The sequence below is a fragment of the Shouchella lonarensis genome (assembly GCF_900096965.1).
Classification (GTDB): domain Bacteria; phylum Bacillota; class Bacilli; order Bacillales; family Bacillaceae_D; genus Shouchella; species Shouchella lonarensis.
In genome coordinates, this window is sequence record NZ_FMYM01000008.1 from 57,672 (window position 1) to 173,014 (window position 115,343).

At 43.8% G+C, this 115,343-nt stretch carries 117 protein-coding genes and 1 pseudogene (1 of these 118 only partly in view); 98 read left to right on the top strand and 20 right to left on the bottom strand.

Annotated features, from left to right (window positions below; all coding sequences use genetic code 11):
* The 8 genes from sdaAA to rnc form a co-directional block, all read left to right on the top strand.
* On the top strand, nucleotides 1–879 hold the 3' portion of the coding sequence (gene sdaAA / locus BLT29_RS09360) for an L-serine ammonia-lyase, iron-sulfur-dependent, subunit alpha (protein WP_090776177.1). The gene continues 12 nt to the left of window position 1, outside the view; 879 of the gene's 891 nt are visible here — the last part of the coding sequence; the start codon falls outside the window, past its left edge; it ends in the stop codon at nucleotides 877–879.
* Entirely contained in the window at nucleotides 876–2,921 is a 2,046-nt protein-coding gene (recG, locus tag BLT29_RS09365) for an ATP-dependent DNA helicase RecG (RefSeq protein ID WP_090776066.1), read from the top strand. The genes sdaAA and recG overlap by 4 nt, the downstream gene beginning before the upstream one ends.
* Before the next feature lie 99 nt (nucleotides 2,922–3,020).
* On the top strand, nucleotides 3,021–3,620 hold the full coding sequence (gene fapR / locus BLT29_RS09370; RefSeq protein WP_090776067.1) for a transcription factor FapR: 600 nt from the start codon (nucleotides 3,021–3,023) through the stop codon (nucleotides 3,618–3,620).
* Nucleotides 3,604–4,584, top strand: a complete 981-nt coding sequence (gene plsX / locus BLT29_RS09375; protein ID WP_090776068.1) for a phosphate acyltransferase PlsX — start codon at nucleotides 3,604–3,606, stop codon at nucleotides 4,582–4,584. Before fapR ends, plsX begins: the two co-directional genes overlap by 17 nt.
* 9 nt (nucleotides 4,585–4,593) lie before the next feature.
* On the top strand, nucleotides 4,594–5,532 hold the full coding sequence (fabD, locus tag BLT29_RS09380; RefSeq protein WP_090776069.1) for an ACP S-malonyltransferase: 939 nt from the start codon (nucleotides 4,594–4,596) through the stop codon (nucleotides 5,530–5,532).
* A 14-nt stretch (nucleotides 5,533–5,546) separates the two neighbouring features.
* Nucleotides 5,547–6,290 (top strand): 3-oxoacyl-[acyl-carrier-protein] reductase, encoded by a 744-nt coding sequence (gene fabG / locus BLT29_RS09385; protein ID WP_090776070.1) that lies wholly within the window; start codon nucleotides 5,547–5,549, stop codon nucleotides 6,288–6,290.
* Nucleotides 6,291–6,401: 111 nt separating this feature from the next.
* Nucleotides 6,402–6,635 carry an acyl carrier protein gene (gene acpP, locus BLT29_RS09390; RefSeq protein ID WP_090776071.1) on the top strand — a complete coding sequence of 78 codons (234 nt, stop codon included), beginning with the start codon at nucleotides 6,402–6,404 and terminating at the stop codon, nucleotides 6,633–6,635.
* A gap of 213 nt (nucleotides 6,636–6,848) precedes the next feature.
* Complete coding sequence (gene rnc, locus BLT29_RS09395) at nucleotides 6,849–7,616, top strand: ribonuclease III (protein ID WP_090776178.1); 768 nt, start codon at nucleotides 6,849–6,851, stop codon at nucleotides 7,614–7,616.
* Between the two features lie 82 nt (nucleotides 7,617–7,698).
* Here the strand turns inward: rnc and BLT29_RS09400 are convergent, their stop codons facing one another.
* Nucleotides 7,699–7,926: a DUF1128 domain-containing protein gene (locus BLT29_RS09400; RefSeq protein WP_176763879.1), complete on the bottom strand. Its 228-nt coding sequence runs from the start codon at nucleotides 7,924–7,926 to the stop codon at nucleotides 7,699–7,701.
* A 110-nt stretch (nucleotides 7,927–8,036) separates the two neighbouring features.
* On the opposite strand from BLT29_RS09400, the gene smc reads away from it, so the two are divergent.
* The 11 genes from smc to BLT29_RS09455 all read left to right on the top strand — a co-directional run bounded on the left by smc (nucleotide 8,037) and on the right by BLT29_RS09455 (nucleotide 19,433).
* On the top strand, nucleotides 8,037–11,603 hold the full coding sequence (gene smc, locus BLT29_RS09405; protein ID WP_090776073.1) for a chromosome segregation protein SMC: 3,567 nt from the start codon (nucleotides 8,037–8,039) through the stop codon (nucleotides 11,601–11,603).
* Between the two features lie 12 nt (nucleotides 11,604–11,615).
* Nucleotides 11,616–12,602 (top strand): signal recognition particle-docking protein FtsY, encoded by a 987-nt coding sequence (gene ftsY, locus BLT29_RS09410; RefSeq protein ID WP_090776074.1) that lies wholly within the window; start codon nucleotides 11,616–11,618, stop codon nucleotides 12,600–12,602.
* Nucleotides 12,603–12,751: 149 nt separating this feature from the next.
* Nucleotides 12,752–13,084 (top strand): putative DNA-binding protein, encoded by a 333-nt coding sequence (locus tag BLT29_RS09415; RefSeq protein ID WP_090776179.1) that lies wholly within the window; start codon nucleotides 12,752–12,754, stop codon nucleotides 13,082–13,084.
* A gap of 50 nt (nucleotides 13,085–13,134) precedes the next feature.
* Nucleotides 13,135–14,490: a signal recognition particle protein gene (ffh, locus tag BLT29_RS09420; protein WP_090776075.1), complete on the top strand. Its 1,356-nt coding sequence runs from the start codon at nucleotides 13,135–13,137 to the stop codon at nucleotides 14,488–14,490.
* 77 nt (nucleotides 14,491–14,567) lie between these two features.
* A complete protein-coding gene (gene rpsP, locus BLT29_RS09425) occupies nucleotides 14,568–14,840 on the top strand; it encodes a 30S ribosomal protein S16 (RefSeq protein ID WP_090776076.1) in 273 nt (90 codons plus the stop codon).
* Nucleotides 14,841–14,864: 24 nt separating this feature from the next.
* Complete coding sequence (locus BLT29_RS09430; RefSeq protein WP_090776077.1) at nucleotides 14,865–15,098, top strand: KH domain-containing protein; 234 nt, start codon at nucleotides 14,865–14,867, stop codon at nucleotides 15,096–15,098.
* 61 nt (nucleotides 15,099–15,159) lie between these two features.
* Complete coding sequence (locus BLT29_RS09435) at nucleotides 15,160–15,597, top strand: YlqD family protein (protein WP_090776078.1); 438 nt, start codon at nucleotides 15,160–15,162, stop codon at nucleotides 15,595–15,597.
* A complete protein-coding gene (gene rimM, locus BLT29_RS09440) occupies nucleotides 15,572–16,102 on the top strand; it encodes a ribosome maturation factor RimM (RefSeq protein WP_245701205.1) in 531 nt (176 codons plus the stop codon). Before BLT29_RS09435 ends, rimM begins: the two co-directional genes overlap by 26 nt.
* On the top strand, nucleotides 16,099–16,833 hold the full coding sequence (gene trmD, locus BLT29_RS09445; RefSeq protein ID WP_090776080.1) for a tRNA (guanosine(37)-N1)-methyltransferase TrmD: 735 nt from the start codon (nucleotides 16,099–16,101) through the stop codon (nucleotides 16,831–16,833). Before rimM ends, trmD begins: the two co-directional genes overlap by 4 nt.
* A gap of 23 nt (nucleotides 16,834–16,856) precedes the next feature.
* Nucleotides 16,857–18,698: an arginine--tRNA ligase gene (locus BLT29_RS09450; protein ID WP_245701207.1), complete on the top strand. Its 1,842-nt coding sequence runs from the start codon at nucleotides 16,857–16,859 to the stop codon at nucleotides 18,696–18,698.
* Nucleotides 18,699–18,782: 84 nt separating this feature from the next.
* Entirely contained in the window at nucleotides 18,783–19,433 is a 651-nt protein-coding gene (locus tag BLT29_RS09455) for a YIP1 family protein (RefSeq protein WP_090776082.1), read from the top strand.
* A gap of 45 nt (nucleotides 19,434–19,478) precedes the next feature.
* Here BLT29_RS09455 and BLT29_RS09460 read toward each other — a convergent pair whose 3' ends face one another.
* From BLT29_RS09460 to adh, 3 genes are read right to left on the bottom strand one after another with little or no spacing between them, the layout of a single operon-like run.
* Nucleotides 19,479–20,003 carry a gamma carbonic anhydrase family protein gene (locus BLT29_RS09460; protein WP_090776083.1) on the bottom strand — a complete coding sequence of 175 codons (525 nt, stop codon included), beginning with the start codon at nucleotides 20,001–20,003 and terminating at the stop codon, nucleotides 19,479–19,481.
* Complete coding sequence (locus tag BLT29_RS09465; protein WP_090776084.1) at nucleotides 20,000–20,362, bottom strand: DUF779 domain-containing protein; 363 nt, start codon at nucleotides 20,360–20,362, stop codon at nucleotides 20,000–20,002. Before BLT29_RS09465 ends, BLT29_RS09460 begins: the two co-directional genes overlap by 4 nt.
* A 9-nt stretch (nucleotides 20,363–20,371) precedes the next feature.
* Nucleotides 20,372–21,910 carry an aldehyde dehydrogenase gene (gene adh, locus BLT29_RS09470; RefSeq protein ID WP_090776085.1) on the bottom strand — a complete coding sequence of 513 codons (1,539 nt, stop codon included), beginning with the start codon at nucleotides 21,908–21,910 and terminating at the stop codon, nucleotides 20,372–20,374.
* Between the two features lie 189 nt (nucleotides 21,911–22,099).
* On the opposite strand from adh, the gene BLT29_RS09475 reads away from it, so the two are divergent.
* Nucleotides 22,100–22,972 carry a superoxide dismutase gene (locus BLT29_RS09475; protein WP_090776086.1) on the top strand — a complete coding sequence of 291 codons (873 nt, stop codon included), beginning with the start codon at nucleotides 22,100–22,102 and terminating at the stop codon, nucleotides 22,970–22,972.
* Between the two features lie 110 nt (nucleotides 22,973–23,082).
* Here the strand turns inward: BLT29_RS09475 and cls are convergent, their stop codons facing one another.
* The 4 genes from cls to BLT29_RS09495 all read right to left on the bottom strand — a co-directional run bounded on the left by cls (nucleotide 23,083) and on the right by BLT29_RS09495 (nucleotide 27,324).
* A complete protein-coding gene (gene cls / locus BLT29_RS09480) occupies nucleotides 23,083–24,543 on the bottom strand; it encodes a cardiolipin synthase (protein ID WP_090776087.1) in 1,461 nt (486 codons plus the stop codon).
* 31 nt (nucleotides 24,544–24,574) lie between these two features.
* Complete coding sequence (locus tag BLT29_RS09485; RefSeq protein WP_090776088.1) at nucleotides 24,575–26,227, bottom strand: ABC1 kinase family protein; 1,653 nt, start codon at nucleotides 26,225–26,227, stop codon at nucleotides 24,575–24,577.
* Nucleotides 26,227–26,547: a phasin family protein gene (locus BLT29_RS09490; protein WP_090776089.1), complete on the bottom strand. Its 321-nt coding sequence runs from the start codon at nucleotides 26,545–26,547 to the stop codon at nucleotides 26,227–26,229. The genes BLT29_RS09485 and BLT29_RS09490 overlap by 1 nt, the downstream gene beginning before the upstream one ends.
* 84 nt (nucleotides 26,548–26,631) lie before the next feature.
* Nucleotides 26,632–27,324: a DUF421 domain-containing protein gene (locus BLT29_RS09495; RefSeq protein WP_090776090.1), complete on the bottom strand. Its 693-nt coding sequence runs from the start codon at nucleotides 27,322–27,324 to the stop codon at nucleotides 26,632–26,634.
* 197 nt (nucleotides 27,325–27,521) lie between these two features.
* On the opposite strand from BLT29_RS09495, the gene BLT29_RS09500 reads away from it, so the two are divergent.
* The 5 genes and pseudogenes from BLT29_RS09500 to BLT29_RS09520 form a co-directional block, all read left to right on the top strand.
* Nucleotides 27,522–27,959 (top strand): YhcN/YlaJ family sporulation lipoprotein, encoded by a 438-nt coding sequence (locus BLT29_RS09500; RefSeq protein WP_090776091.1) that lies wholly within the window; start codon nucleotides 27,522–27,524, stop codon nucleotides 27,957–27,959.
* A 22-nt stretch (nucleotides 27,960–27,981) separates the two neighbouring features.
* Nucleotides 27,982–28,452, top strand: coding sequence for a stage V sporulation protein AC (spoVAC, locus tag BLT29_RS09505; protein WP_090776092.1), 471 nt, complete (start codon nucleotides 27,982–27,984; stop codon nucleotides 28,450–28,452).
* On the top strand, nucleotides 28,452–29,474 hold the full coding sequence (gene spoVAD / locus BLT29_RS09510; RefSeq protein ID WP_090776093.1) for a stage V sporulation protein AD: 1,023 nt from the start codon (nucleotides 28,452–28,454) through the stop codon (nucleotides 29,472–29,474). Before spoVAC ends, spoVAD (BLT29_RS09510) begins: the two co-directional genes overlap by 1 nt.
* Nucleotides 29,471–29,821 (top strand): stage V sporulation protein AE, encoded by a 351-nt coding sequence (gene spoVAE, locus BLT29_RS09515; RefSeq protein WP_090776094.1) that lies wholly within the window; start codon nucleotides 29,471–29,473, stop codon nucleotides 29,819–29,821. The genes spoVAD (BLT29_RS09510) and spoVAE (BLT29_RS09515) overlap by 4 nt, the downstream gene beginning before the upstream one ends.
* A 565-nt stretch (nucleotides 29,822–30,386) precedes the next feature.
* Nucleotides 30,387–30,603, top strand: a pseudogene (locus BLT29_RS09520) (hypothetical protein); the annotation flags it as partial.
* 112 nt (nucleotides 30,604–30,715) lie between these two features.
* On the opposite strand, the gene BLT29_RS09525 reads toward BLT29_RS09520, so the two are convergent.
* Nucleotides 30,716–31,606 (bottom strand): Rpn/YhgA-type helix-turn-helix domain-containing protein, encoded by an 891-nt coding sequence (locus BLT29_RS09525; RefSeq protein WP_090776095.1) that lies wholly within the window; start codon nucleotides 31,604–31,606, stop codon nucleotides 30,716–30,718.
* Between the two features lie 153 nt (nucleotides 31,607–31,759).
* Complete coding sequence (locus tag BLT29_RS09530) at nucleotides 31,760–32,476, bottom strand: DUF421 domain-containing protein (protein ID WP_245701209.1); 717 nt, start codon at nucleotides 32,474–32,476, stop codon at nucleotides 31,760–31,762.
* A 164-nt stretch (nucleotides 32,477–32,640) separates the two neighbouring features.
* Here BLT29_RS09530 and BLT29_RS09535 point away from each other — a divergent pair, with 164 nt between their 5' ends.
* The 15 genes from BLT29_RS09535 to BLT29_RS09595 all read left to right on the top strand — a co-directional run bounded on the left by BLT29_RS09535 (nucleotide 32,641) and on the right by BLT29_RS09595 (nucleotide 46,295).
* Nucleotides 32,641–33,789: a D-alanyl-D-alanine carboxypeptidase family protein gene (locus BLT29_RS09535; protein WP_090776097.1), complete on the top strand. Its 1,149-nt coding sequence runs from the start codon at nucleotides 32,641–32,643 to the stop codon at nucleotides 33,787–33,789.
* Nucleotides 33,782–34,378 carry a nucleoside recognition domain-containing protein gene (locus BLT29_RS09540; RefSeq protein WP_090776098.1) on the top strand — a complete coding sequence of 199 codons (597 nt, stop codon included), beginning with the start codon at nucleotides 33,782–33,784 and terminating at the stop codon, nucleotides 34,376–34,378. The genes BLT29_RS09535 and BLT29_RS09540 overlap by 8 nt, the downstream gene beginning before the upstream one ends.
* A complete protein-coding gene (locus tag BLT29_RS09545) occupies nucleotides 34,375–34,917 on the top strand; it encodes a spore maturation protein (protein WP_090776099.1) in 543 nt (180 codons plus the stop codon). Before BLT29_RS09540 ends, BLT29_RS09545 begins: the two co-directional genes overlap by 4 nt.
* Nucleotides 34,918–35,169: 252 nt before the next feature.
* Nucleotides 35,170–35,256: a putative holin-like toxin gene (locus tag BLT29_RS14040; protein WP_367576294.1), complete on the top strand. Its 87-nt coding sequence runs from the start codon at nucleotides 35,170–35,172 to the stop codon at nucleotides 35,254–35,256.
* Between the two features lie 324 nt (nucleotides 35,257–35,580).
* Complete coding sequence (locus BLT29_RS09550; protein ID WP_090776100.1) at nucleotides 35,581–36,315, top strand: pseudouridine synthase; 735 nt, start codon at nucleotides 35,581–35,583, stop codon at nucleotides 36,313–36,315.
* A 97-nt stretch (nucleotides 36,316–36,412) separates the two neighbouring features.
* A complete protein-coding gene (resA, locus tag BLT29_RS09555) occupies nucleotides 36,413–36,943 on the top strand; it encodes a thiol-disulfide oxidoreductase ResA (protein WP_090776101.1) in 531 nt (176 codons plus the stop codon).
* A 22-nt stretch (nucleotides 36,944–36,965) separates the two neighbouring features.
* On the top strand, nucleotides 36,966–38,600 hold the full coding sequence (gene resB, locus BLT29_RS09560) for a cytochrome c biogenesis protein ResB (RefSeq protein ID WP_090776102.1): 1,635 nt from the start codon (nucleotides 36,966–36,968) through the stop codon (nucleotides 38,598–38,600).
* 58 nt (nucleotides 38,601–38,658) lie between these two features.
* Nucleotides 38,659–39,861, top strand: a complete 1,203-nt coding sequence (gene ccsB / locus BLT29_RS09565) for a c-type cytochrome biogenesis protein CcsB (protein ID WP_090776103.1) — start codon at nucleotides 38,659–38,661, stop codon at nucleotides 39,859–39,861.
* Between the two features lie 60 nt (nucleotides 39,862–39,921).
* Nucleotides 39,922–40,638 carry a response regulator transcription factor gene (locus BLT29_RS09570; RefSeq protein ID WP_090776104.1) on the top strand — a complete coding sequence of 239 codons (717 nt, stop codon included), beginning with the start codon at nucleotides 39,922–39,924 and terminating at the stop codon, nucleotides 40,636–40,638.
* Entirely contained in the window at nucleotides 40,638–42,422 is a 1,785-nt protein-coding gene (locus BLT29_RS09575) for an ATP-binding protein (RefSeq protein WP_090776105.1), read from the top strand. The genes BLT29_RS09570 and BLT29_RS09575 overlap by 1 nt, the downstream gene beginning before the upstream one ends.
* Nucleotides 42,415–43,377 (top strand): ABC transporter substrate-binding protein, encoded by a 963-nt coding sequence (locus BLT29_RS09580; protein WP_176763880.1) that lies wholly within the window; start codon nucleotides 42,415–42,417, stop codon nucleotides 43,375–43,377. Before BLT29_RS09575 ends, BLT29_RS09580 begins: the two co-directional genes overlap by 8 nt.
* Nucleotides 43,378–43,411: 34 nt before the next feature.
* The gene (locus BLT29_RS09585; RefSeq protein ID WP_090776180.1) at nucleotides 43,412–44,410 is read left to right on the top strand and encodes a FecCD family ABC transporter permease; all 999 of its coding nucleotides are present in this window, start codon (nucleotides 43,412–43,414) and stop codon (nucleotides 44,408–44,410) included.
* Nucleotides 44,404–45,174 (top strand): ABC transporter ATP-binding protein, encoded by a 771-nt coding sequence (locus BLT29_RS09590; RefSeq protein WP_090776107.1) that lies wholly within the window; start codon nucleotides 44,404–44,406, stop codon nucleotides 45,172–45,174. The genes BLT29_RS09585 and BLT29_RS09590 overlap by 7 nt, the downstream gene beginning before the upstream one ends.
* Before the next feature lie 106 nt (nucleotides 45,175–45,280).
* A complete protein-coding gene (locus BLT29_RS13910) occupies nucleotides 45,281–45,412 on the top strand; it encodes a hypothetical protein (RefSeq protein WP_281241412.1) in 132 nt (43 codons plus the stop codon).
* A gap of 115 nt (nucleotides 45,413–45,527) precedes the next feature.
* The gene (locus BLT29_RS09595; protein WP_090776108.1) at nucleotides 45,528–46,295 is read left to right on the top strand and encodes a TerC family protein; all 768 of its coding nucleotides are present in this window, start codon (nucleotides 45,528–45,530) and stop codon (nucleotides 46,293–46,295) included.
* Nucleotides 46,296–46,304: 9 nt separating this feature from the next.
* On the opposite strand, the gene BLT29_RS09600 is transcribed toward BLT29_RS09595, so the two are convergent.
* Complete coding sequence (locus BLT29_RS09600; RefSeq protein ID WP_090776109.1) at nucleotides 46,305–46,562, bottom strand: ferredoxin; 258 nt, start codon at nucleotides 46,560–46,562, stop codon at nucleotides 46,305–46,307.
* A gap of 147 nt (nucleotides 46,563–46,709) precedes the next feature.
* On the opposite strand from BLT29_RS09600, the gene BLT29_RS09605 reads away from it, so the two are divergent.
* The 4 genes from BLT29_RS09605 (at nucleotide 46,710) to BLT29_RS09620 (ending at nucleotide 50,379) form a co-directional block, all read left to right on the top strand.
* Entirely contained in the window at nucleotides 46,710–47,768 is a 1,059-nt protein-coding gene (locus tag BLT29_RS09605; RefSeq protein WP_176763881.1) for a YpbB family protein, read from the top strand.
* Nucleotides 47,750–49,276, top strand: a complete 1,527-nt coding sequence (locus BLT29_RS09610; RefSeq protein WP_090776111.1) for a RecQ family ATP-dependent DNA helicase — start codon at nucleotides 47,750–47,752, stop codon at nucleotides 49,274–49,276. Before BLT29_RS09605 ends, BLT29_RS09610 begins: the two co-directional genes overlap by 19 nt.
* Nucleotides 49,267–49,857: a CPBP family intramembrane glutamic endopeptidase gene (locus BLT29_RS09615; RefSeq protein ID WP_090776112.1), complete on the top strand. Its 591-nt coding sequence runs from the start codon at nucleotides 49,267–49,269 to the stop codon at nucleotides 49,855–49,857. Before BLT29_RS09610 ends, BLT29_RS09615 begins: the two co-directional genes overlap by 10 nt.
* Before the next feature lie 105 nt (nucleotides 49,858–49,962).
* A complete protein-coding gene (locus BLT29_RS09620) occupies nucleotides 49,963–50,379 on the top strand; it encodes a DUF2663 family protein (RefSeq protein WP_176763882.1) in 417 nt (138 codons plus the stop codon).
* A gap of 46 nt (nucleotides 50,380–50,425) precedes the next feature.
* Here BLT29_RS09620 and BLT29_RS09625 read toward each other — a convergent pair whose 3' ends face one another.
* Nucleotides 50,426–50,755 carry a helix-turn-helix domain-containing protein gene (locus BLT29_RS09625; protein WP_090776114.1) on the bottom strand — a complete coding sequence of 110 codons (330 nt, stop codon included), beginning with the start codon at nucleotides 50,753–50,755 and terminating at the stop codon, nucleotides 50,426–50,428.
* Between the two features lie 211 nt (nucleotides 50,756–50,966).
* Between BLT29_RS09625 and BLT29_RS09630 the strand changes: the two genes are divergently transcribed.
* From BLT29_RS09630 to BLT29_RS09660, 6 genes are all read left to right on the top strand, one after another.
* Entirely contained in the window at nucleotides 50,967–51,185 is a 219-nt protein-coding gene (locus BLT29_RS09630; protein ID WP_090776115.1) for a helix-turn-helix transcriptional regulator, read from the top strand.
* A gap of 314 nt (nucleotides 51,186–51,499) precedes the next feature.
* Nucleotides 51,500–52,723 (top strand): glycosyltransferase family 4 protein, encoded by a 1,224-nt coding sequence (locus BLT29_RS09635; protein ID WP_090776116.1) that lies wholly within the window; start codon nucleotides 51,500–51,502, stop codon nucleotides 52,721–52,723.
* On the top strand, nucleotides 52,720–53,763 hold the full coding sequence (locus tag BLT29_RS09640) for a glycosyltransferase family 4 protein (RefSeq protein ID WP_090776117.1): 1,044 nt from the start codon (nucleotides 52,720–52,722) through the stop codon (nucleotides 53,761–53,763). The genes BLT29_RS09635 and BLT29_RS09640 overlap by 4 nt, the downstream gene beginning before the upstream one ends.
* On the top strand, nucleotides 53,753–54,799 hold the full coding sequence (locus BLT29_RS09645) for a lysylphosphatidylglycerol synthase transmembrane domain-containing protein (protein WP_090776118.1): 1,047 nt from the start codon (nucleotides 53,753–53,755) through the stop codon (nucleotides 54,797–54,799). Before BLT29_RS09640 ends, BLT29_RS09645 begins: the two co-directional genes overlap by 11 nt.
* 371 nt (nucleotides 54,800–55,170) lie before the next feature.
* Entirely contained in the window at nucleotides 55,171–56,352 is a 1,182-nt protein-coding gene (locus BLT29_RS09650; RefSeq protein WP_090776119.1) for an amidohydrolase, read from the top strand.
* A 541-nt stretch (nucleotides 56,353–56,893) separates the two neighbouring features.
* Nucleotides 56,894–61,189, top strand: coding sequence for a S8 family peptidase (locus tag BLT29_RS09660; RefSeq protein ID WP_090776181.1), 4,296 nt, complete (start codon nucleotides 56,894–56,896; stop codon nucleotides 61,187–61,189).
* Between the two features lie 493 nt (nucleotides 61,190–61,682).
* Here BLT29_RS09660 and BLT29_RS09665 read toward each other — a convergent pair whose 3' ends face one another.
* The gene (locus BLT29_RS09665; protein ID WP_090776121.1) at nucleotides 61,683–61,766 is read right to left on the bottom strand and encodes a YjcZ family sporulation protein; all 84 of its coding nucleotides are present in this window, start codon (nucleotides 61,764–61,766) and stop codon (nucleotides 61,683–61,685) included.
* A gap of 321 nt (nucleotides 61,767–62,087) precedes the next feature.
* Between BLT29_RS09665 and BLT29_RS09670 the strand changes: the two genes are divergently transcribed.
* The 3 genes from BLT29_RS09670 to BLT29_RS09680 all read left to right on the top strand — a co-directional run bounded on the left by BLT29_RS09670 (nucleotide 62,088) and on the right by BLT29_RS09680 (nucleotide 65,944).
* Nucleotides 62,088–63,503 (top strand): AimR family lysis-lysogeny pheromone receptor, encoded by a 1,416-nt coding sequence (locus BLT29_RS09670; RefSeq protein WP_090776122.1) that lies wholly within the window; start codon nucleotides 62,088–62,090, stop codon nucleotides 63,501–63,503.
* Nucleotides 63,504–63,836: 333 nt separating this feature from the next.
* The gene (locus BLT29_RS09675) at nucleotides 63,837–65,042 is read left to right on the top strand and encodes an AimR family lysis-lysogeny pheromone receptor (RefSeq protein WP_090776123.1); all 1,206 of its coding nucleotides are present in this window, start codon (nucleotides 63,837–63,839) and stop codon (nucleotides 65,040–65,042) included.
* Nucleotides 65,043–65,464: 422 nt separating this feature from the next.
* Complete coding sequence (locus BLT29_RS09680) at nucleotides 65,465–65,944, top strand: PTS sugar transporter subunit IIA (protein WP_090776124.1); 480 nt, start codon at nucleotides 65,465–65,467, stop codon at nucleotides 65,942–65,944.
* 55 nt (nucleotides 65,945–65,999) lie between these two features.
* Here the strand turns inward: BLT29_RS09680 and uppP are convergent, their stop codons facing one another.
* A complete protein-coding gene (uppP, locus tag BLT29_RS09685; RefSeq protein WP_090776125.1) occupies nucleotides 66,000–66,833 on the bottom strand; it encodes an undecaprenyl-diphosphatase UppP in 834 nt (277 codons plus the stop codon).
* Between the two features lie 94 nt (nucleotides 66,834–66,927).
* Between uppP and BLT29_RS09690 the strand changes: the two genes are divergently transcribed.
* Nucleotides 66,928–67,443 (top strand): TlpA disulfide reductase family protein, encoded by a 516-nt coding sequence (locus BLT29_RS09690; RefSeq protein WP_090776126.1) that lies wholly within the window; start codon nucleotides 66,928–66,930, stop codon nucleotides 67,441–67,443.
* Between the two features lie 8 nt (nucleotides 67,444–67,451).
* Here BLT29_RS09690 and mciZ read toward each other — a convergent pair whose 3' ends face one another.
* Nucleotides 67,452–67,640 carry a Z-ring formation inhibitor MciZ gene (gene mciZ / locus BLT29_RS09695; protein WP_090776127.1) on the bottom strand — a complete coding sequence of 63 codons (189 nt, stop codon included), beginning with the start codon at nucleotides 67,638–67,640 and terminating at the stop codon, nucleotides 67,452–67,454.
* Nucleotides 67,641–67,728: 88 nt separating this feature from the next.
* Between mciZ and BLT29_RS09700 the strand changes: the two genes are divergently transcribed.
* From BLT29_RS09700 to BLT29_RS09735, 8 genes are all read left to right on the top strand, one after another.
* Complete coding sequence (locus tag BLT29_RS09700) at nucleotides 67,729–68,280, top strand: NUDIX hydrolase (protein WP_090776128.1); 552 nt, start codon at nucleotides 67,729–67,731, stop codon at nucleotides 68,278–68,280.
* A gap of 71 nt (nucleotides 68,281–68,351) precedes the next feature.
* On the top strand, nucleotides 68,352–68,993 hold the full coding sequence (gene spoIIM, locus BLT29_RS09705) for a stage II sporulation protein M (protein WP_090776129.1): 642 nt from the start codon (nucleotides 68,352–68,354) through the stop codon (nucleotides 68,991–68,993).
* Between the two features lie 100 nt (nucleotides 68,994–69,093).
* On the top strand, nucleotides 69,094–69,579 hold the full coding sequence (gene fur / locus BLT29_RS09710) for a ferric iron uptake transcriptional regulator (RefSeq protein WP_090776130.1): 486 nt from the start codon (nucleotides 69,094–69,096) through the stop codon (nucleotides 69,577–69,579).
* A 93-nt stretch (nucleotides 69,580–69,672) separates the two neighbouring features.
* Nucleotides 69,673–69,888 (top strand): DUF4227 family protein, encoded by a 216-nt coding sequence (locus BLT29_RS09715; RefSeq protein ID WP_090776131.1) that lies wholly within the window; start codon nucleotides 69,673–69,675, stop codon nucleotides 69,886–69,888.
* A gap of 52 nt (nucleotides 69,889–69,940) precedes the next feature.
* Complete coding sequence (gene xerD, locus BLT29_RS09720; protein ID WP_090776182.1) at nucleotides 69,941–70,834, top strand: site-specific tyrosine recombinase XerD; 894 nt, start codon at nucleotides 69,941–69,943, stop codon at nucleotides 70,832–70,834.
* Between the two features lie 95 nt (nucleotides 70,835–70,929).
* A complete protein-coding gene (gene deoB, locus BLT29_RS09725) occupies nucleotides 70,930–72,108 on the top strand; it encodes a phosphopentomutase (protein ID WP_090776132.1) in 1,179 nt (392 codons plus the stop codon).
* Nucleotides 72,109–72,141: 33 nt separating this feature from the next.
* The gene (locus BLT29_RS09730; RefSeq protein ID WP_090776183.1) at nucleotides 72,142–72,957 is read left to right on the top strand and encodes a purine-nucleoside phosphorylase; all 816 of its coding nucleotides are present in this window, start codon (nucleotides 72,142–72,144) and stop codon (nucleotides 72,955–72,957) included.
* 74 nt (nucleotides 72,958–73,031) lie between these two features.
* A complete protein-coding gene (locus tag BLT29_RS09735) occupies nucleotides 73,032–74,339 on the top strand; it encodes a pyrimidine-nucleoside phosphorylase (RefSeq protein WP_090776133.1) in 1,308 nt (435 codons plus the stop codon).
* Nucleotides 74,340–74,463: 124 nt separating this feature from the next.
* Here BLT29_RS09735 and BLT29_RS09740 read toward each other — a convergent pair whose 3' ends face one another.
* Nucleotides 74,464–75,057 carry a YqaA family protein gene (locus BLT29_RS09740; protein WP_090776134.1) on the bottom strand — a complete coding sequence of 198 codons (594 nt, stop codon included), beginning with the start codon at nucleotides 75,055–75,057 and terminating at the stop codon, nucleotides 74,464–74,466.
* A 208-nt stretch (nucleotides 75,058–75,265) separates the two neighbouring features.
* On the opposite strand from BLT29_RS09740, the gene BLT29_RS09745 reads away from it, so the two are divergent.
* The 10 genes from BLT29_RS09745 (at nucleotide 75,266) to BLT29_RS09790 (ending at nucleotide 82,977) form a co-directional block, all read left to right on the top strand.
* Complete coding sequence (locus BLT29_RS09745) at nucleotides 75,266–76,438, top strand: D-alanyl-D-alanine carboxypeptidase family protein (RefSeq protein ID WP_090776135.1); 1,173 nt, start codon at nucleotides 75,266–75,268, stop codon at nucleotides 76,436–76,438.
* 110 nt (nucleotides 76,439–76,548) lie between these two features.
* A complete protein-coding gene (gene spoIIAA / locus BLT29_RS09750; RefSeq protein ID WP_090776136.1) occupies nucleotides 76,549–76,893 on the top strand; it encodes an anti-sigma F factor antagonist in 345 nt (114 codons plus the stop codon).
* Nucleotides 76,894–77,334: an anti-sigma F factor gene (gene spoIIAB, locus BLT29_RS09755; RefSeq protein WP_090776137.1), complete on the top strand. Its 441-nt coding sequence runs from the start codon at nucleotides 76,894–76,896 to the stop codon at nucleotides 77,332–77,334.
* 11 nt (nucleotides 77,335–77,345) lie between these two features.
* Complete coding sequence (sigF, locus tag BLT29_RS09760) at nucleotides 77,346–78,107, top strand: RNA polymerase sporulation sigma factor SigF (RefSeq protein ID WP_090776138.1); 762 nt, start codon at nucleotides 77,346–77,348, stop codon at nucleotides 78,105–78,107.
* A gap of 431 nt (nucleotides 78,108–78,538) precedes the next feature.
* Nucleotides 78,539–78,997, top strand: a complete 459-nt coding sequence (locus BLT29_RS09765; RefSeq protein WP_090776139.1) for a SpoVA/SpoVAEb family sporulation membrane protein — start codon at nucleotides 78,539–78,541, stop codon at nucleotides 78,995–78,997.
* 38 nt (nucleotides 78,998–79,035) lie between these two features.
* Complete coding sequence (gene spoVAD / locus BLT29_RS09770; RefSeq protein ID WP_090776140.1) at nucleotides 79,036–80,043, top strand: stage V sporulation protein AD; 1,008 nt, start codon at nucleotides 79,036–79,038, stop codon at nucleotides 80,041–80,043.
* A gap of 2 nt (nucleotides 80,044–80,045) precedes the next feature.
* Nucleotides 80,046–80,399 (top strand): stage V sporulation protein AE, encoded by a 354-nt coding sequence (gene spoVAE / locus BLT29_RS09775; RefSeq protein WP_090776184.1) that lies wholly within the window; start codon nucleotides 80,046–80,048, stop codon nucleotides 80,397–80,399.
* The gene (spoVAEA, locus tag BLT29_RS09780; protein ID WP_090776141.1) at nucleotides 80,400–81,005 is read left to right on the top strand and encodes a stage V sporulation protein SpoVABEA; all 606 of its coding nucleotides are present in this window, start codon (nucleotides 80,400–80,402) and stop codon (nucleotides 81,003–81,005) included.
* Nucleotides 80,977–82,440 carry a spore germination protein gene (locus BLT29_RS09785; protein ID WP_281241413.1) on the top strand — a complete coding sequence of 488 codons (1,464 nt, stop codon included), beginning with the start codon at nucleotides 80,977–80,979 and terminating at the stop codon, nucleotides 82,438–82,440. Before spoVAEA ends, BLT29_RS09785 begins: the two co-directional genes overlap by 29 nt.
* Before the next feature lie 102 nt (nucleotides 82,441–82,542).
* Nucleotides 82,543–82,977, top strand: coding sequence for a peptidylprolyl isomerase (locus BLT29_RS09790; protein ID WP_090776143.1), 435 nt, complete (start codon nucleotides 82,543–82,545; stop codon nucleotides 82,975–82,977).
* A 176-nt stretch (nucleotides 82,978–83,153) separates the two neighbouring features.
* Here the strand turns inward: BLT29_RS09790 and BLT29_RS09795 are convergent, their stop codons facing one another.
* Both BLT29_RS09795 and BLT29_RS09800 read right to left on the bottom strand, forming a co-directional pair.
* On the bottom strand, nucleotides 83,154–83,696 hold the full coding sequence (locus BLT29_RS09795) for a hypothetical protein (RefSeq protein WP_090776144.1): 543 nt from the start codon (nucleotides 83,694–83,696) through the stop codon (nucleotides 83,154–83,156).
* A 135-nt stretch (nucleotides 83,697–83,831) separates the two neighbouring features.
* On the bottom strand, nucleotides 83,832–85,148 hold the full coding sequence (locus BLT29_RS09800) for a YheC/YheD family endospore coat-associated protein (protein ID WP_090776145.1): 1,317 nt from the start codon (nucleotides 85,146–85,148) through the stop codon (nucleotides 83,832–83,834).
* 315 nt (nucleotides 85,149–85,463) lie between these two features.
* Between BLT29_RS09800 and mmgD the strand changes: the two genes are divergently transcribed.
* The 5 genes from mmgD to BLT29_RS09825 are packed head-to-tail and all read left to right on the top strand — an operon-like array spanning nucleotide 85,464 to nucleotide 91,390.
* Complete coding sequence (gene mmgD / locus BLT29_RS09805; protein ID WP_090776146.1) at nucleotides 85,464–86,582, top strand: citrate synthase; 1,119 nt, start codon at nucleotides 85,464–85,466, stop codon at nucleotides 86,580–86,582.
* A 29-nt stretch (nucleotides 86,583–86,611) separates the two neighbouring features.
* Entirely contained in the window at nucleotides 86,612–88,048 is a 1,437-nt protein-coding gene (locus tag BLT29_RS09810; RefSeq protein WP_090776147.1) for a bifunctional 2-methylcitrate dehydratase/aconitate hydratase, read from the top strand.
* A gap of 12 nt (nucleotides 88,049–88,060) precedes the next feature.
* Entirely contained in the window at nucleotides 88,061–88,969 is a 909-nt protein-coding gene (prpB, locus tag BLT29_RS09815; protein ID WP_090776148.1) for a methylisocitrate lyase, read from the top strand.
* A 55-nt stretch (nucleotides 88,970–89,024) separates the two neighbouring features.
* A complete protein-coding gene (locus tag BLT29_RS09820; RefSeq protein WP_090776149.1) occupies nucleotides 89,025–89,930 on the top strand; it encodes an NAD(P)-dependent oxidoreductase in 906 nt (301 codons plus the stop codon).
* Nucleotides 89,927–91,390, top strand: a complete 1,464-nt coding sequence (locus BLT29_RS09825; protein WP_090776150.1) for a CoA-acylating methylmalonate-semialdehyde dehydrogenase — start codon at nucleotides 89,927–89,929, stop codon at nucleotides 91,388–91,390. Before BLT29_RS09820 ends, BLT29_RS09825 begins: the two co-directional genes overlap by 4 nt.
* 93 nt (nucleotides 91,391–91,483) lie before the next feature.
* Here BLT29_RS09825 and BLT29_RS09830 read toward each other — a convergent pair whose 3' ends face one another.
* Entirely contained in the window at nucleotides 91,484–91,786 is a 303-nt protein-coding gene (locus BLT29_RS09830) for an alpha-helical endospore appendage domain-containing protein (RefSeq protein ID WP_090776151.1), read from the bottom strand.
* Between the two features lie 241 nt (nucleotides 91,787–92,027).
* On the opposite strand from BLT29_RS09830, the gene BLT29_RS09835 reads away from it, so the two are divergent.
* From BLT29_RS09835 to BLT29_RS09925, 19 genes are all read left to right on the top strand, one after another.
* Nucleotides 92,028–94,361, top strand: a complete 2,334-nt coding sequence (locus BLT29_RS09835; protein ID WP_090776152.1) for an FtsK/SpoIIIE family DNA translocase — start codon at nucleotides 92,028–92,030, stop codon at nucleotides 94,359–94,361.
* Nucleotides 94,362–94,424: 63 nt separating this feature from the next.
* Nucleotides 94,425–95,138, top strand: coding sequence for a GntR family transcriptional regulator (locus tag BLT29_RS09840; RefSeq protein ID WP_176763884.1), 714 nt, complete (start codon nucleotides 94,425–94,427; stop codon nucleotides 95,136–95,138).
* A 118-nt stretch (nucleotides 95,139–95,256) separates the two neighbouring features.
* Complete coding sequence (gene yfmF, locus BLT29_RS09845; RefSeq protein ID WP_090776154.1) at nucleotides 95,257–96,540, top strand: EF-P 5-aminopentanol modification-associated protein YfmF; 1,284 nt, start codon at nucleotides 95,257–95,259, stop codon at nucleotides 96,538–96,540.
* On the top strand, nucleotides 96,537–97,826 hold the full coding sequence (gene yfmH / locus BLT29_RS09850) for an EF-P 5-aminopentanol modification-associated protein YfmH (protein ID WP_090776155.1): 1,290 nt from the start codon (nucleotides 96,537–96,539) through the stop codon (nucleotides 97,824–97,826). Before yfmF ends, yfmH begins: the two co-directional genes overlap by 4 nt.
* A 1-nt stretch (nucleotide 97,827) precedes the next feature.
* Nucleotides 97,828–98,535 (top strand): elongation factor P 5-aminopentanone reductase, encoded by a 708-nt coding sequence (gene ymfI, locus BLT29_RS09855; protein WP_090776156.1) that lies wholly within the window; start codon nucleotides 97,828–97,830, stop codon nucleotides 98,533–98,535.
* A gap of 68 nt (nucleotides 98,536–98,603) precedes the next feature.
* Nucleotides 98,604–98,849, top strand: a complete 246-nt coding sequence (locus BLT29_RS09860) for a DUF3243 domain-containing protein (protein ID WP_090776157.1) — start codon at nucleotides 98,604–98,606, stop codon at nucleotides 98,847–98,849.
* Between the two features lie 175 nt (nucleotides 98,850–99,024).
* Nucleotides 99,025–99,792 (top strand): DUF3388 domain-containing protein, encoded by a 768-nt coding sequence (locus BLT29_RS09865; RefSeq protein WP_090776158.1) that lies wholly within the window; start codon nucleotides 99,025–99,027, stop codon nucleotides 99,790–99,792.
* Between the two features lie 136 nt (nucleotides 99,793–99,928).
* A complete protein-coding gene (locus tag BLT29_RS09870; RefSeq protein WP_176763885.1) occupies nucleotides 99,929–100,777 on the top strand; it encodes a helix-turn-helix domain-containing protein in 849 nt (282 codons plus the stop codon).
* Between the two features lie 110 nt (nucleotides 100,778–100,887).
* Nucleotides 100,888–101,466, top strand: coding sequence for a CDP-diacylglycerol--glycerol-3-phosphate 3-phosphatidyltransferase (pgsA, locus tag BLT29_RS09875; RefSeq protein ID WP_090776160.1), 579 nt, complete (start codon nucleotides 100,888–100,890; stop codon nucleotides 101,464–101,466).
* A gap of 48 nt (nucleotides 101,467–101,514) precedes the next feature.
* Nucleotides 101,515–102,768 carry a competence/damage-inducible protein A gene (locus tag BLT29_RS09880; protein WP_090776161.1) on the top strand — a complete coding sequence of 418 codons (1,254 nt, stop codon included), beginning with the start codon at nucleotides 101,515–101,517 and terminating at the stop codon, nucleotides 102,766–102,768.
* Nucleotides 102,765–104,381, top strand: coding sequence for a DEAD/DEAH box helicase (locus BLT29_RS09885; protein WP_090776162.1), 1,617 nt, complete (start codon nucleotides 102,765–102,767; stop codon nucleotides 104,379–104,381). Before BLT29_RS09880 ends, BLT29_RS09885 begins: the two co-directional genes overlap by 4 nt.
* Nucleotides 104,382–104,604: 223 nt before the next feature.
* Nucleotides 104,605–105,651 (top strand): recombinase RecA, encoded by a 1,047-nt coding sequence (gene recA, locus BLT29_RS09890; RefSeq protein WP_090776185.1) that lies wholly within the window; start codon nucleotides 104,605–104,607, stop codon nucleotides 105,649–105,651.
* 78 nt (nucleotides 105,652–105,729) lie between these two features.
* On the top strand, nucleotides 105,730–106,722 hold the full coding sequence (locus BLT29_RS09895; RefSeq protein ID WP_090776163.1) for a metallophosphoesterase: 993 nt from the start codon (nucleotides 105,730–105,732) through the stop codon (nucleotides 106,720–106,722).
* A complete protein-coding gene (locus tag BLT29_RS09900; protein WP_090776164.1) occupies nucleotides 106,715–108,130 on the top strand; it encodes an AAA family ATPase in 1,416 nt (471 codons plus the stop codon). The genes BLT29_RS09895 and BLT29_RS09900 overlap by 8 nt, the downstream gene beginning before the upstream one ends.
* Nucleotides 108,131–108,144: 14 nt before the next feature.
* Nucleotides 108,145–108,396: a hypothetical protein gene (locus BLT29_RS09905; protein WP_090776165.1), complete on the top strand. Its 252-nt coding sequence runs from the start codon at nucleotides 108,145–108,147 to the stop codon at nucleotides 108,394–108,396.
* Nucleotides 108,386–109,051 (top strand): ATPase, encoded by a 666-nt coding sequence (locus BLT29_RS09910; RefSeq protein WP_090776166.1) that lies wholly within the window; start codon nucleotides 108,386–108,388, stop codon nucleotides 109,049–109,051. The genes BLT29_RS09905 and BLT29_RS09910 overlap by 11 nt, the downstream gene beginning before the upstream one ends.
* Nucleotides 109,052–109,390: 339 nt before the next feature.
* On the top strand, nucleotides 109,391–110,953 hold the full coding sequence (gene rny / locus BLT29_RS09915) for a ribonuclease Y (RefSeq protein ID WP_090776186.1): 1,563 nt from the start codon (nucleotides 109,391–109,393) through the stop codon (nucleotides 110,951–110,953).
* Between the two features lie 45 nt (nucleotides 110,954–110,998).
* The gene (locus BLT29_RS09920) at nucleotides 110,999–111,790 is read left to right on the top strand and encodes a TIGR00282 family metallophosphoesterase (protein ID WP_090776167.1); all 792 of its coding nucleotides are present in this window, start codon (nucleotides 110,999–111,001) and stop codon (nucleotides 111,788–111,790) included.
* 138 nt (nucleotides 111,791–111,928) lie between these two features.
* Nucleotides 111,929–112,189, top strand: a complete 261-nt coding sequence (locus BLT29_RS09925) for a stage V sporulation protein S (RefSeq protein ID WP_090776168.1) — start codon at nucleotides 111,929–111,931, stop codon at nucleotides 112,187–112,189.
* A 46-nt stretch (nucleotides 112,190–112,235) separates the two neighbouring features.
* On the opposite strand, the gene BLT29_RS09930 is transcribed toward BLT29_RS09925, so the two are convergent.
* Nucleotides 112,236–113,045, bottom strand: a complete 810-nt coding sequence (locus BLT29_RS09930; RefSeq protein ID WP_090776169.1) for a protein-glutamine gamma-glutamyltransferase — start codon at nucleotides 113,043–113,045, stop codon at nucleotides 112,236–112,238.
* A 252-nt stretch (nucleotides 113,046–113,297) separates the two neighbouring features.
* On the opposite strand from BLT29_RS09930, the gene miaB reads away from it, so the two are divergent.
* Both miaB and BLT29_RS09940 read left to right on the top strand, forming a co-directional pair.
* The gene (gene miaB, locus BLT29_RS09935) at nucleotides 113,298–114,851 is read left to right on the top strand and encodes a tRNA (N6-isopentenyl adenosine(37)-C2)-methylthiotransferase MiaB (RefSeq protein WP_090776170.1); all 1,554 of its coding nucleotides are present in this window, start codon (nucleotides 113,298–113,300) and stop codon (nucleotides 114,849–114,851) included.
* Complete coding sequence (locus tag BLT29_RS09940; RefSeq protein WP_090776171.1) at nucleotides 114,848–115,267, top strand: YlbF/YmcA family competence regulator; 420 nt, start codon at nucleotides 114,848–114,850, stop codon at nucleotides 115,265–115,267. Before miaB ends, BLT29_RS09940 begins: the two co-directional genes overlap by 4 nt.
* The last annotated feature ends 76 nt before the right edge of the window (nucleotides 115,268–115,343 follow it).

The window sequence follows — 115,343 nt, forward strand, 5'->3', positions numbered from 1 at the left end:
GTCGCAGCGCTCGTGGAAGTAGCTGAATCAACAGGGAAACCGATTTCTGAAGTGATGATCACACAAGAAATGGATGTAACAGGGTTAGCCCGTGAAGTGATTATGGAACGGATGCGTGTGAACTTAGAGACGATGGAAAAAGCTGCGCAGCGCGGTATTACAGAAGATGTTGAATCTGTTTCTGGTCTGACAGGTGGCGACGGGAAGAAACTGATGGCATACATTGCGGAAGGCAACGCAATTGGAAGTGAGGTGACGCTTGGAGCAGTTGCTCGGGCAATGGCAACGAACGAAGTGAATGCAGCGATGGGGACAATTTGCGCAACACCGACAGCGGGATCAGCAGGCGTTGTGCCAGGTGTGTTGTTTGGTGTTGAAGAAAAATTACGCCCAACGGAAGAACAAAAGCTGGCATTTCTTTTTACAAGTGGCGCGTTTGGGTTTGTGATCGCCAACAACGCCTCAATCTCAGGTGCAGCAGGTGGCTGCCAAGCAGAAGTCGGCTCAGCGACAGGGATGGCTGCTGCAGCACTCGTTGAATTAGCAGGTGGCACACCCCAACAATCAGCGGAGGCAATGGCCATCGCACTAAAAAATATGCTCGGTCTCGTTTGCGATCCGGTTGCTGGCTTAGTGGAAGTGCCGTGTGTCAAGCGGAATGCAGCAGGCGCATCGCTTGCGATCACTGCTGCGGATATGGCGTTAGCCGGTATTACAAGCCGGATCCCGTGTGATGAAGTGATCGCAGCGATGTATCGGATTGGACAAACAATGCCAGAGACATTACGAGAAACAGGTGAAGGCGGACTTGCGGCAACCCCGACCGGTCGCGCGCTGGAAGCAAAAGTATTTGGTACAAAGACACCGACTTCTCCTTGAATCTTGCAAACGTACCTGTAACAGAGGTGAAAGGGGTTGGGGAGGAGAGCGCAAAACAATTGGCAGCGTTAGGCGTGACGTCTATCGCTCATTTGCTTGCATACTTTCCCTTTCGTTACGAGGACTATGAACGAAAAAGCGTTACCGAAGCTCGGCATGATGCACGTGTAACAATGGAGGGTGTCATTCAAGATACACCGTCGATCCGCTATTATGGACGTAAGAAAAACCGGTTGACATTTCGGATGTTGACAGAGGATGTCCTTATATCCGTTACACTATTTAACCGCGCGTTTTTAAAAAGTAAACTGACGATCGGTAGTGCAGTGACAGTGACAGGGAAGTGGGATCAGCATCGTTTGGCTTTGACAGCAAGTGAATTGCAACTGGGGTTGAGTCAGCGTGATGAGGAGATGTCATCTGTTTATTATGGTGCCGGGAAATTGACGAGTAAAGTGTTGCACAAATGGATGGTAAACGCTTTAACACAATTTGGTGAGCACATTGTTGAGCCATTGCCATTCACATTGCGAGAAAAATATCGCCTCATCGACAAGCGTAAAACGATTGAATTACTACATGTGCCAGAAAGCCCAGAAGCTGTCCGGCAAGCACGACGTCGCTATGTCTATGAAGAATTTTTGCTGTTTCAGCTGAAAATGCATGTGGCGAAAGCGCGGCAACGTCAGGCAGAGGAAGGTGCATCACTAACGATTGTGCCAACAGCAACGGATAAGTTCCTTCATTCGCTTTCGTTTACTTTGACAGAGGGGCAACAACAAGCGTTGAAAGACGTGTTCGCAGATTTACGTGCGCCTTATCGAATGAACAGGCTATTACAGGGCGATGTTGGTTCTGGGAAAACAGTTGTCGCTGCCGCATGTATGTTTGCGGTTGCCAATACAGGAAACCAAAGTGCGTTAATGGTGCCAACAGAGATTTTAGCAGAGCAACATAGTGCGTCGTTGCAAACCTGGTTTGCTCCATTTGGACTTGAAGTCGTGTTGCTTGTAGGTTCTCTTACGGCAAAGCGCCGACGAGCAGCCTTAGCGAAGATCGAGTCAGGCGAGGCAGCAATTGTTGTTGGGACACATGCACTCATTCAAGAAACGGTTTCATTTCACTCACTTCGCTTTGTTGTCATTGATGAGCAACATCGGTTCGGTGTCGCCCAGCGGCGGTTGCTAAGAGAAAAAGGCGTACATGCGGATATGTTGTTTATGACCGCGACCCCGATCCCACGCACGCTTGCAATTACAGCGTTTGGTGATATGGACGTCTCGGTTTTGGCAGAGCTCCCTGCAGGACGAAAGCCAATTGATACATATTGGCTGCAGCCCGATCTTTTACCACGAGTGCTCGGATTTATGGAGAAAGCGTTGCGCCAAGGCGAGCAGGCATATGTCATTTGTCCACTCATTGAAGAATCAGAGCAGCTAGACGTGCAAAACGCGATGGATCTTCATACGCAGCTTGTCCAGCATTTTGCGCCTAACTTTGAAGTTGGACTCATGCATGGACGTTTGGCGGCATTTGAAAAAGAAGAAGTGATGGATGCATTCGTAAAAAATGAAGTCCAAATACTCGTGTCGACGACGGTCGTTGAAGTTGGCGTGAACGTACCGAATGCGACAGTGATGGTCATTTATGATGCCGACCGATTCGGGTTGTCACAATTACACCAGTTACGCGGACGCGTTGGGCGTGGAGAAGCGAAATCGACGTGTGTCTTACTTGCTGCGCCAAAAACAGAAGTAGGGAAAGAACGGATGCGAATGATGACCGAAACAAATGATGGCTTTGAATTGGCAGAGAAGGATTTAGCTATTCGTGGACCAGGTGATTTTTTTGGCGCAAAACAAAGTGGTCTGCCAGATTTTAAACTTGCTGATGTGACGCATGATTATCGGACATTGGAAGTCGCGCGTCAGGATGCCGCAGAGATTGTCTCAACAGGTGCGCTATATGAAGATGAAGCTTATAAGGAATTGTTAAACCTCTTAACGGAAGAAGGGGTTTTTACTGAAACAAAACTAGACTAACGCTTGCCACGGGTGACCAATCATTATATACTAGTCTTAGTACCTAGTCACATTATTTGTTAAAAGCAAGAGAAGGGTCATCGGACGGGTGATATGAGGATGAGACAAAAAAAGCAACTACGCCAAAAAAAACTTGTAGAAACGTTAGCGCAAAATCCTTTTATGACCGATGAGGAATTAGCGGCTTATTTCTCGGTGAGCATTCAAACGATTCGGCTTGACCGACTCGAACAAAATATACCTGAATTACGCGAACGCATTAAAGACGAAGCGATTCGAAAACGGGATACAGTTATTGCCTTACACCCAGACGAAGTATTTGGGGAGATTGTCGACTTGCAATTAGATGAACATGCGATCTCCATTTTTGATGTTGGCAAGGAGCATGTATTTGCGCGTAGCGGGATTGCGCGTGGGCATCATTTATTTGCGCAAGCGAACTCCCTCGCTGTAGCGCTCATGAATGAGGCGCTCGCTTTAACGGCAAAAGCGCACATCCATTTTACAACGCCAGTGAAAGAAGGGTCGCGTGTCATTGCCAAAGCGATTGCTTGTGTGGATGATCAAGGGCGCACACTTGTGACGGTGACCAGTCGCGTGCAGCAAGAGATTGTGTTTAAAGGTGAGTTTTTCATGTATCGTGGGACGGTATCGTCACCTGAAGAAGAAGGGGGGAACGATGATGAGACTCGTGATTGATGCTATGGGTGGCGACCATGCGCCTCGTGCGCATGTCGCTGCAGCAGAACAAGCGATTGCCGCATTTCCGTCACTACAAGTGACATTGATTGGAGATGAAACGGCGATCCGTGCTCATTTACGTGATGAAACGCGAATCACCATTGTACATACAGATGAGCAAATTGAAGATACAGACAAGCCGACGACGGCTGTCCGACGTAAGAAGCAAGCATCAATGGTGCTTGCTGTCCAAGAGGTGAAAGAAGGGCGTGCAGATGCATGTATTTCTTCGGGCAATACAGGCGCGTTGATGACCGCAGGGTTACTTTATGTTGGAAGACTGAAAGGGATTGACCGTCCAGCATTATCGCCGATGTTGCCGACACAGGATGGAAAAGGATTTTTACTTTTGGATGTTGGTGCCAATATGGATGCCAAGCCGGAGCATTTGTTACAATATGCCATTATTGGTGATGCGTATATGAAACGTGTGCGCGATGTTGCTAAGCCGCGAATTGGTTTGCTCAACGTTGGTTCAGAAGCAGGTAAAGGAACAGAGCTAACGAAAGTAGCCTTTTCCTTGCTAGAAAACAGTGATTTACATTTCGTTGGCAACGTGGAGGCACGTGATTTGCTTGACGGGGTGTGTGATGTCGTTGTATGTGACGGATTTTCTGGCAACCTTGTTTTAAAGTCAATTGAAGGCACCGCAAAGATGATCTTTGCGATTTTAAAGCAACAGTTAACGAGCACGTGGTCAGCCAAACTTGCAGCCGGGGTATTAAAACCTCACTTCAAGGAAATCAAAGCAAAATTAGATTATGCTGAGTACGGCGGGGCTGGTTTATTCGGATTAAAGGCACCCGTCATTAAAGCGCACGGCTCTTCAGATGCACAAGCGTTGTTTCACGCCATTCGCCAAGCGCAGCTAATGGTTGAACAACAAGTTGTACAAGTCATTCGTGAAAATTTACCAGAATAAGGTGATACCATGACGAAACGAGCGTTTTTGTTCCCTGGACAAGGGGCACAAAAAGTAGGAATGGGACAGGAACTGTTTGCAACGGAAGCAGAAGCACAAAATTTATTGCATCAAGCAGATGAAATACTAGGTTTGTCTTTGTCAGCAATGATACTTGATGGGCCGGAAGAAGATTTAAAGCGTACAGCCTACGCTCAGCCGGCACTCGTAACAATGAGTGCGGCAGTGTTGTCACTGTTCCAATCCGCTGGCATTCGGGCTGATTACGTTGCCGGTCATAGTTTAGGAGAATATAGTGCGTTATTTGCGAGTGAAGCAGTTTCTTTTCAAGATACCGTGCGACTTGTGCACGAGCGTGGCAAATTGATGGAGCAGTCTGTACCAAACGGTCGCGGGACAATGGCCGCAGTATTAGGACTAGAACAAGCAACACTTGAGTCGATCGTGGCACAAGTGTCAAATGGGAATGAAGTTGTTGAGCTTGCTAACTTGAATTGTCCGGGTCAAATTGTCATTTCCGGGACGAAAGCAGCAGTGGAAGCAGCAGGTGAGAAGGCGAAGGAAGCGGGGGCACGCCGGGTGATGCCGCTGGCAGTGAGTGGGCCGTTTCATTCATCATTAATGAAACCTGCCGCAGAAAAATTTGCGCAAGTATTGGCAGAAACAGATGTAGCAACATTACGTACCCCGCTAATCTCAAATGTTAGTGCCGACGTGGTGACATTACCAGAAGTTGTCCGCACGCAATTGGTGGAACAAATTTATTCCCCAGTTCGATTTGAGGAAAGTATTCGACGGATGATTGCCCTTGGGGTGGATACGTTTATTGAAATTGGTCCAGGAAACGTGCTTACCGGTCTTGTCCGCAAAATCGACCGCAGTATGAACGCATTTTCCGTACAAGACAAAGCTTCGTTTACAAAAACAATGGAAGCATTATCCTCTTAAAAGGAGTGAAAAGCATGTTGGAAAATCAAACGGCGATTGTCACCGGTGCATCGCGGGGGATTGGTAAGGCCATTGCATTCGAATTAGCAAAGGCAGGAGCAAATGTTGTTGTAAACTATGCTGGCAGCGAGGCACGTGCAGCTGAAGTGGTAGCTGAGATTCAAGCTTTAGGAAGAGAGGCTGTTGCTTATCAAGCGGATGTGTCACAAAGCGAACAAGTGACAGCGATGATTAAAGATACATTAGCACAATTCGGTAAAATTGATATTCTCGTCAATAATGCAGGGATTACACGGGACAATTTGCTCATGCGTATGAAAGAACAAGAGTGGGATGAGGTATTGGACATCAATTTAAAAGGGGTCTTTCATTGCGCGAAAGCAGTGAGTCGGTCGATGATGAAGCAACGCTCTGGTCGCATTATTAACGTTGCTTCCGTTGTGGGTGTCATGGGGAATGCTGGACAGGCAAACTATGTTGCGGCGAAAGCAGGTGTCATTGGTTTAACGAAATCGCTGGCACGGGAACTTGCCGCCCGCAATATTCGTGTCAATGCTGTTGCGCCGGGTTTTATTACAACAGAGATGACAGATAGCCTTGGGGAAGACATTCAGACACAATTGCAAGCACAAATTCCCCTTGGAACATTGGGAGAACCAGAAGATGTTGCGCGTGTTGTCCGTTTCTTGGCAAGCGAAGATGCATCGTATATGACAGGACAAACAATTCACGTGGATGGTGGCATGGTGATGCCGTAATCGGAGGTCAAAGGAAGTTTATAGTGAAGAGGGTTTTAACTTCTGACTTCTGTATTCCGGTCTAGTATGTTACAATGCTTTTGGTTGTTACTTTGAAAGGGGGTGAATGTTGTGTCAGATACATTAGAGCGGGTAAAAAAAATCGTTGTTGAACATCTTAATGTAGAAGAATCAGAAGTGAAACTTGAAGCTTCTTTCAAAGAAGATTTAGAAGCGGACTCACTTGATGTTGTTGAGCTTGTCATGGGGCTTGAGGACGAGTTTGAGCTGGAAATTGCTGATGAAGACGCAGAAAAGATTGCTACAGTTGCAGATGTTGTGGATTACATAGAGCGCAACAAGTAATCATCCAGAGATTCTAGACCAGAAACCAGAAGTCGGGGTGGGGGAAGTTCTTCAATACCACTACCTCTGATCTCTGGTGACTGATTTCTTTACGCTGGGAGCGTGTCCGCCTTATTAATGAGGCGGGTTTTAATGTTTCATAAAAGAAAAGGTTTTGATACAATTAATAGAGAATTTGTTTGTTGTGCACAAAACAATGTAGGGGGTGATATAATGGGCCAATCTGAAAAGTTTCAAAGGAGAGCAAAGACATTAAATCCAAGGCGAATCATTTTAGATAAGCAGCAAAAAGTATTATTTACAAATTTACTCGATCACCTTGGACTGACATTTAAACAAGAATCAGTGCTCATTCAAGCATTTACCCATTCTTCCTATGTGAATGAGCACCGAATATCTTCTTATAATAACGAGCGGTTAGAGTTTCTAGGTGATGCAGTGTTAGAATTAGCTGTATCGCAATATTTATATAGAACCTATCCGAGTATGAGCGAAGGCGATATGACTAAATTGCGGGCATCAATTGTGTGTGAGCCCTCATTAGCTCAATTTGCAGAGGAGCTACAATTTGGTCAACTTGTCTTACTAGGAAAAGGAGAAGAAGTTACAGGTGGACGTACAAGACCAGCGCTTTTAGCGGATGTATTTGAAGCTTTTGTTGGGGCACTATACATTGATCAAGGATTAGAAGCGGTGTTCTCGTTTTTGACACAGACGATGTATCCTAAGATTAAAGAAGGTGCTTTTCACACAAAGGTAGATTTTAAAAGTCAGCTACAAGAGCTTATTCAACAAGATAACCGTGGGAAGCTACAATATGTCATTATCCACGAACGTGGTCCCGCCCATGACCGGGAGTTTGTTTCTGAAGTTCGTTTGAATGAAGAGGCGATTGGAACGGGTTCAGGTCGCTCCAAAAAAGAATCAGAACAATTTGCGGCAAAAGAGGCGCTTGCTCAGTTAAAAAAACATCTACGCTAGCACGCCTATAGAAAGAAATGCGCCAAAAAATTTGAGGAGAAATAAAAAAGGAGGCGATCGCACGCTTCCTTTTTTCAGGTCATTAATTTGATGTACCTCTCAATTGACCTAGTTCTTGGACAATCTCATCTAACTCATGGATGGAAAAAGACGGTTGTCTCATAATGTGTGCATGTAAATCTCGCAAGTCGTCGTGGCGCGCAGTGCTGACAGCATCAGCCTTAATGACGCTGGCATTGACGATATTTAGCTTCTTTTTAATATCTGTCAACATCGCATCAACTTCTTCGACGGTATATAATTGTGTCAAATGTCTCATCTCCCCTGTCGGACAATACTTATACGATAACATGAAATGAGACAGGGTCCAACAAAAAAATGTGTGAGTTTTGGAAGTGGAGAGAAAGTGAGGAGGAGTGTATGTTCCTCAAGCAATTGGAAGTAAAGGGATTTAAATCTTTTGCTGCAGCAATGACGATTGAATTTACACCGGGTCTGACGGCGGTTGTCGGTCCGAACGGGAGTGGAAAAAGTAATATTGCCGATGCGATTCGCTGGGTACTAGGAGAACAGAGCGTACGGTCGTTACGAGGTGCGCGCATGCAAGACGTCATTTTTGCTGGTAGTGATACGAGAAAAGCGGTCAATGTCGCAGAAGTGACGTTAGTATTAAACAATGATGAAGGCCGTTTACCGCTCCCGTATCATGAAGTCAGTGTCACTAGGCGTTTGTACCGTTCGGGTGAGAGCGAATACTTGCTAAACCGGCAGCCGTGTCGCTTGAAAGATATTACGGATTTGTTTTTAGATTCAGGACTCGGTCGTGAAGCGTACTCGATCATCGGTCAAGGGAAAGTTGAAGAACTCTTAAGTAGTAAGCCAGAAGATCGGCGCGTCATTTTTGAAGAGGCTGCCGGCGTGTTGACATATAAAACACGAAAGAAAGAAGCGTTGAAGCGATTAACACAAACTGAGGAAAATTTGTTGCGTGTGACGGATGTGTTAATAGAATTAAATGAGCAAGTGCAGCCATTAGAAGAGCAAGCGGCCATCGCGAAAGAGTATATTCATTTGAGTGATACGTATCGCGCGCTTGATATTCAAATTCTCGCGCATGAAATGGGGGAATTACATACCGATTGGACGCAAGCATCTGCGCAGTTGTCGGCAATAAAAGGACAACTGGACGTGCGACAAGTAACATTGGCAGAATCAGAACAAACATTGCGCAAGTATCGCGATGAACATGAAGCGTTACAAACGCAGTGGCGAGAGACGCAAAATGAATTGCTTACGGTGAGTGAAGCACTCGAAAAAAATGAAGGTCTGAGGAATGTGCTGGTAGAGAGAAAAAAGCATGCTGAGCAAAGTGGCGAGCAATTGCGCGCCACGATGGCGACACAAAGGCAGCACATTCAGCAGTTGAAAGAAAAACTTGCTAAATTACTTGCGGATCGTAAACAACTACAGGATCAGCTTCAAGAAATGGCATCCACTTTGCATGAAGTAAAACAAGCGCTGTCGTTAACAGAAAAAGATATTGAGCGTCAAATTGAAGATGCGAAAAGTGACTATATTGAGCGGCTGAATGAGCAGGCATCATTGCGTCATGAGAAACGCTATTTAACGGAGCAACAAAATCAACGTACCCGTAGTTCGCGCCGAACGACCGAAGCTCAGGAAAAGTTACAAGCTGAGCACGAAAAGCTGCAAGCGCGGTTGCGCGTATTAGAAGACGAACATACAGCGCTTGCGACCGCATATGAAGCGGCCAAGGGTGCAACCGCGCATGCGTTGGAAATGGAAGAAACCGCGCGGACCCGTTTCTATAAACAAGAAGCAACGTTGTATGAGGCATACGGCACCGAGCAAAAAATAAAAGCAAGACAAGAAGCGTTGCAAGAACTGGAAGATGCCCACGCTGGATTTTTCCATGGTGTAAAAGAAGTGTTAAAACAACGGGAAAAGGGATTGTCTGGTGTCTTTGGTGCGGTGGCAGAATGCTTGCGTGTGTCGAAGCGGTTTGAGACAGCGATTGATGTAGCGCTTGGCGCCCAAATGCAACATATCGTTGTGCAAGATGAACATTCGGCACGGACGGCAATCAACTTTTTAAAGAAAAACCGTTTAGGACGCGCGACCTTTTTGCCACTGGCAACGGTTCAAGGTAAAACGATGCCGGAGCACGTCCATCATGCGCTTGCGCAAACAGATGGTTTTCTCGGACTGGCATCGGCACTCATTACGTATGATGTTACTTACGAAAAAGCAATGCAGCATTTACTGGGGACAACGGTGATTGCGGAGGATTTGCCAGCAGCAAACCGACTCGCAAAAGTTGCCCGTTACCGGTTTCGTATCGTTACGCTCGCTGGTGAAGTGGTGAGCCCGGGTGGTGCAATGACCGGTGGGAGTTTGAAACAAAACCAGTCTTCAATCTTGCAACGTAAGCGTGAGCAGGAAGAATTAAAGCAACAATATGAGCAGGTGCAACAAGAAATTACGCGTTTAGAGCAACAAGTGAAGCAGCGAGCAGCTGCAAAAGCACAGCACCAACAAACATTGCAAGAATTAAAACGAACAGAGGAAGCGAAGCAGCAAGCGTGGCGTGCAAAAGAGGATGATCTTGCACGTGTACGCGAAGAGGTGCGTGCGCTGACACAAGAAAAAGCGCGTGTTGATCGACAAAACGAAGAGCGAGACACAGAAGCGCGTGCCGATCAACAGCGTCTACAGCAACTAGCCAACTCCGAACAGGAACTAGTTGTAAAGATTCAAGCAGTGACAGATAAGATCGCTGCCCTCGAAAAGCAACGGGCAACGCAGCAACAATCAAAAGAAACGTTGCAGGCGAAGCAAACAGAGTTGCGTATTAAGCAAGCTGAATGCAAACAACAATTGCACCATGTTGACACGCACATAGAGGAAGTACGTGAGTCACTTGCGCAAGTGGAGCAAGCGTTAGCTGTGAATGAAGAGGCGGATGCTTCGCACGGTCGGAACCATGACGCACAAACGGAATCAGAAACGACACTCGCCCAGAAAATTGCTGCGGGCGCGCAACAGAAACAAACATTGACAGCACAAGTTACAGCGTTAGAGGCAAAACGAATTGATTTAAATGAGCGCTATGCTGCGCTAGAGCAGGCTGTTCAGGAGGAACAAGCCGTTTATGCGCGTTTGCAAGCCGAGAGTCAAAAACTAGATGTCCATGTGAACCGTCTGGATGTTGACCTTGATTATCGTTTAAACCGACTCAGTCAAACGTATGAATTATCATATGAAGCAGCGGTCGAAGCATATCCGCTGAGTGGTAACATTGATGAAGTCCGAACAGAGCGCGCACTTGTGGAACGCTCACTTGACGAAATTGGACCAGTGAATACGGGGGCGATTGAGGAATATGAACGGGTCCAAGCACGTGTGTCCTTTCTTACAGCGCAGCAAGAAGATTTACAGGCAGCGCGCGTGTCTTTAGATAAAGCGATCGCAGAAATGGATGAAGAAATGACACGACGCTTTAGTGAAACATTTGCGTTGATTCGTGGCCACTTCCAAGACGTGTTTAAACAATTATTTGGTGGTGGCGACGCCGATCTTCTGTTGACAGCACCACAACAATTACTGGAAACCGGCGTGGAGATTATGGTGCGTCCACCGGGAAAAAAGCGGCAATTACTTGCTCTCTTATCAGGCGGAGAGCGCGCGCTCACGGCGATTGCGTTATTATTTGCGATGTTACGGGTGCGTGCGGTGCCGTTTTGTGTACTGGATGAGGTAGAAGCAGCGCTTGATGAGGCGAATGTCAGTCGTTTCGCGCAATACTTGCATACGTTGGCGCAAGAAAATCAATTCATTGTGATCACGCACCGAAAAGGAACAATGGAAGAAGCGGACGTGCTCTATGGGGTGACAATGGAGGAGTCTGGTGTATCGCGGCTTGTTTCGGTTAAACTGGAAGAGACGGCGCAATTCATAGAAAGCTAGGAGGAGATAGACATGAGTTTTTTTAAGAAGCTAAAAGAAAAAATGACGAAACAAACAGCGGAAGTGACGGACAAATTTAAGCATGGTCTCGAGAAGACGAGAACGAATTTTTCTGAAAAGATGAATGCCCTCGTCGCCCGGTATCGAAAAGTGGACGAAGATTTCTTTGAAGAACTAGAAGAACTTTTTATTGGTGCTGATGTCGGCGTCACAACGGTTATGACGCTCGTAGATTCATTGCGAGAGGAAGCGAAGTTACGCAATTTAAAGGAGACGAAAGACTTATTGCCGATGATTTCAGAGAAGCTCGCTGCGCTACTAGAAAAAGAAGGTGATGATCTATCACTACATTTTGAAGAAGAAGGCTTGACGGTGTTTCTCGTTGTCGGTGTGAATGGTGTCGGGAAAACGACGTCGATTGGAAAGCTCGCCCATCGTTTGACGCAGGAAGGCAAGTCTGTTGTTCTTGCAGCGGGTGACACATTTCGCGCCGGAGCGATTGAACAATTGGAAGTATGGGGTGAGCGCGTAGGCGTCCCTGTCATCAAGCAACAATCGGGGTCAGACCCAGCAGCTGTCATGTATGATGCGATTCAGGCGGCACGGGCCCGGAAGGCAGATGTGCTCATTTGTGATACAGCCGGGCGTTTACAAAACAAAGTGAATCTCATGAATGAGCTAGCTAAAGTGAAACGTGTCATTGAACGTGAAGTGCCTGGTGCACCACATGAAGTGTTGCTCGTTCTTGATGCCACAACGGGGCAAAACGCGCTATCGCAGGCGAAGATGTTTGGCGAGACGACAGATGTGAGCGGGCTCATTTTAACGAAACTAGATGGCACCGCGAAAGGTGGTATTGTCATGGCGATTCGTCAAGAGCTAGACTTGCCAGTGAAGTTTATCGGATTAGGAGAACAAAAAGATGACTTACAGCCATTTTGTGCGGAGCAATTTGTTTATGGATTATTCAAAGAGCTGGTCGAGGAAGAGGGGGCGTAACTTTCATACTTGCTGTTAAGAAAAAAACTTGACAGAACAATATTGATGCGGTAGTATATGTATTTGTAGACGAATCGTCTAGTGTTCTAAATGGCTTTCTTTGTGAAGTACCTTGGCACATGGATATGACTGAACAAGGGGCGGATCACTTGCTTGATAAAACATTACGCATGAATTACTTGTTAGATTTTTATCAGTCCTTGTTAACGGAAAAACAGCATCAGTACATGTCTTTATATTATTTAGATGACCTCTCACTTGGAGAGATCGCAGAGAAATATGAGGTAAGCCGACAAGCTGTTTATGACAACATTCGCCGGACAGAAGTGATGCTTGAGGAATATGAAAGAAAGCTTGGGTTACTCGCAAATTCTATACGACGTCGCGAACTGTTGGCTGAGTTACGTGTCGCAATGGATGAAAATCGCGGACGAGCAACCTATGATGCGATTATAGACCGCATTGGGCGGCTTGATTCATAACACACAGCACGCGTTCAAGGTGAGAAGATATTTGCCAAGGAGGCGATTACATGGCATTTGAAGGACTTGCCGCACGCCTACAAGAAACATTAAAGAACATCCGCGGCAAAGGAAAAGTAAGCGAGCAAGATGTCAAGGACATGATGCGCGAAGTTCGACTCGCTTTACTCGAAGCAGATGTGAACTTTAAGGTCGTAAAACAGTTCATTGCTAATGTGAAAGAAAAAGCACTCGGGCAAGAAGTGATGAAGAGTTTAACACCTGGTCAACAAGTCATTAAAGTTGTGAATGAAGAGTTGACAGCACTCATGGGCACCGAACAAAGCAAGATAGCGGTAGCTAAAAAGTCACCAACGGTTGTCATGATGGTCGGTTTGCAAGGCGCAGGAAAGACGACGACGACAGCAAAGCTAGCGAGCCATTTACGGAAGCAACATAATCGTAACCCGCTACTTGTCGCCTGCGATGTATACCGCCCAGCAGCGATTCAGCAATTGCAAACGCTTGGGAAACAAGTTGGGATGCCTGTCTTTTCACTAGGAGACAAAGCAAATCCAGTGGACATTGTCAAACAAGCGATGCAGCACGCGGAAGCAGAGCATCATGACTATGTCCTCATTGATACAGCGGGGCGCTTGCACATCGATGAGACGCTGATGACAGAGCTTGCTGACATTAAATCGATTGTTCAACCCGATGAGATTTTGCTCGTTGTTGATGCGATGACGGGACAAGATGCTGTCAATGTCGCTGAGGCATTCCATGAGCAACTTGACGTAACCGGGGTCGTATTAACAAAGCTTGATGGTGACACGCGCGGAGGCGCGGCGCTCTCTATTAAAGCAGTGACAAACACACCGATTAAGTTTGCAGCAACAGGTGAGAAAGTGGACCAGTTTGAGCCATTCCATCCTGACCGTATGGCTTCGCGGATTCTTGGCATGGGCGATGTCCTTTCATTAATAGAGAAAGCACAAACGCATGTTGACGAAGAGAAAGCGCGTGAGCTCGAGAAGAAATTAAGGTCAATGGACTTTACATTTGATGATTTTCTTGAGCAACTTGATCAAGTGAAAAGCATGGGACCACTTGAAGATTTGCTAGGCATGATACCAGGGATGAACAAAGCCAAAGGGTTGAAAAACCTGAAGGTGGACGATCAACAACTTGTTCGTGTCGAAGCAATCGTCCGATCTATGACCCCACTTGAAAAGCAAGACCCAAGCGTCATTAATGGTAGTCGCCGTCGCCGGATTGCAAAAGGAAGCGGCACGACAATTCAAGATGTCAACCGTCTACTTAAGCAGTTTGAAGATATGAAGAAGATGATGAAACAAATGAGTGGGATGCAAGGCGGAAAAGGGAAAAAGAAAAAAGGTTTCCCGGGTATGAAACTCCCATTTTAAAGAAAAATCTTGTCCTCTTCTGTAAGTTTGTGGTATGATTAAAAATTGTGGTTAATTATTTTTGGAGGTGTACAGCAATGGCTGTAAAAATTCGTTTAAAACGTATGGGTTCAAAAAAGGCACCATTTTATCGTGTTGTCGTAGCAGATTCACGCTCACCGCGTGATGGTCGCTTTATCGAGGAAATCGGCACATATAATCCGGTTGCTGAGCCAGCACAAGTGAACATTAAAGAAGAAAAAGCACTTGAGTGGATGTTAAAAGGCGCTAAGCCGTCTGACACAGTGCGTAACTTGTTTTCAAAAGCTGGTTTAATGGAAAAGCTCCATAACGAAAAAAATAGTAAGTAGTAAATCTTCCTAAAGGAGGGTGTCATGAAAGCTTTAGTTGAACATATCGTACGATCAATTGTTGATCATCCAGAGGACGTTCAAGTTGAAGAAGCTCATGAAGAGAAAGTGCATGTGATACGCCTTTTTGTACATCCCGACGACAAAGGAAAAGTGATTGGAAAACAAGGAAGAACGGCAAAAGCCATCCGCGCCGTTGTGCACGCAGCTGCAACAGGGGGACAACAGCGACGGGTGCGCTTAGACATTGTCGAGTAGCAATCAAAGGGCGGGGAATACCTAGCCCTTTTTTGCGTATTTTAAGGAGGGACGAATAAAGATGAGGTTTGTTCAGCCTGTCAGAGTGAAACACATTTTGACAGAACAAAAAAGACAAGAAATTACAGATAAGTTCACTGCACGCCGGCAAAGATTTCGGCACGAACAAGAACAGTTAAAGTTTCAATTACAAAAAGCGTTACGCGATGCCAAAACAGCGGGTCGTCAAGATGAGTTGCGCCATCGCTATAAAATGGAAATCGCTGATCGGGAAAATCGCTTAGAGTTAATGGATTTTAAAGAAGAGCAATTGCGTACGTTACCGCTTGGGGCTGAGCTCGACATGGGTACGACCGACATGATTGTTGATTTAGAAGTAGGTGACCGTTGGATTGATGGCGACAAATCGCTTGCCGTTGTGATTAAAGATGGTTATATTCACGAAATAAAAGAAACGGAAGTAGACGATGCATATGAAGAAGAAGATGAACTGGTTTAGTGTAGGGCGACTTGTCAATACCCACGGTGTTCGGGGCGAAGTACGGGTAATGTCTCACAGTGACTTTACCGACGAACGTTACAAACAAGGGACGGAGTTAAAGGTGGCCGATACACCCGACGGGCAAGGGAAGATGGTGAAAGTGGCGTCTCATCGTGTGCATAAACAGTTTGATTTACTTACATTTGAGGAATATGACTCGTTACAATCGGTCGAACCATTTAAAGGAATGCAATTGTATGTATCCGAAGCGCAATTGTCGGAATTAGCTGAGCATGAGTATTACTATCACGAAATTATTGGCTGCGCTGCCATTGACGAAGAAGACGGGACAGTGCTTGGGCAAATTTATGACATCATTGAAACAGGAGCAAATGATGTGTGGGTCGTTCGCCGCGACGGAAAAAAGGATTTACTTTTGCCATATATTGAATCTGTTGTCAAAAACGTTGATGTGGAGAAAAGACGTGTGTATGTCCATGTGCTAGAAGGGCTAGACGAATGAAGATTGACATTTTGACGTTATTTCCCGACATGTTCACCGGGGTGTTTGGCTCGTCGATGTTAAAACATGCGAGTGAAAAAGGACACGTTTCTTTTCGGACCGTCGATTTCCGGGAGTACGCTGCAAATAAGCATAAAAAGGTGGATGATTATCCTTACGGTGGTGGCGCGGGGATGGTCCTTTCTGCCCAACCAATCTTTGATGCGGTGGCAGCTTTAAAAGCGGGATTGTCGCATGAACCACGCGTCATTTTACTCTGTCCGCAAGGCGAGCGTTACACACAAGCGAAAGCAGAGGAATTAGCACAAGAAGCGCATCTCATTTTTTTATGTGGGCATTATGAAGGTTTCGACGAACGGGTGCGGACACATGTTGTGACAGACGAATTATCAATTGGCGACTATGTGCTTACAGGCGGAGAGCTTGGGGCGATGGTCATTGCCGATAGTGTGACTCGCTTACTACCAGGTGTATTAGGAAATGAGGAATCTGCGGTGACGGACTCTCACTCAACAGGTTTACTTGAGCACCCGCAATACACGCGTCCGGCCGATTTTCGTGGTTTAAAAGTACCGGATGTACTGTTATCGGGCCACCATGCGAATATTGTTAAATGGCGTAAAGAACAAGCGTTGAAGCGGACATTGGAACGGCGCCCCGATATGTTACAACGTTATTCTCTTACGGAACAAGAGGAAGCATGGTTAGGCGAGCTGAAAGAAGAGGAATAAAAGGGGAAAAGGGAGAGAGCGATGTGAAAGAACAACTGCATGATTTGATTGCGACCGCAGCAGCGAACGTCGCTGGTACGACATTATCAGATTGGACATTGGAACAACCAGCACAACTTGCCCATGGCGACTTTTCAACAAATATTGCTTTAAAAGCAGCGCGCGTGTTGAAACGCAAACCGATCGACATTGCCGGAGATTTCGTTGCGGCGTTGAGCGAGATGGATACACCATTTCTTGAAAGCGTTGAAGTCGTTCAACCAGGATTTATTAACTTCTTTATTGACTGGGACGAGGCGCTGCGTATACAAGCAGAAGCGGGATTGACTACGAAACAAGAAAAAGTGCTCATTGAACATACGTCGATTAACCCGAACAAATCGGCGCATATTGGTCATTTACGTAATGCGTGTATTGGGGATACGATTGCGCGTCTACTTGCTTACAAAGGAAAACATGTAGAAGTCCACAATTACATTGATGACCTTGGAAACCAGTTAGCAGATACACTTGTTGGTTTACTGTCACCTGAATCCACGCGTCCGGACGAGAAGGCAGTACGTTTTGGTGATTATTGCTGGGATGTGTATTCATCTTTGAATGAGGCATATGAAGATGGCAGACTATCGACGAGCAAGCGTGAAGATGTGTTGCACCAACTAGAAGCAGGCGATAATCATACGTCATGGCTCGGTTACGCGGTTGCAAATAAGATTGCTGAGGAACATGTTGCCGAAATGGGTGAGTTTGCGATTGATTATGACTTACTCGTGTGGGAACGGCATATTTTACAGCGTGGTTTTTGGGAAAAAGCGTTTGCTGCTTTACAACAGACAGACGTATTTTTCAAAGAAACGAGCGGACCACAAGCAGGCTGTTGGGTGTTAAAGACGACTACAACGGAAAATGACGATCAAACATCTACCCATCAAGCCAATAAAGTACTGGTGCGTTCAAATGGTGTGTTAACGTATACGGCAAAAGATATTGCCTACCACATGTGGAAGTTTGGCTTGCTTGCAGAAGACTTTACATATGCAAGAAAGAGTGACAAGCTCTGGACAACAGACACAGCGGGGCAACAAGCAGCATTTGGTCACGCTGATGTAGCGATCAATGTGATTGATTACCGGCAAGCGTATCCGCAACAAGTGGTAAAGCAAGCATTAGCCGCTTCTGGTTTTACAGAAGCTGCGGCCAATTTGCGCCACGTTTCTTATGGGGTCGTTTCATTAAGCAAGCAAACAGCCGGAACGTTAGGTGTGGCATTAGAAGAAGGAAAAAATGTATATGCAATGTCTGGACGCAAAGGCATTGGCATAAAAATTAAAGAACTGATTGCCCATATGGAAGAAGCCGTGCGCACACAAAGTCCGAATGCGTCAGAAGGCATGGTGAAAAAACTTGCCCGGGCGGCGATCCGTTACAATATGCTCCGCTACAACACGACATCAGATATTATTTTTGATTTAGACGAAGCAACGCAAGTGACGGGGAACACGGGTATTTATTTAATGTACACGTATGCACGCGCAAGTAGCATCGCTAAAAAAGCGCAAGATGCAAATATTGACGCGACCGGGGCCACATTTAAAGCTTGTACGGATGTGGAACGGGCGGTGTTAAAACAACTTGCAGGATGGCCGAATGCATTAGCAAAAGCGGAGCGAGACTTAGAACCGAATGTGCTTTGTACATTTGCGTTTGAGCTAGCAAGCCTTTACAACCGCTTTTATGCAGAATGTCCGGTTTTAAAAGCGGAGCCGGATATACAAAGCCGCCGCTTAGCGCTGACAAAACTTGTGCGTGAACAGTTAGAGACAATTTTGCATGTGCTCGGCTTGCCAGCAGAAGAGCGGATCTGAGTGAGAAGGCACGCTATTTCTGCTTTATAAGCATATATTTTCTACAGGTCGTTAATTACGGAGAATGGGGAGGGGTATTTTATAATGGGAAATTGGTTTCGTGTGTGGGTACAACCTCGTCAAGTGATGAAAGAAGAATTGGCGCGGACAGAGAATGAAACAGGGAAGTTTATTTTGATTGCAATTATCGGTGGATTCCTGTCATTATTTGTGGGGTATCAACATTTAGGGTCAAGTATGCCAACGTTTTTGTTTGTGTTTCTCCTAGCATTGGGGGGGAGTTGGATTGTTGGACTGCTTTCATTATATGTGATGTCGTGGTTATACAAATGGATTGGGTCTTGGATAGGCGGAAAGGGTACGTCACTTGATTTGCGCAAAGCGGTTGTTCATGGGAACTTGAAGCCGGGAATCATTATGAGTGTGATTGCGTTACCTTTTGTGTTCATGGTCGGAGAAGCGTATTTTATTTCGACCTCGAACGAACATTTCCGCTTCATTGAAGAGACGTTTACGCCATTGCAGGTGTGGGCAACAATGGCACTTGGTTTGACCCAATTCGCCGGTTTGGTATGGATGATTGTCATTTCTCTTCATGCAATTGGCGAGGCACATCAGTTTTCGGCTTGGAAATCGCTGTTGATGATGGTTATTATGGTCGCTTTACTTGTGGGGCTCGCTCTGTTGTTGGTGATCCCTGTAATGCTGTTAATGGCATTTTTTGGAAGTTTTTGATCTGTAACAAATGAAGCGCAGCCCCTGCGGAGGGCTGCGCTTTCCTCATTTTTCATTCTTCCCCATCTCCCGCAAAAACTGTCTCCCTTTCTCCTTATACGTCGCAATACTTAATGAAATCAGCTGCAAATCTTCATCGTTTAATTCCCGCACGACTTTTCCCGGCGAACCGAGGACGAGCGTACGAGGTGGGATTTGTTTCCCTGAAGGAATGAATGTGTTTGCACCAATCAAAGCAGATTCCCCAATCTCTACGCCATCTAAAATTGTTGTTCCCATTCCGATTAGGGCGCGTGTACGAATCGTACAGCCATGTAAAATAACGTTATGACCAACGGTAACCTCATCTTCAAGTATGAGCGGATGATCCTCATATAAGTGAAGCGTACTATTGTCTTGAATATTGCAACCTCGTCCAATTGTAATCGGTGCTTCGTCTCCGCGCAGAACAGCATTAAACCAAACGCTTGATTCAGCGGCGATTGTGACATCGCCAATGATCCGACAGCCGGGAGCGAGGAAAACAGACGGATCAATGTTTGGTTTTTTATCTCCAAAAGGATAGATCAACGTTCGCTCCCTCCATTTCCATCGTGTGCTGGTGAAAAGACGCGTGACCGCGTTAAAAAACGCTTGCCTTCTGGTCCTTCAAGTGAAAACATGCCGCCGCGTCCATCGACAACATCAATGATCAGTTGGGTATGTTGCCAGTAGGCGTATTGGTCTTTAGCAATGTAAAAAGGGGTGCCGCCAATGTCGCCTAAGTGGATATCATTTTCGCCAATGCGGAGCTCCCCGCGCATATAACACATCGGTGAGCTCCCATCGCAGCAGCCGCCTGACTGGTGGAACATAAGCGGGCCATGTTTTTCTGTTAGGTGGCGAATGAGTGACAGCGCTGCTTCAGTCGCAATGACACGTGCAGTCATGTCGCCACCTTAAAAGAATCCGAGCGCATCTTCGCTATGGCTGACGAGAATATTTTTTGTTTGTTGATAATGATCAAGCATCATTTTATGGTTTTCACGTCCAATTCCTGACTTTTTATAACCACCGAACGAGGCATGGGCAGGATACGCATGATAACAGTTTGTCCAAACGCGTCCAGCTTCAATGTTACGCCCGAAACGATATGCGGTATTCAAGTCACGCGTCCAAACCCCCGCGCCAAGGCCATATAAAGAATCATTGGCGATCGCGAGTGCCTCTTCATCATCTTTAAACGTTGCAACCGATACGACCGGACCAAAAATCTCTTCTTGGAAAATGCGCATGTTATTTCGGCCTTTAAAAACGGTTGGTTGCACGTAATAGCCGCCAGCAAGCTCGCCTTGTAGTTGATTGCGGGCGCCGCCAATGAGGACTTCCGCACCTTCTTCTCTGCCGATGGCCATATAAGAAAGAATCTTCTCAAGTTGTTCTTCTGACGCTTGCGCACCCATCATTGTATTCGGATCAAGCGGGTTCCCTGTTTGAATCGCTGCTACGCGTTTTAAGGCACGTGTCATAAAGTCATCATAAATGTCTTCGTGAATGAGGGCGCGTGACGGGCATGTGCACACTTCACCTTGATTCAAGGCAAACATGACAAACCCTTCGATCGCTTTATTTAAGTAGGCATCGTCTTTTGCCATCACGTCACGGAAGAAGATGTTTGGTGATTTCCCACCAAGCTCGAGTGTGACAGGAATTAAGTTTTCCGACGCGTATTGCATGATGAGGCGACCCGTTGTTGTTTCTCCTGTAAAGGCGATCTTAGCGATGCGGTCAGAAGAGGCGAGTGGTTTTCCTGCTTCGACACCGAAACCACTGACGATATTGAGGACCCCTTTTGGTAGTAAATCTTCAATTAGTTCAATCAGGACAAAAATCGAAGCCGGTGTTTGCTCAGCAGGTTTTAAGACGACACAGTTCCCGGCAGCAAGCGCGGGCGCAAGTTTCCAGGTTGCCATTAAGAGTGGGAAATTCCACGGAATAATTTGCGCGACGACACCAAGTGGTTCGTGGTAATGGTAGGCTGTTGTTGTGTCGTCAATTTGGCTTAATGTGCCTTCCTGGGCACGAATGACCCCAGCAAAATAACGGAAATGATCAATGGCAAGTGGAATGTCAGCATTCAATGTTTCGCGGATCGGCTTCCCGTTATCCCACGTCTCGGCCACAGCTAATTTTTCGAGGTTTTCTTCCATCCGATCGGCAATTTTGTTTAACAAGTTCGCTCTTTCTGCGGCAGGTGTTTTTCCCCATGCCGTTTTTGCTGCATGGGCGCTGTCAAGAGCTAACTCGACATCTTCTTTCGTTGAACGGGCGATCTCGCAAAATACTTCTCCTGTAACAGGTGTGATATTTTCGAAGTATTGTCCGAACGTTGGTGGTGTCCATTCACCATTAATGTAATTGTCGTACCGTGAGCGAAAATGTACGAGTGCATCTTGTTCATTTGGACGTGCATAGACAGGTAGACGTGTAGAAACCATAGAAAAATCCCCCTTAAAAAAATCGCTCTTTTGCATAAGAGCCTTATCTATATATTCGACTTTATGTAAACGCTTTCCTCCTTTTTTGACATGTATTTTCTCTAATTAGCATTGCTTTTCACTGGGGCAAGTGTCACTGCATAATGTGGTGAAGAGTGGATCATGTAGTTTATAAGGAGTGACGTTGGAATGGGTATGTACCAGCAAGCAGTGCAGCTGTGGGCAAGAGAACTGGAAAACCTCTGGGGGGAACAACAGGAGGAATTGATGGAAACGGTTGGCGCAGAGCGAACGAAGCCGTTTACGGACGCATTGGCGGCTTTGAACGAAGGACTACGCGCACGTGCTGATCATGTGGACGAACTTGCTGCACATGCATATGAGCAATGGTTTTACATGACGCAAGTCGGGAGGAAATTTCCCGCTCATCGGACACAAGTTCCAGTTGGTGGACATACATTGCCGCCATTACCGTATGCGTATGATGCGCTTGAACCATATATCGACGCGGAAACGATGCGAATTCATCATGACAAGCACCATCAAAGTTATGTGGATGGACTTAATCGGGCAGAGACAGAAATGGCTGCTGCACGACAAAGCAGCGATTATCATTTAATCAAACATTGGGCACGTGAAACGGCCTTCAATGGTGCAGGTCATTATTTGCACACACTCTTTTGGGCGAACATGAGTCCAGACGGAGGCGGGGAGCCATCTGGCGCACTTGCAGATCAAATTAAACAAGATTTTGGCTCTTTTGAACAGATGCAAGCACAATTTTCACATGCTGCAGATAAAGTGGAAGGTGGGGGATGGGCGATGCTTGTCTGGTCACCGCGCGCCGGGCGGTTAGAGATTTTGCAGGCGGAAAAGCACCAAAACTTATCACAACAAGATCAAGTGCCGTTGCTTGTGCTTGATGTGTGGGAGCATGCTTATTATTTAAAACACCAAAATGATCGGAAGGCTTACATTGACGCGTGGTGGCATGTTGTGAACTGGTCGGAAGTTGCGCGTCGGTTTGAGCAGGCGGAGAAGTTGACATGGGCACCGTTTTAAAGAAAGATGTTAGGTTATTGTAGTGGGGAATAGAATCGATTTTTATTCACAATAAACGAAGACCTCGACCAACACTTTTTGTCAAGGTCTTTTTTGATAGATGCTCATCATTACAAAATCGGTGACAGCAAACGTGAAATCGACTCTTTAAAGCGTGTCCGTTTTGGGCGATGTTCATAATCGCTCAATGTAAGCAAGCTCGATGTCTCTACATCTGCGCGAAAATCTGCACTTAAACGTCGGGCAGTGGCTTTATCATAAATAAATGCATTCACTTCAAAGTTAAGTTTGAAGCTACGCTGGTCAATGTTGGCAGTCCCGACCGTGCTAAGCGTTTCATCAATAATGATTACTTTATTATGAATAAAACCGCCTTCGTAAATATAGACAGTGGCACCGACTTTCAACATTTCACCAATGTGTGACGTTGTTGCCCAATAAACAAACATATGATCCGGTTTGTTTGGAATCATGATCTCTACATCAATCCCTGTCTGTGCGGCAACCCGTAAAGCGTCTAGCAGCGTTTGATCAGGAATGAAGTATGGTGTTTGAATGAAGATCGACTTTTTTGCACTCATAATCATTTTTAAATACCCATTCTTAATTTGTTCGGACTCGGAGTCAGGGCCACTGGAGACAATTTGAAGCGGCACATTGCCACTGCTCTTGCATGGCGGGAAATAACGATCATGATAGGAAATGTAGTACTCTTTTGCTGCTTGATTCCAATCAAGAATAAAACGGGTTTGAATGGCTTGAACGGCGGGTCCTTGAATGCGCAGGTGTGTATCGCGCCAGTAGCCAAATCGCTTCTTTTTACCAAGATATTCATCACCGACGTTAAATCCGCCAATATAGCCAATTTTTCCGTCAATATTAACGAGTTTGCGGTGGTTTCGGAAGTTGAGCCGGAAATTAATAATGGCAAATTTAGAAGGAAAAAACACCCCAACTTCCCCCCCTGCTTCAAGGAAAGGACGTAAAAACTTCTTTCTCAAAGACCGAGAACCAAGTTCATCATACAGCAAACGCACTTTTACCCCAGCAGCAGCACGGGCGGTGAGTGCGTCAATCACTTCTTTTCCGATCCCATCATAACGGAAAATATAATACTGAATGTGAATAAATGTTTTTGCAGCGCGAATATCGGTAAGCAGTTGCTGGAACTTCATTTTTCCGTCATTTAAAATGTCGACGGTATTGTTTTCAGTGAGTACTGCCTCGTTGTTCATTAAGTGCATATAAATGAGATCGCGATGTTGATTAGCCGTCTCATTCCCGAAGTGAAAGTGAGGGCTCCGGACATCATCTTGTTGTCGCTGAATCATGTCTTCGAGTCCCATCTTTTTAATCCCAGACCATTTGAACAACTTTCTTCGAGATAATGTCTGTCCGAGCAAAAAATAAATGATAAAGCCAAAGAAAGGAATAAAAAACAAAATAAGGAGCCAGGCCCACGTTGATTGTGCGTCTTTTCGTTCGATAAAAATTAAAATGGAGGCGAGGAGAATGTTTGTAATGATGAGCGCAATAGATAAGTAGGTTAGCACACTTAATTCAATCATCATGATTATCAACCTGCTTTTTCTCAGAATGAAGTTAAAATCGTCCAGATCGGAAAATGGACCAAATGATCGCAAAGAACATGAGGGCGGTCATTGTTAAGCCAATTTCAACTGCTGGTATGTTAGAAAGAACCGTTTGTTCTGCAGTCAATGCTGTTCCGATAATGACAGCGGCCATAATGATGCTAAACGCAAGTAAAACGAGTGAAAAAGCGAGTTTATTACTAATGCGATCAACTCTTTGAAGGAGTTCACGCATGTCCTTCATCGAGACAGTGACTTTTAATTGTCCACGGCGAATAGTAGAAAGCGATTTATGTAACTCTGTTGGTAGCCACTGCAACGCGCGGATTGGTTCAGTAATGGTATCTTTCGCTTTTTGAAAAAAGTGTTTTGGATGAAAGCGCTCATGGATAAGCATACGTCCAAAAGGCTCAACTAAGTCCATAATAGATAGGTTTGGTGCCATCGTTGCCACAATCGCTTCGACGGAAAGAATCGTTTTTCCGAGGATCATTAAATCTGGTGGGACGATGCACTGGTGTTTATGGGCGACATTAAACATATCTTGGATCGCTTCACCTAATGAAATGTCGCTCAAAGGCAGATCATAATATTTCAGGCGTAAGTCGTCAAGATCTTCTTTCAAACGCTCATGATTCACTTGCTCATGAATGATATCCATTTGTAACAAGGCGTTCATCACGCGCTCTGTGTCACGGCTTTTTAAACCGATCATCATGAAAGCAAGGTTTTGACGCAAGGATGTAGACAAACGCCCAACCATGCCAAAGTCAATAAGGACAATCTTGCTATCTTTTGTCACAAATACATTGCCTGGATGCGGATCGCCATGAAAGAATCCATGCACAAAAATTTGTTCAAATATACCTGTCGCAAAGCGTTTGACAAGCGCGGTTTGATCAAATCCTTCTGAGGTGACTGCCTCGGTCATTTTTCTTCCTTCAACAAAGGCTTGTGTTAACACTTTCGACGTACAGTAATGAGGAAAATTTTTTGGCACCGACAAGGTGGTGGATGATTGACGGCGAATGCGCTCAGCATGTTGTGCTTCCAGTTTATAGTCAATCTCATTTTTTAAAGCCGCTGCAAATTCAGCGAATAGTTCAGTTAAGCGCAGGCGGCGTACCCACTCAATTTTCTCCTCAGCTACAGAAATTAAGTCAGATAAAATGGCCAAGTCAGTTTCTATGAGCCGTTCAATTTGCGGACGGCGGACTTTGACAATTGTTTCTTCTCCAGTAAGCAAGGTGGCCCGGTGTACTTGTCCAATAGAAGCAGCAGCAAGCACCTCTTCAGAAAATGATTGAAAGAGTGAGGTGAGTGGTGCGCCTAGCTCTTGTTCGACAATTGCTTTGGCCTCTGCAAAAGGGAAGGGCGCAACATTATCTTGTAGCTCGGCAAGTTCGGCGAGGATGTGGGCTGGAAATAAGTCTTTCCGTGTGCTCGCAAGCTGCCCGAGCTTAATAAATGTCGGTCCAAGCTCTTCTAATAAGAGGCGAATTCGTTTCGCCATTGAATGGTCAGCGTTTTTATGCTTTTTTTTGCGAATACGTGCTTTCTCTAGCAGCCCTAGATCACGAACGATGTGCCCGAAGCCGTAGTGGTATAGGGCGCTTAAAATATCTTGGTAACGAGAAAGGTAACGAATTTGTTTTTTTAGCATTATGCGTCTGTTTCTTTTTCTGTTTGGACTAATTTTTGTTCAAGAAGATCGACACGCTGTTGTAGTGCTTGAACTTCTTCTTTTGTCGGCACATCCATAGAAGACAACAATTGACGTACACGTCCTTGGATCATATCCTCTACCTCTTGTTGCGCTTTTTTCCCGCGGTCCACCAATTCATCAATAAGCGCTCCTGATTCGGCGCGTGCAACGTCACCTCTTTTGACAAGCTCATGAACCGTTTTTTCAATTTGCTCTTTACTGTAGGAAGCAGCACCAATGCCAAGCGAATACATATTGTTTAATAAATCTTTGACCATCATCATCCCTCCTCAGATTGATGTTATTCTTTCATTGTAAACAAAGTGAAGGCAAAATTACAACCATGATAGGACAGTATGTCTCTATCTCTCTTCTTTATATGTTTGAAGAAAGAGCGGGTTCCCTTCTATCCATTCGGCGTAAAGAACGGCTTTATGGGTGGCAATGCCCCGTTTTAATAAGATTTCTTGAAGCCATGTTTTTGATTGGTTCATCTCTGTTAACGATTCTTCAATGATTTCACCGTCCATAATGATAGGGATCGGTAGTGTTGGGTCAGACCGATGAATCGCCAAGTCTTTGTTCGTCGGTATATCATAGGCACTTTTCCGCTGTACATTGACAGAGCCATTCGTTTCTAAAATGCCGTATTCCACTTCTTGGATGGAAAAGACGCCCCGTTCTCGTAAAAGGTGTTGCAACTGATTGAGGTCCAGTTTGTTCTTCTTTAATTCTTTGAACTGAATCCGACCTTTCGCAATGATCACAGAGGGACTGCCTTCTAACACTGCACGTGTTGCCCTAAACTTTTGGGTCAACATTTCAATAGCGTAAATGAGCATTCCCCAAATAAAGACAGCGTAGAGCACATAATGCAGCCCAATGTCTTCATCGTAGATGGCATTTCCGACAAGTTCACCGAGTACGAGGGCAGAAATAAAGTCAAACGGTGTCAACTGGGTGATTTGGTTTTTTCCAAGTACTTTTGTCAGTACAAGTAAGGCAAAAAAACCAATGATGAGCTCACACGTTAAAGCAATGTAACTGTCTAACATCTTGATCATCCCTCATATTATGAACTTTCCCTGCAAGTGAAAAGAAACATGTAGCTGTTGATTTAGGATGGCTTTTTTTCGTCAAGTTATCCGTTGAATGAGAAGTGTTGGAGATGACAAATATTTCTTGTGTAAAAAAAGCGGGAAAGCTCACGATATACATACGGAGTGTATAAAAAGAGAGGTGAGAGAAGGGAATGAACAAAAAAATTGCTGCAATGGCGATGTGTCTCCTCATTTTTCTGAGTGGCTGCACGATGCAAGAAGATGAAAAAGGGGCAGCGTTTAAATTACAAGCTGTGTCTGAGCATGAGCAAGGCGCTGCCGATGGGGCAAAAGATGAATTATTGGAAATGGAAGAAGTTACGAGTGTGCGTGGGATCCAATTTGAGGATCAAATTTTGCTCGCTGTACATGTGAAACACGGGGATCGCTTGCAGTTGCAAGATGTACGCAAACGTGGGCACAAACAAATTGAAAAATTATATCCGCACATGAAGGTGCAAATATCGACAGATAAAAAAGTGTACAAAGAGTTAGAAGATGCGGAGGAAGAATTGAAAGCACATCAACTTGACACGCCTTTGTTAAGAAAGAAGGCGCAAGAAATTACTCAACATATGAACATGAAATGAGCATGAGAGGATAGATGTAGTGATGGCAAAAAAACAACCGACACCCGCACAAAAGGAATATCAAAATTTAGAAGACAGTTACGAAAAAAAGCGTCCCGTATTGCGTAATTGCATGTGTGCTTTTTTCATTGGTGGCTTTATTTGTCTCTTTGGTCAATGCATCCAAGTATTCTTTTATACGTATTTTGATTTTACGGAGAAAACGGCTGGGAATCCGACCGTTGCTGTTTTAATTTTACTTTCAACCATTGCAACGGCGCTAGGATTTTACGACAGGCTTGCGCAAATTGCGGGTGCCGGGACAGCCGTACCGGTAACCGGATTTGCAAATTCGATTGCGTCAGCAGCAATCGAGCATCGGACGGAAGGATATGTTCTAGGTGTAGGTGGCAACATGTTTAAACTGGCTGGCTCAGTAATTGTGTTTGGTGTGGTCTCGGCGTTCTTTGTAGCGCTCATTAAAGCGGTGCTAATTGAGCTGGGGGTGGTATGATGTTGATCGGAAAACAAAGTTGGCAATATACGAGTCGTCCTGTCATCTGTGCGACAGGGACGGTCGGTGGACCTTTTGAAGCAGCAGGGGCATTGCCGCAAGCGTTTGATGTGTTACATGATGACATTTGGGTCGGACAAGAATCGTTTGAGAAAGCACAAACGGTATTTGTGGAAGAAGCGGTAAAGACCGCATTAAAAAAAGCATCTCTTACGACAGATGACGTGCAATTTATGCTCGCAGGTGATTTGTTAAATCAACTCACACCGTCCAGTTTTGCTGCACGAACGTTACAGATCCCATATATGGGGTTGTTTGGCGCGTGTGCGACGTCAATGGAAGGGCTTGCGATCGGGGCAATGATGGTCCATACACAAGCAGCAGAGCATGTGGTTGCGGTTGCGTCAAGTCACCATTCAGCAACAGAGAAGCAATTCCGTTATCCAACAGAATATGGCGGGCAGAAGCCACCTACTGCCCAGTGGACAGCAACGGCTGCGGGAGCCGCTGTGTTGACGGGGAGTGGGCAAGGGCCTCGTGTGACGGGTGCAACAATAGGGCGTGTCGTCGATATGGGCATGTCCGATCCATTTAATATGGGCGGCGCGATGGCACCTGCGGCAGCGGATACGATCGCAAGGCATTTTACAGACTTTAACAGAACGCCGGAAGACTACGATCTAATCGTCACCGGTGACCTTGGCCAAATTGGCTTGCCCGTTGCTAGAGATTTGTTAAAACAAAAAGGATACATGCTTGATCATGATCTGTTTGGAGACTGTGGACTGATGCTCTACAAGGCCAGTCAATCTGTATTTGCTGGTGCGAGTGGACCCGGCTGCTCAGCAGCTGTGACATACGGACACTTACTTAACGAGATGACAAAACAAGGCTGGCAGCGAATTCTTGTTGTCGCAACCGGTGCGTTGTTATCGCCATTATCGTATCAGCAAAAAGAGTCGATTCCATGTATTGCCCATGCGGCTGTCATTGAAACGGATGGAGGGGGACATCACTTATGATCTTTTTATGGGCGTTTATTATCGGTGGGGTCATTTGTGTCATCGGTCAACTGTTAATGGATGTTGGGAAGTTAACCCCAGCACATACGATGTCGACACTTGTTGTGAGCGGTGCGGTTTTAAGTGGATTCGGATTATACGAGCCATTAGCCGATTTCGCTGGCGCTGGGATGACAGTACCGATTACAAGTTTCGGACATGCACTTGTGCAAGGGGCATTGCAAGAGGAACTGTCTGTCGGTTGGATCGGCATTATTACCGGTATTTTTGAAATCACAAGTGCAGGAATTTCTGCGGCAATTATTTTCGGATTTTTAGCATCGCTTGTGTTTAAGCCGAAGGGGTAGTGAAATATGCAAAACCCTGAATGGGTACTGGACTTTTCATCCATTATTCGGGGTGTTGCTAATGTTGTTCTCGCGATTACTCCGACTTTCAGATACGCTGGTCACCTAGTGATAAAGGTAATGGCCATACCTTATTCGCTTTTTATTTAAGGGTATGATATAACCGTGAGTTGAGTATAACCTCGTAGTAAATCCATAGTATCCGTCTGCATTTCACGGTTAGTAAAAATACGCAATATAGCTGGGTTGTTTAATCGTATAGTAGCCGATGAAGAAACGGTAACAAAAAGGGCACCGGTTGTGCTAACGAATGAACCACCAATGACCCCACCAGGATCTAGTTCTGCATCGGCCCAATAATTAGTTGATGTACTCGTTGCTTGCGTTACGGTGTAATTAATATAATAAGTGCGGTTAGGTGCTAAGTTAATATCAGTTGGCGTAACGATATTCCAGCTAATCGTATTAAAAGGTGACCCTGGACCTCCAGGACCAACCGGGCCCTCTGACATTGAAGTCGGTAACTTTTGGTTCGATACTGATCAAACTCATGAAGGTCTCTCTCACACCAACCGGAAAATTTTTCTTGACAGTGATGGCAGCGTTTAGTGAATTAGACCGCGAGATGATTAAAGAAAAACAACGTGCTGGCATTACGCCATTCTACAACAAAAACGGTGGAGGAAATTTGTGCGATATCAGGGATAGGTGTTGCCACTTATTATCGGCGTATGAGAGAAGTAAGAAGTGGATTGGAAGGGATGGAGGATTCTTTGGCATAAACAATTGAAAGCGCTTTATTTTATTTGCATTTATTGATAGGAAAGGCATTGATTTGAGAAGCAACTGTTTCCCTAAATCAATGCCTTATCTGATTATTTCTTTTGTCAGGGTTTAATCCGCTTGCTCTTCCTGTTCAGATTGAAGTGTACGCACCTTTTGTTCAGACATGCCGGTCATCTCAGCAATAAAAGCAATGTCCATGCCTTTGGCGAGCATGCGTTTTGCGGTGGTGGTTCGTTCTGCTGTACGTCCTTCTTCTTTCCCTTTCTTCCATCCGCGCCGCTCATAAGATGTCATGAAATCCTTAATCGCAATGCTTTCCGCTGGTTCCAATTGCTTGACTTCTTCTCGCAATTTCATCTCCTCCTTGTCGTTTAGTATGAGATAAGAATCAAAGAACTGCATGACAAAATGCCGGTGTTGCGCTTTCAATTCCATCTTTAACATGAGTCGCAAAAATGCCTTTTTACACGCGACTTTCTCTTCTTCAGTATAACCCATGAGCGACATTAATGCAGCTGCAGCAGGATTTTCCATTTCCATAAAGGCCCGCCACGAGAGTTTCTTGAGGAACAAATTTTCATATGCAAAATAGAAATACGTTCTCCCATTAATCGTATGAATGACTTCGGTTGCGGGCTCTTTTTCGGGTGTCCGGTAACTAAAAATAGCAATAGGTAGGATGGGACATTGGTAACGATCGACAAGACGCGCGTAATACCCGCTCATACGTCGGTGAAAGTGTGGATCATAGCTCGACTGTGCTTCTACATGAATAAGGATGACCACATCCACAGATTTTAACCGTGTTTTTACGACAAAGTCAGGTCGCAACGGTGATTTTTGTTCACCAGAAAACCAAGCATCTGTTGAGACGGGTTCAGATGAATCGAGATCAATGTCAGCTTCAATGTCGGGAAAAAAAGCATACATAAAGTCAGAGAAGAAATGGTCGAGTAGCTGTCGGAAAAGTTGATCGTGCGGAGGGTGGTGCGAGGTCACGGATGAAAGCTCCTTTCGAAGTGGATGTGACACGGAGATCATAGGATAGATTGTGAGGATAAGACGTGGACCTATGAAGTGTGTCCTTCCACTACTTTCGACGTGCGAGGAGCATTTCCTTTCTAAAATAGGATATTGCTGCATTCGATTTCCCTAATGCTCCACTGGTGATGGCTCCGGTTTTTCGAAAGAATAAGATAGTAGTATGTCTCCTTGTTGATTGATCGTACATAAAAACACGTCCTCGAGTCTAATAACGCCTTTTGCTTCGAGGTGGGCGCGCAATGCTTCTTCTGTTAGGCCAACGTGCGTGAGCATATCTTTGGAAATGATCCCGTCAATAATAAGGGGATAGGCAATACTCGCTTTGCGAGGAATGGAAGTAGCGACGAGCTCATTTGTTGGTGTGTCTTTGGCTGGTTTTTTTAGCACGCTGAGTTCGCCGCTCGCTTCAATGATCGCCAAAGAGACATCATCCACATTAAAGACACCTTTTTCCCGCAATAGTTGTAACACATTGTCAACAGAATATTTGATTGAACGGATATTTTGCGCGAGCAGTTTGCCGTTTTCAACGACAAGTGTCGGTTCAAATGTAATCAATTTTCCAAAACGACGAAAACGGATCGCCCAACTTGAAACGGCCCGTTGCAATAAAAATATGGCAATGACAGCGGCGACGGTTGGCGCGTGGTGAATATCCGGGTTGCCAAGGTCAGCGCCAACGAGTGAAGCTAAGATCATCAGAATAAGAAAATCAAAGACAGGCATCTCGCTCACCGCACGTTTTCCCATTAGGATAGCTAAGAAAATAACAATTGGAATAAATGTAACGATCCGTACGGTGACAACAACGATATCTTCTAGCATTAGCATATCTCCTCTCATAAGTATGTGGTACCCAGTATCGCCGTGTTAAACGTTTTTAAAACCGTTACGTCATATTTGGTGCTTGTACGCATAAATTGAAGAAGAACGAACTTTTGGACGAGGTTAGATGGGTGAACAAATTGAGTGAAGGTGTGAGCGCGATCATGGGGAAAAAAGCGTTGCAAATATGGATTGTGATAGTCATACTTATGTTGCCATTTTCGGGGAAGGTAAAAGCGAAAGAATCGCCTTTTGAATTATCTGGACAGGCTGCCATCTTAATGGAACAATCTTCTGGTCGGGTGTTATATGCAGAAAATGAGCATGAACGATTAAAAATTGCGAGCATTACAAAGATCATGACGGCGATTCTTGCAATTGAGTCGGGGCGGCTTGATGAGGTGGTCACAATTTCTAAGCGAGCCGAGGGGACAGAAGGGTCTTCTATTTATCTTGTTGCTGGAGAAAAAATTCCGTTGCGTGATTTAGTATATGGGTTAATGTTACGTAGTGGAAATGATGCCGCGATGGCAATTGCGGAGTACGTTGGGGGAAGTGTTGAAGGATTTGTGTTTATGATGAATGAAAAGGCAGAGGAAATTGGAATGACAAATACGCGCTTTTATAACCCTCATGGACTTGATACACATGAAGACCATTTATCTAGTGCCTATGATATGGCAAAGTTAACGCAATATGCGATGGCAAATGAAACATACCGCATGATTGCCGGTACAAAAGATTATCGAGCAAAAGGAGATCATCCAAGGATTTTTCACAATAAGAACAAATTGCTTACTGAAAAGTATCGTTATTCAACCGGCGGAAAAACCGGCTACACAAAACTGGCGAAACGTACACTTGTTTCTACGGCTTCAAAAGACGGACTTGATTTGATTGTTGTGACATTAAATGATCCAAATGACTGGGATGACCACATGAATTTGTTTAACTGGGGGTTTAAGGAGTACACACTTGAGACGCTGGTGAGCGAAGGGAAATTGGACGTACGGACGGATGACTTTTACGATGGTCGCTTGCGTGCTTCCCATACACTGGTGTTTCCATTGACGAAAGAGGAGAAAAAAATAATCCAAGCAAAGTTTACATTGCTTACACCATCACATACAGAACAGTGGACTGACGCGCAATTACAAGACCCGGTTGGACGAATGTCGTTTTTATTAAATAATGCAGCAGTTGCAAGCACAGCACTTTATTTTGAGAAAGAAGAACGCGAGCCACCACCGTCTTTTTGGAAAAGAATAAGACAAATCTTTGGCCACATTTCAGGAGTGACCGCAAATGATTAATCTTATTTGGGCTGGACTGCTACTCATTGGTTTGCTTTACGCGGCCATCAACGGGACGATGGAAGAAGTAACAAAAGGGGTATTTGCAGGCGCAACGGAAGCTGTGACAATTTGTATTGGATTAATTAGTGTACTCACTTTTTGGCTCGGTTTAATGAAAGTCGCAGATGCAGCAGGGTTGCTTCGGGGTTTAGCGCGGCTTGTTCATCCGATTGCAAGAAGGGTTTTCCCAGATGTCCCAAAAGACCATCCGGCAATGGGCTATATTTTGTCTAACATTACTGCGAACGTGTTTGGACTAGGCAATGCAGCGACACCAATGGGCATTAAAGCGATGGAGCAATTGAAAGCTTTAAATGGCGGGAAAGACGAAGCAAGCCGGTCCATGATTACGTTATTATCGTTAAATACGGCATGTTTAACACTTGTACCAACGACGGTATTGTCAATCCGTATGTCGTATGATTCGGCAGCCCCAACAGAAATCGTCAGTACCACCATTTTTGCCTCTGGCTGTGCGATGCTTGGCGCGGTAATCATTGACCGAATTTTTTACTGGAAAAGGGTGCGAAGGGAGCGGCGGAAATGAATATATTGACGGCACTTTCGGTATGGATGATTCCTTGTTTGATTGGCACGGTAATTTTTGTGGCCACTGTCCGCAAGGTGCCGACGTATGAGACATTTGTATCTGGCGCAAAAGAAGGATTCGGCATGGCGATCTCCATTATCCCGTACTTAGTCGGGATGCTTGTTGCAATTTATGTATTCCGCGCCTCGGGGGCCATGGATGCACTTGTATCTGGACTAGCCCCCATTCTGGCGTGGATTGGTATGCCAGCAGAAGTGGTCCCGCTCGCTTTAATGCGTCCGATCTCTGGAACGGGTGCGCTCGGACTGATGAGCGACCTGATCGCGACACATGGGCCCGATTCTTATATTGGCCGGCTTGCGTCAACACTACAAGGGAGCACCGACACAACGTTTTACATTTTAACCGTATACTTTGGTGCGGTTGGCATTAAGAAAATGGGTGACGCATTAAAAGTGGGGTTGCTTGCGGATTTGGTTGGGGTGATTGCGGCGGTAGTCATAGTTGGGATTATTTTTGGTGCGACGGTTGGTTAAGAGGGTAGGGGAATAGGGGCTGCGTGCCTCTTTTTTTGCATGGACGTGAAGGAAGAGAAAAGTTGTTGCGGTGTAGTTCAAACATGGGTGCCAAATTATTTATCTGGAAAACAAAAAACTATGACCGTATTGTGACATCAACCCCATTTGATAGCGTTTGCAATGATAGTTTCACCATGTTACAATTGCGGTGTAATAACATACGGATTCTCAAGGGTGGCCGGCAATCCCCGTAAGAAAGGGGGTGCTGCTATGAGCGTCTTTCAATCACTTATGCTGATGTTTGCATTTGCTGGTTTAGTCGTCTCAATTATTACTTTGGCGCAACGTCAAAAGTAAGCCCACCCTTGAGCCGAGCAAGCTAGCGGGTGGGAAGTAACACCTATTAATTTGCCGTCCTCCTTTGTAGAGGGGTCCGGTTATTGCAGACCGTGGGTGTTCCTAAGCACACGCGGTCTTTTTTAGTTTATTCATCATTTGAATTTAGTATACATGTTTCACGCGGGATACGTCAAGTAAGTATTTTAGAAATCTGCGGTATAGTGGGTTTGTGGGAACTAGCAATAGGAGGGTTACGCGCCCTCTTTTTCTATTTTCAATAAGAGGGAAAACTTGTATATCATCACAAGAAGAGATATGATGACAAAGAGGTGATTGGAATTGATGGAACGTGAACGTTTACAAAAAGTCATTGCCCAAGCGGGTGTGGCTTCACGTCGGAAGGCAGAGGAATTAATAGAAGCTGGGCGTGTGACAGTGAATGGAAAAAAGGTGACACAGCTAGGAATGAAGGTAGCACCGCAAAAAGATAAAGTGGCGGTTGATGGGGTGTTATTAACAAAAGAAGCGCCTGTTTATTATGTCATGTATAAACCAGCAGGGGTGTTGTCGACAGTAAGTGATGATAAAGGGCGACAAACGGTGGTCAATTATATTGAAACAGAGGCCCGCATTTACCCGGTCGGTCGTCTCGATTATGATACAACAGGCTTATTACTATTAACGAATGACGGTGAGATGGCCAGTCGTCTCATGCACCCGCGATACGGTGTTGAAAAAGAGTATGTAGCAAAAGTAGAGGGCATTCCTGAGCGACAGTTATTAAAGCAGTTAGAGGCAGGTGTGAAACTAGAAGATGGCAAAACAGCACCGGCAAGAGTGAAATTATTGTCCCTTGATAAGCGCAAACAAACAGCGGTCATTCGCTTGATTATTCATGAAGGAAAAAATCGTCAAGTACGGCGAATGTTTGAAGCGATCGGTCATCCTGTTATCAAACTGAAGCGAGAACGGTATGGTTTTTTAACGCTTGCCGGTTTACAATCAGGACAAGCCCGTCAACTAAAACCATTTGAAGTGAGGCAATTAAAGAAGTTGACCGTCATAAAACCGTCATAAATGTGTGAAAAACAACCGTAAATACACGTTATAATGGGGGGAGAAGTGTGAACGGGGCATAAGGAATGATTGAGATTTTGACAAGAGGAGGGACACCATGCGGAGGAAATATAGAACTTGGGTCCGGCTCTCTATACTTGTAGTCATTGCTACAATCATTGGCATTACGATTTATGTCAATATGAACAATGAAGAAGGTTTAGCACGAGTAGGAGAAGAGCCTAAAAACTTTGCGCTCCGTGATTTAAACGATGAGAGAATCGCACTCTCCGATTTTAAAGGACAAGGTGTGTTTATTAATTTTTGGGGGACATTTTGTCCACCGTGCGAAAAAGAAATGCCTTATCTAGAGAAATATTATAAAGAATACGAGAAAAAAGGTGTTAAACTCATGGCCATTGATGTTGGCGAACCCCCGCTAACAGTACAGTCTTTTGCGGATCGGCATAATCTGACGTTTACGATTGCTTTAGACGAACGAAGAGAAGTGATGCGCGCATATGGCATCGGACCATTACCAGCATCTATTTTAGTGAATGCAGATGGAAAAATTGAAAAAGTACACATTGGTGCAATGACGGAGTCAATGGTACAGGAGTTTTTCGAGTTAATTGTGCCGGGTACATAATGTTTTGCACGGAGGTATGAGGATGAAAAAAAAGGGCATCACTTGTGAATGTAACTATGTGAATGTTGATGGCACAGAAATGTGTGCTGCTTGCGGAAAGCCATTGACAGAAAAGGCACAAGAAGAAGGCGTCAACATGCGCTATGAAGGCGCTGCCATCCGGTCACGTAAGCGGAATAAGTCACTAATTGATCATATTTGGGGCTTTTTTTCTTCAGTCAAAGTCGGCATTTGGATTCTTGTATTATTATTAATCTCATCTGCACTTGGAACGCTGTATCCACAGAAGACGTACGTGCCAAAATGGGCTTGGGCTGATCTTGCGAGCTATTATGAGGAACAATACGGCACGCTAGGACATTGGTACTATACCTTAGGTTTACATGAATTGTATGATTCTTGGTGGTATATTGCGTTAATTATTGGTCTCGCTGTTTCAATTATTGTTGCAAGCTTTGATCGCGGCATCCCGTTGTACAAAGCATTGCGGGCGCAACGTGTGACACGTCATCCCCACTTTATGAAGCGGCAACGTTTTTTTGGTGTGACGGTGACAGAAAATCCTGATGAAGCCATTGACCAAGTGTCTGCAGCTTTGGCCAACAAGCGTTACCGTATTCGTAAGGAAAATGGGAATGTATTAGCAGAGAAAAATCGTTTTGCCCGCTGGGGGCCCTATGTCAATCATGTTGGACTCATTATCTTTTTGGGTGGTTGCTTACTTCGATATATTCCGGGGATGGAAGTTGTAGACACAACGATGGCGATTCGTGAAGGCGAAAAAGAAGTCGTTCCATTTACAGATGCAACTTATTTCGTTGAGAATCGCCACTTTTCAATTGAATTATATGATGAAAATGATGAACGTTTTCAAGATGCATATGAGGAAAAGGGCGGTGTCATCCCGGAAAAGTTTGAGACGGATGCCGTGCTATATAAACGAGAAGAGTCTAGGATCATTGGTGATGATGGTGAACTTGTGAAAATGGAAGAAAAAAAGATTCACGTCAATGATCCGCTGCAGTTTGATGGTTTTTCACTTTATCAAACGGATTACCGTCTCAATGAACTAAACCAAATGACTTTTACGCTAGAACATAAGGAAAGTGGCAAAACGTTTGGAGAAATGACGGTTGATTTAATCGAGCCTGAAAGTACATATGAGTTAGGTGATGGTTATCGAGTGGTTTTAAAAGACTATTTTCCTGATTTTGATTTAAACAGCTCAGGAAAGCCAACGACAAAATCATCTGTCCCTAACAATCCGTACTTTTTGTTTTCTATGTACACACCTGATAAACCCGAAGGCGAAAGAAGTTTAATTGGCATTCAACGAAACATCGAGGCAAATGATGACAATGAATACAAAATGACTTTTGTGGATGCAGCGTTTAAAAATGTCACGATTTTGACAGTGCGTAAAGATGAAACTTTGCCGTTTCTTATTGTTGGTGGGATCATCTTTTTAATCGGGCTCGTGCAGGGATCTTACTTTGCGCATCGCCGTGTATGGTTGCAAAAAGTCGACGGCGATGTGTGGCTAGCTGGGCATACAAACCGTAATGGGTTATCGTTCCATGAAGAAATGAAACAAGTCGTGGTCGGCACACCGTTACATGTGCCTAAAGACCAAGAAGAAATGAAGCACGAGCAGTAAAACGTAGTGGCATGGTTGAACCATGTCACTTATCAGAATGTGTAAGGGAGAGGATGAAATGGCTAGTTTAAGTTTAAACTTATTGTTGCTTGCTTTTTTTGCTTATTTAGCAGCAACAGTGTGTTTTGCTTTTTCACTTCATAGACGGAGAAATTCAGAGGAGCAAGTGATGGCTGTGACGAAATCTGGTCGATTTGGCTGGATATTGAGTGTGGTTGGCTTGTTGTGCGCGCTTGCTTATTTTGTCATACGCTGGTCTGTCGCTGGACATGTACCCGTAAGTAATATGTTTGAGTATATGACGTTTCTTGGTATGATGATGAGTTTGGCCTTTATGATTATTTATTTGATCTATCCAAGTCGTGCAGATGTCATTGGGATGTTTGCCATGCCGACAGTCATGTTACTCATTGTGTATGCATCAACGTTTAGCACCGATATTTCTCCACTCGTCCCATCTTTACAAATGCCGATGTTTTTAAAGCTACACATTATGACAACGGCACTAGGTCAAGGATTGTTGGCAATTGGTTTTGCGGCGGGTCTTGCCTATTTAATTCGTTCTTTAGATTTAAGGGCAACGGGTTGGAAGCCGCGTGTACTTGAAGTAATTATGTACGGTCTGATGTCTTTAGTAGGCTACATTGTGATTACGTATATGTTTTCAGGTTTTGGTTATGAAGTTTCTTTTAACTATGTCGACCAGAATGGCGAACAAGCGGCAGCGCCTATGGTTTACCATCTACCGGCATTGATTGGACCAAATGAGGGACAATTGTTAACGGAAGGTGCGCTTTCTCCGTGGATATCTGTTCCAGGAAATATTGTTTCTAGCGACTTGAATTCGGTAATTTGGGCATTTTTTACAGGATTTATCCTTTATTGGGTGCTCCGGCTCATTTTACGAAAAAGACTCTCACTTGCGTTGCAGCCGTTGTTAAAGGCGGTTAGCCCTCAATCAGTTGATGAATTAAGTTACCGGGCAGTGGCGATTGGCTTCCCTATTTTTGCACTTGGTGGTCTTGTCTTTGCGATGATCTGGGCGCAAATTTCTTGGTCGAGATATTGGGGATGGGACCCGAAAGAAGTTTGGGCACTTGTGACATTTTTATTTTATGCCGTGTATTTACATTTGCGTCTCTCTAAAGGGTGGCATGGTGAAAAATCGGCTTGGCTTTGTGTGATTGGTTTTGCTATCATTATGTTTAACTTAGTTTTTGTTAATTTGGTCATTGCAGGGCTACATTCTTATGCAGCGTAGGGAATGCTTAGATGGTTAAGGGCAGACACTAGATGCTGTAGGGAAAAAGGAGGCAAAAAGATGACACAGCAACCAAAAATTTTAGTTGTTGATGATGAAGGACGCATTCGACGTTTACTCAAAATGTATTTAGAGCGTGAAGGATACGATGTGGTTGATGCAAGTAACGGCGAGGATGCCCTTACCGAAGCGTTAAATGGAGCGTATGATTTGATTTTACTTGATGTGATGATGCCCGGAATGGATGGGATTGAGGTGTGTCGCACACTCCGTAAGACGAAGGCAACACCAGTGATGATGTTAACAGCAAAAGGTGAAGAGGCCAATCGTGTGCAAGGGTTTGAGGTGGGTGCAGATGACTACATTGTAAAGCCATTTAGCCCAAGAGAAGTCGTATTACGTGTGAAGGCGCTGCTTCGCCGCGCCTCTGCAACACGCTTTTTGCAAACTGAGCCGCAAACAAAAAACGTGCTTGTGTTCGGTCCGTTGACCATTGATGATGATGCACATCGTGTCACGGTTGACGGAGAAGTGCTTAATTTAACACCAAAAGAGTATGAGCTGTTGCTTTATTTAGCACAGTCTCCGGACAAAGTTTTTTCACGGGAACAGTTGTTAAAGGATGTATGGCATTATGAGTTTTTTGGTGATTTGCGGACAGTGGATACACACGTGAAGCGGCTGCGTGAAAAACTAACGCGTATTTCCCCTGACTTTTCAGCAATGATTTCAACGGTCTGGGGCGTCGGGTACAAGTTTGAGGTAATCCGGGCGTAATGTTGTGGCAAAGTGTTGTTGGGAAGTTATGGTTCACAATTTTATTGCTCGTTACAGTCGTTTTAACGATTTTAATGGTGATGTTACTTCGTTTCTTTGAGACCTTTAATTTAGAAGAGGCAGAAGCACGTCTCAGTAATTATGCAACAATGGTCACTTCAACTTATGAGGCACATCGCGAGGAGTCATCACCGTATCGTTACTTAGAAAATATGAGCGAGTCACTTGCGGTGGATATCGTCATTGTAGAGGAAGGTCAAAAGCGTTGGAGTACGAAACGGTACCGAGCGCAAGAACGGCAATTGAATGTGACGGATGCCTGGGCGAGAAAAGTGCTTGAAGATGGCGAAACAGTTGTGACTGAGGTCCATACATCTACGGCTGCTACAGATGATGCTGATATTATGTTAGCAGGTGTTCCTTTAGGAGAAAAGGCACCTGCTCAAAGTGGTATTTTTTTATACCAGCCACTTGCAGCGGTGGAGGCAGCGTCACAGGAGACGAAGCAAATCATTTATTTTTCAGCAGCAATTGCGCTTATTTTAACAACTGTCTTTGCTTTTTTCTTGTCGACTCGAATTACGGCGCCGTTAAGAAAAATGCGGCAAGCTGCACTAGAAGTTGCACAAGGAAAGTTTCATACAAAGGTGCCTATTTTGACTCATGATGAAATCGGTCAATTGGCGATTGCGTTTAACCGTATGCGGCGCGAGCTCAATTATAATATGATGGCATTGAACCAAGAAAAAGAACAGCTCGCACATATTTTGTTAAGTATGGCAGATGGTGTCATTACGTTGGATCGGCGCGGTGAGATTTTATTAACAAATCCGCCAGCGGAGAGAATGTTATCTGTGTTGTTTTATGAAGAGCAAACAACGATGAACGACAAACAAACATTGCCAGCAATCCTCATGCCGTTATTTCGTCACGTTGTGTCAGCTGAAACAGAGCAATTAATGGAACAGAATGTACAAGGGCGGAGTATGGCGCTTTTAATGGCACCACTTTATGAAAAAGAAACAGTTCGTGGCGCAGTGGCTGTGATTCGTGATGTGACAGAAGAACGACGCCATGATAAACTACGCAAAGATTTTATTGCGAACGTTTCGCATGAGTTGCGAACACCGATTTCCATGTTACAAGGGTATAGTGAGGCAATGATTGATGGTGTAATGGAGACAGAGGGGGAGCGGCAAGAAGCTGCCCAAATTATTTATGATGAGTCACTTAGAATGGGGCGTCTTGTTCATGATTTACTGGACCTTGCGCGGATGGAAGCAGATCATATTACTTTGAATAAAGAAACCGTTGAGATCAATATCTATTTGGAAAAGGTCGTCCGGAAGTTTGTAAGTTATGCAAAAGAGCGTGGCGTTCATGTCTTTTTAACAGGTGTTGTTTCTGGACGGAAGATGGACATTGACCCTGATCGTATTGAGCAAGTATTAACCAATCTTATTCATAATGCCATCCGGCATACACGTGCGGGAGGAAGTGTCGAAGTGCGGTATGAATGGGATCATCTCCGCGATCGTATAAGTGTCATTGATACAGGCACGGGTATCCCAGAAGAAGATTTGCCTTATGTGTTTGAGCGTTTTTACAAAGCAGACAAAGCGCGGACCCGTGATCAAGGAGGGACGGGTCTTGGGTTAGCGATTGCAAAACACCTTGTTGAAGCACATGGGGGAGAAATTTCGGTTCAAAGCAAAGTGAGCGAAGGAACGGTCTTTTATTTCACTTTGCCTCGCAACCAAGCGGAGGATGATACATATGTATAAGAAAATGTTGCCCATGTTGTGTGTCATGCTCCTTGTCGGATGTGCCCCCCCTGTAAATGAGACGACGCAACAAACTGAGGATATAGTGCCGACGGTTTCTTTTAAACCTGAGGCGTCCATATTTCCATTCACGGCTCGTGATGCAACTGGAGAAGTATTAAACCTCCCTGAGCGCCCTAAGCGCGTTGTATCGCTTGCGCCGGTAAACACGGAAATTGTTTATGCGCTAGGAGCGGGCGAGACGCTTGTTGGGCGACATGCATATGATGATTATCCAGCTGAAGTGAGTGATGTGCCTGTTGTGACGTCAAATGTCGGTATGTCTATTAATGTAGAGGAAATTATTGCTTTAGAACCGGATGTGGTTTTGGCTCATGCCTCTTATGTAACATCAGCGCTATCTCAGTTAAGGAAAATGGATATCCCAGTATACGTCGTTTCGGAAGCGCAGTCTATTTCTGAGACATATGACATCATTTGGGGTATTGCTCAATTACTTGATCGGCAAAAAGAAGCACTTCGCATTTGCGAGGAGATGAATGATGATTTTCGTGCGCTCTCTATGCAAGCAGCAGAATTGACACCAGAAAGGCGAAAAAAGGTGTTATATGAAGTAGACAGTGTACATTTGTTTGTTGCGGGATCGTCTTCATTTATTACAGAGTTACTGTCTATCATTGGCGCGGATAATGTGACCAATGAACTCGATTTAACAGCATCCTTTCCTCAACTAAGTGAAGAGGCACTCCTTACGCTTAATCCCGATGTGATCGTCACTACCGGAGAGGTGTTACAAGTGACAAATCGAAAAAGTTTTGCTGATATACGAGCTGTAAAGGAGAACCGTGTGTATCAAGTTGAACAACAAGATGTATTAAGTCGAACAGGTCCTCGGTTACCGGAAGGAGCGAAAGCGCTTGGACAGCTCATTTATCCTGAAATCTTTGCGCAGTAAGCGCGTACTTTCCTATACAGGTGTTTTTTTGCTGATGCTTTTGACGATGTGGATGGGCGTGTGTTTCGGAAGCGTGATGCTACCGGTGAAGGAAGTGGTCATGATTTTGGGACAAGTTGGGTTAGGATTGCCGTTAGAGGCGTCATTTGACACGACTGATGTGCAAATCGTTATAAACGTCCGATTGCCGCGTGTGGTTCTTGCTTTTCTCGTCGGTGCTGCTTTGGCGCTTGCTGGGGCAGCGTTTCAAGGATTGCTGCAAAACCCGCTCGCTGATCCATACACATTAGGGGTATCTTCTGGTGCAGCGCTCGGGTCTGTTTTGTTTATTCTGTTTGGTGGTGCACTAGCCAGTGTGTGGGTTGCACCGCTTGTTTCTATTGTCGCAGCACTTGTAACATTGTTTTTGGTGTTATTTTTAGCACGCTGCATGACAAGTTCACTTACAATGGAGACAGTCATTTTAATCGGTGTCATTGTCAGTGCGTTTTTAAGTGCGCACCTTACGCTTTTAATGGCGCTGTCACACGGTGAATTGAAACAGGTTGTATATTGGTTGATGGGTAGTGTTGGTATGAGAGGGTGGTCTCACGTTGGGCTAATCCTTCCTTTTTTTCTTATTGGCACAATGATGTTATGGTGCTCGCGCCATGCGCTCAATGCTTTTATGTATGGTGAGCGTACAGCCCAGTATGTTGGTGTGGCAATAAAGAAGCATAAATATAATATGTTCATTGCTGCGACAATGTTAGCAGGAAGCGCCGTCGCTGTTGCTGGCACAATTGGTTTTGTTGGGTTAGTGATTCCGCACATCGTTCGCACATTGGTAGGAAGCGATCATCGACATGTACTATCAATGTCTCTCATGCTAGGGGGGACCTTTTTAGTGTTTACTGATTTCATTGCTCGGATGGTCGTCATGCCAAGTGAGCTGCCTCTCGGTGTGGTGACGGCGATGATTGGTGCACCGTTGTTTGCGCTACTACTATATCGACACCATAAACGAAAAAAAGAGGGGGCACACTCGTGTTAGTCGTGGAGCATTTAACTGTGCAGTTAGCTGGGCATCGCGTGTTAACAGACGTTTCTCTTTCAGTACAAAAAGGAAAAATGGTCGGTGTGCTAGGACAAAATGGGAGCGGGAAAACAACCTTGCTCCGGGCGATAGCGGGCGATTATAAAGTGAGTTCCGGTTCTATTTTGATTGAAGGACAAGCGTCTCAAATGCTGTCTCCTAAGAATCGGGCAAGGAAATTGGCTGTTTGCATGCAAAATCATCACGTGCCGTTGCATGTGACAGTACAAGAAGCAGTGAAGCTTGGACGATATCCTTACGATCATGGCTGGTTTTCTCGTCGTTCCAAAAGAGATGATGACATCGTCGAACGAGTAATGAGAGACACAGATACAATTGAGTTAGCAAATCGTTTAATCGGGCAATTAAGTGGCGGAGAACAAAAACGTGTTTGGCTTGCTCAATCGTTGGCGCAAGAACCATCATTGTTATTGCTAGATGAGCCGACAAATCATTTAGATATTGCCCAACAAGTGGCTTTCATGAATCATTTACATAAACTGCAGCAAGAGCGTGAACTTACGGTCGTGATCGTGCTTCATGATGTGAACATGATGAGTTTATACTGTGATGAATGGGTGCTTTTGAAGCAGGGACAAGTACTTGGAACAGGCGCGGTAACGAACCTTACTGAATCGTTGTTACACGAAGCATACGGGGTGCGTTTTACTGAATCGCTCGTCCCTCCTCTCGGTAAAAAGCAATTTACAATCTGTCCCTGAGGAAAAATGATGTATACCGTTCGCAGTCTTTTCATAAGCTCATACAGCAAGATCATAAGTGTATATGTGAAAAATGCACCAATGACGTGTGCGGAAGGGGGACGTTATGACCGCATGGCTGGATTTTGTGCGGAGAATGTCAATCGCATTCATTTTGGCGCTGGCAATAGGCATCTTGTTTGTAGGTGTATTAAAAGTATCTGTTTCAGATGAAAGGTTGTCGCTGGAACGACAGTAAATGATAGCACTCTCTCCTCGATTGATGGCTCTTTTTTAAAGGGCTGTTCATACATAGTTTAAAAAACCGTTGCACACCCTAAAGGGGCAACGGTTTTTTATGAGGAGGAAACAAAGTGTCCTTGTTTTTAGAGTACAGTTGGGTATTACTCGTATTAGTTTGTTTGGAAGGCATTTTGGCTGCGGATAACGCCATTGTATTAGCAATGGTTGTGCGTCATTTACCTGAGAAACAGCGTAAAAAAGCACTTTTTTACGGGTTAGCCGGTGCCTTTTTGTTCAGATTTGCATCACTATTTTTTATTTCTTGGCTCGTAGATGTGTGGCAAGTTCAAGCAGTCGGTGCCATTTATTTATTGTATTTGTCAATTCACTACTTGTACCGAAAATGGGTGAAGCACAAGACACGTAGTGCAAAGGCAGTAAAAGCGCCGTTAAGTTTTTGGAAAACGGTCTTGAAAGTGGAACTTGCTGACTTTGCTTTTGCAGTCGATTCGATTTTAGCAGCTGTTGCGCTTGCGATGACTTTGCCAGCGACAAACTGGGGGAATGTGGGGCAGTTAGATGGTGCCCAGTTTGCAGTCGTGTTGACAGGTGGACTCATAGGGATCATCATTATGCGATTTGCAGCTGGAAAGTTTATTATACTGTTAGAAAAAAGACCGAGCTTGGAGACGGCGGCTTATTTAATTGTTGGTTGGGTCGGAGTAAAACTTGCTGTCTTTACACTTGCTCACCCAGACTTAGGTGTTCTCCCAACACATTTCCCAGAATCAACATTATGGAAAACAATATTTTGGACGGTATTTTTACTTATCGTCATTGTGTATTGGGTGAAGTCAAATAAAGATAAACCAGCGCCAAAGCAATACAGCAATGAATAGAAGTAGTAACTATTTATGTTGACAATTGTTGAACGCGGACTTTTGGATTTGAATGGACGCACTTGGACAACCGTCATAGGCATCTAACATACCCGATACGAAAGGCGCAGGTACAGCGATGGTTCCACGATTGTTGTCAATGGTCACATATGCTAACCCTTCGTCGTTGTAATCAAATACTTGCGGGGCTGAGAGAGCGCAAGCACCGCAGGCGATACATGTGTCCATGTCTACCATTGGATAATATTGATCGTCGGCGTCGGCCATATCATTAACCCCCGTTCCTTTTCGTTTGTTTGTTTCACGATGCGCACATTTCTTATATTGTACCGTGGAACCTTTCCTGGTGCAATTGCGCACGCGTGTAGTAATATTTGGTACAATAGACATAAAAGGTCGACTGGGGGAGGTCTTGTGCGAGCGCAATGCATATTATGGATCATGTTAAGTTTTCGGGGAGAACGATCTTTATCGGCCGTTTATCATTTGTTGCAAGGGAAGAGGTCTATTCAAACCATTTACGATGCACACTTGTTTCAATTGCAACGATATTTTGGTCTGTTCCCTCAGTTATCGCGAAACATCTTGGATAATCACTTGCAAGTATTGGAACAACAAGGGTACATACAAATGAAAGAAAATGATTACACCTTAACGGAAAAAGGACACACATATACCATGTCGTGGCGTCTAGCGCATCCTTACATAGATACGATTGACAACTGGCGTTTCGGACATTTAGAACGTACTTTTTGGCAGCGGTTGGTGTTGTTATGCCAATCATTGTCGCACCTTGCACTGCACAAATCATTTGTGCCTATTGTACAAACATTTTCTGTGCAACGTTTTGTGAAAGGTTACATTCGGTCTTCAAGTAAGACGGTCGATGATTTGTGTAAACAACTATATGAAGAATGTTTTACACTTTTGTCACAGGTAGCGACTTTGCAAGCAGAGCTATTTGTGCGGCAACTATCTTCTGCGCACCACATTGGTGCGACATTAGAGCAATTGGCTCATTTGTATGGAAAGCCTGTGGACGAGCTGTTTGTGCGCCATAAAAGTACATGTCACTTCATCTTAAAACATGTATTGGCAAATAAACATGAATACCCAAGTTTGTCACGCTTAATCACAGAAGAAGATATGCAGCTACCCATGGCAACATCTACTGAAAAAACAGCCGAGCTCTTAGAAAAGGGCTTATCTATTCGTGAAGTTGCACATCAACGTCGTTTAAAGGTCACCACAATTGAAGATCATGTGGTGGCGCTTGCACTATTAAATGCGTCCTTTCCGATTGATTGCTATGTTGTACGTGAGAAACAGGAGCAAATTCTTCGTGTAAGTGAATTAGAGAAGACGCTTAAATTAAAAACCATTCGACAAGCACTTAATGAAAAAGTAAGCTATTTTGAAATCCGACTTGCACTAACGAGAAAGGAGGGGCATTCATGCTCACACGAGCTTTAAAAGAGAAATTTGGTCACGAAACATTCAAGCAAGGTCAGCGTGAGATTATTGAGGCGCTAATGGCGGGGCATGATGTGTTAGCCGTCTTACCAACAGGTCGGGGAAAGTCACTCTGTTATCAGTTGCCAGCTTTGTTACTTGACGGTTTGACCATTGTTGTTTCTCCGTTGCTATCGTTAATGGAGGACCAAGTGCAACAATTAAAAAAGAATGGGATTCGGCGTGTTGCTGCATTAAATAGTTTCACAGATCAACAGGAACGTCAAGTGATCTTGACTCAGTTATCGCAATTAAAGCTATTGTATGCTTCTCCTGAGATGCTACAGTCAAAAACTGTACGAAAGGCACTAAAACAAACGCACATTGCCATGTTTGTTGTTGATGAGGCGCATTGTATTTCTCATTGGGGGCATGATTTTCGGCCGGACTATTTGCGCCTATGTCAAGTGCGGGCTGATGTTGGCTCGCCCCGTTGCTTAGCAATGACTGCGACGGCACCTCCACGGGTTCAAAAAGATGTGATGCAACAACTCCGACTCGAGAATCCCCGCTGTTTTATAGAAAGTGTGAACCGCGAGAATATTTTTTTGAACATCGAAGTGGTTGCTTCAGCAGGAGAAAAAGTGTCACGCATCGAACAGTGTGTTAGTTACTACCCGTCTCCTGGAATTATTTATGTTCATAGCCGTAATCAAGCAATACAGTTGTGCCATCATTTACGCGAAATCTATCCAACAAAAAATATTGCCGCTTATCACGGTGGGATGGAACAAACAGACAGGTTGCTTGTCCAACAACAATTTATGCATGACCAACTCGATCTGATTTGTGCGACAAATGCCTTTGGGATGGGATTGAACAAAGATGATGTTCGTTATGTCGTACACGTACACTACCCACTTGATTTTGCAGCATACGTCCAAGAAATTGGGCGTGCGGGACGTGACGGGCAACCGGCAATGGCATTGTTTTTGGTAACCGCTACGGATGATGAGCAAGCAATCCAATTATTAAAGCAAGGACAAATGAAGGAAAAAGAACTTGCATGGGTACTTGCGTCTCTTACCCCCGGAAAAGTTTTTGATGAGACAAAGTTAGAAGAACGAGTGAAACATCTAGGCTATGATCATACACGTGCAATTGTTTATTTGCTTGAACATTGGGGTGCTGTGTTAGAAGGTTTCGTAACGACAACGTTTTCCAGTAGCGTGTTAGCCACAAAGATCAGTGCGTATTTTCAAAAACGTTATGAAGAACGACGCTTGCGCTTACGTTCAATAGTCAATTATGTGGAGGAGCAAAATACTTGTCGACGGCATATGTTGTTGCGCTATTTTCAAGAGCGTCCGAAAAAGCAAGCGCCGTGCTGTGATGTATGTGGTCTATTACCTGAAATCGTGAAAGCAAATGACCATGTTCCGCAAGTGGCGGCAACACAATCATGGCAGACGCAATTAGCGCAATTATTTGTTGTAAACGAGAGGGGAACTAAAAGCACATGTCGTTAAGTCGTGAACAGCTACAACAACTTCCAAACCGAGAATTGTATATGAGCGTATATCTTTCTCAGGCATTCATGCTTAGTGTAGCACTCGGTATAAGCGCATTGTTTGGTAATGGGATACAAAAAGGGATTAGTCAATTGACATGGCATTGGCATGATGGGTTATGGCAAGGAGCTAGCTTTGCAATCATTGTGCTGATCATAAATTTGTTATTATATCGGGTTGTTCCTGCACGATGGCTAGATGATGGGGGAATTAATGACCGTGTTTTCCGATCAATGGGGATTTGTCATATGGTCTTTTTTTGTCTCGTTGTTGCGATTGTAGAGGAATGGTTGTTTCGTGGCGTATTACAGCCGCTTGTAGGTTTGCCTGTTGCGAGTATATGCTTTGCACTCGTACATGTTCGTTATATAAAGAAGCCAATATTGTTTTTTTATACGCTACTGCTAAGTATAGCACTTGGATTGCTATACGAAGGTACAGGAAACTTTTGTAGTGTCGTTGTTGCCCACTTCTTAATTAATTTTTTGTTGGGGGTATTTTTACGCAAAAGTGCAAAGCGCCGTGTCATCGGTGTATAAGTTCTAATGAAAGGCGCCACTGCGTAAGTTTGTAGTACGAGCGGTTGGGTCGGGTCGTTTAAAAATTGATCAGTGTTTAATCCTTATACATAGGAGGGGATGATGGTGGAAGAGCGGTCTGCATCATTACAAGTCCTCATTAGTGAACTGATTGAACGAAAAGAAGGTTGGGAACGATTGAAACAAAAAAAACAGCGGACAGTGGTTGTCATGCTGTTATCAATCATTTGCTTAGTTTTTTTAATTAGCCGTACAGTGACCCTTCGCTCTTTGCCACATGAAGAATTGTTTGCTTCGCCACTCAGAATGATGTTGTGTGGTGTCATGATTGGGTCTATCCTACTTTTCACGTCGATCGGGAAAAAGCTTGATGAGCAAGAAGAGACTTTTGAGTCGTTGCGACAAGAGTTTATTGAGCGAGGTGAAGAATTATTTCCAGCCAACTACACAAATCAAGAGCGGGAGGCCCTTCTTGCTCGAATGAAGCAATCTTATGATATTAATTTATACCATTATCATTAGCAGCATGAAGCCCGCCCAATAAGTAGTAGATCACATGATGCTCGCGTCATGCGTCCTCTTCTGATGAGTCATCTCTTTTGTTTGCGCGATAACGTAAAAATTCAAGGTGCTCTCGTAGTAGGTTTGCTTCATCTGTTGTGAGAGCTTCCTCATATAAAAAGGGTGGCGTAGGATGCTCAACACGACCAAGTAAATAATCAGTAGTGACACCAAATACGTTTGCCAAATCATTTAACGTGTCAGTGTCAGGTGTGCGGTTGCCTGTTTCATAGCCTGAAATCGATACTTTTGTTACATTGACGCGCGCGCCTAATTCCGCTTGCGTAAGTTGATGCTTTTTGCGCAATGCGCGTAAGCGACCTGGGATAATAGCCATATAGACAATCCTTTCCTTTGTTTAATAAATGTTGCTCAAAAGGACATTGAAAATGGTTCTAAGTGAAAAAATGTGTTGTGCACTCATTATAGTTTAACAAATAGCTAACGTAAATACTGTTAACTAAATAGATACAAAAGCATGTACAAACAAAAAGATTGACGGTATACTGTTATTAACTGCAAGTTAATAACAGTTGAGGTGATTTGTGATGTGGTCAGAGTTGAAAAGAATACGTTTACAACATAAAATGACGTTAAAAGATGTTGCGCAAGCAATTGGCGTAAGCACGCCGTTTTATTGGCAAATAGAAAATAGAAAAAGAGGGTTATCATATGAAGTTGCCTATAAAATCTCGACAGTGTTTTCGCTTTATCCGGATGATATTTTTTTGCAAACAGTGAAACAGGAGAACCAACACAATCCGTGATTTGTTTTTAACAGTAGAGGGCGCATGCAGCGGTAAAACTGCTTTTTTAAGGAAGTAAGAAAGGCATCGGTCTAGAGACGGACGCTAAAACCCATCTTTGGATCGGTGCAGTGTCTTTTCGTTCTTGTTAAAGTAAAAGAAGCCTATCATCATCATGCAAGGTGTATAAATGATAAAGTTTTTATAAAGAATAAAGAAAAGTATAGGCGCGAATAGGAAAAAGCTGTATAGTGATGAATAAGCCACTGCTTGTTTTTATGAAACATTGCTATTATATGCTGTTCATATTCTTACAAGAGAAAAGAGGCTAGACGATGAATATTGCTATTTTTACTGATACGTACTTCCCGCAAATTAGTGGTGTTGCTGCTTCAATCGCAACGCTAGAAAAAGAGTTAACAAATACTGGACATCAAGTGTATATTTTCACGTCAACCGATCGATCAGCAGATTTGGCTGAAGAAGAAGGGAAAGTATTTCGTTTCCCAAGCCTTGGGGCATGGTTTGTACCTGAAAGACGGTTGGCTTATGCAGGAATGAGGAAAGCTTCGCGCTTAATGGAGACGCTTGAGATTGACTTGGTTCACACGCATACAGAGTTTTCAATGGGACTGTTAGGGAAATATGTCGCGAATAAACATAATGTGCCTTTTGTCCACACGTACCATACGATGTATGAAGATTATTTGCACTACATTGCAAAGGGAAAACTATTGACGCCGAAATTTGTTGGAAAGCTAACAAAGTATTTTTGTAAAGGGGCCAGTCTTGTCATTGCGCCAACAGATAAAGTAAGAAGGAAGTTAATTAGTTATGGTGTAGAAGAACCAATTAAAACGATTCCGACAGGCATTTCTTTTAAGCAATTTAGACGCACAGAAACAAGTATTCAGCAAGTGTGCAAAATAAAGGAAACACTCCATATTAATACAGGGGACAAAGTGGTTGTGTCAATTGGTCGCATGGCTGAAGAAAAAAACATGCAAGCCATTATCCGTGCATTGCCAAACTGGCTGGCGTTTGACCCGACAATTAAGCTTGTTATGGTTGGAGACGGTCCTGTACGTGAATCTTTAGAGGCACTTGCGCGTGCACAAGGTGTTCATCATGCAGTACGATTTGTTGGTGCAGTGAATTGGGACCAAGTGCAGTATTATTACCACATTGGAGATGTGTTTGTGAGTGCATCAACGACAGAGGCACAGGGTTTAACATATATTGAAGCAATTGCTTCCGGTTGTATTGTTGTGGCCAAAGAGGATCAAAGTGTCGCCAATTTGTTAATGGATGGACAAACAGGGTTCCTTTTCCGAACAGATGAAGATTTAGGTCCGTTATTGCGTGAAGTATTTGCACGACCTCAGCAGCTCAAGCAAGTACGTCAGGCAGCAAAGAAACACATTCAGCCGTTGTCGGCGGAAGCATTTGGTCAAACAATTGTATCAATGTATAGGGCATGTATGAATGCACACCGGACAAGCACGAGGTTTTCATCTGGACCACTGTCTATTTTCTATCGAAAAGAGCGATCATCATGATAAAACTAACGATGCTATCTTCAGCAGAAAAAGTGAAAGGACAAGGGGTGGCTTCTGCGTATCGTGAGCTTCTGACTTTAATGGAGCAACAGGTAGGCATGTATGATTTGAAGGTCAACCAATTTGATTCGTGTGACATTACCCATTACCATACGATTGACTTTCGCTTTTACCTGTCGACATTTTTTCGCCGCCGGCGTGGAGTGAAAGTAGGATATGTTCACTTTTTGCCGGAAACGGTAGATGAGAGCTTAAAATTGCCAGCACCAATTCGGGCAATTTTTTATAAGTACGTGGTTGCTTTTTACCAACGGATGGATCATCTTGTTGTCGTAAATCCGACTTTTATTCCTAAGCTCGAGGCGTTGGGTATCGCGAAAGAGAAGGTGCATTATATCCCTAACTTTGTTTCTAAAAAAATGTTTAAGGAAGAGCCAGAAGAAGTCCGATGGGCATTACGAGAAAAGCATGAAATTAGTAAAGAAGCGTTTGTAGTAGTAGGTGCGGGACAAGTACAGCACCGTAAAGGTATTTTAGACTTTGTAGAGGTCGCAAAACAATTACCTCATATACAATTTATTTGGGTCGGTGGTTTTTCATTTGGGAAAATCACAGCGGGGTACGAACAGTTAAAAGCGATTGTAGATCACCCGCCTGCGAATGTTCGTTTTACGGGAATTGTTGATCGAGAGACAATGGGGGCATACTATAATTTATCAGATATGTTGTTTTTGCCATCTTTTAACGAGTTGTTCCCAATGACCATCTTGGAAGCAATGAGTTGTGGCACACCCATCTTACTCAGAGACTTAGATTTGTATCAAGACATTTTGTTTGATTATTATTATCAAGCTTCCTCTGTTCCTACGTTCGTAGAGATGATTGAAAACATGCGTACGGATCGTGATTTTTACGAGCAAGCTTGTCAAGCAGCGCGCCGAGGTGCGTACCATTACTCAGAAGATCGCCTTGCGGAAGTGTGGAATGATTTTTATGCTCGTATGGCGTCAATAAAGAAGGTTCCCGTGTATGAACAATGATCGAAAGCTCTTTTTGCAGCTCAGCTTCTTTCTACTCATTGGGGGAGGCTGTGCCCTTTTTTTATTTAGAAATATTGATATGTCTTTATTAAAGACGGGCTTTTTTAAAGCAAATTTGTGGTGGTTATTACTAGCATTTTTGTTGTTTGTTTTGACGTGGGTGTTAGAAGCAATGGTGTTGGCGTTCATGGCAAAAGCCAACCGTGCGCAGCTTTCATTTTCAGACTACTTTCAAACAACTATGTTAGGGCTGTTATTTAATCAGATTACACCTCTTGCTTCAGGGGGTCAGCCAGCGCAATTATACTTATTGACGAAAAAAGGTGTTGAAGGCGGGCGAGCAAGTTCGATCTTAATGATTAAGTTTATTGTGTTCCAAGTCGTTCTTGTGCTTGCATTCGGGTCCATTTTGTTTGCAGGTTATGATGTATTGGCAGGCGCTTTGCCAAAGATGAAAGGGCTTGTATTAATTGGTTTTGTCATTCATTTATGTATCATCGTATTTTTATTTATCGTAGCACTGAACCAGAGACTAGCGATGTTTTTAGTGCGCCTCATTTTACGACCCATTCGTTTATTTAATCGGGAAAAAGAAGCGAGGTGGCGTGCCTCCCTTGCTATATCTGTCACTCAGTTTCATCAAGAGAGTCATCGGTTGCTAAAGGATAAATGGTTGTTATTTCGCTCGTCTGTTGTAACATTAATACAAATCCTCATTCTTTTTAGCATCCCATACTTTATTTTCCAGGCATTCTCAGTGCAACAATTGACATTGTTTGTCAGTAGCATTTATCATGCTTTCATTATGATTTTTTCAACAGTCGTTCCAACCCCAGGTGGAAGTGGGGCAGCAGAGTATACATTTAAGGAAATGTTTCATCCGTATATGGGTCCGGAAACGTTGTTGTTGTCGATGCTATTTTGGCGCTTATTTACGGCTTACACAGCAGTGATTGTTGGTTTGTTCTATTCAATGCGGATGACGAATAAGCCCAAGCTAAAACAAGGTGCACCTATTCGAGGTGAGAAGAAGTAAGTAAACGATAGTTACTGAGCGTGAATAAACGCTTTGAAAGCAGTAAGGTGTATGTTATAATGTGGGAGTGAAATGGGTTCGTTATGATGCCTGATTGATCTGGCTTCTTTTTTGTGATGAGTATAGAAGTCAGACAGTATAGGTGTGAGACTTCGTTGTCAAGGAGTGAAAGAAATGAGCGGTTCGCAGTTACTAGCCATTTTAGGAATTGGTTTGACAGCGGTTGCGTTGGCAGTTGTCATGGCAATTTTATTGTTAAAGACGTCTGAGCAATCGAAATAAGACATAATTGTCGGAGCAGATGGGTTTTTCAACCCATCTTTTTACGCGATTTGTCACAAAATATGGACCGTTTTGAGGAAGGTGCTATAATGTTAGATGAATTATTCAAAAAGTTAGAATTTTTATTTCCGGAGATGGTGGCGTTACGAAGAGCATTTCACGAAGAGCCCGAACTTGGTTACGAAGAAGTAGCTACTCCTGCGAAGATTGCGCAATATTTAACTGAAGTCGGTGTCGATGTACGTATAGGCGTGGGTGGACGTGGTGTTGTTGGGGTGATTCGTGGTACGCGACCGGGAAAAACAGTGGCATTACGGGCAGATTTTGATGCGCTACCAATTCAAGAAGAGACAGGGTTGTCGTTCGCTTCAAAAGTGTCAGGAAAAATGCATGCTTGTGGTCATGACGGGCATACAGCAACGTTACTTGTATTAGCGAAAGTATTTATGACAATGAAGGATCACTTGTGTGGTTCGGTTGTACTTATTCATCAATTTGCGGAGGAGCTTGCCCCTGGAGGCGCGATTGCAATGATTAAAGATGGCTGTCTTGAGGGGGTAGATGCGATTTTTGGTACACATTTGTGGAGTCCTTTGCCAGTCGGGAAAATTGGTTATTGTTACGGACCCTTTATGGCAGCTGCAGATCGTTTTGACATTCAAATTCAAGGAAAAGGGGGACACGGGGCAGCGCCACATGAAACGGTTGATGCCGTTGTCGTCGCCTCATCGGTGGTCCTTCAGTTACAACAAATTATGAGTCGCAACGTTGATCCGCAAGACGCTGCAGTATTATCTATTGCCTCTTTTCAGGCGGGAGGCGCTTTTAACGTTATTAGTGACACAGCGACGCTTTCAGGAACGGTTCGTACGTTTTGTTCGAACGTACAGACACATATTGTACAGCGGATGGAACAAATCATCAAAGGGGTATGTGAGGCAGCTGGAGCGACTTATACGTTCTCATATGAACGGGGTCATCAGGCGGTTGTGAATGACGATCGTGAGACGAAGCGTTTCGCCGAAGTCGCACAAACAATTAGTGACCCTGAAAATGTAGAGGAAATCAAACCTGTAATGGGTGGAGAAGATTTCGCGTATTACTTGCAGCGTGTACCCGGAACGTTCTTTTTTACAGGGGCTGGAAACGAGGAAAAGGGGATCGTTTACCCACACCATCACCCGAAGTTCGATTTTGATGAAGACGCCATGCTCATTGCAGCAAAACATTTGGGGGCAGTGGCATTGGCGTTTTTACATGATGAGTGGTGACAATACGAGACATATGATTGCTGTCTACATGTTGATTCTTTGCATCTCAAACTTTAGATTTTTAAAGTTGAGATGCTTTATTTTATTAGTCATGTTGAAATAGTCAAACGCACCCTCCACTTCTTTTTCTGTAATAAAAGACGGAAAATGACATAAATCAGCATAATCCAGCTTAAACAGATGTTTTTTGATTGACTGGGACACAAAAATCTATGGGACTTTTGGACCATCTTTTTTTAATAAATTTAAATGAAGCACGTATGATTTATTTCGTCTATCTACATAAATCAAGGTGAGAAAAGAATGACACCCTAATATTTGTCATACATATAGGTCGTTTTTGTAGAGAAATAGAGGAAAGAATATTCTCATATATTGACGAACTGCAATTGACAAATTCCAGCAACATTTCTTAATCTTTACCTATATACTAGGGAAACCAGCTTTTAGCTGGATGTCATGGATGATTTCTTTTGAAGGGGGGAAGGTGGTTCGGGAATCATTTGTGTCGTAAATCAAGGAGGGGAAGCTTTTGAAACGTATGTATTGGCGAAAGAAGTCATTTGGTATTGCTGCCACGTTGCTGATGGTCGCGTCACTTGTGACACCGAGCGTTTCCCAGGCAACAACGAAAGGAAACGTGCACGAATCACTTCGAGATACTGTGCAACTTGCGGAGGAGAAACTGAACGATCGGTTACTAAAGCAGTTCAAAGATGATGACACTGTGACGTTTCTTGTGAAGTTTCGTGACAAGGCGGATGCAATGGAGGTGGCAAGTGAAGCACAAGCATCAGCACAAAAACAAGATCTTTCCCCACAAAAAGCAACCTTTGTGCAACGTTCTGCTGTCATTGCAGAATTAAAAGAAACGGCGACTGTTTCTCAGCAAGACGTTCGAGCGTTTGTTGAGGCTGAGAAAGAAAAAGGAACGGTGAAAGATTTCCGTTCTTATCATATTGTCAATGGGATGGCGGTGACTGCGCCGAAATCTGTTGCGGAAAAAATCGCTACATTCTCGGAAGTGGAAAAGATTCTTCCGAATGAAGAACGTCAGTTACACGAGACCGTTGTAGAAGATGTGGATGTGCCGGAATCAACAATTGAAAATGTTGAGTGGAACATTGAACGTGTTGGTGCGCCGGATGTATGGGACATGGGCATTGATGGGGCAGGCGTTGTTGTTGCCAGCATTGATACAGGTGTACAATGGGATCATCCTGCGTTAAAAGAGAAATATCGTGGATATGATACGGCTTCTGGAGAAGTTAACCATGATTTTAACTTTTTTGACTCAACCTCTGCTGGTCGAGATGAGGCTTACGATGACCAAGGTCACGGGACACATGTAACAGGCACAATGGTTGGTAGTGAACCAAATGGAGCCAACCAAGTTGGCGTGGCACCGGGTGCTAAATGGATCGCGGTCAAAGCATTTGGACCAACTGGTGGTGCAACAGACCAAGACTTGCTGAACGCGGCGGAATGGATTTTAGCGCCAACCGATTCAGAAGGCAATGCGCGTGCAGACTTGGCACCGGATATCGTCAACAATTCTTGGGGTGGCGGTTCTGGTTTAGATGAATGGTATCGTGATGTTGTGATCAACTGGCGTGCGGCCGAAATTTTCCCTGAATTTTCAGCTGGAAATGGTAGCCCTAGCCCAGGTTCCATCTCTGTACCAGCCAATTACCCAGAATCATTTGCGACTGGTGCAACAGATGTGAATGACGCAATTGCAAACTTTTCACTACGAGGTCCATCTCCATATGGAGAATTGAAGCCAAACATTTCGGCACCTGGGGTCAATATTCGTTCAGCTGTACCGGGTAGTCGTTATGAAGGCGGCTGGAACGGGACTTCAATGTCTGGTCCAGCGGTATCTGGTGTTGCTGCATTGGTGAAGCAAGCAAATGCGAGTCTCACTGTCGATGATTTGGAAGAAGTGCTGACGAGCACAGCGACACCGTTGACAGATAATCAATATCCAGAAGCACCGAACCATGCGTATGGCCATGGGCTTGTCAATGCATATGAAGCAGTGACAGCAGTAGCGGACGGTATTGGTATTGTGCAAGGACATGTGTTGGAAGAAGGCGAGGATGTTGAGCCACCGACGTATGAGCACGAGTCCCCTGCCGAAACATATGCAGGTATGGACTTGGATTTGGAGATCTCTGTAGCGGATAACATTGCGATCACTTCCGTTGTACTCGTTTATACAGACGAAGAGGGCAATGAACAAACGGAGAGCGCAGAACGTGTATCAGGAAATTATCAATCAGGAAATTATCGGGCAACTGTGCCGGGTGAGGCAGTGACTGGAGAGTCCTTTACGTATCATTGGGTTGTGACTGACTACGGTAACAATGAAGTCGTGTCAGAAGACTTCACGGTTGCAGTATCTCCGGGAATCACCATCGGATATACGCAAGATTTTGAGACAAATCCAACTGGTTGGACGTCATTTGGCGAGCAAAATAGTTGGGCATGGGGTGAACCTACCTCTGGACCAGGTGCTGCTGCTTCAGGAGACAATGTGTATGCAACCAATTTAGGCGGCAATTATGACAACAACATGAATGCAACGCTTGTGATGCCTCCGATTGATTTGCCTGAAGGAAATGCATACTTACAGTTCAAACGGTGGTATGACTTGGAAAATAATTACGATTACGGGCATGTGTTTATTTCGACGGATCGAGAGTCTTGGACACAACTTGCACGTATGAATGGTACGACAAGTGGTTGGGAATCAGCGGAAGTTGATTTGTCAGATTATAGCGGTCAACGTGTGTACATTGGCTTTAATTTGACGTCAGACTTTAGCATTGTTCGTTCAGGGCTGTATATTGATGATGTGGCGCTCGTCGATACATCTCGTGGCCCGTCAACCAGCCTTCGTGGAGAAGATAAAAACAAAAGAGCTGATGTGGCTCGTCATCATTTAGGGATCACAAAAGCAACTGTTGATCCAGATAAGATTGTTCCAGCTTTAGACAAAGAAAAAGATGCGCCAGTAGACAAAGGTGCGCATCCATCTGCTCTACCAGTTGGTGCACAAGTGAGTGTCGTTGAGACGGGACGCTCAACGAATACAAACCCTGCAAATGGTGCTTACTCGCTTTCACACGCAGCAGGTGATTATACGCTGAAAGCAGAGGCGTATGGATATGAGCCAGCTGAGCAACCAGTAGAGATCGTTGATGGTGAGACAACAGAGGTCAACTTTATGTTGCAAAAGATGGGACAATATGCCATTAACGGGCAAGTGGTTGATGCAGAGACAGGCGATGCCATTGAGGGTGCAACAGTATCTGTGGTGGAAGATGCCAATATTGCGCCTCGGGAAACAGGAGAAGACGGAACGTTTAACCTCACTGCGGATGAAGGTGTGTATACACTGAGCGTTGTTGCGCCAGGGTATGAGCGTCAAACAGTTGAAGTCGACTTGACTGAAAATGTTGACCTTACCATTGAGCTTTCGCCAACTGAGACAATTCCAGCTGATGAAATCGGTTATGACGATGGCACACCAGAAAATGCCCGCGCATTTTATGAAAGCGGCAACGGCTGGGCTGTGAAAATGTCTCTTGCAGAAGGAAAATCGTCTGCGCTTGTCACAGATGGACTTTTCCGCTTCTGGGATACAGAATGGCCAGTGCCAGGTGGCACAGATTTTGCTGTTGAAGTTTGGGATGCGAATGGTACAAATGGTTTGCCAGGAGAGAAGTTGGCTGGACCATTTGAAGCAGAAGCACTACGTGATGGTTCATGGACAACGGTTGACCTCTCTGAACATGAGATCGAAGTGTCGGGTGACTTCTATATGGTGTATATCCAAACAGCAGCGCATCCGAACGCGCCAGGGCTTGCGACAGACGAGAATGGTCCATTGTCTGAGCGAAGCTATCAGTATATTGATGAAGAGTGGTCACAAACGCCTGAATATGAAGGCAACTATATGATTCGCGCCCGCGTTTCTTATGAAGATGCTGGTCCACTAGAGGCACCAGTGTTGACGTCTCCAGCAGAGGACGTCTTAACGAATGATCCAGCGTTGACAGTCAAAGGAACGACGGATCCGGAAACAACGATCAAGCTTGAGAATAATGGTGAAGCTGTTGACACAGTTGAAGCAAATGAAGAGGGATCATTTGAGATTCCAATGACGTTGTCAGAAGGTGCAAATGAGCTCAAAGCGATTGCAATCGTGAACGGCAATGCTGCGGCGACATCTGATGTGATCACAGTGACACTTGACACAGAAGCACCAGACTTGACAATTGATAGCCCGCAAGATGGCGAAAAGTCAAATCGGGAAACGGTCGTTGTTGAGGGAACGGTCTCAGACGCTAACCTTGACTATGTCGAGGTGAATGGGCAGCGTGCGAATGTCACGGACGGCAACTATTCAAAACGCATTTTGGTTGAAAACGGTCAAAATGACATTACCGTCGTTGCCCGTGATCTAGCAGGAAATGAAGCGACAAAGCATGTGACCATTGATGTGAAGTATGACGCCCCAGTGATTGAGAACTTAACGCCAACAGAAGATAAAGTGCTCAATGCAGGTGAAACGGTGAAAATTGAATTTGATAGTGAACCAGGCTTGAGCGCAAGCTTTATCATTCACTTGCCGTTAACAAACATCACGTCTACAAATGCGACAGCACTGCCAATGGCAGAAACAACACCAGGGAAGTATGTGGGCTACTACACGGCAACGAGCAATGTTGTTGCGGATGGTGCAGTGATTGAAGTGAAGGCTGCAGATTCATACGGAAATGAGTCACGCCAAGAAGCCACTGGAAAGCTATTCATTAATGTAGAGTAGCTTGAGGTAGCAAGAAGATAGTATGAGAAATATTGCACGGAGGAGCTTTACGGCTCTTCCGTGTATTTTTTGTTCACAAGAATTGACGTGCGAATGTTCAATGTCTTTTCTCCTTATCTATCAGGCAACAGCCTGTTTTGCGCACGTTTTGAGCCGATGTAGATATACTTAGAATAAGGGCAAGATAGATGCTAGTTTTCTTGGAAAATAAGTAGATGAAAGGAGCACCCTCTGACAGGGGGAAATACAATTAGTATCATGAAGATAGGCGAATTACCTTAACTAATTGTGACATGGATAGTTAACTATGCGGTATGTAGTTTGAGGGGAATATTTATGAAGAGGAAAGGTGTCTGTGTTTCTCCTTATTTTTATTAATGTATTATGAGAAAGAACTTTTCTGAAAAATGATCCCCCACTCTAGGCGACAAAAAGCGAAGTGGGGGAATGAAGTACAGTCTCCTTTGCTTGAACAGTATTCCTGATAAGTTACTTATAAATACGCAGCGCCAACGATGATGAGTAGAATGAACAACACAATAATAAAAGCGAATCCCCCTTGGTTTCCACAACTCATGATTCAATCCCTCCTTGTATCATGTAGTCGAAGCATAAGCAAGTCATTTGCCTTGCTCATTTATAGCGTATGCAACATGAGTAAAAGCGGACTAGGCATTTTACCTAGTTTTACATCAGAGGTTGCTGGACGGATCGTCATCAGTTAAATGGATAGGCATCGGTATGAAGGATGAGAAGATTCAACATACGACTTTTTTAGGTATATTTATATAGATAGGGAAAATCGGCGCGGAAAAAGAAGTTTTTTAGCAGGGATAACAGCTAACGTCGTCGAATAGTGGGAGACAGATATATTCGAATTAGGAGAGTGAACGTAGCTGTGCGACATTCGACAAAACTAGGGATTGAAGTACTAAATGAGTCAACAGCCCAGTCTTGGATTACAAAAGAAACCGAACATTATTTGCGCCGTAAAGGATTATGGAATTATGGTGCTGCATGGACTAAAAAAACAATGCGCGAGCTGGCGCAGGCACAAGAAAAAAGAGGGTGCATCCCGCTCCTATCATTTGAACAAGTGTTTTTTGCTGTAAAATGTTTTTCTGCTGAACAACTTATTCCATTGATGAATGAATACGCGCTTACCGTACAATATACAGCTCATATTAAAGACGCGTTAGAATACGCAGTTCAATATCGCCAAGAACATTTGCTTGCACAGTTGCTCGAACTGCATGAAGATCGTGCTGGCTTGGGCGAATGGATGCTTGTATACCGACTGCTGCTAGCAAGTATGGTGCAAGATTGTTTGAGTGATAAAGACGCGCTTGAGCAAACAAAGGACATGCACGGACGTGTGACAGAGACAATTTTAAAGGCTCGACTAGCGGTGCATGAAGTTTATTCTTATATAGGGCTAGGATACTATTCTAAAGCAGCCCTTTTGAAGGAGCAGTTGCCGAAACAGCTTGAAACAGTGGAGGATAGCTTTGTGAAAAGGATCGTCACCGTTATGGCTAATTTTTATATTGCCTATGACTTTGTTTATAACGAAGGGGATATCATTCAGGCAGAAAGGTATTTGTACGAATTGGTTATTCCGTATGTCGCAGTAGAGGTGATGTTTCCACCTTGTTATCATTTACTTGCAATAGCCGCATTGGTGCGCCAAGACTATATGAGTGTAAAGTATGCGGAACGAGCCATTTCTTATGCAGAAGAGACCAGTTTAGAAGGTTATCGTCAACAGTTAATATCGGAGTTCTTGCCATTTGTGCGGAACATGCAGAGAGAAAAGTTTGATTTAAATGGTGTTGTTCCAGAGGAGAGAGTGCATCAACATGTTGTTCGAGGAGAGCGAGAAAAGGCACTTCTTCTCGTAAATGAGTTGGAGAGTAATGGTTATACCAGTGAATTCTTAGTATTTTATCAAGCGAAAGCGATGCAAAGTATAGAACACTTATGTGAAGTGCTTTTAGATCTTTCAAGAAAAGGATGGGCTCATTTACTACCTATTGTAAAACAAGAATTGCTCTATGTGTATAGAATAAAAGATGATGAGCTGAAACGTGTCCAACAACAATTCCGTTCTTTTAAATGGCAAACGATGCTTTCGCCAAGAGAGTTAGAGGTGTTGGAGAAGATTCATGAAGGGAGCACGCAGTCTGCAATTGCTAAAGCGTTATATATGTCGCCAAGTACTGTGAAAAAACATGTTAATAGTATTTTAAAGAAAACGGGCTTGAAACGTAGTAAAGAAGCAGCTGCTGTGGCGAAGAAATTATCACTTTTTTGAATGTGAACGTGCTACAGTAAAACGGTTCTATAAAAAGATTGACCTTGTCGGAATTTATTTTTTCGTGCTATGCTTTGAATGAAAGTTGTTTACAGGTGGTTATGTGACAAAGTATTTTAGCTAAAAAATGTTTGACATTTTAATTTATTCTCCTGTGTAATGTAAACAAGCATGGTCGTTGACGAAGCATACAAGAAGCGAAGACATATCCCTCTTCAGACTACAAAGTTTGACAAAAATCTCACCTCTTTCGAAGAAAATGTCGTACGAAAAAGTGCATTTTCAGCAGGAATGATTGTTGATCCTGTCGAAGGTTAAGCAATGAGGGGAGGGATGTTCATTTTAGAAAGGATGGATGAGCGAATGATGCTAACTTCAGCACAGCAATTTATTGAAGAATTTACTGAGTCAACAATTAAACACAAGATCACAAAAGGCACAGAAGGTTATTTACAACGTATTGGCTTGTGGGATCATAAGGAGAAGTGGACAAAAGAAACGATGCGTCACCTTGCACTCACTCGGGAAGAAGGGTATCACGTCCCTTTGCTAGCATTTGAGCAAGTATTGTTTGTCGTGAAGCGGTTTTCCTCCGAGCGACTTATTCCTTTAATGAATGAATATTCACTTGCGGTGGAAAACATCGATCATATTAAAGATGCGCTTGAATATGCCGTTCAATATCGCCAAGAAGACTTACTTGTGCAGCTCCTGGATAGGCATCAAGATCATCCTGATTTGACTGAATGGGTGCCTGTGTATCAGTTATTGTTGGTGAGTGTTGTTCGCGATTGTACGAGTAGTGAAGAGATCATTGATCAAGCACGGGATTTAGTGGGGCGCGTTACTGAAACGATTTTGAAGGTACGGCTAGAGGTACATGAAGTCCGTTCATACGTGGAGCTAGGTTATCGATCTAAAACAGCTTATTTGAAGGAGAAGCTCCCGAAGCAGTTAGAAAGCGTGGAGACTAGCTTTGTGAAAAGTGTCTTGGTGACCATCACTAATTTTTATATCGCCTATGACTTGGTTTATAATGAGGGCAAATTAATTGAAGCTGAGAAGTATTTACAAGAATCGGTGATTAGTCATGTAGTAGCGGAAACGATGTGTGTGCCTTGTTATCACTTGCTTTCCATAGCGACATTGGCACGAAAAGATTATACAAGTGTAGGATATATGCAGCGTGCGCTCTTTTATGCGGAAAGAACAGGGTTAGAAGATTATCGGCAGAAATTGGAAAGCGAGTATTTACCGTTCGTCCGCAATATGCATGGTGATAAATTTGACTTAGATGGTGTCATTCTTGAAGAGCAAGTACACCAATACGTTGTTCGTCTCCAATACAAAAAGGCACTGGAGCTTGTGACTAAACTAGAAGCGGATGGAAATGGTAGTTCATTTTTAACTTTTTATAAAGGAATGGCGCTGCAAGACGTCGGTGTCTTGGCAGAAGCGATGCACGCATTTGCTAAAGAGGGTCGTTTGTACTTACTTCCGCTCGTAGAAATGGAATTGAAGAAAAATAGCCCATCTTAAAAGGGGGGAATTGAAATATGAAGTGTCGGTTGTGTATTATAGCTATGTTTACTTGCGTTACGGCAGTGGTGATCAGTTCTCAAACTTTTGACGTTGCTGAGGATTTAGGTGCTGTTAGTTTATCTAAAGATATTCAACTAGCAGGTGACGGTCATCCAATTCTTTCTCGCTCATCTCATTCACCTAGTGTAAGTCACACATGAATATCCACTATCTCATTGTCAAATTCGACAGTGGGATTTTTTATCGTTAGTCAGCACAAAAAACAGGAAGATAACGACATAAAATGTGTATTCGTAGCGTAACCGAAAATCATCTGCCATAAAACGGACATCAAACGGCCTCACCTTCCTGTGCCCTATATGCTGTATATGTTATAATAGAAAAGTTTCCATATACATGCGCAACGAGGGGTGTTGAGATTGTTTAAAAAGTGGTTTAAAAAAGAAGAAACAATTGTTTCGCCATTGAACGGGGCAGCAGTCGCGATAGAAAGTGTGCCTGATCCGACATTTGCGGAGAAGATGGTTGGTGATGGGCTAGCGGTTGAACCGACAGATGGTCAGGTTGTGGCACCTGTTGCTGGGAAGGTTGTACAAATCTTCCCGACGAATCATGCATTCGGTATTGAGACAGCCATTGGTGCAGAAATATTAATCCACATTGGCTTAGAGACCGTTGGGATGAAAGGGGAAAGGTTTACAGCGCGGGTAAAAGAAGGGGATACCGTGAAACCAGGTGACGTCATCATTGAGTTTGACCTTTCGCTTGTAAAGGAGAAAGCGGCTCATACTGTCACACCGATTGTTGTGACAAATGCGGATCAATTTGCGATTGAAAAGCAGCCCATTGGTGATGTGGTTGCTGGAAAAACGCCTTTGTTTACACTCATATCGCGTTAACGGGAAAATCCCCTTTTTTCGCGATAGGCAGAAAGAAGGGGATCACTTTTTACAACTACATATGATCAATGGTGAGGCTATCGCGAAATAAAAAGACAAGCGTAGCGATCACGAAGCAATAGAGAGCAAAATAGACAAGCTTGCTTCGTTGGATGAGGCTGATAAAGAAGACGATGCCAAGCCAGGAAGCAATGAATGTGATGACAAACGCGGCGGATAATTCGAGTAATCCGGTCTGCGCAAGTAAAGCGTCTGAACGAAGGTCTTTAATGGCCAGTACAGAAGAACCGAGAATGACCGGAATTGAAAGTAAGAAAGAGAAACGTACAGCTGTTTCTTTTGATAAGCCGGCAAAAACCCCAGCAATGAGCGTCGTCCCTGAGCGTGAAAGACCCGGAATCAGTGCGAGGCATTGGGCAAGTCCAATGAAAATGCCATCCCACATGGTCAGTTCCCGTTCAGTCCGGTGACCATGTCGAACAACACGTTCGATAAGGATTAAAAATATCCCTGTAACGGCAAGTGAGATGGCAATAAACGTAGGTGTTTTAAGTGTTGCGCTAATATAGTCTTTAAAAAGAATACCAGCGATACCCGTAATTGCAGTGGCGGTAATTAAGTAGAGTGCAAAGTAAAACATCGTCCGGTTTTCAGAGGAACGATTCGTGAAATATGCGAAGAAACCGCGTATAATGTTAAAAAGGTCCTGTCTATAATAAAGCATCACTGCAAGCACAGAAGCCAAGTGCAGCAAGATTTCGAAGCTAAAGCCATCAAATGACATATCAAACATAGACTGAACAATGATTAAGTGAGCGGAGCTTGAAATAGGTAAAAACTCTGTAATGCCTTGTACAAGCCCAAGAATAATCGCTTCTAGTAAGTTCATATGAAGTTCCTTTCTGATCATGTATTTTAAGTGAATACCTAGGACGCTTTATTCATTCTAGCAAACTTTGAGCGAGACGAAAAGAGGGAACATCATGAGGTGGATAAAAATTGCAATTGTAGTACTCATCGTGGGTGTGGGCATACTGTTTTTTATTTTAAATCTGAACACAGAAGACCACCCGATTGGTGTTGGTGACAAAATGCCAGATATGAAGTTACCAATCTACGGAGAGGGTGAGCGTGGTTTACAAGACTATAAAGGCGATCTCGTGGTGCTAAATGTGTGGGCTTCGTGGTGTGAACCGTGTGTAAGAGAAATGCCAGCGCTAATGGAAGTGGCAGATCATTTTGAAGATGAGCCTGTCTCAGTCGTCACGGTAAATATGCAGGCGCGTGAGGTCCAGGCTCAAGATGCGCTTGACTTTATCGACGAACAACAACTTACATTGCCTGTCTTGTTAGATGCGGAAGGTCATTTTTTAGCGCGTGTACAAGTGTCGGTGCTGCCAACGACGTACATAATGGATGAAAATTTTGTTGTTGTTGAAATGATTCGTGGCGAAGTGACCCGTGACTGGCTCATCGAAAAGATTGAAGTCCATTTATAAGTAAGGACTTACTTACCTCGGTTGCTTTTTGTATGAATGAGTGTGAGTGTAGGTCTACTGGGATTTTTTTTGTGGGTCATGGCATCGTGCCAGTCACGAACCGTCGGATATAATTGGGCGGCTTGTTTCAGCTTTGCGAGCACTTCCCACTTCTTACCTGCGATAATGATGCGTTCGTCACAATAATAAATATGCATGGATTTGCTCCTTTTTCTTTTTAAGATGTGTCCTATGTGATACACTTTTATGCATTGAGAATGAGAGACATGCGTGGAGGGATGGAAAATGGATTCATTTTATGAGAAAACATTGCAGACAAAAACACTTTACGAAGGGAAGGTGATTCAAGTAGACATTGAGGAAGTAGCACTTCCTAATGGAAAAACATCAACGCGCGAGTTGGTTCGTCACCCCGGTGCGGTTGCAGTTATTGTGTATACCGATGAGGATAAGCTCGTCCTTGTGGAGCAGTACCGGAAGGCGCTTGAAAAAACATTGATAGAGATTCCAGCTGGAAAAATGGAGAAAGGCGAAGCGCCGCTTCATACAGCGGAACGCGAGTTGGTGGAAGAGACAGGATATACAGCAGACGCGCTTGAGTACATTGGTTCTTTTTACACGTCACCGGGATTTGCAGATGAGTGTGTGTATTTGTATGAGGCACAAGGGGTTGTCAAAGGTGAACAAAATTTGGATGAAGATGAATTTGTCAACGTGATTGAGGTGACACTTGAGGAAGCAGAAGTGCTGATGGCTAAAGAAAAGATTCATGATGCAAAGACGTGTTACGCGGTGCAATATTTAAAAATGAAACAGATGCAACATCGCTTGACGTGATCGGCTAATTTTTTTGTTCATAGGTTTGTCCTTCTCTGCATATTAGTGAAAGAAGTGAGGGGGACAAGCCGATGAGCACAAGTCGCATTTATGACGCTATAACCAGTCATGTACTAGAACATCGATCCATTTATTTTTTCACAGCGACACTCTTCCTAATTGGTGTCATCGTTGGCGCTGTCATCGTCAACAGTTTGAGCTTGAGTCAAAGACATGATTTATTTACGTACGTTAGTCAGTTTTTTCATGAAATGAACAAAGGCTACATTGATGTATCTTCAAGTGATCTGTTTGTGCACAGCTTTATGCATTATGGGAAGTATTTTGGTTTCTTATGGGTATTAGGTGTTTCACTCATTGGGTTGCCAGTCATCTTTGTGTTGTTATTTGCCAAAGGGGTTGTCGTTGGCTTTACAGTAGGTTTCCTCGTCAACCAGATGGGAGCGCAAGGGTTTTTACTATCTTTTGTATCTGTGTTGCCACAAAATATTATTTTAGTGCCGGCATTCATTGTTGTAAGTACAGTTAGTGCGGCATTTTGCATACGTTTAATGAGACAAACGATTGGAAAAGTTGAAAGTGAACCATTTTTCCCTCATTTCCTTCGCTACACGATGTTGGTATTAACCGTAGGGGCATTTGTAACAGTGGCGTCGTTCTTTGAAGCGTACGTTTCTCCTGTATTGATGAGAGCGGTAGTGACGTCATTTTGACAGCGAATGGCGATGTAATTGATAATGATTATTAATTGACAGTTGTTATTATCAAGTTTATAATGAGGGGTAGCTTCGCTCGACAGGTAGGGGGAGTTGGATGAAAAATCGTTTGGACAGCATAAAAAAGCAGCTACATGCCCAAAGTTATAAACTTACGCCCCAACGTGAGGCGACGGTATTGGTGTTGCTTGAACATGAATCCGCCCATTTGAGCGCAGAAGATGTGTATCTTCTCGTCAAAGAAAAAGCACCCGAAATTGGCTTGGCGACCGTCTATCGGACACTCGAATTATTAACAGAACTTGAAGTGGTTGATAAGATTAATTTTGGTGATGGTGTTTCGCGTTTTGATTTGCGTAAAGAAGGCGCCAGTCATTCCCATCATCATCTCGTTTGTATCGAATGTGGCGCAGTTGATGAGATTCAAGAAGATTTGTTAGGTGATGTTGAAGCAGTGATTGAAAACAAGTATCGGTTCAGTGTGAAAGACCATCGTCTCACTTTCCATGGCATTTGTCACCGGCATAGTGAGAAAGAAGGTGCGACTGAACAAAATGAAGAGAATGAACAAATGCAAGTATAGACCGTTCTTACGTGGGTAGGGGCGGTTTTTTGATGTATAAAAATACAGCAAGCGGACATAGGTTAGAAAGAGGATACAAAAGGAGGCATCATCATGCAAGCAGCATGGGATTTAGTTAAGGTCATGATTTTGTTTATTGGCTGCACAGTGCTCTTTTATTATGGTATGCTGTGGATAAGCAACGAATATAGCCAGTACAAGCATCATCAAGCGCCAGAAGGAAAAGCATTGAAAGTCATCAATGTAGATAAAGATGTGTTGCCAGCGATGGGTGAGCGACTCGGGCTTTTTTACCGGCTAGGGGAATGAGCGCGTCGCTTTTTCTTTTGACACATGTAGAAGGGAGAAGCAATTGATGGGGATGACGCATGATTTAGATGAATTTGTGCATTTTATTAAGGTAGAACGCGGTTTGTCACAAAATACAATTGCAGCGTATTTGCGTGATTTAAAGCAGTACGAGCGATTTTTATGTGAGAAAAAAGGGTGTACAACGTATCAAGAGGTAACGCGCGCGGACATTCAAGATTACTTATATACGGTGAAGTCATCAGGGAAATCAACAGCAACGTTGGCGCGACTGGTGACGTCCATTCGAACGTTTCACCAATTTTTACAGCGGGAAAAGTGGACAGACCATGATCCTTCGTCGCTCATTACACCACCGAAGATCGATAAGCGATTACCGAAAGTGTTATCGCTTGAAGAAGTGGATGCTTTACTGACGATCCCGGATGGACGGACTCCGTTTGGATTACGGAATAAAGCGATGCTGGAAACGCTCTATGCGACGGGTATTCGCGTGTCAGAATTACTTTCATTACATATTGGCGATGCCCATGTGTCGATGGGATTTGTGCGTGTCATTGGCAAAGGTGATAAAGAAAGAATTGTGCCGCTCGGTCGTCAAGCAGCAGAAGCCATCTCCATTTATTTAGAACGTGGGCGGGCAAAATTGTTGAAAAAACATGTGGCCAGTGACCACCTGTTTTTAAATCATCACGGGAAGCCATTGTCGCGTCAAGGATTCTGGAAAATCATCAAACAGCTTGCGCGAGAAGCAGCGATTAGGCGTCCACTTAGTCCACATACATTGCGTCATTCATTTGCCACACATTTGTTAGAAAATGGCGCGGATTTGCGGGCTGTACAAGAAATGCTCGGACATGCTGATATATCAACGACACAGATTTACACACATGTGTCAAAATCGCGAATGAAAGATGTTTATCAGGCTTTTCACCCACGTGCATAGAAAAAATTACTTGTCAGACCTCTGACAAGAGAGTAAAGTATAAGGTGTAAGATGAATTTTTTATCAAACAATGTCGTGTTTGAAGGAGGAAGACGATGGCAAATCAATTTAAACGGATATTTTTAGTTGTGATGGATTCGGTCGGAATTGGTGCCGCTCCAGATGCCGATAAATTTGGGGATGAAGGAACAAATACACTTGGTTCGATTGCAACCGCTTTTAACGGGTTAAACGTGCCAAACTTGGAGCGTCTTGGTTTAGGTTTAATTGCTCCGCTTGAAGGTGTCGAAGCAGTGAAGCAACCTGAAGCAAGTTACGGCAAGATGCAAGAGGCTTCACTTGGGAAAGATACAATGACGGGGCACTGGGAGATCATGGGGTTACATGTGACAGAGCCTTTTCGTGTGTTCCCAGACGGATTTCCAGATGAATTATTAGCGGAAATCACGGCGTTCTCTGGAAGAGGGATTCTCGGTAATAAAGTGGCTTCGGGCACAGAAATATTAGATGAGCTTGGCGAAGAGCATATGAAAACAGGTGATTTAATTGTTTATACGTCGGCCGACTCAGTGTTACAAATTGCGGCGCATGAAGAAGTCGTCCCGCTAGAAGAGTTGTACAAGATTTGTGAGAAGGCACGCGAGTTAACATTGGATCCAAAATATATGGTGGGCCGCATTATTGCCAGACCTTTTCTTGGTACGAAAGGCGCGTTTAAACGAACGCCAAACCGTCATGATTATGCGTTAAAACCATTCGAGCCGACCGTGATGAATACGCTTCAAGATGCGGAACTTGACTCAATTGCCCTCGGGAAGATTTCGGACATTTATGATGGTGAAGGCGTGACGGAAGCCGTTCGCACAGTATCTAACGATGATGGTATGGACAAGTTACTTGAACAGATTGCACGTCCGTTTCACGGATTATGCTTTTTAAATCTCGTTGATTTCGATGCGTTATATGGTCACCGGCGCGATGTGAAAGGGTACGGGGAGGCATTACTTGCTTTTGATGGCCAACTTGGTTCCGTTCTTTCAACACTTGAGGAAGATGACTTACTCATCATTACAGCAGATCACGGCAATGATCCGACCCATACGGGAACAGACCACACAAGAGAACTTGTGCCGTTGCTCGTTTACAATAAACAATGTCAACCAGTTGACTTAGGAACACGGCAAACATTTGCCGATATTGGTGCGACGGTTGCTGAGAACTTTGGTGTACAAGCACCGAAGCATGGGAAAAGTTTTCTCAACCAAATCAAGTAATGCGATTTTTTGTGGGGAGTGAATGACATGACGATGAAAACAAAAGTACAAGAAGCAGCAGAAGCCATTCAAGCAAAATTAACAGTGAAACCACGTGTTGGTTTGATTTTAGGCTCAGGATTAGGCGTATTAGCAGAGGAAATTGCGGAGGCAGTGAAGCTTCCTTATGAAACATTGCCGCATTTTCCCGTCTCCACTGTTTCCGGGCATGCAGGACAATTAGTGGCGGGGAAACTTCAAGGGAAAGACGTTATTGCAATGCAAGGGCGTTTTCATTACTACGAAGGGTACTCAATGCAAGAAGTAACATTCCCAGTGCGGGTCATGAAAGCGCTTGGTGTGACCCATATGCTTGTAACAAATGCAGCTGGTGGTGTTAATAAGGCGTTTAACGTTGGTGATTTAATGTTGATCACAGATCACATTAATCTTATGGGTGACAACCCGCTTATGGGGAAAAATGAAGACGATTTTGGGCCTCGTTTCCCGGATATGTCAGAGGCGTACAGTCACACACTTCGGACGCTTGCACAAGGGAAAGCGGATGAACTTGGCTTAAAATTGCAGGAAGGTGTGTACGTGGGCAATAGCGGTCCAACTTACGAAACACCGGCAGAAGTGCGGATGGCACGTACGCTAGGTGGCGATGCAGTTGGGATGTCAACTGTTCCGGAAGTCATTGTTGCTCGCCACACTGGCCTTGAAGTGCTTGGCATTTCTTGTATTACAAACATGGCCGCTGGCGTCCTCCCGCAGCCATTATCACACGAAGAAGTCATTGAAACGACAGAAATGGTGCGAGCTGATTTTCTGGCGCTCGTCAAAGCGATTGTCGGGGAAATGGTTTAAAAAAGAATTGCGATCAGCCGCTAGGGCGAGGTGCGTGGCGGCTGAATCATGACATTTTAAGGGGTGTGGGACAGATGAGAATGGTTGATTTGATTGAGAAAAAACGTGACGGCTTGCCGTTAACAAAAGAAGAAATTGAATGGTGTGTAGCTGGCTACACGAATGGAGAAATTCCTGACTATCAAATGTCAGCGCTTGCGATGGCGATTTATTTTCAAGATTTGAATGAAGATGAGCGGGCTGAACTGACGATGTCCATGGCTGAATCCGGTGATCAAATTGATTTGTCACAAATTGAAGGCATCAAAGTCGACAAGCATTCTACCGGTGGCGTTGGTGATAAAACAACGATTGCGTTAGCACCGCTCGTGGCAGCACTTGGTGTACCTGTTGCGAAAATGTCCGGACGAGGTCTTGGTCATACAGGCGGGACAATTGACAAATTAGAAGCGATCCCTGGATTTGACTGTGAAATGGATACAGACACATTTGTTTCGCTTGTGAATAAAAATAAAGTTGCTGTGGCGGGACAAACAGGTAACTTAACCCCAGCGGATAAGAAGTTATATGCGCTACGCGATGTGACTGGGTCAGTCAACGCTATGGCACTCATTGCAAGTTCTATTATGAGCAAAAAGATTGCTTCTGGTGCAGATGCGATTGTACTTGATGTGAAGACTGGTTCAGGTGCTTTTATGAAAACACTAGAAGATTCTACGGCACTCGCTCAAGCGATGGTCAACATTGGCGATCGTGTTGGTCGGCAAACGATGGCAATCATTTCTGATATGAGTCAACCACTTGGGAAAGCGGTTGGAAACGCGTTAGAAATCCAGGAAGCAATTGATGTTGTCAAAGGCAAAGGTCCAGATGATGTAAGAGAATTGTGCTTAGTGCTCGGGAGTCATATGGTTTACTTCGCGAAAAAAGCACCGTCAGTGGAAGCGGCACGTCAAATGTTAATTGAAGTGATTGAGAACGGCAAGGCCGAAGAAGTATTAAAGACATTTATTGCTGCACAAGGCGGGAATCCAAATGTTGTTGATGATCCGACAATCTTCGCGCAAGCACAACACAAGATTGCTGTGAAAGCGACTACTGCAGGTACGGTTGAATCAATTGCCGCAAATCAAATTGGCGTTGCAGCGATGAAGCTTGGGGCCGGACGAGCAACAAAAGAAGATGAAATTGATTTGAGTGTCGGCTTAATATTAGAGAAAAAAGTCGGTGATCGCGTCGAGAAAGGCGATACGCTCGTAACATTGCATGCAAGTACAATGCAAGTAGACGAAGTGACAGACTTAATTCATGAAGCTTATAAAATTGGCACCCACGATACGCCGGCACCAACGTTAATTTATAAAGAGGTTTATCCTTCTTAACTTTAAACGATAGATAAAGGAAACATTTAAAAAGGCTGTCCCTTTGGTGGACGGTCTTTTTGTATAGGAAGTAAAACGAGACAACTGAGGGTTCCAGTTGTCTTCATTGGAAGTGTCCGAGTATTTAAGAGACGTTTCTATTTACATTCCTTCTTTTTTCTTTTCTTCTTTGTAGGCGACGTTTGATGAGTACCCCGATAAATAAAATGAACGAACAGCCTAACATAATGTATGTGAAGGAAGAAGAAATAATATCTTCTGCGTGATGCCCATAAAAATAGAAGAGGAGACCAACCACGTAAAACTTTACTGCTCTTCCAATGGACGCATAAAGCATTAGTTTCCATAGTGAAAAATGTAGTGAACCAGATAGAATGGTAAAAATTTTAAAGGGGATCGGGGTAAAAGAGCCAATTAAAATCGCTGCCTCGCCATTGCGTCGAAATAATGTTTCCGCTTTTTGTAACTTGTCCGGATTAAGGAAACGCTGAAGTACTTTATTTCCAAGTAATTTGCCGAGAAAGTAACCAATCGGTGTCCCAGCGAGACAAGCAATATATCCGGCTGTCGCTAGTAAAAGCGCTTGATTCGGATTGACAAGACTCAGAGAGACTTGTGTGAAAAAAGCAGGAATAGGGAAGATAATCGCATCTAAAAATGAGTGAACAATTAGTCCGAAATAACCAAACGCCTCCAAAAAGTTTACGAATGATTCCATTAATGCACAATTCTCCCCCCCATGAAGTATAACCACGTTGTATATCTATATTATTGCATATTTGGCGGACGAATCGCTACTATTTTCCTCCCACTCTGAGTAAGAATATTCTTTTACATGTTCTTACTGTATAAACGAGCTCACAAATGGCTAAGCTAGAGAGTAGTTTTTGATTTTTGAGTCTCGGGACGAGTGGAGGATATAAAAAATGAAAAAATTGTTTGTAAGTTTGCTTGTACTTATGTTGTTCATCACGAATGCAGGTAGTGCAGTGTATGCAGAAAAAGAAAATCCAGCATCAAATGTTTCATTGGCAGAGGAGTCAGCTGCGGCCATTGTAATAGAGCGAGACACAGGGAAGATATTGTTTGAAAAGGAAAGTCATAAACAATTGCCTCCAGCTAGTATGACAAAAATTATGACGATGTTGCTGATTATGGAACAGATTGATGAAGGTTCATTAAAATACGAAGACCAAGTGCGCGTAAGTGAGAAGGCAGCATCAATGGGTGGTTCACAAGTATTTTTAGAGCCCGGAGAAGAAATGACGGTTGATGACATGTTAAAAGCGATTGCCGTTGCATCTGGTAATGATGCATCTGTAGCGATGGCAGAACACATTGGTGGTACAGAAGAAGAGTTTGTAAAAATGATGAATGAGAAGGCGAAACAATTAGGTTTAAAGGATACAAAGTTTCAAAACACAAACGGCTTACCAGTGGCAGATCATTATACGTCGGCACATGATTTAGCGGTCATGTCAAAAGAGCTGTTAAAGTATGAAAATATAACGGCTTACACTGGAATTTATGAAGACTATTTACGTAAAGGGACGGACAAAGAGTTTTGGCTCGTAAATACGAACAAATTGGTTCGGTTTTATCCTGGTGTAGATGGTTTGAAAACGGGTTTCACAAAAGAAGCAAAATATGGATTGACGGCAACAGCGGAGAAAGGTGGCATGCGTGTCATTGCTGTTGTGATGGGCGCTCCAACATCAAAAGAACGTAACAGTCAGGTCACAAGTATGCTTGACTATGCATTCAATCAATATATGACTAAACCACTTCAAGAGCAAGGTGATGTCATGGGAGAAGTGCCTGTTGTCAAAGGTGTGGAGGAAACTGTTCGTGCGGTCACACCTGATAAAGTATCTGTACTGCTGAAAAAAGGAACGGATACTGCAGATACAGAAGTGAAAGTTGAAATGGCAGAAGCGTTACAGGCGCCAGTGAAGAAAGGTGATGTTGTCGGTCATTTACTTGTCCAAAAAAACGGACAAACATTATCTAAAACACAATTGGTGGCTGAAACCGATGTAGCTGATGCTTCGTGGTGGACGTTGTTCAAAAGAATGATGTCAACATTTGCGGGGAATTGACCTGAAGGAAAGTATTCATGTTTTTTTACACTAGTTTTGTCGTGTGCAAGGGTTCCTCGTTGCGTAAATAGAATAGAGATATAGACAACGTGTGTGGGAGGTGCTTGGAAATGAGTTTGAACATTCATTTGGAGCAAAAGGAAGATGTGTTACTTGTACGTCTGCAAGGAGAATTAGACCATCACTTTGCAAAAGAACTCCGTGTAAAAATGGAGGAGAAAATGTTTCATACAAAGCATGTCGTACTAAATTTAGCAGAGCTCTCTTTTATGGATAGCTCGGGATTAGGTGTGATTCTTGGTCGTTACAAGCAGCTGCAGGCAAACGGAGGAGAAATGGTTGTTTGTGCGATTTCACCAGCAGTTAAACGTTTGTTTGAGATGTCAGGTTTATTTAAGATCATTGGTACGGAAGAGAATGAAGCATTTGCTTTGCAAAAGTTGGGGGTGGCGTAAATGAGAAACAAGATGGAACTTTCATTTTCGGCTTTAAGTGAAAATGAAGCGTTTGCCCGAATCACAGTCAGTGCTTTCTTAGCACAATTGGATCCGACAATGGATGAATTAACGGAAGTGAAGACCGTTGTCTCTGAGGCAGTGACAAATGCGATTATTCATGGTTACGAGAATAACCCTGAAGGTCAAGTCCACATTTCAGCAACGATTTCTGACCGTGCGCTCTCATTGATTGTCCGTGATGAAGGTGTCGGTATTCATGATATTGAAGAAGCACGACAACCACTCTATACATCTAAGCCGGAGTTAGAGCGTTCCGGCATGGGTTTCACGATTATGGAAAACTTTTGTCAAGAAATACATGTGTCTTCCGAACCATTAATCGGTACAACAGTGTACTTAAAAAAACAATTGGCCCCTACAAATGCGGTCTGTAGGTAGGGGGATAAGCGATGAGTGCCGAAGTCAAACCAAGCGGGAAGCGAGAGGCGCCGTTATCCGACCCTGAAGTGAAACGTTTAATTGCAGCAAGCCAGGCTGGTGACAATCTGGCGCGTGATAAAATTGTGCAACGCAATACACGTCTTGTTTGGTCTGTTGTGCAGCGTTTCATGAATCGTGGTTATGAAGCAGAGGATTTGTTTCAAATTGGCTGTATTGGTTTAATCAAATCCGTTGATAAGTTCGATTTGTCATACGACGTGAAGTTTTCTACTTATGCTGTTCCAATGATCATTGGGGAAATCCAACGTTTTCTTCGTGATGATGGCACAGTGAAAGTGAGTCGCTCAATTAAGGAATTGAGCAATAAAATTCGCAAAGCAAAAGACGAGCTGACAAAGAAGCTTTGTCGTACGCCGACAGTGAATGAGCTCGCAACACACCTTGGTGTGACTGTGGAAGAAGTAGTGTTTGCTGGAGATGCAAATCGAACACTTTCGTCCATTCATGACACCGTGTATGAAAATGATGGGGATCCAATTACGTTACTTGATCAAATTGCAGATCATTCTGAAGGGCGGTGGTTTGATAAAATTGCACTAAAAGAAGCGATTTGTCATTTGGAAGAACGTGAGCGCCTCATTGTATATTTACGTTATTACAAAGATCAAACGCAATGTGAGGTAGCTGAGCGATTAGGAATTTCACAAGTGCAAGTGTCTCGATTGGAAAAGAAGATACTTGGCAATATGCGTGAGAATATGGCTGAATAACGAGACAGAAGGCAGGCGCTTGTTCGAGGAAACGAGCGCTTGCCTTCATTTTTCTTGAAGTTTGCGCTAGGGGTATTTGTCTAGGTGGGGAAAGGGGGGAAATACACGTAATAAAAATAGGTGGTAATCTGTTCACAAGCGTTGCCCGTGAATATGTTGTCATTCTACGAAGGATAAAAACCGCCTAACTCATTTACGGTATGCTTTCATTATAACGATCTGTAATTGATAAGGTCAAGTTTTTTTAACTTTAAGCTAAAAAGTAGGGTTAACTTACTTGTACCATGTCTTTCTATTGGAGGTCTCACCTTATTACTTAGGTGTAGGCTTTTTTTTATGTATGAACGCATTGTTTTTAGTCATACTACGAGTAGATCAATATAGGGAGCGTGCTTTTACTTTGAAACCCTTTTGATGAAAGGATTTTAAACATGGATCGTGTGACACGGAAGAGTGTGTATCGAGAAAATATCTCATTGTATCGTGGAAAAAAACAAGTGGTCAAACACGGCTTGCTCGCTTTTATATCAGGAGGAATGCTTTGCGTCTTAGGACAATTAGTTGCTAGTGGTTATCACTATTTTTTTTCGGTGAGCACCGAGCGCGCTACAAGTTATATGCTCGTGTCATTTATTGGTCTGGCAGCATTGGCGACAGGTCTCGGTGTATATCGTAAGTGGGCACAGACTTTTGGCGCCGGTTTACTCGTACCTATTGTTGGGTTTGTGAATGCAATGGCGAGTGCAGCGATAGAACATAAATCTGAAGGTTTTTTTATCGGGATAGGTCCGCAGTTGTTTCGTCTTGTAGGTCCTATTATTGTTGCTGGGATTGCATGTGCTTATGTGCTAAGCTTTGCACGGTTGCTCATTAAGGTATTTATTCAATAATGGGGCGTGTGGCGTGACGAATTGGAGGGAGTGCTTGCATGGGGCGGTATCGTAAGAAGACACTCATATTTCAAGAACCGATCTATGTTCAATCGAGTGGCACGTCGGTAGGTCCTAGGGAAGGCAGTGGACCACTTGCGGGATCGTTTGATGAAGTATTTTCTAGTTTATATTGCGGGGAAAAAAATTGGGAGGCGGCTGAAAAACAATTATTAAGAACAGCAATTGATCATTGTTTAACAAAGGGGCAAATCACTCGTGGTGATGTAGACCTGTTGATCGCGGGAGACTTATCAAATCAAATGATGAGCGCTAGTATGGTCGCGTGCGATTTGCAAATCCCTTATGCTGGTGTGTACTCGGCTGGAGCGACTTTAGTGGAATCTATGGTGATGGCTGCGTTATGGATCAATGGTGGTTTTGCGGATCACATTGTCGCAGCAACAAGCAGTCATTACGGTGTAGCCGAAAAGCAATGGCTTTATCCGACTGAATTTGCTATGCAGAAACCATTATATGCGCAGACAATAGTAACGGGTTCCGGCGCTATTTTGCTTGGCAGAAAACGAACAGAAGTAAAAGTGACCGAAGCTTCGCTAGGGATAGTTTATGATTTTGGTGTAAATGATCCGTTTCATTTAGGTGCGGTATTGGCTCCTGCAGTAGCAGAAACAACATTGTGGCACTTAGAAAAAACGAAGCAGGCGTTGACTGATTTTGATCTGATTGTGACAGGAGATCTTGGTGCAGTAGGGACGGAAATTTACCGAAAAATTTTAAGAGAAAAAGGTTTATTACTAAGCGACACGCATATGGATTGTGGGGTCATGATGTATTGTACAAAACAACATCCCTATGCAGGTGGCAGTGGTGCGGGTTGTGCGGCGACGGTTGTATGTGGTCATTTACTCGACATGTTAAAGAGGGGCAAGAAGAAGCGTATGCTTGTTGTGACAGGGGGCGTTTTTCTCAATACGACATTCATTGGTCAAAAACAATCGATCCCAACCATTGCACATGCAATTGTATTGGAGAGGGAGGAATAATGGTGGAATATATTTGGGCATTTTTAGTGGGTGGAGCCATTTGTTTTGTTGGACAAATGTTGCTTGATATAGGAAAGTTATCACCGGTCCAAGTATTGGTTACACTAATGATATTTGGAATGATGTTAGATGGTTTTCATCTATATGACTTCCTTATTTCTGTGGCAGGAGCGGGTGCCACATTACCAATTACTGGCTTAGGTCATTCGCTTGTGCATGGCGCTATGAATGCGGGGAATAATGGTCTCTTCTCTATTAGTGATGGTTTATTTGATATGGCGGCTGTGACGTTTGTTTTTTCTATTTTATTTAGTGTCACTGTCGCCCTTTTGTTTCGACCGCACGGGGGTGTATAAATGCGCCAAGTTATTTTCGTTACAGATGGCGACTTATCAGCAAAAGGTGTATTAGAATGGCTCGCTCCACAGATGGACTGCTACTGCATTTGTGCTTCCTCTGGTAATCCATCAACGATTGATGAACAGCAATTGCTTAAAGCCATTCAAGAGGCACCTGACGTGCCAATTCTTGTCATGTTTGATGATTGTGGTTGTTTAAATGAAGGGCCAGGAGAGAGAAACATGCGTTTCCTTGCAAATCATCCTGATATTCAAGTGTTAGGTGCACTGGCTGTGGCGGCACAAACGCATGCGTGGGAGTGGACACATGTGGATGTATCGGTCGATCGCTTTGGGCATTTAACAGCATATGGCGTGGATAAAGAAGGATTAGCTGATCTAGAGGTTGGACGAATAAACGGTGATACAGTTTCGGTGTTGGATGATTTGCAATTGCCGATTGTCGTTGGGATTGGTGATATTGGGAAAATGGCTCGATTTGATGATGTTGGGCGTGGTGCGCCAGTTACACGTCAAGCAATTTTACTTATTTTGGAAAGGAGTGGTTTAAATGCCGAAGGAGGTAAAGAAAAAAATGTTCAGTACAAGCCTGACAGAAAATGAAGAGGTACTTAAAAAGCGCCTTGGCATTGGCAAATCATTTGATGTTGGTGTACGAAAATTAACGTTATTTCAGTGTGACATCGCAATTTACTTTGTTAATGGACTTGTAGATGATCAATCCGTTACCCAAATTTTAAGAGAGCTTATGAGCATCAGTGCTGAAGCAAACTCACGCCGTACCGATCATGTAAAAGAGGTCATCAAAAATTATTTTGCGCATGTCCAAGTTGAAGAAGTTGAATCGATGGATGAATGTATTACACAGGTGTTGTCGGGGCTCATCTTTGTTGTCATTGACGGGGAATCGCAAGCACTTGTTGCTGATGTACGTTCTTATCCTGGTCGTGGTCCAGAAGAACCTGATACAGAGCGTGTGGTTCGAGGTGCGCGTGATGGTTATACGGAGAATATTATTTTAAATACTGGTTTAACACGTCGCCGTATTCGTGATGAGCGTTTACGTCAAGAAATCATTCGCGTTGGAACCCGTTCGAAAACAGATGTGTGCATTACGTACATAGAGGGGATTGCCAACCCAGAATTAGTAGCGAAACTGAAAAAAGAGTTAAAAGCAATCCATATCGATGGCATTACAATGGCTGACAAGGTGATTGAAGAATACATTGTGAAGCAAGGCGTGAATCCGTTCCCGCTTGTACGTTATACAGAACGACCTGATGTGGCTGCAACGCATGTATTTGAAGGTCATGTATTAATCATGGTCGATACGTCTCCATCTGTCATCATTACACCGGTAACATTATTTCATCACATTCAACATGCAGAAGAGTATCGTCAATCAGCAGCCGTCGGTACATTTCTTCGTTGGATGCGGTTCATTGGCATCTTGTTTTCCTTGTTCATTGTCCCTTTTTGGTTGCTACTGGCGATGAATCAAGACTTACTGCCTGCAGCACTGGACTTTATTGGCGTAAATGAAGAGAAGAACATTCCACTTGCGGTACAAATTGTTTTTGCAGAGATGGGTATTGAGTTACTACGAATGGCAGCCATTCATACGCCATCCCCATTGGCGACAGCACTCGGTTTAATCGCCGCAATGTTAATTGGCGATATGGCAATAGAAGTTGGTTATTTTACGCCAGAAGTGATCTTGTATGTGGCGCTTGGTGCAATGGGCATGTTCGCTACGCCAAGCTATGAACTCGGGGTTGCGTTGCGAATTATACGGTATGTCATGATTATATCTGTTGTTTTCTTTGGTGTCTTAGGGTTGGTGTTGTCGGTGTTCATGCTGTTTATGACACTTGTGATGACGCGTCCTCTAAACCGGCCGTATATGTGGCCGTTTCTACCGTTTGATCCTCCAGCGCTTGCGCAAATATTATTCCGTACAACGGTGCCGTCTGTGCGTTGGCGTCCAAGCATTGTGCACCCTCGTGATAAAGTACGGCAAATGCCCACAAACGAATAAAATGGAGATTTAGACGCATTTTGTTTGAGAATGGATCGGTTGTTCATGTACAATAGGTAAGCGTAAGTACACGCAATTCTAGTGGAGAAGAGAGGTTTTTTTATGAAAAAAGGGAGTATTGAACTTGAAAACGGAGAAAAAATGGTGATCGAGTTTTATGAAGATGCAGCACCAGGCACCGTAAAGAATTTTGCGGACTTAGCAAATAAGGGATTCTACAATGGTTTAACTTTTCATCGTGTGATTCCTGGTTTTGTTGCCCAAGGGGGTTGTCCGACTGGTAATGGTACTGGAGGAAGTGGCACAACAATTAAATGTGAAACGACAGGCAATCCACATAAACATGTTGCTGGCGCACTTTCAATGGCTCATGCAGGAAAAGACACAGGTTCATCGCAGTTTTTCCTTGTGCACGAACCACAACCACATTTGGATGGGGTGCATACAGTGTTTGGTCAAGTCGTGGAAGGAATCGATCACATTTATCGTATTAAGCCAGGCGATGTCATGCAGGAAGTAAAAGTTTGGGAAGAGTAATTTTTTGGGCCGTATCCATCTAGGATGCGGTCTTTGTTTAGTAGACAGGCGCGGCAATCATAGTGAGTGATCACGTCGAGGGTGTTTGGAGCCGCGCCTTTAAAAGGTGCGGGATTTTTTAAATATACAACCATGATATGCGTAGAAAAGGACAAGTCGTGGTGTCGAGGGAAGATTTATGATGTAGCTTCCTTTTTTGATACAAGGTTTTCTTTATGCATATCTTTCAGTAAACGGATTTGGATGTCATGTTCGTAATATTTTTCGAGAAAAAGTTGATGCCCAGCAAGTAGCTCTTTTGAATTTTTTTCAAGTTGATCAAGCCGTTTTTCCGTGTGAAGACGAAACATGCGCATCTCTGTCCGAAAGTCATTTAAGTTCGTTTCAAGCCCTTGTACGGTTGTTTCAAGACCGTGCACCTTCGTTTCAAGCCCTTGTACGGTTGTTTCAAGACCGTGCATCTTCGTTTCAAGACTTTGTACGGTCGTTTCAAGACCGTGCATCTTCGTTTCAAGCCCTTGTACGGTTGTTTCAAGACCGTGCACCTTCGTTTCAAGCCCTTGTACGGTTGTTCCAAGACCGTGCATCTTCGTTTCAAGCCCTTGTACGGTCGTTTCAAGGCGATACATCTGCGTGCCAATTTCCTCTACACGTGTGTATAAGCCTGCTGTTAAATTACTTAATTCTTTGAGTGCTTGCATAATTTGTGACTCGCTCATCATGACCCTCCTTTCTAGAATGAGTTCATTGTAACATAAAAAGGAGAGCCAACAGTAGCAAAACGTTGTTGGTCTCCCCCAATTTTTTAATCACTTTCCGGTAGAAGCCCCCTCTATCACCCCGAAGTTTTTGTGTTATTTTTTATTCGATTTACTATTTGGGAATCCTGCTAAAGATCGCGCGTATTGAAAAGGTGTGCGAATGACTTTACGGAAAAGTGCTTCTTCTTCAAGGATAGAAAAGCTTTTATAAGCGTAACGTTTGTTCATTTCTAATAGCCATACGTGTTGATTGTGGTCAATAATAAAGTCGATGGCGATATCTGCAAAGCAGCCATGTTCATCAAGATGTTTACAGGCATTTTTGCAAATAGCAATAATCTCTTGTTCCAATCGTGCGGTATCGTTGGAATTAAAAAGTATTTTCAATGCTTCTTTTCCATGTAGTAAATAGTCTAGGTTGCGCAAATTTGTTGTAATGCTACCTGGTTTTGAAAAGCGTGCAATCATGCCGGAGCATGTCCATCTCTCAGTATGATCTTTTTGCATGTACACACGAAAATCAATGTTTCTTGAATCGTGCGAAACGGGGACGCCTTGTTGTATTAGATACTTCTTTTTCTTTTTCATTACTTTTTTAATTACGGGGTGTTTAGCAAGTGTATCTGTATGTGTGATGGTGTTACTGTCGTCTGTAATTTGAAAGGACCCTTTCTTCTTCTTCACTTCAATAATACCAGCTCCTTGTGAACCGTGTTTAGGTTTTAAATAGACAGACGGGTACATTTCTAACATTTCTATGATGCTATCTAATGCGTGGATTTGCTGTGTATGTGGTAGGTGGTTTTTAATGGTTTTATGAGGGGCTAGCCATTGCCACATGTCCCATTTATCAAAAAAAGTTGAGTTGAATAAACGTCCACCTAATGTTTCGTAAAGGTCATTGTTAACCTCTGTAGGAATAGGAACCCTTTTAAAAATAACATCGGGATAAGAAAATGTACCTTCTTTCCATGAAGCCTCCGTTTGATGAGACCCCGGATAGAAATAGTAACCTGTAATTTTCTTATCGTCCATATCAATGTGGGAAGGTGTGCTAAGTAAAATAAGTCCATTAAATGGTGTGGTATTTTCTATTCTCTCTCTTAGTGCATCTAAGTCTCTCAACATTCTTTTAGAAACTAAATACAAAATGACAGGTCCCACATGTACATGGTTCTCTTTCAGGTAAATATCGTAGTTTAAGTCGTCTGGAATAAAAAGATCACGAATGATGTTGATTGAAAGGCCAAACGTATTTTCAGGGAGTTCCTCTTTATAGCGGACCTCTAACTCTCGTTGCCAATGTCCAAAATGAAATGTCACTTTCCTTGATAACGTGGCTGAGTTCTTGTATGCAACCGGGAAATAGAGACAATTTAATTCTTGTGTAATCATCCATTTGACATACAATGTAAACACCTCCTGTAGTATATTGGTATTATATGTAAAATATTCTGTTTAGTTCGGGCGCGTATAAAGGTTTTGGCAAAAAAGGGCTGTGAAAAGATGCCTAAATTTATACAAAATGCGACGGTAATTAGAAGATTTGTTTTGTAATGTTTATTTGGATCAACATTGCCGATTATCTCTAACTATGGTACATTGAAAGAGGGTGAAGTTTCAGTCCCCTTCCAACGAAAAAGCAAGTGTATACAGAAAGGTAATATTTGTAAGCGCTTTACTCGATGGGTGTATTTCACAAAAAAAGCAAATGGAGGGATCATATTGACTGTCGAACAAACGTATTCTCCAGGGTTAAATGGCGTAATTGCAACAGAAACAAAGTTGTCGTTTCTTGATACAGAAAATGGAGAGATCGTCATTGGTGGTTATGACTTGATTCAACTATCAAAAACACATGGGTATTTGGATATTGTACACTTGCTTTTGAAAGGAACTTTGCCAACGGATGTGGAACGGGATGAGCTAGCGAAGAAATTAAGTACATCTTATACAGTACCTGAGACTGTATTAAATGTATTAAAGCAATTACCGAAAGCAACCCATCCAATGGATGCGTTGCGGACAGGGATTTCAGTGTTAGCTGGATTTGACCGTGAATTAGAGGACCGCAGTGAGCATGTGAATACGGCGCGTGCGTATGATTTATTGGCAAAGTTACCGACGATCGTCGCTAGCAGTTATCGTGTACTTGTCGGTGATGAGGTGTTAGCACCAAAATCGTCTTTATCTTATAGCGCCAATTTCTTGTATATGATTACAGGGAAAGAACCGACACCACTTGAAGAACGTGTATTTGATCAGTCACTTCTCTTATATTCTGAGCATGAAATGCCTAATTCAACGTTTACTGCTCGCGTCATTGCTTCAACGTTATCCGATATGTATGGCGCATTAACGGGTGCGGTTGCGTCGCTCAAAGGACATTTGCATGGTGGTGCCAATGAAGCAGTCATGTACATGTTATTGGAAGCGGATACACCGGAAGAATTTGAGGCACTTTTGCGGAGTAAGCTGGCACAAAAAGAAAAAGTGATGGGCTTTGGTCATCGCGTTTATATGAAGAAAATGGATCCTCGTGCGCTCATTATGAAAGAGGCTTTGACTGAGCTATCTGAAAAAGCCGGTGACGATCGTTTGCTTCGTATGTGCGTGGCAGGTGAGCAAGTGATGGCAAAAGAAAAAGGTATTTATCCAAATTTGGATTATTACGCAGCACCTGTATATTATATGCTCGGCATTCCGATTGGCTTGTACACACCGATTTTCTTTGCTTCACGAACAGTCGGTTTGAGCGCGCACGTGATGGAGCAGCATAACGACAATAAATTGTTCCGTCCACGGGTGAAGTATACAGGACCACGGCATCACTCGATTTCATAATTAAACTGAAAAAACGGAGGCACACATCAATGACAACACAAACAGATACAGTAAAAACAGACCGGTTGTTAGAAGAAATTGCAGATTATGTATTAACAAAAGAGATTACGAGTGAAGAGGCGCTTCAGACTGCGGCTCACGTGCTTGTTGATACGCTTGGATGTGGCGTGCTCGCATTACGTTACCCAGAGTGCGTGAAAATGCTTGGACCGGTTGTACCAGGCACTGTTGTCCCAAGTGGCGTGAAAGTACCAGGGACGTCCCACGTATTAGATCCAATTCGCGGGGCATATAATATCGGCACAATGGTGCGTTGGCTTGATTATAACGATACGTGGTTAGCAGCAGAATGGGGCCATCCATCTGATAATCTTGGTGGTATTTTAGCTGTTGCAGATTATTTGAGCCGAAAAAACATTGCAGAAGGAAAAGCGCCGCTCACAGTACGCGACATTCTCATTGCCATGGTGAAAGCACATGAAATTCAAGGGGTACTCGCGCTTGATAATAGTTTTAACCGCGTTGGGCTTGATCACGTATTGCTTGTGAAAGTGGCGACGACAGCGGTGACGTGCGGCATGCTTGGCGGGACACGCGAAGAAATTATTAATGCGGTTTCTCACGCTTGGATTGACAATGCAGCACTGCGGACGTATCGTCATGCACCAAATACAGGTTCACGGAAGTCATGGGCGGCTGGTGATGCAACGAGTCGTGGTGTCTTTTTGGCAATGACAGCTCTGACTGGAGAGATGGGCTATAAAACAGCACTATCTGCACCGGGTTGGGGTTTCCAAGATGTGTTATTCAAGAAGCAAGAAGTGACACTTGCCCGCGATCTAGATGCGTATGTGATGGAAAACATTTTGTTCAAAGTGTCGTTCCCAGCTGAGTTCCATGCACAAACAGCAGCAGAGTGTGCGGTGCGCTTACATCCATCAGTCGTTGATCGCTTAGATGACATTGATCGGATTGAGATTGTGACGCATGAATCGGCAATTCGTATCATTGATAAAAAAGGACCTCTTCATAATCCAGCTGACCGTGACCATTGCCTGCAATACATTACGGCGATTGGCTTGTTAAAAGGTGATATTGTTGCGGATGATTATGAAGATGAAACTGCGCGTGATCCGCGGATTGATCGTTTGCGTGATTTAATGGTTGTGACGGAAAGCAAGCAATACACTGAGGACTACTTAGATCCGAACAAGCGCTCAATCGCTAACGCGGTACAAGTATTCTTTAAAGACGGTTCTTCAACAGACAAAATTGCGATTGAGTACCCACTTGGTCATCGTTTCCGCCGTGATGAGGCAGTACCATTTATTCAAGAAAAGTTTGAAGCGAACATCCACACGCATTATGCATCGAAACAAGCGACAGCGATTCTTTCAGCGTGTAAAGATCCAGATGTGCTCGGCAAGATGAGTGCAACTGATTTTGTCGACTTATTCGCGCTGTAGGAGGAGAATATTATGCCATGGATTGTTGATCAATGGGCAACACAAAAAGAATTGGCTGATTCCTTCCGGCAGCAAATGAAAGCACCCACAATTTTGCAAATGCCCGGTGCGCACGATGCAATGGCGGGTTTAATGGCAAAAAAAGCTGGCTTTACAAGTTTATATTTATCTGGGGCTGCATATACCGCAAGCCTCGGATTACCTGACCTTGGCATCGTTCAGTCAAATGAAGTCGCTGCCCGAGCAAAGGAAATTGTACGGGCGACCAATTTGCCGCTGCTTGTTGATATTGATACCGGCTTTGGCGGTGTACTCAGTGTGGCAAGGACAGCAGTGGAAATGGTTGAAGCGCATGTTGCGGCTGTGCAAATGGAAGACCAAGACTTACCGAAGAAATGCGGGCATTTAAACGGAAAGAAGCTCGTGTCAACGGAGGAAATGGAACAAAAAATTTCCGTTTTAAAAAAAGCAGCCCCGTCTCTCGTGCTTGTCGCGCGAACAGATGCGCGTAGTGTGGAAGGGTTAGATGCAGCAATTGCCCGGGCAAAAGCGTATGTCGCGGCCGGTGCCGATGCCATTTTCCCAGAAGCATTACAAGGTGAGGCGGAATTCCGTGCCTTTGCCAATGCAATTGACGTGCCGATTTTGGCTAATATGACGGAATTTGGCAAGACGCCGTATTATACAGCGGAGTCTTTCCAGCAAATGGGTTGTGCTATGGTCATTTATCCGGTGACGTCGCTGCGGGTTGCCGCCAAAGCTTATGAGCGTGTGTTCCAAGCGATTCGCGAGGACGGGACACAAGAAGGTTGTTTAGAAGATATGCAAAAGCGCAGCGAGTTGTATGAGACAATCGCGTATGATCAATTTGAGGCACTCGATCAATCAGTCGCAAAAACGGTGTTATTAAAAGACCAATAAATAGGAGTAGCCTACGTTTTTGCGTAGGCTACTTGCTCACAGAAAGGTGTTGTCTATGAAAATCGGGTTTATCGGACTCGGGAATATGGGCTTACCGATGTCAAAAAATTTACTAGCTTCACAGTATGAGGTTGTAGGTTTGGATTTGAATAAAGAATCATGTGAGCGCTTTCAATATGCGGGTGGAGAAATTGCGCAGTCACTGGTGGAGATGACGGCATGTTGTGGGTTAATCTTTACAAGTTTGCCATCATCAGAAGCGGCAAAACAAGTGTATTTGGCTCGTGATGGATTGCTTTCGTCATGTCCAGCCGATGTTATTTTGGTTGATACGAGCACAATTGCACCAAGCTTGGAAGTGGAAATTGGCACAAAAGCAGAAGAGAAAGGGCTGTCTTTTTTAGCTGCTCCAGTTAGTGGCGGGGTAATTGGTGCTGAAAAGAGGACGTTGACGTTTATGGTCGGTGGAGCGGAAGAGACACTTGAACAAGTACGTCCGCATCTACTCAAACTAGGCAGCCACGTGTTCCACCTAGGGGAACGCTATGATAGTGGCACGAATGCAAAATTGATTAATAATTTGTTAATCGGCTTTTATACTGCTGGTGTCGCTGAGGCACTGACACTGGCGCGGGAAAGTGGCTTGGATTTAGACTTTTTGTTTGATGTGTTAAGTGTTAGCTATGGTCAAAGCCGTATTTATGAGCGTAATTACAAGTCATTTATGGCGAAGGAAAACTATGAACCTGGCTTCACATTGGCGCTATTAAACAAAGACTTACGCTTTGCAATGGACCTTGCAGCATCACACGATTTAAATTTGCCCATCAGTCAGGCGCTTGTCGATTTATATGCAGACGCGGAAGCTTCCGGCTTAGGCGCGAAAGATATGGCCGTCATTTATGAACGTATTGGTGAGCAGTCGATTACTTTCAAAGCAGAAAAGGGGAATGTCACATGAAAGCAGTGAACGTGAGGACAGTACAAAATTGGATTGATGGCGCGTGGGTTGCGTCTGCTTCGACTGAAACGGAGCGCGTCCCAAATCCAGCAACAGATGAAACACTCGTGCACGTGCCGTTATCGACGAAAGAAGAACTTGACGAGGCGGTACGAAGTGCCAAACGGGCGTATGCGACGTGGAAGACGATTCCTGTTCCAGAGCGGACGCGCTACATGTTTTCGTACTTGCACTTGCTAAAAGAAAACCGCGAAGAGCTCGCCCAACTCATTACAAAAGAAAATGGCAAAACAATCAAAGATGCGCGTGGCGAAGTGCAGCGCGGGATTGAATGTGTGGAGCTCGCGACAGCGACGCCCACGCTCATGATGGGAGATGCCCTTCCTGGTATTGCCGGTGGCATTGACGGCGCGATTTGGCGTTATCCACTTGGTGTCGTCGCTGGTATTACGCCGTTTAACTTTCCAATGATGGTACCGCTCTGGATGTTCCCGCTTGCCATTGCCGCTGGAAACACGTTTGTGTTAAAAACATCGGAGCGCACACCGTTACTAGCTGAGCGCTTAGTTGAATTGATGCATGAAACAGGCTTACCAAAAGGTGTCTTAAACATGGTTCACGGTGGCAAAGACGTTGTCAACGGGATCTTAGAACATGACGACATTGAAGCCGTCTCCTTCGTCGGTTCAGAACCCGTCGCCCGTCATGTGTATAAAGTTGGTACGGCGCATGGCAAGCGTGTGCAAGCCCTTGCTGGTGCGAAAAACCATGCCGTTGTCCTTGGTGACTGTGAGCTTGAAAAAACGGTACAAGGTGTGATTGGCGCTGCGTTTGGCTCAAGTGGTGAGCGCTGCATGGCTTGTTCGGTTGTCGCTGTGGAGGAATCGTTTGCGGATGAATTTATTGCAGCATTGATGAAAGAAGCAGAAAAGTTGACGGTTGGTAATGGTATTAATGATGAACACTTCGTTGGCCCGCTTATCCGTCAATCTCATAAAGAACGTGTCCTTTCTTATGTTGAACAAGGGGTAAAAGAAGGGGCAACGTTACTGTTAGATGGGCGTAAAAGTGGTGAGGCAGCGGGCGATGGCTACTATCTTGGGGCGACGGTGTTTGACAATGTCACACCTGATATGACCATTTGGCAAGAGGAACTTTTTGCCCCCGTGCTTAGTATCGTTCGTGTGAAAGATTTAGATGAAGGCATCACACTCACGAATCGTTCTCGCTTTGCCAATGGTGCGGTCATTTATACATCAAGCGGGCAAAGTGTCCAATATTTCCGTAACAACATTGATGCTGGTATGATCGGTGTCAATGTCAATGTGCCAGCGCCGATGGCTTTCTTCTCGTTTGCGGGGAATAAAGCGTCTTTCTTTGGAGATCTAGGCACGAATGGTCGCGATGGGATTCAATTTTACACACGGAAAAAAGTGGTAACGGAACGGTGGTTTAATTAAGGTATACGCAATCACACAAGAAAAACTGGTGCGCTTTTACATAGCATCACCAGTTTTTCGTTATCGCTTCTTTGCAAGTGTGGACAATGATCTTTACAAATCTAAGAGATCAATGGTTGATTTTAGTTTAGAATCAAGCATGATTTCTTTTTTGAAAATCGTATCTAACATTTCTCCAACACTTTCATTGATGGATAGCACTTGTTGGATAGTTGGTGGCGGTCCAGTGACGCCATTTAATGTGCCTAGCACATACTGAATCTTTTCCCCCTCTGCATTAATGATGTGTGCTAACCCCATTTCTTCCATTGCGATGGAAGCAAGAATCAGGTTAATGACTTGATCGCGTGATAATGCAATGTCAGGCGTAAAGTTAGGCATTGTTGGTTGACCCATGAGTATCTCTCCTTTCGCACTAGTATAGAGGGAGGTGGAAAGGGTTGTACATCGTTAGGACGAGGTCTTATGTCCCCCTCTATGATAAAATATGTATGTTTATGCATATGTGTGACAGTTTTTATGGAAATAGGCATCATTATGTTGATATAGACAAGAAAAAATCTATCATCATTTCTTCCGCCCTTAAAGCGAAGTATGCTATAATAGTAGAGCGATTGGGGACGAGAGGGGTGAGGCTATGGCGAAACGTAAGAAGCGAAAAAAGAATGAGTGGAAATCGCAACTTACGTTTGAATTAATCGGGTTAGCGATGCTTGTTGTCTCCATTGTGACATTAGCCCGATTAGGAAGTGTGGGGGAAGCGTTTGTCCGTTTGTTTCGATTTTTTCTTGGAGAATGGTTCGTTTTCTTGGCTTTTTCCTTTTTTTTGTTAGCCGTTTATATGATGTTCAAACGAAAAAAACCGCGCCTTTGGTCTCGTCGAATGGCAGGTGTATACATTATTGTCCTTGCTGGTGCAATGATGACACATGCAGGTCTTTTTCATGTGTTGCAGGCGAATGATGAACTTTCAGATGCATCGGTTGTGCGAACTACATGGGCATTATTTTGGAACGAGATGACGCAACCTACGTCAAATGACTTAGGTGGTGGAATGATCGGTGCAGTTGGTTATGCAGCGAGCCACTTTTTATTTGCTAATGCGGGTACATACTTATTGTGTTTTATTTTACTTATGAGTGGTGCAATTTTAATATCGGGCTACTCTCTTTCTGCGTTGTTTGGCAAGTTATATCGGCGTAGTTATTTGTTTATAACAGACATGTGTAAATCTATTTGGACAGATATACGGACATGGCACGAGCAATCTCGGGAGAAGATGGCAGAGGAAAGAACAGCAAGACAAAAGAGAAAGAAAAAACGTACGGTAACGTCGATCGCATCGGAAAACGAAGCGCTCATAAAAGAGCCAGAAGGAGAGCCAGAAATTGTTGATTTTACAGAATACCCTGCTGTAAAAGTAGACACGGAAGTACACGATCGCAAAAAAGCAGTGCTTGGTGCACATCAACCGGAAGAGTTAACGCGTGAGGCTACATTTTTTACGCAACCATTGCAAGAGATGCAAGAAGAGAATGAAGCGTATGTACTCCCTAGCTTTGACTTGCTTGCCACATTAGACAATCCAGATCAGAAACGAGAAAAACAACAATTAACAGCAAACGCACATAAATTAGAGAAGACATTGGAGAGCTTTGGCGTCAATGCGCGTGTGTCGAAAGTGCACCTAGGACCAGCTGTGACAAAATATGAAGTAAACCCGAGTGTTGGTGTAAAGGTAAGCAAGATTGTCAATTTAGCAGATGACTTAGCGCTCGCACTGGCAGCGAAAGACATTCGAATTGAAGCACCGATTCCAGGAAAACCTGCAATTGGTATTGAAGTGCCGAACCAAGAAGTCGCCCTTGTCTCGTTAAAAGAAGTGTTGCGGGCATCTTCTAAACGACAACATGAGGTTTTGGCTGTGGGATTAGGACGAGACATCTCTGGGGAGCCAGTACTCGCGGCATTGAATGAAATGCCTCATCTACTTGTAGCCGGTGCAACAGGGAGTGGAAAAAGTGTTTGTATGAATGTCATTATTACAAGCATTTTAATGAAAGCGAAGCCTCATGAAGTAAAACTTGTTATGATTGATCCAAAGATGGTTGAGTTAAATGTGTACAATGGCGTTCCTCATCTACTTGCTCCTGTGGTCACGGATCCAAAGCGAGCATCGCAAGCGTTGAAAAAGGTTGTTGCCGAAATGGAGCGACGTTATGACTTGTTTTCGCATACAGGAACGAGGAATATGGAAGGCTATAATGAGTATGTGAGATTAAGTCAACGCAAAGAAGGAGAATTGGTGAAGCATGCCCCTCTTCCGTACATTGTTGTCATTGTTGACGAACTTGCAGATTTGATGATGGTGGCTTCAAGTGATGTTGAAGATGCAATTGCTCGGCTAGCACAAATGGCACGTGCAGCTGGTATTCACATGGTGATTGCAACACAGCGGCCTTCGGTCGATGTTATTACCGGTGTTATTAAAGCGAATATTCCTTCCCGCATTGCATTTGGCGTTTCCTCACAAACAGATGCTCGAACGATATTAGATACAGGTGGAGCCGAAAAACTATTAGGTCGTGGCGATATGCTTTATTTGCCAATGGGTGCGACAAAACCAACACGTGTTCAAGGCGCCTTTCTATCTGATGATGAGGTTGAGCGGGTTGTGGCTCACGTCATTTCTCAACAAAAGGCGCAGTATGCTGAAGAAATGACATCGCCTCTAACAACTTCTGTTGAAAATAAAAAAACAGATGATTTGTTTGAACAAGCTGTGGAACTTGTGACTGATAGTGGTCGTGCGTCGGTGTCGATGTTGCAGCGTCGGTTTCGAATCGGTTATTCAAGAGCTGCGCGTTTAATTGATGAATTAGAGGAAAAAGGGATCATCGGTCCGTATGAGGGAAGTAAACCACGTCAAGTGTACGTGAAAAGGAAAATTGATGAAGAAGAGACATCGTAGTACGGGACTGACAGGATGCAATGTCTATTCTTGTTCAAGTGATGAAAAGAGGAGATGGGTACTGTGATCAAGGGGGATCAGCGGCCGCTTTATTTGCAAGTGATCGACCAGCTAAAGACAGATATTGAGGGGTATGAAGAAGGAGCAAAATTGCCGACCGAATTTGAATGGGCAAAACAATTAGGTGTGAGTCGCGCGACATTGCGAGAGGCACTCCGACTATTAGAAGAAGACGGGCTTGTTATTCGGCGTCATGGTGTCGGGACATTTGTGCATACGAAGCCATTATTTTCAGCGGGAATGGAAGAGTTAGCAAGTGTCACTGACATGATCATAAAAGCAGATATGGAACCGGGCACAATCTTTTTGTCATCTTCCTTAAAGGAGGCAACAAAAGAGGAACAGCAACGCTTCCAATGTGCTGATACGATGAACATTCTACATATCGAACGGGTCCGAACGGCCGATGGTGTACCTATTGTATATTGTTTGGACGTCATCCCAGAAATATTTTTAGCTAATCATTCAATTCATGAAACAAAATCGATTTTTCAATTCCTTGAAGAGACGGGTCGGACGATTCGCTATGCAGTAACCGAGATTGAGCCAATTGGCTATCATGATGAAGTGACACAATTATTAGATTGTCCGCCAGAAACGTCACTTTTGCTATTGAAACAGTTACATTATGATGAGTCAGATGAAGCGATTCTTTATTCTTTAAATTATTTTCGAGCCGACAAATTTAAGTTTCATGTTGTTCGTCGTCGGGAATAGTTTTTGTGATTTGTGAAGTAAAATCTTTTAAGTGTGTTCACATGCAATAATGGTTAAAGTAGGAAAAGACGTTCATGTTGTGTTGGGTATGGAAATTCATAAATGAGGATGTGTATAAATGACAAATGTAAATGGATCATCGCAGCCATGTGGTGGGGTGCAACTTCACTTGTGGCAGACCGATAAGTTTAAAACAATCTCTTGTATTTTAATGATCAAGTCGCCTCTCTCTGTAGATACGGTGACAGCCCGCGCGCTCATCCCACATATTTTGCAACGCGGGACGAAGCAGCACCCGAACCGAATGGCGCTCAAGCGAAAGTTAGATGATATGTACGGCGCAGTGCTGGCAACAGATGTGCAGAAAAAAGGGGAGCAGCACGTAATCACATTTCGTATAGATGTTGCTTCTGAACGGTTTTTATCTGATCAGATTACGCTATTTCAAGAAGCGTTAGCATTGCTACACGAAGTGCTCACTGAGCCAAACCAAGAGGATGGCGTATTTTCTCAAGCGATTGTTGAGCAAGAGAAGCGCGCGCTAAAGCAACGGATCCAGTCGGTATACGATGATAAAATGCGTTATGCAAATGTACGTATTACAGAAGAGATGTTTTCTGAGGAGCTCTATCGTCTGCCTGCTTATGGGCGTGAAGAAGATTTAGCCACGCTTACTTCGGAAAATATTTATGATGTATATAAGCAAATGCTGGCGCATGACCGGATGGATTTATTTATTGTTGGTAGTTTTGATGAAACAGCAGCAAAAACGACTGTTTCCAAGTTGTTTGGGGCTGAGCGGTCCATTCAAGCACAGCAAGCAGCAAGTGCACCAAGCCCGTCAGTTGTTCAAGAGAAGGTTGTTCGTGACGAGCAAAAAGTGAAGCAAGGAAAGCTCCATATGGGGTATCGCACGTATACAACGTTTGCCGATGATGATTACGAAGCTGCGCAAGTCGCAAACGGGATTTTTGGTGGGTTTCCATCGTCAAAGCTATTCATAAATGTGCGCGAAAAAGAGAGCCTTGCTTATTACGCGGCTTCCAGGTTGGAAAGTCATAAAGGTGTACTTATGGTCATGTCAGGAATTGAATTTGACAAATATGATCGGGCAGTGGAGATTATTAAAGCACAAGTTACAGCAATGAAGCAAGGCGATTTCACCGAAAAAGACATTGCGCAAGCAAAAAGCATGTTGTTAAATCAGTTGTGGGAAGCAGTCGATACAGCACGTGGGTTTGTGGAGTTGTCATATCACGAAGTCGTCGCAAACGCTCGTCGCTCCTTATTAGACAGGGCCGAGGCAATTAAACAAGTGACAAAAGAAGACATTGTGCAGGCTGCGAACAAGTGGGAGCTAGACACGATTTACTTTTTGACAGGGGCAGGTGAAGCAAAGTGAAGCGGCTCGAGTATAAGCAACTAGGCGAATATTTATACCACGAACAGTTGGAAAACGGATTAGACGTTTATATTTTACCAAAAGATGGTTTTCATAAAACGTTTGCTACGTTCACAACGAAGTACGGTTCGGTTGATGATACATTTGTTCCGCTTGGTAAAGACGAACCAATTAAAGTGCCTGATGGCATTGCGCATTTCCTTGAGCATAAAATGTTTGAAGATGAAGATGGGGACGTGTTCCATACATTTGGAGAACAAGGCGCTTCCTCCAATGCTTTTACGAGTTTCACACGAACGGCGTATTTGTTTTCAAGTACGACGCAAGTTGAAAAGAATGTGAAAACATTGCTTGACTTTGTCCAGAAGCCATATTTCACGGATGAGACGGTAGAAAAGGAAAAAGGGATCATTGCACAAGAGATCACGATGTACGATGATAATCCCGATTGGCGCGCTTATTTTGGTACGATCGAAAATTTATTTGAGAAGCATCCTGTAAAGATTGATATTGCCGGGACGATTCCTTCTATTACAGAGATTACAAAAGAGGATCTTTACACGTGCTATGAGACGTTTTATCATCCAAGTAACATGTTGTTATTTATTGTTGGTCCGGTTGATCCTGAAGTGATGATGACGCTCGTGCGAGAGAATCAAGCGGCAAAAACGTTCCCAGCACCTGAAGACATTGTCCGCCATGTTGCACCTGAAACAACACCAGTTCACGTAGCTACACGGACGATATCGATGCCGGTGCAGACGCCGAAATGTTTTGTTGGCTATAAAGAAAAGGAGCCGACACGACAAGGGACAGATTTATTAAGACATGAACTGGCTGTGAAAGTGGTATTAGATTTAATGTTCTCACCTAGCTCTAAAGCATACGAATCGTTGTATGAAGCAGGTGATATTGATGATTCCTTCTCTTTTGATTATACGGCAGAGTGGGGCTTTGGCTTTTCGATTATTGGTGGTGATAGCAACAATCCAGACCGGCTTGCGGAAAGAATCACTGAAACGATTGAGGCGCATCAAAAAGATGGTCTATGTAAAGAAGAGGCAGATCGTGCGATTAAAAAGAAAATCGGCGCTTTCTTGCGTTCGTTGAATTCCCCCGATTTTATTGCAAATGAGTTTACCCGCTATCAATTTAATGGGATGAATTTGTTTGATGTTGTGCCGACACTAGAGACGTTAACACTTGATGATCTACAGACAGTCTTAACAGCACATTTCACAGCTGACTACCAAACAATTTGCATCGTCCGTGATGAAGGGAAGTAATATGCGTGTCTTAGTGACAGGTGCGACGGGGGATATTGGCGCTGCAATCGTTGATGTTCTTGCGCCAAAGTCTGAGCTAATTTATGCGCATTACTATCAAAATGAACATGGGAAAGAGCTTCTGGACGATCGCTACAATCATATTACATGGATACAAGCCGATTTGACGACGCTTGCTGGTGCGGACACACTTGTGGCGGCGCTACCTGAATGTCCAGATATCATTGTACATGGAGCCGGTTTCGCAGAGCCTGCGTTGTTACAAGATGTGACGGATGAAAAGCTTGTTGCGTTCATGAATGTTCATCTATTGAACCCCATTCGCATTACACGTACACTGCTGCCAACAATGATTGAACGAAAAGCAGGAAATGTGGTGGCGATTTCATCCATTTGGGGCAGTATGGGCGCAAGTATGGAAATTCCGTATGCTTCAGCAAAGAGTGGTCTAAATGGGTTTGTAAGAAGCTTAGCGCGAGAAGTTGCGCCGAGTGGTATCCGTGTCAACGGCGTAGCACCAGGGGCAATTGCGACAAAGATGTTGACCACGTACTCTGAGGACGAGAAAGCGATGCTTGCTGCAGAAATTCCAGCTGGGCGATTAGGCTGCGCAAAAGAGGTTGCTGATGCGGTTTCGTTTTTAGTCAGTGAACAAGCAACATACATTAACGGACACATTCTTTCTGTAGATGGCGGCTGGTCTTGCTAAAAATGTATAACTTCCTTCTGTTTAGCAGATGATATGTCTGTATGAATATGAACAAGGAGGGAATGCACATGTCTGTCTTAGACAGCTGGGATCATTGGAAACAGTTTTTAGGTGGTCGACTTGAACAGGCGCAACAAGAAGGAATGAGTGAAGAGGTCATTACTGATGTTGCCGAGCAAGTGGGGGCTTATTTAGCGGAACAAGTAGAGCCGAAAAATGAGCAAGAGCGCGTGCTGGCAGAATTGTGGCGTGTTGCTGATGCAGAAGAGCGTCATGCGATTGCCCATATGATGGTGAAGTTAGTGGACCAATAATGAAATAATAAAAACGCCGCCATTACGTGCGGCGTTTTTTTGAAAAAAATTTCTGTATTAAGAAAACCCCTTTCATTTGACAACAAAATCTTATATGATAAAATCAGGTATCCAGCGTAGCAAATGAATGAGTTGGTCATTGCATTCCGCATTTTGATATGAAAGGTGTGGTACGATGAAAGAGTGGTATTTTGAGTACCAACTGCATGAAAACCGTCCGGGCATACTTGGAGACATTGCATCTTTACTCGGGATGTTGTCAATTAATATCGTGACAATTAATGGGGTAAACGATACACGAAGAGGGATGTTACTACGAAGTGTGGACGATGACCATGTGACGCGCTTTAAGGCGATTTTACATACCATCGGAAATGTGACGGTAACAAAATTTCGTGAACCACGTGTGCGCGATCGATTAGCCATTAGACATGGGCGTTACATTGAGCGTGATGCGATGGAGAAAAAGACATTTCGCTTTATTCGCCATGAGCTAGGTTTGCTCGTTGACTTCATGGCTGAGTTGATGAAAAAGGATGCGCACTATTTAATTGGTATTCGTGGGATGCCACGTGTTGGGAAAACAGAGTCAGTTGTAGCCGCAAGTGTGTGTGCAAACAAGCGCTGGTCTTTTATTTCTTCCACGTTATTGCGACAAACGGTGCGCAGTCAATTGGCGGATGATGAGCTAGAAGGGGACCATATTTTTATTATTGATGGGATTGTGTCGACAATGCGTGCGACAGAAAAGCATCGACTTCTTGTTGACGACATTATGCGCTTACCCTCGGTCAAAGTTGTGGAGCATCCAGATATTTTCATTCGCGAAACAGAGTATGAACTAGAAGATTTTGATTGCATTATTGAATTACGTAATGACGATGCTGAAGAAATTACGTATGAAATGGTGGAGTCTGGATTTTCTTCATTTGATATTAGTTAATCTAGAAGTCAGAGATCAGAAGCCATAGTCTATTATGACAGAAATTCAAGACAGAAGTCTTCAATGATTTGTTTATTTAAGAAAGTGTCTTGACCTGATGACTGACTTCAGTATCCCGAAACAAGTAGGTGTAATCATGTCTGAATTAGGAAATCACTTAAAACAAGTGCGTGAAGAGAAGCAACTCACTTTGGATGATTTGCAGCGTACAACAAAAATCCAGAAGCGCTATTTGCAGGCAATTGAGTCAGGGGACTTCCATAGGTTACCGGGAATTTTTTATGCCAGGGCATTTGTCAAAGCTTATGCAGAAGAAATGAACCTTGATGCAGAAACATTATTAAAAACGTATGAACATGAATTGCCTGATGCACAAGAAAAAACAACACCTTTGCCAGCGAGATCAGAGAGGAATAAAACAACAAACGAAGGGGAAAGTGAGACACGAAGTGCCATACCCCGCAAAATGATTGCTGCTTTTTTACTTGTAGGCATGCTATTTGTCGTATTAATCATTGCGTGGCAATTAGGTGTGTTTAGCAGTGAGACCCTGACACCTGGAAAAGATGAACATACGTCGGAAGAGAAGAAAGCACCCGCTAGTAAAGACGATAAGCGTGAAGAGGATAACAAGTCAGTAGCAGAAGAAGCTCAGGCAGAACTTTCATTAAAAGAAAAGATAGGCAACCGCAAAGTATATATATTGACTGGCGTAGACGCATTTTCGGCGGTTGTGACGATTGTAGAAGGTGGGGACTCTTACGTTGGTGTACGCGAACCTGGTCAAACAACAGACGTTGAATACATCGATGCTTACAGTGAAAGCCGTGTATTTAAGCCGGATCTCTCGTCGTGGTCGGCGGTGGAATTTAACATTGGGAATGCTGCCGATGTCACTTTAGAAGTGAACGGTCTTTCAATTGAAATTGAGCCAGAGCCGACAAGGCAATATATTGTCGTTGAGTTGGAGAAAACTCTTGAGTAGCTGCTGATTTTCTAACTTGTATACAACGCTCCTTTTATCGTTCTAACTATGGTACAATAAAGAAGATGTAGCAAAATAGTATACAAGTTTTAGCAAAGGAAGGGAAGAACGTGAATTTACCGAACAGAATTACCGTAGCAAGGATGATATTAATTCCTGTTTTCATGCTATTTATGCTTGTGGAGTTTCCGTTTGGGGAGTTAAAGATTTTTGGTGAAGACATTACGTATGCGATGCTGATTGCGACAGCATTATTCATTGTTGCAGCAGCGACTGATTGGCTGGACGGTTATTATGCCCGGAAACGAAACCTCGTAACGAGTTTTGGTAAGTTTTTAGACCCACTTGCAGATAAGTTGCTTGTAGCGGCTGCATTAATTGGCCTAGTGGAATTACAACTTGTTCCTGCGTGGATTGCCATTGTTATTATTAGCCGAGAGTTTGCAGTAACAGGCATTCGTCTTGTTGCTGCATCTGCAGGAGATGTGATTGCGGCAAGTGCATTAGGGAAATGGAAAACAGTTTCACAAATGGTGGCGATCATTGCGAGCTTATTACATAACATACCTTTCTCGGCTCTCTCAATTCCGTTTGCGACAATTGCTTTACAAGTGGCTGTCGTGTTGACCATTTGGTCTGGGATCGATTATTTCCTTAAGAATAAGCATATCATCTTACGGTCGGTATAATAGACACTGTTTCTTCTATGGACTTCCTTCAAGAAAGGAGCGGGCTGCTTGAAGGCTGAAATTATTGCCGTTGGGTCGGAGTTATTGCTTGGGCAAATTGCGAATACGAATGGTCAATTTTTGTCACAACAATTGGCTTGTATCGGTATTGATGTTCATTTTCATACGGTTGTTGGGGATAATGAACATCGGTTACAGTCTGCGCTCGTTATCGCAGATTCACGTGCCGATTTGTTCATTTTAACTGGTGGATTAGGGCCTACTAAAGATGATTTAACAAAAGAAGTTGTTGCACATTTTTGTAAGCGTCCCCTTGTGTATGACTTAAAATCAGTGAGGGCAATGGAGGACTATTTTTCCAGTAGTGGTCATCCAATGACGGAAAACAACCGGAAGCAAGCACTCGTTATTGCGCAGTCGACGGTATTGCAAAATAAGCATGGGCTTGCACCTGGGATGATGTATACACGTGAAAATGGGAAGATGATTGTGCTATTGCCAGGTCCTCCGAAGGAAATGAAACCGATGGTGTTGAACGAATTATTGCCCCTTTTACAGGGGAGCAGTAAGCAAATGATGATTAAGTCACGGGTGTTACGTTTTTTTGGGATTGGCGAGGCAACAATTGCAGCAAAGCTTGACTCATTATTACAGACACAAACGAATCCAACCATTGCCCCACTTGCAAATAATGACGAGGTGACGCTTCGCTTGACTGTCAAACATGCGGATCCAATTGAAGCCGATCGTCGACTAGATGAAGTGGAGGAAGCAATCTGTTCGCAGGTAGGCAATTACTTTTATGGTTATGACGATACATCTTTGGCAAAAGAAGTGTATTTGCGATTAAAGATGCGTGACTGGACGATTGCCGTTGCGGAAAGCTTAACAGCAGGTTTGTTTACAAGTGAACTGGCGACGATTTCTGGCGCTTCTCGCGTATTGGTAGGTGGGGTGACAGCTTACTCGTTCAGTGCAAAAAAAAGTATATTAGGTGTGTCAGCACGAACGTTAACGGATGAAGGCATGATTAGTGAGGCGTGTGCACATGAAATGGCATTAGGTGTGCAGGCTCTTTACCAGTCAGACGTTGCGATTGCGCTAACAGGAGTGGCCGGCCCTGAGGAAATGGAGGGTCAGGCAGTGGGTACGGTGTGGCTGGCAATGAAACTTCCTGACAGTCAAATGATAACAAAGCGGCTCATGATCAATGGTCACCGGCAGACTATACGAGCACGTGCAGTGAAATACAGTTTGTTTTATTTATTGGAACACTTAAAAAGGGGTATAGGAACCAAATGACATATTTTACAGATTTCAACATTTCAGAGCAAGTGAAGCGAGCGATTCAAGAGATGGGGTTTGAAGAGCCATCTCCAATTCAAGAAAAAGCCATTCCAGCCATTTTGACGGGTGGTGACGTGATTGGTCAAGCGCAAACAGGAACAGGTAAAACAGCTGCGTTTGGTATCCCCGTCGTTGATAAAGTGACCGAGGCACAACATATTCAAGCATTGATTTTGACACCGACTCGAGAACTTGCGATCCAAGTATCTGGTGAATTGCAAAAGCTTTCGGCGTATAAGCGAATTCGGATATTACCAATTTACGGAGGGCAATCAATTGGTCATCAACTGAAAGCGTTGCGACAAGGCGTGCAAATTGTGGTAGGAACACCAGGGCGGATGCTTGATCACTTACGCCGTGGCACATTACATTTAGATAAAGTGCACACAGTTGTATTGGATGAAGCCGATGAAATGTTAGATATGGGCTTTGTTGATGACATTGAATCGATTTTAAAAGAAGTGAATGATGTTCGGCAAACACTACTCTTTTCGGCAACAATGCCGCCACTGATCCGCAAATTGTCACGTAAATATATGGTGAAGCCAACGACAGTGACCATTAATAAAGGAGAAGTGACCGCGCCACTCATTCACCAGTTATATTATAAAGTGTTGGAGCGTAATAAGATTGATTCCTTGTGTCGTATTATCGACAGTGATGACGTTGAACTTGGTATTTTGTTTTGCCGGACGAAAAAAGGAGTGGCAGAATTAACAGAAGCATTGCAAGCTCGTGGTTATTTAGTTGATGGTCTACACGGTGATCTTACACAGTCACAGCGTGATGTCGTGATGAAACGGTTTCGTGAAGCTTCAATCGAATTTTTAATTGCAACAGATGTAGCTGCCCGAGGGATTGACGTAGAGAATGTCAGCCATGTGATTAATTATGACATTCCGCAAGACCCAGAAAGTTATGTACATCGGATTGGACGTACAGGGCGCGCTGGACGTAAGGGTGTTGCATTGACACTTGTGACCCCAAGAGAAATGAAACATTTACGGGCGATCGAAAAAGAAATAAAAATGACCATTCCATCACAAGAAGTCCCGACGATTGAAGAAGTCGTTGAAAAACAACAAAACTCATGGAAAAACCTCATTGAAGAGACCATTGCGCAAGGTGGAAAAGAGATGGAACTGTTTTCTCCGTTGGTAGATGAGATTTTGGAGACACAGTCAGCGAAAGACGTCATTGCAGCATTATTAAAAATGAAATTTTCTACTGAAAACAAGGGTGAAGATACAGGCTATAGCTTTGGTGAGACGGGTGCAGATAAAGGCATGGTGCGTTTCTTTATTAACGTTGGAAGAAATGTCAATTTCACGCCGAAGATTGTTGCTGAAGAAATTAGTACTCTTGTCGGCATTCCAAAACAAGCGATTGGCCGCATTGATATTTTTGAGAACTTCTCATTTGTTGATGTGCCAGAGTCAGCAGCACCGTTTGTGTATGAAGCGTTGCGTTATTCGCGCATGAATGGGGCACGGGTGAACTTATCACCAGCGAAACCACGTCCTAAGCGCGATCGTTCACCGTCTCCTTCATCTGCGAGACGACGCTAGTATACAAAAATAAGAGGTCATCACCGGTTGCACAACAAGGTGATGTCTTCTTTTTGTAAACATACGAATAAATGTTCCTCTGCCTATTGTCTGATCGTCAAAAACAAGGTATGATAGTAACAGAAGGATTTCTAGCGTAAGCGTTCGATAATCATTCATTCAGAAACAGAAGGGTGGTGTACTGTTATGTATAATGTGGACGTTTATACATAACAGCAATAACATGAGTGAGCGTAAACAGGCATTAGACATGGCATTACGGCAAATTGAAAAGCAATTTGGTAAAGGATCGGTTATGAAACTTGGTGAGCAAGCAGAGAGACGAGTTGAAACCGTATCGAGTGGTACGTTGGCGCTTGATATCGCCTTAGGGGTAGGTGGTTATCCAAAAGGACGGGTCATTGAAGTCTATGGACCGGAGTCATCTGGAAAAACGACAGTCGCACTTCACGCAATTGCAGAAGTGCAGCGTAATGGAGGTCAAGCTGCTTTTATTGATGCTGAACATGCGTTAGATCCCGACTATGCAAGTAAATTAGGCGTGGATATTGACGAATTGTTATTATCGCAGCCAGACACAGGCGAACAAGCACTTGAGATTGCTGAGGCACTTGTTCGTAGTGGGGCATTAGACATTATTGTTGTCGATAGTGTAGCGGCGCTTGTACCAAAAGCGGAGATTGAAGGAGAGATGGGTGACGCGCATGTCGGTTTGCAAGCACGTCTGATGTCCCAAGCTTTACGAAAATTATCTGGGGCCATTAACAAATCTAGAACACTCGCTATCTTTATTAACCAGATCCGTGAAAAGGTTGGTGTCATGTTTGGAAACCCAGAAACGACTCCTGGAGGACGTGCCCTCAAGTTTTACTCCTCGGTTCGTCTCGAAGTACGTCGGGCAGAGTCTTTGAAACAAGGAAACGAGATCATTGGTAATCGGACGAAAATTAAAGTGGTGAAAAATAAAGTTGCCCCACCATTTCGTGTAGCAGAAGTAGATATTATGTACGGTGAAGGAATTTCAAGAGAAGGATCGATTTTGGATATTGGTGCTGACCTTGACATTGTCGAAAAAAGTGGCGCGTGGTATTCTTTCCAAGGAAATCGTCTCGGTCAAGGGCGTGAAAATGCAAAGCAGTTTTTACGTGAAAACGCGCATGTTGCAGCAGAGATTGACCAATCCATTCGCGCACATCACGGGCTTGATACAAAAAAGTCTGATGGGGCACTTGAACAAAGTGTCGAGGATACACCACTTCCAGTAGAGTAAATATTTAAGAGTCAAGCTGCCCGTTTTTTGGGTAGCTTCTTCCTCTTGTGTGAAGTGTGAGATAGGAGAGATTAATAGATGATTACGTTTCTTTACTTTACAGACACACATATTCGTGGGACCACACCGAAAAACCGGCGTGACACCTTTTCAGAAACATTAAAAGAAAAAATTACTGAAGTGATGAGCATTGCGCAAGAGGAACAAGTGGATGTGCTCCTGCATGGCGGAGATGTGTTTGACCGACCAGACCTGTCTCCACGTGTCGTTAGTGAATTTGCCCCGTTGTTTTTCCAAGCGCCTGCGCCAATATATACAATCGCCGGCAATCACGATACGTTTGGGCATAACCCAGATACGGTGTCACGAACGATGCTCGGGCTGCTTGATGCAGTAGGTGTGATGAAGTTATTGCACCCAAAAGCGCCGGTTGTCCTCGAACGATCAGGTGTGCGCATGCAAATTTCTGGTCAACCGTACCATTATGATTTAGATATTCGTGATCCAAAGCTCGATTATTATCCTAACAACGAGACGGAGGCTGACGTGCTCGTTCATTTAGTACATAGTATGCTCGTTGAAAAAGCCTTGCCAGAAGGTGTGCCGCATACACTTGTTGATCACATATGGTCGACGACAGCTGATATCGTGTTAACCGGGCATTTTCATAGTGGATTTGGGATCAAAGAGCGAGATGGCAAGTTTATTTGTAACCCAGGTGCGATTGCACGTGTGAACAATCATTGGACGGAAATGGCGCGTATACCAAAAGTGATCATTGGCCGTGTCACAAAAGAAGGGATAACATTAGAAGAACGTGAATTGACAGTGGCGAAGCACGGCGAGGATGTACTGGATCGCGTGTATGTCGAAAAAGCAAGCCATCAAGAGAAGCAATTGCATGCGTTTGCGCAGCAAGTGCGGGCACAAGCAAATTTCCGAACATTAAATATGAATGATATCATTGATGAAATTGCGTCGGTGTCAGATGTGGAAAATCATATAAAGGAAGAAGCGCTGCGACGTGTGACGACCGTGCAAGAGCGGTGGGAGGTGGCAGAGCATGAGTAATCTTTTAGAAGTACGCTTGGAAAACTTTCAATCTCATTTAGATACGAGTATTTCTCTGCACGAAGGATTAAATGTCATTGTCGGACAATCTGATAGTGGGAAAACAGCCGTGTTGCGAGCGGTACGTTGGGCGTTATTTAATCAGCCGCGAGGAACGGATTTTCTTCGGGTCAATGCAGATTTTGTTCGAGTGACGTTAACATTTGCAGATGGTACGCTGCTCATACGCGAGCGAACAAGTTCAAAAAATCGTTATATCATTAGAAAGCCTGATCGTGAAGAGATGGTGTTAGAAGGATTTGGATCGCAAGTGCCAGAAGAAGTACTACAGGCGCACGGGATGCGTCCATTTCGAATTGATCGTGATCATGAATGGCCATTGCAAATGTCTGGTCAATTAGAAGGCCCTTTTTTGCTAGAGCAGACAGGGTCATTGCGTGCAAAAGCAATTGGGCGCATGAGCGGTGCGCATTATTTGGACATGGCCATTCGTGATGTGACAAAAGATGTATATACATTACAACAACAAACAAAGAAGAAAGAACAAGATGCGGAGACGTTGAAAACATCGCTTGAACCGTTTCATTTTTTAGACAATGCAAAGGAAAAGTTAGACCGTGGTTTTCGCTGCTTACAAAAGGCAAAAGAATTACAAACGAAACATGACCGCCTCGAAGTGCTTCAAAGTCGTATGCAAGCGCACGAGAAATTGATGGTCGAGACAGAAGCAGCGCTTGCAAAAGTTGAGGCGTTACCACGTTGGGAACGTCGTTATGAACACCTACAACAAAAGCAAACTCATTTACGACAGTTGCAACGTTTCTATGTACATTGGAAAGAGATGATGACCAAAGAGAAGTCGTTACAAGAATGGTTGAAAAAGACAGCAGAAATTGATGTTGCCTATACAACCCATGAGACGTTATCACTTCATGTGAAGCGAAGAAAGCAGCTTGAACATACGCAAGCACAGATGAAGAAACTACAGCAAGATGAGCAAACATGTTTGCACGCAGTAAGCCAAACACATTTCGTGGCGCAATTGAGCACGGCTCATTTGCAAGACATCAGTGCACAAGCTAGACGACATGCTGAGTTGTTGCGATTACAAAAGCAGTGGAAAATGGTTGATCAAGAAATGACAGTGACGAGACAGATGGAAGTCGATGACGATCATATTAGCGCAGCAACGAATAAATTAAATGATGTGACAGGCGCGACGCAAAGATTGCTCACTTTACAAACGTGTGAAAAGTCGTTAACTGAATTGCAAAGACGACTTGATGAAGGTAGAGTGTTTGTTGCGGCGAAAAAAGAAGAAGAAGCAAAATTATTCGCACGTTACCAAGAAAAACTGAACACACTCGGTGTGTGTCCGACATGTGGACAAGCAATTGAAAATGACTGAGGAGGTCAAGCGTCATGAAAGTGGAACAAGACTTAGAAAGAATGAAGCAGTCAATTGATAAAGCAAAGGATGTTCGTTATCGTGCAGAAGCAAAGTTGGAGGAGCTAGAAAATCAAAAGCAACGGTTGCTAGCAGAGCTAGAGGAGCTAGGTGTGAAACCGGAGGACTTAGAGATGGAAATTTCAAGGCTGGGTGCGGAAATTGAGCGTTCGATGGAAGAGGCATGGGCACTTATTCCAAAGGAATTGGTGAATCATGAATCATGAAAAGTCGTTTGCCTCTCTCGCTAATTCTTTGCAAATGGCTCGTGATCAATGGGTGCGTTTAGATGAAAAACGGCGCTTGTTGCAAGAGCAGCTAGAACAAGCAGCAGCATCACTTGAAGAAGACTATACAATTTTAGACACATATGAAAAGGCAAGGCTCTTGTTGCAGCAGTCTGCTGAGTATGCGCGAAAGCAAGCAAAGCAACAAATGGAACAAATTGTCACAAGTGCGTTGCAATACGTATTTGGTCCGTATATTTCGTTTCACATTGAATTAGAAGAGCATGGAAGTCGTGCTGTTGCAGAGATGTATGTCGTTTCAGATTATGAAGGGATTGAAGTGAAGACCAAACCCCAAGATGCTCGTGGAGGTGGCGTTGTTGATATTGTTTCACTTGCATTACGTGTCGCTTTGATGGAGACAGCAGAGCCACGACAAGAGGGACCATTACTACTAGACGAGCCAGGCAAGCATGTGTCTGGAGAGTACACGTACCACTTGTATGAATTCCTAAAGTCACTCTCTACAACATTCGGGCGTCAAATTGTCATGATCACGCACAACCAACATTTGACAGAATCTGGTGACCGTTCTTTTCTCGTGACAATGCAGGAGAGTGGCTTGAGTGAGCTGGAGGAAATCATCCATGCTTGACATTGTCCAATATGCCACGTAAAATAAGATAACGATGCAGTCAATAGATGTTTTTGGATGTTGACACTGATAAGTTGGAATGATATGAAGATGCCACTTCTATTTATCGTGTGCCATCGCATCTCATTGCTGTATTCTATAAAAGATTGTTGGTTACCCATTTTTATTTTAAATGAGTGCCAAGTGCCATAGACCAGGATAGGAAGAACAATGCTTCGTTAAACGTCGCGCATCGTTCTTTTATGCTGTAGCGTGGATGTAAATGTGTTATTGAAATGTGGTTATAGTAAAGCCCAACAATTGGATAGCAAGGGAGGTGGAATGATGGCAGTTTTTGAAATGAATGCCTTAACGCTCATCCTCATAATACTTGCTTTCTCTGCATTCTTTGCAGTTGTTGGATATCTTGTTCGAAAATCACTTGCTGAAGCAAAAATAACGAGTGCTGAGCATGCAGCGAAGCAAATCGTCATGGATGCGAAGCGAGAGGCTGAGACTAACAAAAAAGAAGCAATTTTGGGAGTCAAAGATGAAATTCATAAGCTTCGCAGTGAAGCTGAGCATGATGTGCGCGAGCGAAGAAATGAAATTCAAAAACAAGAGCATCGTTTGGTTCAAAAAGAAGAGATTCTCGATCGAAAAAGCGAAACTCTCGACAAAAAAGAAGAATCGTTAGAAAAACGGGAGGGATCTCTCGCCAAAAAACAACGACAAGTTGAAGAGATGGAAAGTAAGATGAATCACCTCTTGACCGAGCAAAAACGAGAGTTGACACGGATAGCGGGATTGACACGTGACGAGGCGCGAGCAGCTGTGCGTAAAGAGATTGAGCAAGAAGTGGCACATGAGTCAGCGATTTTGATAAAAGAAAGTGTCACCAAAGCAAAGGAACAAGCGGACAGACAAGCAAAAGAAATTTTATCTTTGGCGCTACAACGTTGTTCAGCGGATCACGTTGCTGAGACAACAGTCTCGGTTGTTAGTTTACCGAATGATGAGATGAAAGGGCGGATTATCGGTCGCGAAGGCCGTAATATTCGCGCGCTTGAGACGTTGACAGGCATTGACTTGATCATTGATGATACACCGGAGGCAGTAATTTTATCCGGATTTGATCCAATTCGTCGTGAAATTGCTCGTTCAGCACTAGAAAAATTAGTACAAGATGGACGAATTCACCCAGCACGAATTGAAGAAATGGTTGATAAGGCTCGACGTGAAGTTGATGAGGCGATTCGTGAATACGGTGAACAAACGACGTTTGAAGTCGGTGTTCACGGACTACATCCCGACATCATTAAGATTTTAGGTCGGCTTCGTTTCCGTACGAGTTATGGTCAAAATGTGTTGAAGCATTCAATTGAAGTGGCTCATTTAACAGGGATCATGGCTGCGGAGCTTGGAGAAGACGTGAAGCTTGCTAAACGTGCTGGCTTACTACATGATATTGGAAAAGCGATTGATCATGAAGTGGAAGGTAGCCACGTTGAAATTGGCGTAGAACTCGCAACGAAGTATAAAGAGCACCCTGTTGTCATTAACGCGATTGCTTCGCACCATGGTGATACGGCAGCAACATCAATTATTTCAACCCTTGTGGCAGCCGCAGACGCCTTGTCAGCAGCACGCCCAGGTGCACGTCGTGAGACACTTGAAACGTACATTCGCAGGCTCGAAAAACTTGAGGAAATTTCTGAGTCATTTGAGGGTGTTGAAAAGACGTTTGCAATTCAAGCAGGACGTGAGGTACGCATTATGGTTCGTCCAGATGTTGTTGATGACACGTTGGCGCATAAGCTAGCGCGCGATATTACGAAGAAAATTGAGCAAGAGCTTGATTATCCGGGTCATATTCGCGTCACAGTGATTCGTGAAACACGTGCAGTCGAATATGCAAAATAAAGTGGCGTGAGCCACTTTATTTTTTTAAGAGAAAGTAGGGATGATGTGAGAATATTGTTTATCGGTGATGTTGTTGGTGCACCGGGAAGGCAAATGGTTCATACATATTTAAAGTCATTAAAACAAAAATTCCGCCCAACATTTACGGTCATTAACGGCGAGAATGCAGCGCACGGTAGAGGGATTACAGAGAAAATTTACAAGGAATTTTTGGACGATGGCGCGCAAATGGTCACGCTAGGAAATCATGCTTGGGACAACCGCGACATTTTTTCCTTTATTGATGAAGCCAAATGGCTAGTACGTCCTGCCAATCTCCCTGAAGGTACGCCTGGCGTTGGATATCGCATAATGAAGGTCAATGAATATAAAATTGCGGTCATCAATTTGTTAGGTCGAACATTTATGAATCCAGCTGATTGTCCATTTCATGCAGTGGACCAACTTCTTGTGCACATTCAAAAAGAGACACCAATTATTTTTGTTGATATGCATGCTGAGACAACAAGCGAAAAGCAGGCAATGGGTTGGTACCTAGATGGTCGAGTGACCGCGGTTGTTGGAACACATACGCATGTACAAACGGCTGATGAGCGAATCTTACCGGAAGGGACTGCTTATTTAACCGATGTTGGCATGACGGGTCCAAGAGATGGGATTTTAGGGATGGACAAAAAAGCGGTCCTACATAAGTTTTTAACGACCTTACCCGCACGTTTTGAAGTGGCTGAAGGTCGCGCTCAACTGAATGGCGTTGTGATAGACTTTGATGACAAGACAGGGAAAGCAAAAAAAGTCATGCGAATTCAAGTAGACGATGATCATCCCCTTCTTTAAAAATGACCGGCATATTTATTCCTTTCAAATCGTAAACATGAGATAAGGCGCTCGTATGAGGGGAGTTTTCGTCATTCATGCGTAGCTGGCTACAATGATTTTGTGCGCTGTCTCAAGTTGATACGAGGAGGAATAGGAATGGATGTTTTAAAGGTTTCAGCAAAGTCTACACCAAATTCAGTTGCAGGTGCTTTGGCAGGTGTCATTCGTGAACGTGGTTCAGCGGAGATTCAAGCCATTGGCGCAGGCGCGTTAAACCAATCGATTAAAGCCATTGCCATTGCCCGAGGATTTGTAGCGCCCAGCGGTATCGACCTTGTGTGTGTGCCGGCGTTTACCGATATCCAAATAGATGGGGAGGAGCGCACGGCGATTAAGCTCATCATCGAGCCGAGGTAATGATAAACGAAGGAATGCCCTAAAAAGGAAGGCGTTCCTTCGTTTTTTAATATAAATGGACATGCTGTTTATCTGTTCTGACAACAAGCTGATCTAAACCTGTACGTGGTGTATATCCTGTTTCTGAGAAAGTACGAACAAAGGTAAAGTTCAATCTTGTTACTTGCGCTAATAAATAAGCAGAGCGCGTTGCCCCAGGTCGGCGCTGGGAATTTAAGTGCGCAATGACTTGTGCTGCTGTTTTTGTTGCAATACCGTGTCCGAAGTACAAATCCCATTCTAATTTGATTGTATTTTCTCCCCGCCATACATCATTATTGGGATCAAAGTCGGGGTTGTTAAAATAGACACAATCACCGATGACAAAATCTGTGCCTTTGGTTGTTACAAGGTTAAGGGCTGCATCATGCTCCCACGAGTAAAGATATAAGTTACGAAACAAACGGTTAAATGAGGCACGATCAATGGAATCCAGTACCGCTTTATAAAAAAGAATAATAATGGCTGTTGCACATTCAAAATCGTACGCATGACCGTTTCGGAAAATGTCATCAATGGCATCGGCAGCATTCACATGTGGATGAAGTAAAAAACCACCATTGGCTAACCGCCGAAAAAAGTAAGGGTTGCAGCGGGAGTATGCGAATGCTGTGAATCCAGCACCGCTATTCATCATTAAATAGGATGCGGCGACAATATTTCTGCGTAAAGCAATCTCGAAACTTAGTTGTGCAAGTGAATCATATTGGTATGTGACATGTGTTGACATGAGGCTTTGTAAGATTGCTTTTTCATGTGAAGACAAACTAAGTTGTGGTGGTGTTGTTTTTACCGGTTTACCAGCAATCTCAATCATGATGCGCGACTCCTTTCAAGCTGACATAAAGAAATAAAGTCCAGTCTATTCCGTATTATTATATGAATGGAGGAAATGAAAGGTGACCGGCTATTAGAAAGCTTGATTTGATTTCACTCCTAGGTTTATCGTATAATAACAAGAGTCGTTTTTTAAAATGATGGTTCAGATGTTAGGGGCCAGACGTTAGCACTGGCTAACAGTTGGCGCGTGATATTTGCATGTTGGACAGGAAGAAGGAGTTGAGCACTTGTGACAAAAGATTACAGTCAGTATTTTGACTTTAGCGATGCGAAAATTGTCTCTGAAGATGACGAGAAAAAAGTCATTAAAATTAAAGGTAGAGAAATCGCCATTTACGATCAGCCAAATTATCGGGCAGGTCGAAAGCGGAAGCGTGAGGATGTACAAGTATTGCGTCCAGAAAGTGTTGTGCCTGAACCACTACAAAAATTCGGTGTCGGTAAAAAATTTCTTATTCGTACGTACGGTTGTCAAATGAATGTGCATGACTCAGAGAACATGTCGGGATTGTTGCATGATATGGGTTTTGAAGAAACGACGGAAACAACAGAGGCAGATGTTATTTTGTTAAACACATGTGCAATTCGGGAAAACGCCGAAAATAAAGTGTTTGGAGAGATTGGCCATTTAAAACCATTGAAACGTGAAAAACCGGAGCTCGTGATTGGTGTGTGTGGCTGCATGTCACAAGAAGAATCGGTTGTGAACCGCATTCTCCAAAAGCATCAACATATTGATTTAATCTTCGGGACGCATAACATTCACCGCTTACCGCATTTGTTGCAAGATGCTATTTTTAGTAAAGAGATGGTTGTAGAAGTGTGGTCAAAAGAAGGTGACATTATTGAAAATATGCCACGTGTCCGTCAAAATAAAACGCAAGCTTGGGTGAACATTATGTATGGCTGCGATAAGTTTTGCACGTACTGTATCGTTCCTTACACCCGTGGGAAAGAACGGAGTCGCTTGCCGGAGGACATTATCGCTGAAGTGCGGGACTTAGCACGTCAAGGATATAAAGAAGTGACGTTACTTGGACAAAACGTCAATGCGTACGGAAAAGACTTACCTGGTGATCACGGTGGGCTCGGTGACCTCATGGATGCCATTCATAAAATTGATATTCCTCGTGTCCGTTTTACAACAAGTCATCCGCGTGATTTTGATGATCATCTTATCGATGTGCTCGCACAAGGAGGCAATTTAGTCGAGCACATCCATTTGCCAGTACAACATGGTAACTCTGATATTTTAAAGTTAATGGGACGGAAGTATACGAGAGAAGCGTATATTACACTCGCTAACAAAATTAAAGCGGCGATTCCAAATGCATCATTTACGACGGATTTAATTGTTGGTTTTCCGAATGAGACAGAGGAACAATTTCAAGATATGTTGTCATTGGTGGAAGAAATTGAGTTTGATGCGGCTTACACGTACATTTATTCACCACGTGAAGGCACACCCGCTGCACGGATGGAAGACAACGTCCCAATGGATGTGAAGAAAGAACGATTGGCGCGCTTAAATGCACTGGTAAATGAGATTTCAGGCAAACATAATCTTGCTTATCAAGATAAGGTGGTTGAAGTGCTCGTAGAAGGTGAAAGTAAAAAGAATCCAGACGTCCTTGCGGGACGCACACGAACAAACCGGCTTGTGAATTTCATTGGTCCAAAATCGGTCATTGGTGAGATTGTTTATGTACGCGTAACAGAAGCAAAAACATGGTCACTTGATGGAGAAATGGTGTCGGTACAAGTAGAGGAGCGTGCGAGATGAGCGAGCAATATACGCGAGATGAAGTGAAAGAAAAGGCAAGAGAACTAGCAAAGATGCTTGCAGCAACGGAGGAAGTGGACTTTTTTAAACGTGCAGAAAAGCAAATTAATGAACATTTGCGTGTGCAGGAGATGATTGCTGAAATTAAACGTTATCAAAAAGAAGCGGTTAATCTGAAGCACTATGGGAAAACAGAAGCTTTGAAGCAAGTAGAAGAAAAGATTGATTCATTACACGACGAGATCGATCAAATACCACTTGTCCAAGAGTTCAAACAAAGTCAGACAGATGTCAATGAGTTGCTTCAAATGATTACCCACATCATTTCAAGGACGGTCACAGATGAAATTATTCGTTCGTCGGATGGAGACTTGATGCGAGGAACAACTACAAAATCCCCGTTCCACCCGTGTTAAGAGAAAAAGCACAGTTGCCCTATTATGAGCACTGTGCTTTTTCTTATAAAGAAAAGTCCCTAATTCCACGTCTAAA

Bases quoted from the DNA above. Each gene is read 5' to 3' on its own strand.
- BLT29_RS09540 (WP_090776098.1), top strand. From the start codon at position 33,782: ATGATTAATCTTATTTGGGCTGGACTGCTACTCATTGGTTTGCTTTAC.
- fur (WP_090776130.1), top strand. From the start codon at position 69,094: ATGAAAAATCGTTTGGACAGCATAAAAAAGCAGCTACATGCCCAAAGT.
- BLT29_RS09930 (WP_090776169.1), bottom strand. From the start codon at position 113,045: ATGATTGAGATTGCTGGTAAACCGGTAAAAACAACACCACCACAACTT.
- BLT29_RS09585 (WP_090776180.1), top strand. From the start codon at position 43,412: ATGCTTTTGACGATGTGGATGGGCGTGTGTTTCGGAAGCGTGATGCTA.
- BLT29_RS09895 (WP_090776163.1), top strand. From the start codon at position 105,730: ATGATTACGTTTCTTTACTTTACAGACACACATATTCGTGGGACCACA.
- BLT29_RS09550 (WP_090776100.1), top strand. From the start codon at position 35,581: ATGGAACGTGAACGTTTACAAAAAGTCATTGCCCAAGCGGGTGTGGCT.
- BLT29_RS09615 (WP_090776112.1), top strand. From the start codon at position 49,267: ATGTCGTTAAGTCGTGAACAGCTACAACAACTTCCAAACCGAGAATTG.
- BLT29_RS09785 (WP_281241413.1), top strand. From the start codon at position 80,977: ATGTTCAGTACAAGCCTGACAGAAAATGAAGAGGTACTTAAAAAGCGC.
- BLT29_RS09575 (WP_090776105.1), top strand. From the start codon at position 40,638: ATGTTGTGGCAAAGTGTTGTTGGGAAGTTATGGTTCACAATTTTATTG.
- BLT29_RS09475 (WP_090776086.1), top strand. From the start codon at position 22,100: ATGGGTATGTACCAGCAAGCAGTGCAGCTGTGGGCAAGAGAACTGGAA.
- spoVAE (WP_090776094.1), top strand. From the start codon at position 29,471: ATGATCTTTTTATGGGCGTTTATTATCGGTGGGGTCATTTGTGTCATC.
- spoIIM (WP_090776129.1), top strand. From the start codon at position 68,352: ATGAGCACAAGTCGCATTTATGACGCTATAACCAGTCATGTACTAGAA.
- BLT29_RS09870 (WP_176763885.1), top strand. From the start codon at position 99,929: ATGTCTGAATTAGGAAATCACTTAAAACAAGTGCGTGAAGAGAAGCAA.
- BLT29_RS09600 (WP_090776109.1), bottom strand. From the start codon at position 46,562: ATGGCCGACGCCGACGATCAATATTATCCAATGGTAGACATGGACACA.
- spoIIAA (WP_090776136.1), top strand. From the start codon at position 76,549: ATGAGTTTGAACATTCATTTGGAGCAAAAGGAAGATGTGTTACTTGTA.
- rnc (WP_090776178.1), top strand. From the start codon at position 6,849: ATGGGCCAATCTGAAAAGTTTCAAAGGAGAGCAAAGACATTAAATCCA.
- spoVAEA (WP_090776141.1), top strand. From the start codon at position 80,400: ATGCGCCAAGTTATTTTCGTTACAGATGGCGACTTATCAGCAAAAGGT.
- BLT29_RS09865 (WP_090776158.1), top strand. From the start codon at position 99,025: ATGAAAGAGTGGTATTTTGAGTACCAACTGCATGAAAACCGTCCGGGC.
- BLT29_RS09640 (WP_090776117.1), top strand. From the start codon at position 52,720: ATGATAAAACTAACGATGCTATCTTCAGCAGAAAAAGTGAAAGGACAA.
- BLT29_RS09925 (WP_090776168.1), top strand. From the start codon at position 111,929: ATGGATGTTTTAAAGGTTTCAGCAAAGTCTACACCAAATTCAGTTGCA.
- BLT29_RS09645 (WP_090776118.1), top strand. From the start codon at position 53,753: ATGAACAATGATCGAAAGCTCTTTTTGCAGCTCAGCTTCTTTCTACTC.
- yfmF (WP_090776154.1), top strand. From the start codon at position 95,257: ATGACAAATGTAAATGGATCATCGCAGCCATGTGGTGGGGTGCAACTT.
- BLT29_RS09885 (WP_090776162.1), top strand. From the start codon at position 102,765: ATGACATATTTTACAGATTTCAACATTTCAGAGCAAGTGAAGCGAGCG.
- BLT29_RS09580 (WP_176763880.1), top strand. From the start codon at position 42,415: ATGTATAAGAAAATGTTGCCCATGTTGTGTGTCATGCTCCTTGTCGGA.
- BLT29_RS09860 (WP_090776157.1), top strand. From the start codon at position 98,604: ATGTCTGTCTTAGACAGCTGGGATCATTGGAAACAGTTTTTAGGTGGT.
- plsX (WP_090776068.1), top strand. From the start codon at position 3,604: ATGAGACTCGTGATTGATGCTATGGGTGGCGACCATGCGCCTCGTGCG.
- BLT29_RS09490 (WP_090776089.1), bottom strand. From the start codon at position 26,547: ATGGTCAAAGATTTATTAAACAATATGTATTCGCTTGGCATTGGTGCT.
- BLT29_RS09910 (WP_090776166.1), top strand. From the start codon at position 108,386: ATGAATCATGAAAAGTCGTTTGCCTCTCTCGCTAATTCTTTGCAAATG.
- resB (WP_090776102.1), top strand. From the start codon at position 36,966: ATGAAAAAAAAGGGCATCACTTGTGAATGTAACTATGTGAATGTTGAT.
- BLT29_RS09625 (WP_090776114.1), bottom strand. From the start codon at position 50,755: ATGGCTATTATCCCAGGTCGCTTACGCGCATTGCGCAAAAAGCATCAA.
- BLT29_RS09745 (WP_090776135.1), top strand. From the start codon at position 75,266: ATGAAAAAATTGTTTGTAAGTTTGCTTGTACTTATGTTGTTCATCACG.
- spoVAD (WP_090776140.1), top strand. From the start codon at position 79,036: ATGGGGCGGTATCGTAAGAAGACACTCATATTTCAAGAACCGATCTAT.
- BLT29_RS09740 (WP_090776134.1), bottom strand. From the start codon at position 75,057: ATGGAATCATTCGTAAACTTTTTGGAGGCGTTTGGTTATTTCGGACTA.
- spoVAC (WP_090776092.1), top strand. From the start codon at position 27,982: ATGGCAAAAAAACAACCGACACCCGCACAAAAGGAATATCAAAATTTA.
- BLT29_RS09665 (WP_090776121.1), bottom strand. From the start codon at position 61,766: ATGAGTTGTGGAAACCAAGGGGGATTCGCTTTTATTATTGTGTTGTTC.
- BLT29_RS09675 (WP_090776123.1), top strand. From the start codon at position 63,837: ATGTTCATTTTAGAAAGGATGGATGAGCGAATGATGCTAACTTCAGCA.
- BLT29_RS09465 (WP_090776084.1), bottom strand. From the start codon at position 20,362: ATGACTGCACGTGTCATTGCGACTGAAGCAGCGCTGTCACTCATTCGC.
- BLT29_RS09820 (WP_090776149.1), top strand. From the start codon at position 89,025: ATGAAAATCGGGTTTATCGGACTCGGGAATATGGGCTTACCGATGTCA.
- ffh (WP_090776075.1), top strand. From the start codon at position 13,135: ATGGCATTTGAAGGACTTGCCGCACGCCTACAAGAAACATTAAAGAAC.
- ftsY (WP_090776074.1), top strand. From the start codon at position 11,616: ATGAGTTTTTTTAAGAAGCTAAAAGAAAAAATGACGAAACAAACAGCG.
- xerD (WP_090776182.1), top strand. From the start codon at position 69,941: ATGACGCATGATTTAGATGAATTTGTGCATTTTATTAAGGTAGAACGC.
- BLT29_RS09535 (WP_090776097.1), top strand. From the start codon at position 32,641: ATGGGGAAAAAAGCGTTGCAAATATGGATTGTGATAGTCATACTTATG.
- spoIIAB (WP_090776137.1), top strand. From the start codon at position 76,894: ATGAGAAACAAGATGGAACTTTCATTTTCGGCTTTAAGTGAAAATGAA.
- recA (WP_090776185.1), top strand. From the start codon at position 104,605: ATGAGTGAGCGTAAACAGGCATTAGACATGGCATTACGGCAAATTGAA.
- trmD (WP_090776080.1), top strand. From the start codon at position 16,099: ATGAAGATTGACATTTTGACGTTATTTCCCGACATGTTCACCGGGGTG.
- sigF (WP_090776138.1), top strand. From the start codon at position 77,346: ATGAGTGCCGAAGTCAAACCAAGCGGGAAGCGAGAGGCGCCGTTATCC.
- rimM (WP_245701205.1), top strand. From the start codon at position 15,572: ATGAAGAAGAAGATGAACTGGTTTAGTGTAGGGCGACTTGTCAATACC.
- BLT29_RS14040 (WP_367576294.1), top strand. From the start codon at position 35,170: ATGAGCGTCTTTCAATCACTTATGCTGATGTTTGCATTTGCTGGTTTA.
- BLT29_RS09630 (WP_090776115.1), top strand. From the start codon at position 50,967: ATGTGGTCAGAGTTGAAAAGAATACGTTTACAACATAAAATGACGTTA.
- BLT29_RS09530 (WP_245701209.1), bottom strand. From the start codon at position 32,476: ATGCTAGAAGATATCGTTGTTGTCACCGTACGGATCGTTACATTTATT.
- BLT29_RS09700 (WP_090776128.1), top strand. From the start codon at position 67,729: ATGGATTCATTTTATGAGAAAACATTGCAGACAAAAACACTTTACGAA.
- ymfI (WP_090776156.1), top strand. From the start codon at position 97,828: ATGCGTGTCTTAGTGACAGGTGCGACGGGGGATATTGGCGCTGCAATC.
- BLT29_RS09735 (WP_090776133.1), top strand. From the start codon at position 73,032: ATGAGAATGGTTGATTTGATTGAGAAAAAACGTGACGGCTTGCCGTTA.
- BLT29_RS09610 (WP_090776111.1), top strand. From the start codon at position 47,750: ATGCTCACACGAGCTTTAAAAGAGAAATTTGGTCACGAAACATTCAAG.
- BLT29_RS09635 (WP_090776116.1), top strand. From the start codon at position 51,500: ATGAATATTGCTATTTTTACTGATACGTACTTCCCGCAAATTAGTGGT.
- smc (WP_090776073.1), top strand. From the start codon at position 8,037: ATGTTCCTCAAGCAATTGGAAGTAAAGGGATTTAAATCTTTTGCTGCA.
- BLT29_RS09830 (WP_090776151.1), bottom strand. From the start codon at position 91,786: ATGGGTCAACCAACAATGCCTAACTTTACGCCTGACATTGCATTATCA.
- BLT29_RS09905 (WP_090776165.1), top strand. From the start codon at position 108,145: ATGAAAGTGGAACAAGACTTAGAAAGAATGAAGCAGTCAATTGATAAA.
- BLT29_RS09495 (WP_090776090.1), bottom strand. From the start codon at position 27,324: ATGTTAGACAGTTACATTGCTTTAACGTGTGAGCTCATCATTGGTTTT.
- deoB (WP_090776132.1), top strand. From the start codon at position 70,930: ATGGCAAATCAATTTAAACGGATATTTTTAGTTGTGATGGATTCGGTC.
- BLT29_RS09765 (WP_090776139.1), top strand. From the start codon at position 78,539: ATGGATCGTGTGACACGGAAGAGTGTGTATCGAGAAAATATCTCATTG.
- fapR (WP_090776067.1), top strand. From the start codon at position 3,021: ATGAGACAAAAAAAGCAACTACGCCAAAAAAAACTTGTAGAAACGTTA.
- BLT29_RS09430 (WP_090776077.1), top strand. From the start codon at position 14,865: ATGAAAGCTTTAGTTGAACATATCGTACGATCAATTGTTGATCATCCA.
- BLT29_RS09940 (WP_090776171.1), top strand. From the start codon at position 114,848: ATGAGCGAGCAATATACGCGAGATGAAGTGAAAGAAAAGGCAAGAGAA.
- uppP (WP_090776125.1), bottom strand. From the start codon at position 66,833: ATGAACTTACTAGAAGCGATTATTCTTGGGCTTGTACAAGGCATTACA.
- BLT29_RS09570 (WP_090776104.1), top strand. From the start codon at position 39,922: ATGACACAGCAACCAAAAATTTTAGTTGTTGATGATGAAGGACGCATT.
- BLT29_RS09730 (WP_090776183.1), top strand. From the start codon at position 72,142: ATGAAAACAAAAGTACAAGAAGCAGCAGAAGCCATTCAAGCAAAATTA.
- fabG (WP_090776070.1), top strand. From the start codon at position 5,547: ATGTTGGAAAATCAAACGGCGATTGTCACCGGTGCATCGCGGGGGATT.
- BLT29_RS09795 (WP_090776144.1), bottom strand. From the start codon at position 83,696: ATGAGCGAGTCACAAATTATGCAAGCACTCAAAGAATTAAGTAATTTA.
- cls (WP_090776087.1), bottom strand. From the start codon at position 24,543: ATGATGATTGAATTAAGTGTGCTAACCTACTTATCTATTGCGCTCATC.
- fabD (WP_090776069.1), top strand. From the start codon at position 4,594: ATGACGAAACGAGCGTTTTTGTTCCCTGGACAAGGGGCACAAAAAGTA.
- BLT29_RS09825 (WP_090776150.1), top strand. From the start codon at position 89,927: ATGAAAGCAGTGAACGTGAGGACAGTACAAAATTGGATTGATGGCGCG.
- BLT29_RS09545 (WP_090776099.1), top strand. From the start codon at position 34,375: ATGAATATATTGACGGCACTTTCGGTATGGATGATTCCTTGTTTGATT.
- BLT29_RS09900 (WP_090776164.1), top strand. From the start codon at position 106,715: ATGAGTAATCTTTTAGAAGTACGCTTGGAAAACTTTCAATCTCATTTA.
- resA (WP_090776101.1), top strand. From the start codon at position 36,413: ATGCGGAGGAAATATAGAACTTGGGTCCGGCTCTCTATACTTGTAGTC.
- BLT29_RS09715 (WP_090776131.1), top strand. From the start codon at position 69,673: ATGCAAGCAGCATGGGATTTAGTTAAGGTCATGATTTTGTTTATTGGC.
- BLT29_RS09690 (WP_090776126.1), top strand. From the start codon at position 66,928: ATGAGGTGGATAAAAATTGCAATTGTAGTACTCATCGTGGGTGTGGGC.
- adh (WP_090776085.1), bottom strand. From the start codon at position 21,910: ATGGTTTCTACACGTCTACCTGTCTATGCACGTCCAAATGAACAAGAT.
- rpsP (WP_090776076.1), top strand. From the start codon at position 14,568: ATGGCTGTAAAAATTCGTTTAAAACGTATGGGTTCAAAAAAGGCACCA.
- BLT29_RS09660 (WP_090776181.1), top strand. From the start codon at position 56,894: ATGTATTGGCGAAAGAAGTCATTTGGTATTGCTGCCACGTTGCTGATG.
- BLT29_RS09650 (WP_090776119.1), top strand. From the start codon at position 55,171: ATGTTAGATGAATTATTCAAAAAGTTAGAATTTTTATTTCCGGAGATG.
- ccsB (WP_090776103.1), top strand. From the start codon at position 38,659: ATGGCTAGTTTAAGTTTAAACTTATTGTTGCTTGCTTTTTTTGCTTAT.
- BLT29_RS09455 (WP_090776082.1), top strand. From the start codon at position 18,783: ATGGGAAATTGGTTTCGTGTGTGGGTACAACCTCGTCAAGTGATGAAA.
- BLT29_RS13910 (WP_281241412.1), top strand. From the start codon at position 45,281: ATGACCGCATGGCTGGATTTTGTGCGGAGAATGTCAATCGCATTCATT.
- prpB (WP_090776148.1), top strand. From the start codon at position 88,061: ATGCCATGGATTGTTGATCAATGGGCAACACAAAAAGAATTGGCTGAT.
- BLT29_RS09810 (WP_090776147.1), top strand. From the start codon at position 86,612: ATGACAACACAAACAGATACAGTAAAAACAGACCGGTTGTTAGAAGAA.
- BLT29_RS09435 (WP_090776078.1), top strand. From the start codon at position 15,160: ATGAGGTTTGTTCAGCCTGTCAGAGTGAAACACATTTTGACAGAACAA.
- mciZ (WP_090776127.1), bottom strand. From the start codon at position 67,640: ATGCATATTTATTATTGTGACGAACGCATCATTATCGCAGGTAAGAAG.
- BLT29_RS09835 (WP_090776152.1), top strand. From the start codon at position 92,028: ATGGCGAAACGTAAGAAGCGAAAAAAGAATGAGTGGAAATCGCAACTT.
- spoVAD (WP_090776093.1), top strand. From the start codon at position 28,452: ATGTTGATCGGAAAACAAAGTTGGCAATATACGAGTCGTCCTGTCATC.
- BLT29_RS09500 (WP_090776091.1), top strand. From the start codon at position 27,522: ATGAACAAAAAAATTGCTGCAATGGCGATGTGTCTCCTCATTTTTCTG.
- BLT29_RS09485 (WP_090776088.1), bottom strand. From the start codon at position 26,227: ATGCTAAAAAAACAAATTCGTTACCTTTCTCGTTACCAAGATATTTTA.
- rny (WP_090776186.1), top strand. From the start codon at position 109,391: ATGAATGCCTTAACGCTCATCCTCATAATACTTGCTTTCTCTGCATTC.
- BLT29_RS09790 (WP_090776143.1), top strand. From the start codon at position 82,543: ATGAAAAAAGGGAGTATTGAACTTGAAAACGGAGAAAAAATGGTGATC.